The 115343-nt window shown below is 68.4% G+C and carries 96 protein-coding genes (2 of these 96 cut by a window edge); 48 read left to right on the forward strand and 48 right to left on the reverse strand.

From position 1 onward, the window contains the following. From rsxB to CAL29_RS20640, 16 genes are all read left to right on the forward strand, one after another. Positions 1-373, forward strand: partial view of an electron transport complex subunit RsxB gene (rsxB, locus tag CAL29_RS20565; RefSeq protein WP_094856790.1) — the 3' portion only. It extends 320 nt beyond the left edge of the window; only the last 373 of its 693 coding nucleotides appear in the window; the start codon falls outside the window, past its left edge; its stop codon occupies positions 371-373. A 21-nt stretch (positions 374-394) separates the two neighbouring features. Then, on the forward strand, positions 395-1030 hold the full coding sequence (gene nth, locus CAL29_RS20570) for an endonuclease III (protein WP_094854878.1): 636 nt from the start codon (positions 395-397) through the stop codon (positions 1028-1030). Positions 1031-1167: 137 nt separating this feature from the next. After that, positions 1168-1677 (forward strand): RNA polymerase sigma factor, encoded by a 510-nt coding sequence (locus tag CAL29_RS20575; RefSeq protein WP_094854879.1) that lies wholly within the window; start codon positions 1168-1170, stop codon positions 1675-1677. Positions 1678-1680: 3 nt separating this feature from the next. Then, entirely contained in the window at positions 1681-2712 is a 1032-nt protein-coding gene (locus CAL29_RS20580; RefSeq protein ID WP_094854880.1) for a FecR family protein, read from the forward strand. Between the two features lie 174 nt (positions 2713-2886). Then, a complete protein-coding gene (locus tag CAL29_RS20585) occupies positions 2887-5334 on the forward strand; it encodes a TonB-dependent siderophore receptor (protein WP_143277710.1) in 2448 nt (815 codons plus the stop codon). A 290-nt stretch (positions 5335-5624) separates the two neighbouring features. Further along, a complete protein-coding gene (locus CAL29_RS20590) occupies positions 5625-6398 on the forward strand; it encodes an ABC transporter ATP-binding protein (RefSeq protein ID WP_094856791.1) in 774 nt (257 codons plus the stop codon). After that, complete coding sequence (locus CAL29_RS20595; protein ID WP_094854882.1) at positions 6395-7108, forward strand: ABC transporter ATP-binding protein; 714 nt, start codon at positions 6395-6397, stop codon at positions 7106-7108. The genes CAL29_RS20590 and CAL29_RS20595 overlap by 4 nt, the downstream gene beginning before the upstream one ends. Positions 7109-7182: 74 nt before the next feature. Then, entirely contained in the window at positions 7183-8397 is a 1215-nt protein-coding gene (locus CAL29_RS20600; protein WP_094854883.1) for an ABC transporter substrate-binding protein, read from the forward strand. A 99-nt stretch (positions 8398-8496) separates the two neighbouring features. After that, positions 8497-9384 carry a branched-chain amino acid ABC transporter permease gene (locus CAL29_RS20605; RefSeq protein ID WP_094854884.1) on the forward strand — a complete coding sequence of 296 codons (888 nt, stop codon included), beginning with the start codon at positions 8497-8499 and terminating at the stop codon, positions 9382-9384. Beyond that, positions 9381-10373 (forward strand): branched-chain amino acid ABC transporter permease, encoded by a 993-nt coding sequence (locus CAL29_RS20610; protein ID WP_094854885.1) that lies wholly within the window; start codon positions 9381-9383, stop codon positions 10371-10373. Before CAL29_RS20605 ends, CAL29_RS20610 begins: the two co-directional genes overlap by 4 nt. Positions 10374-10723: 350 nt before the next feature. Further along, a complete protein-coding gene (acnA, locus tag CAL29_RS20615) occupies positions 10724-13453 on the forward strand; it encodes an aconitate hydratase AcnA (RefSeq protein WP_094856792.1) in 2730 nt (909 codons plus the stop codon). 244 nt (positions 13454-13697) lie between these two features. Continuing rightward, the gene (locus CAL29_RS20620) at positions 13698-14672 is read left to right on the forward strand and encodes a helix-turn-helix transcriptional regulator (protein WP_094854886.1); all 975 of its coding nucleotides are present in this window, start codon (positions 13698-13700) and stop codon (positions 14670-14672) included. A 138-nt stretch (positions 14673-14810) separates the two neighbouring features. Beyond that, the gene (locus CAL29_RS20625) at positions 14811-17045 is read left to right on the forward strand and encodes a TonB-dependent receptor (protein ID WP_094854887.1); all 2235 of its coding nucleotides are present in this window, start codon (positions 14811-14813) and stop codon (positions 17043-17045) included. Positions 17046-17049: 4 nt separating this feature from the next. Further along, entirely contained in the window at positions 17050-18234 is a 1185-nt protein-coding gene (locus CAL29_RS20630) for an MFS transporter (protein ID WP_094854888.1), read from the forward strand. Continuing rightward, on the forward strand, positions 18235-20103 hold the full coding sequence (locus CAL29_RS20635; protein ID WP_094854889.1) for an ABC transporter ATP-binding protein: 1869 nt from the start codon (positions 18235-18237) through the stop codon (positions 20101-20103). Beyond that, positions 20100-21857, forward strand: a complete 1758-nt coding sequence (locus tag CAL29_RS20640) for an ABC transporter ATP-binding protein (protein WP_094854890.1) — start codon at positions 20100-20102, stop codon at positions 21855-21857. Before CAL29_RS20635 ends, CAL29_RS20640 begins: the two co-directional genes overlap by 4 nt. 19 nt (positions 21858-21876) lie before the next feature. On the opposite strand, the gene CAL29_RS20645 is transcribed toward CAL29_RS20640, so the two are convergent. Continuing rightward, on the reverse strand, positions 21877-22851 hold the full coding sequence (locus tag CAL29_RS20645) for a Bug family tripartite tricarboxylate transporter substrate binding protein (RefSeq protein WP_094854891.1): 975 nt from the start codon (positions 22849-22851) through the stop codon (positions 21877-21879). A 198-nt stretch (positions 22852-23049) separates the two neighbouring features. After that, on the reverse strand, positions 23050-23868 hold the full coding sequence (locus CAL29_RS20650) for a DODA-type extradiol aromatic ring-opening family dioxygenase (protein WP_094854892.1): 819 nt from the start codon (positions 23866-23868) through the stop codon (positions 23050-23052). Positions 23869-24112: 244 nt separating this feature from the next. Here CAL29_RS20650 and CAL29_RS20655 point away from each other — a divergent pair, with 244 nt between their 5' ends. The 3 genes from CAL29_RS20655 to efp all read left to right on the forward strand — a co-directional run bounded on the left by CAL29_RS20655 (position 24113) and on the right by efp (position 27353). After that, a complete protein-coding gene (locus CAL29_RS20655; protein WP_094854893.1) occupies positions 24113-25312 on the forward strand; it encodes a DUF2863 family protein in 1200 nt (399 codons plus the stop codon). Positions 25313-25384: 72 nt separating this feature from the next. Further along, positions 25385-26512 (forward strand): elongation factor P maturation arginine rhamnosyltransferase EarP, encoded by a 1128-nt coding sequence (gene earP / locus CAL29_RS20660; protein ID WP_094856793.1) that lies wholly within the window; start codon positions 25385-25387, stop codon positions 26510-26512. A 283-nt stretch (positions 26513-26795) separates the two neighbouring features. Next, positions 26796-27353, forward strand: coding sequence for an elongation factor P (gene efp, locus CAL29_RS20665; RefSeq protein WP_094854894.1), 558 nt, complete (start codon positions 26796-26798; stop codon positions 27351-27353). 117 nt (positions 27354-27470) lie between these two features. On the opposite strand, the gene CAL29_RS20670 is transcribed toward efp, so the two are convergent. From CAL29_RS20670 to CAL29_RS20745, 17 genes are all read right to left on the reverse strand, one after another. Beyond that, positions 27471-27944 (reverse strand): DUF1178 family protein, encoded by a 474-nt coding sequence (locus CAL29_RS20670; RefSeq protein WP_256977628.1) that lies wholly within the window; start codon positions 27942-27944, stop codon positions 27471-27473. Between the two features lie 49 nt (positions 27945-27993). Then, entirely contained in the window at positions 27994-28737 is a 744-nt protein-coding gene (locus CAL29_RS20675) for a DUF2968 domain-containing protein (protein ID WP_094854896.1), read from the reverse strand. An 82-nt stretch (positions 28738-28819) separates the two neighbouring features. Further along, entirely contained in the window at positions 28820-30244 is a 1425-nt protein-coding gene (locus CAL29_RS20680) for a sigma 54-interacting transcriptional regulator (protein ID WP_094854897.1), read from the reverse strand. A 4-nt stretch (positions 30245-30248) separates the two neighbouring features. Next, entirely contained in the window at positions 30249-32402 is a 2154-nt protein-coding gene (locus CAL29_RS20685) for a TadG family pilus assembly protein (RefSeq protein WP_094854898.1), read from the reverse strand. Positions 32403-32415: 13 nt separating this feature from the next. Further along, positions 32416-32895: a DUF3613 domain-containing protein gene (locus tag CAL29_RS20690; protein WP_094854899.1), complete on the reverse strand. Its 480-nt coding sequence runs from the start codon at positions 32893-32895 to the stop codon at positions 32416-32418. Positions 32896-32908: 13 nt separating this feature from the next. Further along, entirely contained in the window at positions 32909-33835 is a 927-nt protein-coding gene (locus tag CAL29_RS20695; RefSeq protein WP_256977630.1) for a hypothetical protein, read from the reverse strand. 3 nt (positions 33836-33838) lie between these two features. Beyond that, positions 33839-34840: a type II secretion system F family protein gene (locus tag CAL29_RS20700; protein WP_094854900.1), complete on the reverse strand. Its 1002-nt coding sequence runs from the start codon at positions 34838-34840 to the stop codon at positions 33839-33841. 27 nt (positions 34841-34867) lie between these two features. Further along, complete coding sequence (locus CAL29_RS20705) at positions 34868-35809, reverse strand: type II secretion system F family protein (protein WP_094854901.1); 942 nt, start codon at positions 35807-35809, stop codon at positions 34868-34870. Then, on the reverse strand, positions 35809-37167 hold the full coding sequence (locus CAL29_RS20710) for a CpaF family protein (RefSeq protein WP_094854902.1): 1359 nt from the start codon (positions 37165-37167) through the stop codon (positions 35809-35811). The genes CAL29_RS20705 and CAL29_RS20710 overlap by 1 nt, the downstream gene beginning before the upstream one ends. 33 nt (positions 37168-37200) lie before the next feature. Then, complete coding sequence (locus tag CAL29_RS20715) at positions 37201-38535, reverse strand: pilus assembly protein CpaE (RefSeq protein ID WP_094854903.1); 1335 nt, start codon at positions 38533-38535, stop codon at positions 37201-37203. A 5-nt stretch (positions 38536-38540) separates the two neighbouring features. Continuing rightward, positions 38541-40040: a type II and III secretion system protein family protein gene (locus CAL29_RS20720; protein ID WP_256977631.1), complete on the reverse strand. Its 1500-nt coding sequence runs from the start codon at positions 40038-40040 to the stop codon at positions 38541-38543. 14 nt (positions 40041-40054) lie between these two features. Beyond that, positions 40055-41008, reverse strand: coding sequence for a Flp pilus assembly protein CpaB (cpaB, locus tag CAL29_RS20725; RefSeq protein WP_094854904.1), 954 nt, complete (start codon positions 41006-41008; stop codon positions 40055-40057). Further along, positions 41005-41523 (reverse strand): TadE/TadG family type IV pilus assembly protein, encoded by a 519-nt coding sequence (locus CAL29_RS20730; RefSeq protein ID WP_094854905.1) that lies wholly within the window; start codon positions 41521-41523, stop codon positions 41005-41007. The genes cpaB and CAL29_RS20730 overlap by 4 nt, the downstream gene beginning before the upstream one ends. A gap of 1 nt (position 41524) precedes the next feature. Then, positions 41525-41971: a TadE family protein gene (locus CAL29_RS31655; RefSeq protein WP_179284123.1), complete on the reverse strand. Its 447-nt coding sequence runs from the start codon at positions 41969-41971 to the stop codon at positions 41525-41527. Then, positions 41932-42447 carry an A24 family peptidase gene (locus CAL29_RS31660; RefSeq protein ID WP_179284124.1) on the reverse strand — a complete coding sequence of 172 codons (516 nt, stop codon included), beginning with the start codon at positions 42445-42447 and terminating at the stop codon, positions 41932-41934. Before CAL29_RS31660 ends, CAL29_RS31655 begins: the two co-directional genes overlap by 40 nt. 40 nt (positions 42448-42487) lie before the next feature. Continuing rightward, on the reverse strand, positions 42488-42694 hold the full coding sequence (locus CAL29_RS20740; protein ID WP_094854907.1) for a Flp family type IVb pilin: 207 nt from the start codon (positions 42692-42694) through the stop codon (positions 42488-42490). Positions 42695-42706: 12 nt separating this feature from the next. Beyond that, entirely contained in the window at positions 42707-42898 is a 192-nt protein-coding gene (locus CAL29_RS20745; RefSeq protein ID WP_094854908.1) for a hypothetical protein, read from the reverse strand. A gap of 710 nt (positions 42899-43608) precedes the next feature. Here CAL29_RS20745 and CAL29_RS20750 point away from each other — a divergent pair. From CAL29_RS20750 to CAL29_RS20760, 3 genes are all read left to right on the forward strand, one after another. Continuing rightward, entirely contained in the window at positions 43609-45186 is a 1578-nt protein-coding gene (locus CAL29_RS20750; protein WP_094856796.1) for a ShlB/FhaC/HecB family hemolysin secretion/activation protein, read from the forward strand. A gap of 368 nt (positions 45187-45554) precedes the next feature. Then, entirely contained in the window at positions 45555-47369 is a 1815-nt protein-coding gene (locus CAL29_RS20755; protein WP_094854909.1) for a collagen-like triple helix repeat-containing protein, read from the forward strand. A gap of 243 nt (positions 47370-47612) precedes the next feature. Continuing rightward, positions 47613-48176 (forward strand): MarR family winged helix-turn-helix transcriptional regulator, encoded by a 564-nt coding sequence (locus tag CAL29_RS20760; protein ID WP_256977633.1) that lies wholly within the window; start codon positions 47613-47615, stop codon positions 48174-48176. 137 nt (positions 48177-48313) lie between these two features. On the opposite strand, the gene CAL29_RS20765 is transcribed toward CAL29_RS20760, so the two are convergent. The 6 genes from CAL29_RS20765 to CAL29_RS20790 form a co-directional block, all read right to left on the reverse strand. Continuing rightward, positions 48314-50065 (reverse strand): ABC transporter ATP-binding protein, encoded by a 1752-nt coding sequence (locus tag CAL29_RS20765; protein WP_094856798.1) that lies wholly within the window; start codon positions 50063-50065, stop codon positions 48314-48316. Beyond that, entirely contained in the window at positions 50058-51686 is a 1629-nt protein-coding gene (locus CAL29_RS20770) for an ABC transporter permease (RefSeq protein ID WP_094854910.1), read from the reverse strand. Before CAL29_RS20770 ends, CAL29_RS20765 begins: the two co-directional genes overlap by 8 nt. A 5-nt stretch (positions 51687-51691) precedes the next feature. Then, positions 51692-52669, reverse strand: a complete 978-nt coding sequence (locus CAL29_RS20775; RefSeq protein ID WP_094854911.1) for an ABC transporter permease — start codon at positions 52667-52669, stop codon at positions 51692-51694. Then, on the reverse strand, positions 52666-54957 hold the full coding sequence (locus CAL29_RS20780; RefSeq protein WP_094854912.1) for an ABC transporter substrate-binding protein: 2292 nt from the start codon (positions 54955-54957) through the stop codon (positions 52666-52668). The genes CAL29_RS20775 and CAL29_RS20780 overlap by 4 nt, the downstream gene beginning before the upstream one ends. 84 nt (positions 54958-55041) lie before the next feature. After that, positions 55042-55641 (reverse strand): thermonuclease family protein, encoded by a 600-nt coding sequence (locus CAL29_RS20785; protein WP_256977635.1) that lies wholly within the window; start codon positions 55639-55641, stop codon positions 55042-55044. A gap of 203 nt (positions 55642-55844) precedes the next feature. Continuing rightward, positions 55845-56909 (reverse strand): magnesium and cobalt transport protein CorA, encoded by a 1065-nt coding sequence (locus CAL29_RS20790; RefSeq protein WP_256977636.1) that lies wholly within the window; start codon positions 56907-56909, stop codon positions 55845-55847. A gap of 153 nt (positions 56910-57062) precedes the next feature. Between CAL29_RS20790 and CAL29_RS20795 the strand changes: the two genes are divergently transcribed. Together CAL29_RS20795 and CAL29_RS20800 are read left to right on the forward strand one after the other, a co-directional pair. Further along, positions 57063-58001 (forward strand): DUF72 domain-containing protein, encoded by a 939-nt coding sequence (locus tag CAL29_RS20795; RefSeq protein WP_094854914.1) that lies wholly within the window; start codon positions 57063-57065, stop codon positions 57999-58001. Positions 58002-58118: 117 nt separating this feature from the next. Continuing rightward, positions 58119-58364 (forward strand): hypothetical protein, encoded by a 246-nt coding sequence (locus tag CAL29_RS20800; RefSeq protein WP_094854915.1) that lies wholly within the window; start codon positions 58119-58121, stop codon positions 58362-58364. A 10-nt stretch (positions 58365-58374) separates the two neighbouring features. Here the strand turns inward: CAL29_RS20800 and CAL29_RS20805 are convergent, their stop codons facing one another. Next, complete coding sequence (locus CAL29_RS20805) at positions 58375-60462, reverse strand: ATP-dependent helicase (RefSeq protein ID WP_094854916.1); 2088 nt, start codon at positions 60460-60462, stop codon at positions 58375-58377. Between the two features lie 302 nt (positions 60463-60764). On the opposite strand from CAL29_RS20805, the gene CAL29_RS20810 reads away from it, so the two are divergent. Further along, on the forward strand, positions 60765-61214 hold the full coding sequence (locus tag CAL29_RS20810; protein ID WP_094854917.1) for a PA2169 family four-helix-bundle protein: 450 nt from the start codon (positions 60765-60767) through the stop codon (positions 61212-61214). 28 nt (positions 61215-61242) lie between these two features. Then, a complete protein-coding gene (locus CAL29_RS20815; protein WP_094854918.1) occupies positions 61243-62148 on the forward strand; it encodes a DUF72 domain-containing protein in 906 nt (301 codons plus the stop codon). A 17-nt stretch (positions 62149-62165) separates the two neighbouring features. Here CAL29_RS20815 and CAL29_RS20820 read toward each other — a convergent pair whose 3' ends face one another. The 3 genes from CAL29_RS20820 to CAL29_RS20830 all read right to left on the reverse strand — a co-directional run bounded on the left by CAL29_RS20820 (position 62166) and on the right by CAL29_RS20830 (position 66499). Continuing rightward, positions 62166-63341: a glycosyltransferase gene (locus CAL29_RS20820; protein WP_094854919.1), complete on the reverse strand. Its 1176-nt coding sequence runs from the start codon at positions 63339-63341 to the stop codon at positions 62166-62168. A 252-nt stretch (positions 63342-63593) separates the two neighbouring features. Then, positions 63594-65486 (reverse strand): TRAP transporter large permease, encoded by a 1893-nt coding sequence (locus CAL29_RS20825; protein WP_094854920.1) that lies wholly within the window; start codon positions 65484-65486, stop codon positions 63594-63596. After that, positions 65483-66499 carry a TRAP transporter substrate-binding protein gene (locus CAL29_RS20830; RefSeq protein ID WP_094854921.1) on the reverse strand — a complete coding sequence of 339 codons (1017 nt, stop codon included), beginning with the start codon at positions 66497-66499 and terminating at the stop codon, positions 65483-65485. Before CAL29_RS20830 ends, CAL29_RS20825 begins: the two co-directional genes overlap by 4 nt. A 357-nt stretch (positions 66500-66856) precedes the next feature. Here CAL29_RS20830 and CAL29_RS20835 point away from each other — a divergent pair, with 357 nt between their 5' ends. From CAL29_RS20835 to CAL29_RS20850, 4 genes are all read left to right on the forward strand, one after another. Next, the gene (locus CAL29_RS20835; RefSeq protein ID WP_094854922.1) at positions 66857-67612 is read left to right on the forward strand and encodes an SDR family NAD(P)-dependent oxidoreductase; all 756 of its coding nucleotides are present in this window, start codon (positions 66857-66859) and stop codon (positions 67610-67612) included. Between the two features lie 226 nt (positions 67613-67838). Continuing rightward, complete coding sequence (locus tag CAL29_RS20840; protein ID WP_094854923.1) at positions 67839-68702, forward strand: inositol monophosphatase family protein; 864 nt, start codon at positions 67839-67841, stop codon at positions 68700-68702. A 115-nt stretch (positions 68703-68817) separates the two neighbouring features. Continuing rightward, entirely contained in the window at positions 68818-69768 is a 951-nt protein-coding gene (gene epsC, locus CAL29_RS20845) for a serine O-acetyltransferase EpsC (protein ID WP_094854924.1), read from the forward strand. After that, positions 69765-70598: an NAD-dependent protein deacetylase gene (locus tag CAL29_RS20850; protein ID WP_179284247.1), complete on the forward strand. Its 834-nt coding sequence runs from the start codon at positions 69765-69767 to the stop codon at positions 70596-70598. The genes epsC and CAL29_RS20850 overlap by 4 nt, the downstream gene beginning before the upstream one ends. A 22-nt stretch (positions 70599-70620) precedes the next feature. Here CAL29_RS20850 and CAL29_RS20855 read toward each other — a convergent pair whose 3' ends face one another. From CAL29_RS20855 to CAL29_RS20875, 5 genes are all read right to left on the reverse strand, one after another. Then, positions 70621-71001 (reverse strand): PCC domain-containing protein, encoded by a 381-nt coding sequence (locus CAL29_RS20855; RefSeq protein ID WP_094854926.1) that lies wholly within the window; start codon positions 70999-71001, stop codon positions 70621-70623. Further along, positions 70988-71575 carry a PCC domain-containing protein gene (locus tag CAL29_RS20860; protein ID WP_094854927.1) on the reverse strand — a complete coding sequence of 196 codons (588 nt, stop codon included), beginning with the start codon at positions 71573-71575 and terminating at the stop codon, positions 70988-70990. Before CAL29_RS20860 ends, CAL29_RS20855 begins: the two co-directional genes overlap by 14 nt. Next, positions 71572-73194, reverse strand: coding sequence for an acyl-CoA synthetase (locus CAL29_RS20865; RefSeq protein ID WP_373559829.1), 1623 nt, complete (start codon positions 73192-73194; stop codon positions 71572-71574). The genes CAL29_RS20860 and CAL29_RS20865 overlap by 4 nt, the downstream gene beginning before the upstream one ends. 170 nt (positions 73195-73364) lie before the next feature. Then, positions 73365-74537 carry an acetyl-CoA acetyltransferase gene (locus CAL29_RS20870; protein ID WP_094854928.1) on the reverse strand — a complete coding sequence of 391 codons (1173 nt, stop codon included), beginning with the start codon at positions 74535-74537 and terminating at the stop codon, positions 73365-73367. 38 nt (positions 74538-74575) lie between these two features. After that, complete coding sequence (locus CAL29_RS20875; RefSeq protein WP_256977637.1) at positions 74576-75397, reverse strand: IclR family transcriptional regulator; 822 nt, start codon at positions 75395-75397, stop codon at positions 74576-74578. 232 nt (positions 75398-75629) lie between these two features. On the opposite strand from CAL29_RS20875, the gene CAL29_RS20880 reads away from it, so the two are divergent. Together CAL29_RS20880 and CAL29_RS20885 are read left to right on the forward strand one after the other, a co-directional pair. Further along, entirely contained in the window at positions 75630-76643 is a 1014-nt protein-coding gene (locus CAL29_RS20880) for a TRAP transporter substrate-binding protein (protein ID WP_094854930.1), read from the forward strand. 32 nt (positions 76644-76675) lie between these two features. Then, the gene (locus CAL29_RS20885; protein ID WP_094856801.1) at positions 76676-78571 is read left to right on the forward strand and encodes a TRAP transporter large permease; all 1896 of its coding nucleotides are present in this window, start codon (positions 76676-76678) and stop codon (positions 78569-78571) included. 42 nt (positions 78572-78613) lie between these two features. Here CAL29_RS20885 and CAL29_RS20890 read toward each other — a convergent pair whose 3' ends face one another. The 5 genes from CAL29_RS20890 to CAL29_RS20910 form a co-directional block, all read right to left on the reverse strand. Beyond that, positions 78614-79843 (reverse strand): AI-2E family transporter, encoded by a 1230-nt coding sequence (locus CAL29_RS20890; protein WP_094854931.1) that lies wholly within the window; start codon positions 79841-79843, stop codon positions 78614-78616. A gap of 196 nt (positions 79844-80039) precedes the next feature. Continuing rightward, positions 80040-81083: a UDP-glucose 4-epimerase GalE gene (galE, locus tag CAL29_RS20895; RefSeq protein WP_094856802.1), complete on the reverse strand. Its 1044-nt coding sequence runs from the start codon at positions 81081-81083 to the stop codon at positions 80040-80042. A 65-nt stretch (positions 81084-81148) separates the two neighbouring features. Then, positions 81149-82615, reverse strand: coding sequence for a phosphomannomutase/phosphoglucomutase (locus tag CAL29_RS20900; protein WP_179284125.1), 1467 nt, complete (start codon positions 82613-82615; stop codon positions 81149-81151). A 19-nt stretch (positions 82616-82634) separates the two neighbouring features. Beyond that, positions 82635-84827, reverse strand: a complete 2193-nt coding sequence (locus tag CAL29_RS20905) for a polysaccharide biosynthesis tyrosine autokinase (protein ID WP_256977641.1) — start codon at positions 84825-84827, stop codon at positions 82635-82637. 134 nt (positions 84828-84961) lie between these two features. Next, a complete protein-coding gene (locus CAL29_RS20910) occupies positions 84962-86101 on the reverse strand; it encodes a polysaccharide biosynthesis/export family protein (protein ID WP_094854934.1) in 1140 nt (379 codons plus the stop codon). Positions 86102-86377: 276 nt separating this feature from the next. Between CAL29_RS20910 and CAL29_RS20915 the strand changes: the two genes are divergently transcribed. The 12 genes from CAL29_RS20915 (at position 86378) to CAL29_RS20970 (ending at position 99698) form a co-directional block, all read left to right on the forward strand. Then, positions 86378-87787: an undecaprenyl-phosphate glucose phosphotransferase gene (locus CAL29_RS20915; RefSeq protein ID WP_094854935.1), complete on the forward strand. Its 1410-nt coding sequence runs from the start codon at positions 86378-86380 to the stop codon at positions 87785-87787. Positions 87788-87843: 56 nt separating this feature from the next. Continuing rightward, positions 87844-88365, forward strand: coding sequence for a GDP-mannose mannosyl hydrolase (locus CAL29_RS20920; protein WP_094854936.1), 522 nt, complete (start codon positions 87844-87846; stop codon positions 88363-88365). Then, positions 88362-89816: a mannose-1-phosphate guanylyltransferase/mannose-6-phosphate isomerase gene (locus tag CAL29_RS20925; RefSeq protein ID WP_094854937.1), complete on the forward strand. Its 1455-nt coding sequence runs from the start codon at positions 88362-88364 to the stop codon at positions 89814-89816. The genes CAL29_RS20920 and CAL29_RS20925 overlap by 4 nt, the downstream gene beginning before the upstream one ends. Positions 89817-89964: 148 nt before the next feature. Then, positions 89965-91077 (forward strand): GDP-mannose 4,6-dehydratase, encoded by a 1113-nt coding sequence (gene gmd, locus CAL29_RS20930; protein ID WP_094854938.1) that lies wholly within the window; start codon positions 89965-89967, stop codon positions 91075-91077. Positions 91078-91084: 7 nt separating this feature from the next. Beyond that, positions 91085-92038 (forward strand): GDP-L-fucose synthase, encoded by a 954-nt coding sequence (gene fcl / locus CAL29_RS20935; RefSeq protein WP_094854939.1) that lies wholly within the window; start codon positions 91085-91087, stop codon positions 92036-92038. A 35-nt stretch (positions 92039-92073) separates the two neighbouring features. Further along, complete coding sequence (locus CAL29_RS20940) at positions 92074-93390, forward strand: lipopolysaccharide biosynthesis protein (protein ID WP_094854940.1); 1317 nt, start codon at positions 92074-92076, stop codon at positions 93388-93390. 42 nt (positions 93391-93432) lie between these two features. Next, positions 93433-94341 (forward strand): glycosyltransferase family 2 protein, encoded by a 909-nt coding sequence (locus tag CAL29_RS20945; RefSeq protein ID WP_094854941.1) that lies wholly within the window; start codon positions 93433-93435, stop codon positions 94339-94341. A 12-nt stretch (positions 94342-94353) separates the two neighbouring features. Beyond that, positions 94354-95742, forward strand: coding sequence for an O-antigen ligase family protein (locus tag CAL29_RS20950; protein ID WP_094854942.1), 1389 nt, complete (start codon positions 94354-94356; stop codon positions 95740-95742). Continuing rightward, positions 95735-96859, forward strand: a complete 1125-nt coding sequence (locus CAL29_RS20955; protein WP_094854943.1) for a glycosyltransferase — start codon at positions 95735-95737, stop codon at positions 96857-96859. Before CAL29_RS20950 ends, CAL29_RS20955 begins: the two co-directional genes overlap by 8 nt. A gap of 29 nt (positions 96860-96888) precedes the next feature. Further along, the gene (locus tag CAL29_RS20960; RefSeq protein WP_094854944.1) at positions 96889-97785 is read left to right on the forward strand and encodes a glycosyltransferase family 2 protein; all 897 of its coding nucleotides are present in this window, start codon (positions 96889-96891) and stop codon (positions 97783-97785) included. 36 nt (positions 97786-97821) lie between these two features. Beyond that, positions 97822-98415: a putative colanic acid biosynthesis acetyltransferase gene (locus CAL29_RS20965; protein ID WP_094854945.1), complete on the forward strand. Its 594-nt coding sequence runs from the start codon at positions 97822-97824 to the stop codon at positions 98413-98415. Continuing rightward, positions 98412-99698 carry a glycosyltransferase WbuB gene (locus CAL29_RS20970; RefSeq protein WP_094854946.1) on the forward strand — a complete coding sequence of 429 codons (1287 nt, stop codon included), beginning with the start codon at positions 98412-98414 and terminating at the stop codon, positions 99696-99698. The genes CAL29_RS20965 and CAL29_RS20970 overlap by 4 nt, the downstream gene beginning before the upstream one ends. 148 nt (positions 99699-99846) lie before the next feature. On the opposite strand, the gene CAL29_RS20975 is transcribed toward CAL29_RS20970, so the two are convergent. From CAL29_RS20975 to CAL29_RS20995, 5 genes are all read right to left on the reverse strand, one after another. Beyond that, positions 99847-100512, reverse strand: a complete 666-nt coding sequence (locus CAL29_RS20975) for a response regulator transcription factor (RefSeq protein ID WP_094854947.1) — start codon at positions 100510-100512, stop codon at positions 99847-99849. Between the two features lie 299 nt (positions 100513-100811). Further along, positions 100812-101585, reverse strand: a complete 774-nt coding sequence (locus tag CAL29_RS20980; RefSeq protein ID WP_094854948.1) for a response regulator transcription factor — start codon at positions 101583-101585, stop codon at positions 100812-100814. Positions 101586-102138: 553 nt separating this feature from the next. Beyond that, entirely contained in the window at positions 102139-103770 is a 1632-nt protein-coding gene (locus CAL29_RS20985; protein WP_094854949.1) for a glucosamine inositolphosphorylceramide transferase family protein, read from the reverse strand. Positions 103771-104001: 231 nt separating this feature from the next. After that, entirely contained in the window at positions 104002-105561 is a 1560-nt protein-coding gene (locus tag CAL29_RS20990; protein WP_094854950.1) for a sensor histidine kinase, read from the reverse strand. Next, positions 105558-106274, reverse strand: coding sequence for a response regulator transcription factor (locus CAL29_RS20995; protein WP_094854951.1), 717 nt, complete (start codon positions 106272-106274; stop codon positions 105558-105560). Before CAL29_RS20995 ends, CAL29_RS20990 begins: the two co-directional genes overlap by 4 nt. Positions 106275-106462: 188 nt before the next feature. Here CAL29_RS20995 and msrB point away from each other — a divergent pair, with 188 nt between their 5' ends. Next, positions 106463-106990: a peptide-methionine (R)-S-oxide reductase MsrB gene (gene msrB, locus CAL29_RS21000; protein ID WP_094854952.1), complete on the forward strand. Its 528-nt coding sequence runs from the start codon at positions 106463-106465 to the stop codon at positions 106988-106990. An 84-nt stretch (positions 106991-107074) separates the two neighbouring features. Then, entirely contained in the window at positions 107075-107812 is a 738-nt protein-coding gene (gene msrA / locus CAL29_RS21005; protein ID WP_094854953.1) for a peptide-methionine (S)-S-oxide reductase MsrA, read from the forward strand. 43 nt (positions 107813-107855) lie between these two features. Here the strand turns inward: msrA and CAL29_RS21010 are convergent, their stop codons facing one another. From CAL29_RS21010 to CAL29_RS21020, 3 genes are read right to left on the reverse strand one after another with little or no spacing between them, the layout of a single operon-like run. After that, on the reverse strand, positions 107856-108863 hold the full coding sequence (locus tag CAL29_RS21010) for a Bug family tripartite tricarboxylate transporter substrate binding protein (protein ID WP_094856803.1): 1008 nt from the start codon (positions 108861-108863) through the stop codon (positions 107856-107858). A gap of 17 nt (positions 108864-108880) precedes the next feature. After that, on the reverse strand, positions 108881-110389 hold the full coding sequence (tcuA, locus tag CAL29_RS21015; protein WP_179284126.1) for an FAD-dependent tricarballylate dehydrogenase TcuA: 1509 nt from the start codon (positions 110387-110389) through the stop codon (positions 108881-108883). A gap of 1 nt (position 110390) precedes the next feature. Beyond that, positions 110391-111848, reverse strand: a complete 1458-nt coding sequence (locus CAL29_RS21020; RefSeq protein ID WP_179284127.1) for an MmgE/PrpD family protein — start codon at positions 111846-111848, stop codon at positions 110391-110393. A gap of 174 nt (positions 111849-112022) precedes the next feature. Between CAL29_RS21020 and CAL29_RS21025 the strand changes: the two genes are divergently transcribed. Both CAL29_RS21025 and CAL29_RS21030 read left to right on the forward strand, forming a co-directional pair. Next, a complete protein-coding gene (locus CAL29_RS21025; protein WP_094854956.1) occupies positions 112023-113492 on the forward strand; it encodes an MmgE/PrpD family protein in 1470 nt (489 codons plus the stop codon). A 5-nt stretch (positions 113493-113497) separates the two neighbouring features. Next, positions 113498-114913, forward strand: a complete 1416-nt coding sequence (locus CAL29_RS21030) for an MmgE/PrpD family protein (RefSeq protein ID WP_094854957.1) — start codon at positions 113498-113500, stop codon at positions 114911-114913. Between the two features lie 9 nt (positions 114914-114922). Here CAL29_RS21030 and CAL29_RS21035 read toward each other — a convergent pair whose 3' ends face one another. After that, positions 114923-115343, reverse strand: partial view of a GntR family transcriptional regulator gene (locus tag CAL29_RS21035; RefSeq protein WP_179284128.1) — the 3' portion only. 323 nt of this gene lie beyond the right edge of the window; only the last 421 of its 744 coding nucleotides appear in the window; its start codon lies beyond the right edge, outside the window; it ends in the stop codon at positions 114923-114925.

Here is a 115343-nt window from a genome sequence, read left to right on the forward strand (position 1 = left end):
CATGCATACGGTGCTGGACGATTGGTGCACCGGTTGCGACCTGTGCGTGGCGCCCTGCCCGGTCGATTGCATCGCCATGGTGCCGGCGCGGCGGGAATGGACGCAGGCGGACGCTGAAGCGGCGCGCGCGCGCCATGACGATCGCCAGGCGCGCCTGGCGGCGCCGCCCCGGCATGCCGCAGCCGCGGCCGCCGGAATCGATGCGTCCTATGACGACACGCTCGGTAGCGGCCCGATCGATGCTGGCAGGTCCGATGCCGGCACGGCTACTACCGGCGCGAATACCGATGTCGATACCGATGCCGATGCCCACAAGCGCGCCGCCATCGCCAGCGCGCTGGAACGCGCGCGCGCCCGGCGCGCGCGCGGATAACGCCCCTCCCCATTCCACCCGATGAACCCCGCCAAACGCCGCGAAATCTTCGCCCGCCTGCAAGCCGCCAATCCCACGCCCGAAACGGAACTGGAATACACGACGCCGTTCCAACTGCTGATCGCCGTGCTGTTGTCGGACCAGGCCACCGACAAATCGGTGAACATCGCCACGCGCAAGTTCTTTCCGCACTACGGCACGCCGCAAGGCCTGGTGGAGCTGGGCGAGGAAGGCCTGACCGAGTACATCAAGACCATCGGCCTCTATCGCAACAAGGCCAAGAACGCCGTCGCCACGGCGCGCATCATCCTCGAACAATACGGCGGCGAAGTCCCCCAGACGCGCGAAGCGCTGGAAGCCCTGCCCGGCGTCGGCCGCAAGACCGCCAACGTGGTGCTGAACACCGCGTTCAGGCAGGTCGCCATGGCCGTCGACACGCATATCTTCCGCGTGGCCAATCGCACGGGACTGGCGCCCGGCAAGGACGTGCTGGCCGTCGAGCTCAAGCTGATGAAAGTCGTGCCCAAGGAGTACCTGCTGGACGCGCACCATTGGCTGATCCTGCACGGGCGCTACGTCTGCGTGGCGCGCAAGCCCAAGTGCCCGCAATGCGGCATCGCGGACCTGTGCGAATACAAGCACAAGACGCCGGCCTGAGCGGCGCGGCCCTGGCCGCCGTGTCGCGGGGAATCCACGCTGCCTGGCCGAATCGGCCAAAAAATGGAAGAAAGTTTGCGAGAATAAGAATTATTGCTAATAATCGCCGGTTTCGTCTTCTCGCTTCATTCGTTTCGATGACCGGCTCCCGTCCGCCCAGGAAAGGCTGGCTCGCCCACTACGGCGAGCTGGTCAGCGCATGGCGCCGCAAGGGACCGGGCGAGGACGACGGCGAGGACGCCTTGCAGGACTCCGCGCTGGGGCTGCTGGAGAACGGCGTCGCCGCCATCCAGGGCAATCCGCGCGCCTATCTCGCCCGCAGCACGCGCAACGGCCTGATCGACCGGCACCGCCGCCGCGCGAAGCTGGCGGTCCTGCCCATCGACGAAGTGGATGAAACCGACCTGCCGCGCACCGAGAGTCCGGAATCCACGCTGTACGCGCAGGAACTGGCCGGCGCGCTCATGGCCGCGCTGGAGGAACTGCCGCTGAAGTGCCAGCAGGTCTACGTCCACCATCGGCTGGAAGGCAGGACGCAGGCGGAAATCGCCGATCATATGGGGCTGTCGCGCAGCATGGTGGAAAAATACATGCAGCGCGCCGTGCGCCACATCGCCGAGCGCCTGCAAGCCTATGCGCCGCACTGAACGATGACAGACATCCCGCCCTCCTCCGACGATCCGCGCGACCAGGCCGCCTTCTGGTTCGCGCGCCTGAACTCCGGCGACGCGACGGAGGCGGACCGGCGCGCCTTCGAAGCGTGGCGCCAGGCCGACCCGGAACATGACCGGCACTATCGCAACCTGCATTTTTTCTGGGATGCGGCGCGGCACGTGCCCGAGGCGCGCATGCGCGCCATCCTGGCCCGCGCCGAGGACGAGGCCGGCGGTTCGAAGACGTCGAGCCACGCCTCTCCGGCAATGCCGCCGCGGCGCCCCGCGTTCAGCCGGCGCCAGTTCGGTCTGGGGCTGGCCGGCGCCTGTTCGCTTGGGTTGGCGGTCGCGGTCCTGCGCAAGCCGTGGTGGGCGGCGCCGGACCACGTGGAGGAGCTGGCCACCGCCCGCGGCGAACGCCGCACCGTGACGCTGCCCGACGGATCCGTGGTCTACATGAACACGGACAGCGTGGCCACCGTGCGCCTCTACGAAGGCCGCCGCGTGGTCGAGCTCGCCGCCGGCGAAGCCCTGTTCGAAGTCAGCCATGACCGCGAGCGGCCTTTCATCGTCGACGCCGGCAACACGGAGGTGCTGGTGACGGGCACCCGTTTCAACGTGCGCCGCGATGCCGGCGACGTGCGGGTCAGCGTCGCCTCCGGCTCCGTCGAGGTGTCGGCCGGCCCCTGGTGGAACCGCGCGACGCGCCGGTTGACGGCGGGCCAGGGCGTGGAGAGCGATGCAAAAAACCCGCCGGGCGAGGTCGCCGCCGTCGACGTCTCCCAAGTGACGGCGTGGCAGCGCGGCAAGATCGTTTTCGACAATGCCCCGCTGGCGCAGGTGGTCGCCGAGATGAACCGCTATCTGCCCGTGCCCGCGTCCTTCGCGGCGCCCGCCCTGGCGCAATACCGCGTCGCCGGGGTGTTCAGCATCGACGACCCGCTGGCCATGATGAACGCCCTGCCGGCCATCGCCCCCGTCCGCGTGCTGCGGACGTCCGAAGGCGGGCTGCAAGTCGTGGCCCGTTGAGACGGCGGCGGCCGAACCGCCGCCGCTGTTACAAAATAGTTCTCATTTTGATTCTGGTGTTTGCCCGTCCCGTTCGTTCTCTGCATGAAAGGGCCGCAACCGCGTCCGCCCTGCCCCGGGTCCGAGGGAGCCGTCTGCCCGCCCGGCAGCGCATTCATGGGAATACGAAGGATCGTGAACATCACCGCCAACAAGCATCGCCATCCGCAACGCGCGCTCTCCCGAGCCGGCCGGCGCGGAAGAACCCTGGCCCTCTCCGCCGCGCTGGCGCTGGGCACGCTGGCCGCGGCGGGCCAGGCAAGCGCGCAGGAGCGTGCCGTGCACATCAGCATCCCCGCGCAGCCGCTGGGCAAGGCGCTGCTGCAGTTGGGGGAACAGACATCGCTGCAGATCTTCTTCCCGCAGGACATGGTCGACGGCCTGAACGCGCCCGCGGTGTCGGGCGACCTGGCGCCTGAACAGGCCTTGCGCGCCCTGCTGCGCGACACCTCCCTTACCTATCGCCGCCAGGGCAACAACGTCACCCTGGCGCGCGGCGACGCGGGCGCGGCGGTCGCCCAGATGCCGACGGTCGCCGTCTCCGCCCAGGGCGTGGACCCCGTGGTCCAGCGCGTCAACCCGCCGACCAGCGTCGGATCGAAGACGCCGCTGACGCAGCGCGAAATCCCGCAATCCGTCAGCGTCATCGGCGCCGAACAGATCCAGAAACAGCAGATGCGGACGCTGGACGAAGCGATGCGCTACGTGCCGGGCGTCAACGTCGAGCTGGCCAACCCCTTGATGACCTCGTACGCGTCGCGCGGTTTTCCCATCGACACCTTCCAGCTCGACGGCGTGCCCACGGCGATCCCGGCGGGGGCCAGCGCCACGATCGCCGACAACCTCGCCATGTACGAACAGGTGGAGGTCCTGCGCGGCCCGGCCGGGCTGTACAACGGCTTCGGCGGCGACGGCGGCGTGATCAACCTGGTGCGCAAGCGCGCCCCCGCCGCCTTCCAGGGCTCGGCGGAGGTGACGGGCGGCAGCCGCGATACGGCGCGCGCCCAGGTCGACCTGGGCGGTCCCCTGAACGACGCCGGCACGCTGCGCGGACGCATCGTCGGCGCGACCGCGTACCAGCACCTGATGCAGGACGGCACCTGGCAGCGCGACCGGCAGTTCTACGGCACGCTGGAGGCCGACCTGACGCCGACCACGCAGGCGCGCATCGGCCTGAGCCATACGGAAACGACCGGCAAGCCGGCGTACGGCATTCCCTATTACTCGGACGGCAAGCTGATCGACGTGCGGCGCTCGCTCTACCTGGGCGCGGACTGGAACCACCTGCGCAACGACAGGACGAACGCCTTCGCGGAGGTCGAGCAGCAACTGGGCGGCGACTGGAAAGCGAAGATCGCCTACAACTACCTGCAACTGCATTCGCACTTCCTGTACGGCATTCCCGGCGGCCCGGTCGACCGCGAAACGGACGTCGGCAATCCCTACAGCTACAACTACGAAAACCGCGACGAGCAACATGCCATCGACATGTACGCCACCGGCCCGTTCAAGCTGTTCGGCCGCACGCACCAACTGACGGTGGGCGCGAACTACCTGCATGAGAATTCGCACAACACGCAGCGCTTCGTCAACACCGCCACCACCGGCCTGGACGACTGGGGCGATTACTACGAGAACATCTTCACCAGCAATCCGCTGTATTCGAACGATTTCGACGGCGGCGCGCGCAACGACAACCGGACCATGGTCGAACAGTTCGGCGTCTACGGCAATGCCCGCTTCAAGCTGGCCGATCCCCTGACGCTGGTGGCGGGCGGCCGCTTCACCTGGTGGCGGTCGAAGCTGACGCCGAACGGCGATCCCTATTACAACTACTTCGGCGCGTCGGCGTCCGACACCCGCGTCAACGGCAAGTTCTCGCCCATCGTCGGCCTGATCTACGACATCGACGACACCTACTCGGCATACGCCAGCTACACCTCCATCTTCAAGCCGCAAAGCGGGTTCTACACGGTGAACGGCCAGATCATCAAGCCGGTGCAGGGCAAACAATACGAGGTCGGCCTGAAGGGCACCTACCTGGACGGCAAGGCGAACGCGTCGGTGGCCCTGTTCCAGATCGACGAATCGAACCGGGCCTTCTCCGACCCGAACAATCCCGGCTTCTACCTGGCGCAGGGCAAGGCGCGCAGCCAGGGGGTCGAGCTGCAGGTGAGCGGGCAAGTGACGCCTAGCTGGACGGTCTATGCCGGCTACACCTACCAGGACGTGCGCGCGCTGGACAAGAGCACCAACGTGGGCGCGCCCTTCATCGCCAATCCCAAGCACCTGTTCAAGGTGGCCACCGACTACCGGCTGCCGGGCGACCTGCGCGCGTGGAGCGTGGGCGCCGCGGCCTACGTCACGTCCAGCACCGGCTTCGACGGCTCGCCCTCGACCACGGCGCCCGGGTACGCGACCGTCGACGCGCACGTGTCCTATCAGTTCCTGAAGACCTGGACGGCGACCCTGAGCGCGACCAACCTGTTCGACCGCAAATACTATTCCGTGGTGGAAGGCGCGGCCGGCAACTATTACGGCAATCCGCGCACGGTGCTGTTGTCCTTGCGCACGACGTTCTGACCGGCGCGCGGCCGCGATCCATCCCTTTATACAAATAGGTAATTAGCGCCGGCGCGCCCCCGGTGAAAAACCCGGGCCGCCGGCGCCGGGCCGCGCGAACGGCGTCCCCGCGCGCCTTGCGCCGCAACAGCGCCCGGCGGTCAACGGCGTCGCAGGCCGCGCCGCGGTTCGGCGCGCCGCACCATCGCAGCACCATTCCGGCGGATTTGAACCTATGTAAAACCCCCATAGAATTTTGCTTCGCCCGTCCGCATACTCGCCGGCAACAAATATTAATGTGGTGCTACGACATGGACGACACCATCCTGGAGACACAGGCCCTTACCAAGGAGTTTCGTGGCTTCGTTGCGGTGAAAGGCGTTGATTTGCGGGTGCGGCGCGGGCATATCCATGCCCTGATCGGCCCCAACGGCGCGGGCAAGACCACCTGCTTCAACCTGCTGACGAAGTTCCTGGCGCCCAGCGCCGGCAAGATACTCTTCAACGGCCAGGACATCACCGGCGAACGCCCGGCGCAGATCGCGCGGCGCGGCATCATCCGCTCCTTCCAGATCTCGGCGGTGTTCCCGCACCTGAGCGTGCTGGAAAACGTGCGCATCGGCCTGCAGCGCAAGACCGGCCTGTCCTATCACTTCTGGCGCAGCGAGAAGACGCTGCATGCGCTGGACGCGCCGGCGCGCGAACTGCTGGAACAGGTCGACCTGGGCGCCTTCGCCGACGAGACCACCGTCAACCTGCCCTACGGCCGCAAGCGCGCGCTGGAAATCGCCACCACGCTGGCGATGGAGCCGGAGCTGATGCTGCTGGACGAACCGACGCAGGGCATGGGCCACGAGGACGTGGACCGCGTCACGCGCCTGATCAAGCGCGTCAGCGTGGGCCGCACCATCCTCATGGTGGAACACAATATGAACGTGGTGTCCTCCATCGCCGACCGCATCACGGTGCTGGCGCGGGGGGCCGTCCTGGCCGAAGGCAACTATGCCGAGGTGGCGAGCAATCCGGCCGTCATGGAAGCCTATATGGGCAGCACCGAAGGACAACTGCAAGGAGCGCACGCATGAACGCGCCCGCGCTGGAAATCAGCGACCTGCACGCCTGGTACGGGGAATCGCACATCCTGCACGGCGTGAACATGAAGGTGAACCAGGGTGAAGTGGTGACGCTGCTGGGCCGCAACGGCGCCGGCCGCACCACCACCCTGCGCGCCGTGCTCGGCCTGACCGGCAGCCGCAAGGGCTCGGTGCGCATCAACGGCACCGAGTCGGCCGGCATGCCCACCTTCCGCATCGCCCACCTGGGGGTGGGCTACTGCCCCGAGGAACGCGGCATCTTCGCCAGCCTGAGCTGCGAGGAGAATCTGCTGCTGCCGCCCCCGGTGGGCGGCGCGCTGGGCGGCGGCATGTCGCTGGCGGAAATCTATGAAATGTTCCCCAACCTGCACGAGCGCCGCCACTCGCCGGGCACCCGCCTGTCCGGCGGCGAACAGCAGATGCTGGCGGTCGCGCGCATCCTGCGCACCGGCGCCAACCTGCTGCTGCTGGACGAGATTTCGGAAGGCCTGGCCCCCGTCATCGTGCAGGCGCTGGGGCGCATGATCACCGCATTGAAGCAACGCGGCTATACCATCGTCATGGTGGAGCAGAATTTCCGCTTCGCCGCGCCGCTGGCCGACCGCTTCTACGTCATGGAGCACGGCCAGATCATCGAACACTTCGATGCGGCGCAACTCACTGAAAAACAGGAAACGCTCAACGAACTGCTGGGCGTCTAAAAGGTCATCGAACCCTTAACCTGCCACCCGCCGGCACGACCGGCACCCCCTTACAAAAGGGAGAGGAGTCAACCATGAAGCTGCACACCCTAACGGCCGCACTGGCCCTGGCCGGCCTCGGCGCAATGGGCCTGCCCGCGCAAGCCGCCGGGATTTCCGATGACGTGATCCGCATCGGATTCATCACCGACATGTCCGGCGTGTATTCCGACATCGACGGCAAGGGCGGCGTCGAGGCCATCAAGATGGCCATCGAGGATGCCGGCGGCAACATCGACGGCAAGAAGATCGAACTGGTCACGGCCGATCACCAGAACAAGGCGGACGTCGCCTCGGCGCGCGCCCGCGAATGGTTCGACCAGCAGAAGGTCGACGTCCTGATCGGCGGCACCAACTCCTCCACCAGCCTGGCCATGGCCCAGGTCGCCGCGGAGAAGAAAAAGCCCTTCATCGCCATCGGCGCGGGCGCGTCCGACCTGACCAACGCCCAATGTTCGCCCTACACCGTCCACTATGCCTACGACACCGTGGCCCTGGCCCGCGGCACCGGCTCGGCGGTGGTGAAGAACGGCGGCAAGACCTGGTTCTTCCTGACCGCCGACTACGCCTTCGGCCACGCCCTGGAGCGCGACACCGCCAACGTGGTGAAAGCCGAGGGCGGGGAAGTCAAGGGCAGCGTGCGCGCGCCGCTGGGCGCCTCCGATTTCTCGTCCTTCCTGCTGCAGGCGCAGTCGTCCAAGGCGCAGATCCTGGGCCTGGCCAACGCCGGCGGCGACACCATCAACGCGGTCAAGGCGGCCAACGAATTCGGCATCACCCAGACCATGAAGATGGCGGGCCTGCTGGTCTTCATCAACGACGTCGACTCGCTGGGCCTGCAAGCCACGCAGAACATGTACCTGACCGATAGCTGGTACTGGGACCAGTCCGACGAGGCGCGCGCCTGGTCCAAGAAGTTCGAGGCCAAGGTCGGCCGCAAGCCGTCCAGCCTGCAGGCCGCCGACTACTCGTCGGTCGCGAACTACCTGAAGGCGGTCAAGGCCACCGGCAGCGACGACGCCGACGGCATCATGAAGTGGTTCAAGTCGAACAAGCTCAACGACATGTACGTGAAGAACGGCTACACCCGCGAGGACGGCCGCATGGTGCACGACATGTACCTGATGCAGGTGAAGACGCCCAAGGAATCGAAGGGCCGCTGGGACTACTACAAGGTGGTCGCCACGCTGCCGGGCGACGAGGTCTACACCAAGTTGTCCGAATCCACCTGCAAGCTGGTCAAGAAATAACCCGGCCCATTGCGCGCCGCCACGCCCACCCGGCGCGGCGGCGCGTCTACGCTTGTTCAACCGCCCGCCATCCACGCGGGCGCGCAGGAAACGCACACGATGACGGAAATCTTCGGCATCCCCTTGCAGGCCCTGATGGGCCAATTGCTGCTGGGGTTGGTCAACGGCTCGTTCTACGCCATGCTCTCGCTGGGGCTGGCGGTCATTTTCGGCTTGCTGAACGTAATCAACTTCGCCCACGGCACGCTCTACATGATGGGCGCCTTCGCCGCCTGGGCGGGCATGAACTACCTGGGCCTGAACTACTGGGTCATGCTCATCCTGGGCCCGATCGCGGTAGGCATCTTCGGCATCGTCATCGAACGGCTGCTGCTGCGCCACCTGTACCGGCTCGACCATCTCTACGGGCTGCTGCTGACCTTCGGCCTGACCCTGCTGATCGAAGGCCTGTTCCGCAGCGTCTACGGCGTCTCCGGCCAGCCCTACCCGCCGCCCGACGCGCTGCGCGGCGCCACCAACCTGGGTTTCATGATCCTGCCCAACTACCGCGCATGGGTGGTGATCGCGTCGCTGGTGGTCTGCCTGGGCACCTGGTTCGTCATCGAACGCACCCGCCTGGGCGCGCTGCTGCGCGCGGGCACCGAGAACCCGCGCCTGGTGGAGGCCTTCGGCGTCAACGTGCCGCGCATGATCATGCTGACCTACGGCTTCGGCGTGGCCCTGGCCGGCTTCGCCGGCGTGCTGGCCGCGCCGGTGCTGCAGATTTCCCCGCTGATGGGCTCGAACCTGATCATCGTGGTCTTCGCGGTGGTGGTGATCGGCGGCATGGGCTCCATCCTGGGATCCATCCTGACCGGCCTGGGGCTGGGCGTGATCGAGGGCCTGACCAAGGTCTTCTGGCCCGAAGCCTCCAGCACCGTGGTGTTCATCATCATGGCCATCGTCCTGCTGCTGCGTCCCGCCGGCCTGTTCGGGAAAGAGAAATGAATCGCCAAATCGCCGCCTATGTCGTCCTGGCCGTCCTCCTGGCCCTGCTGCCTTTCCTGGGCGTCTATCCCATCTTCGCCATGAAGGTGATGTGCTACGCGCTGTTCGCCTGCGCGTTCAACCTGCTGCTGGGGTTCACCGGCCTGCTGTCCTTCGGCCACGCGGCCTTCCTGGGCACCGCCGCCTACGCCACCGGCTACGCGCTGAAGGCGTGGGGCCTGCCCACCGAGGCGGGGCTGATCTTCGGCGTCGCGGTCGCGGCGCTGCTGGGCCTGGTCGTGGGCGCCCTGGCCATCCGCCGCAGCGGCATCTACTTCGCCATGATCACGCTGGCGATGGCGCAGATGGTGTTCTTCTTCTTCCTCCAGGCCCACTTCACCGGCGGCGAGGATGGCCTGCAGAACGTGCCGCGCGGGCACCTGTTCGGCTTCATCGACCTGAGCAAGGACATCAACCTGTACTACCTGGTGTTCGGCCTGTTCGTGATCGGCTTCGCCATCATCTGGCGCGCCATCAACTCGCCTTTCGGCCAGGTGCTCAAGGCCTTGCGGGAAAACGAGCCGCGCGCGATTTCCCTGGGCTACGACGTCGAGCGCTTCAAGCTGCTGGCCTTCGTGCTGTCGGCCGCCCTCGCCGGCCTGGCCGGGTCCGCCAAGACCCTGGTGTTCGTGTCGGCGACGCTGTCCGACGCCACCTGGCAGATGTCGGGGCTGGTGATCCTGATGACGCTGATCGGCGGCATGGGGACCTTCCTCGGACCGGTGATCGGCGCCTTCATCGTCGTGCTGCTGGAGAACAAGGTGGGCGATTTCGGCCAGGCCCTGGCCGACTGGACCGGCGTGGACTGGTTCAGCCAACTCGGCGAATCGGTCACCATCGTGATCGGCCTGATCTTCGTGATCTGCGTGATGGCTTTCCGCCGCGGCATCGCCGGCGAACTGCAGGCGCTGATGCAGAAGCGCCGCCCCGCGCGCACGCCGGCCGCCTAGGACGCAAGGCGCATGGATGGGGCGCCGGTTTCCGCCGGCGCGCCCGCGCGATGGCGTTTGTCACGAAGCCCGGCTACGATTAAAAGATTCCGCCCGGGCAAGCCACTTGCGGGCGTCGCGGCCATTTGGACGCCGGCCGGCAGCGCTGCCGGCCACGTCCGCCCCGACGTTCGCGCCATCGGCAAAATTGGCGCAAAATAGGGTCTACGGAAGTCTTATATAAGACACAAGACCAGGGGCGATCCCCTGTCCGAAGCGCCGCCGGCGGGCCGTCGTCCCATCCAGATGACAAGCCCGCTGAAACGCCTGAAAATGGCAGCTTTTCGCGGACAACAAACATGGAGTCCATCATGCCGCATAACACGCTCGACACTCTCAAGACCTTCAAGATCGGTGGCAAGTCCTGTCAGTACTACTCCCTCCCGGCGCTGGGCAAGGCCCTGGGCGTCGACGTGCAGCGCCTGCCCGTCTCGCTGCGCGTGGTGCTGGAATCGGTGCTGCGCAACTGCGACGGCCAGAAAGTGACCGAGGAGCATGTCAGGCAGTTGGCGAACTGGCAGCCGAACGCCAAGCGGGAGGAAGAAATCCCCTTCGTGGTGGCGCGCGTGGTGCTGCAGGACTTCACCGGCGTGCCGCTGCTGGCCGACATCGCCGCCATGCGGTCCGTGGCCGCCTCCATGGGCAAGGATCCCAAGGCCATCGAGCCGCTGGTGCCGGTGGACCTGGTGGTCGACCACTCCGTGATGATCGACTATTTCGGCACCCACAAGGCGCTGGACCTGAACATGAAACTGGAGTTCCAGCGCAACCAGGAACGCTACCAGTTCATGAAGTGGGGCATGCAGGCCTTCGACACCTTCGGCGTGGTCCCCCCGGGCTTCGGCATCGTCCACCAGGTCAACCTCGAATACCTGGCGCGCGGCGTGCACAGGGACAAGGCCAATAACGTCTACTACCCCGATTCGCTGGTGGGCACCGACAGCCACACCACCATGATCAACGGCATCGGCGTGGTCGGCTGGGGCGTGGGCGGCATCGAGGCCGAAGCCGGCATGCTGGGCCAGCCCGTGTACTTCCTGACGCCCGACGTGGTCGGCGTGGAGCTCAAGGGCAAGCTGCGCGGCGGCGTGACCGCCACCGACCTGGTCCTGACCATCACCGAAATGCTGCGCCGGGAAAAGGTGGTGGGCAAATTCGTCGAATTCTGCGGCGAAGGCACCGCCAGCCTGTCGGTCACCGACCGCGCCACCATCGGCAACATGGCGCCGGAATACGGCGCGACCATGGGCTTTTTCCCGGTCGACGAGCGCACCATCGAATACTTCAAGGGCACCGGCCGCACGGAAGAGGAAATCGCCGCCTTCGAGGCCTATTTCAAGGCGCAGAAGATGTTCGGCGTGCCCAAGGCCAAGGACATCTCCTTCTCCAAGCTGCTGACGCTGGATCTGTCCACCGTGGCGCCCTCGCTGGCCGGCCCCAAGCGCCCGCAGGACCGCATCGAGATCGGCAACGTCAAGAACACCTTCATCGACCTGTTCTCCAAGCCGGTCGCCGAGAACGGCTTCAACCAGCCGGCCGAGAAACTGACGCAGGTGTTCACCACCAGCGCCGGCACCAAGGTCAGGAACGGCGACATCCTGATCGCCGCCATCACCTCCTGCACCAACACCTCCAACCCCAGCGTCATGCTGGCCGCCGGCCTGCTGGCCAAGAAGGCGGTGGAAGCCGGCCTGAAGGTGCCCAAGCACATCAAGACCTCGCTGGCCCCCGGATCGCGCGTGGTCACCGAATACCTGACCAAGACGGGCCTGCTGCCCTACCTGGAAAAGCTGGGCTTCGACGTCGCCGCCTACGGCTGCACCACGTGTATCGGCAACGCCGGCGACCTGACGGCGGACCTGAACGAAGCCATCATCAACGACAATCTGGTGTGCGCGGCGGTGCTCTCGGGCAACCGCAACTTCGAAGCGCGCATCCACCCGAACATCAAGGCCAACTTCCTGGCCTCGCCGCCGCTGGTGGTGGCGTATGCGCTGGCCGGCACCGTCACGCGCGACCTGATGACCGAGCCGGTCGGCAAGGGCAGCAAGGGCGACGTCTGGCTGGGCGATATCTGGCCCTCGACCGAGGAAGTCCAGGCCTTGCTGAAGTACGCGCTGGATCCGGCCGGCTTCCAGGCCAACTACGGCCAGGTCAAGTCCAACCCCGGCCAACTGTGGGAGAAGATCAAGGGCGTCAGCGGCGAGATCTACAACTGGCCCACCTCGACCTACATCGCCGAGCCGCCCTTCTTCCAGGGCTTCGGCATGGAGCCGGGTGCCATGCCCGTCATCAAGGGCGCCCACGCGCTGGGCATCTTCGGCGACTCGGTGACCACCGACCACATCTCGCCGGCCGGCTCCATCAAGGAAAGCTCGCCGGCGGGCAAGTGGCTGAAGGAGCACGGCGTCTCGAAGGCCGACTTCAACAGCTACGGCTCGCGCCGCGGCAATCACGAGATCATGATGCGCGGCACCTTCGCCAACGTGCGCATCAAGAACCTGATGATTCCGCCGCTGGCCGACGGCAGCCGCTTCGAAGGGGGCGAGACGCTGTACCAGCCCTCCGGCGAACAGATGTCGATCTATGACGCGGCCATGAAGTACATCGCGGCGGGCACCCCGACGGTGGTGTTCGGCGGCGAAGAGTACGGCACGGGCTCGTCGCGCGACTGGGCCGCCAAGGGCACCCAGTTGCTGGGCGTGAAGGCCGTGGTGGCGCGCAGCTTCGAGCGCATCCACCGCAGCAACCTGGTCGGCATGGGCGTGCTGCCCCTGCAGTTCAAGGGCAACGACAGCGTGCAGTCGCTGGGCCTGACCGGCGAGGAAACCTTCGACATCAGCGGCCTGGAAAACGGCATCCGCCCGCAGCAGGACGTCACCCTGACCATCCACGGCAAGGACGGCTCCAAGCGCGACGTGCAGGTGCTGCTGCGCATCGACACGCCGATCGAGGTCGACTACTACAAGCACGGCGGCATCCTGCCCTTCGTGCTGCGCCAGTTGCTGGCGAACGAGCCGTCGGCGGAAGCGGCTGCTTGAGCCGAACGGCCGCCAGCGGAAACGCCGTCGGCGGGCGGAGCCGGGGGTCGGGCCGATAACCCGGGCCGAGAACCCGGGCCAACGACTCGTCCGACGAGCCAGTCTGGCACAAAGGGCTGGGAGCTAAAGCTCCCAGCCCTTTTTCATGCTTGCCGATAGGGTACTTTTGCCGATACGAGCACTTGCCAGAAGGACGGGCCCCTCCTATTATTGATAATAATTCCTATTTACAGGTCTGCGCCCGATGCCTTCGCCCTCCACTTCCTCCCGCGCCCCATGTTCGGAAGACCGGCTCGGCGCCATCGCGCGCGCCTGGGGCTATGGCGCCAGCGTCCAATTGCAGCGCCCCGCCGGCGCAACGCCAAAGGCGCCGGTATTGGCGCGGGGGACGATCGAGGCGCAGCAATTGGCCAGCGGCATCCGCCTTTGCCGCAGCGATCTGCGCGGCGCGTGCGACCAGGTCCGTACCGCCGATCTGCCACGCTCGCTGACCGCCTTCGTGATGCTCGACGGCGCGCAACTGCGCTGGCGGCATGGCGCCGCGGCCCGGCCGCGAGACGGCATGGCCCAGGCCGGCGTACTGGCGGTGCACGAACATGCCAATCTCATCGAAACGCAGCGGCGCGGCGAACGCAGCAGGACCTTCGTCGTGCAGGCCGTGCCCGATGAAATCCTCGACGACGTCCTGGCGGATCAATTGCAAGCCGCGTTGCGGCGCACGCAAGCCCTTCCCCTCGACGCCGGCCGCGGCTTCGGTTCGGCGTCCGCCGCGGCCCTGTCCATGGACGACGCGGGCGGTGCGATCTCGGCCTTGCTGCGCGAGAGCGCCGCGCTGGCCTTGCTGGCGCGGGCCTTCCAGCTAATCGAAGCCGGCGCGGGGCCCGGCGGCGAAACGCAGGCGGTTCATCCGCGCGACCGGCAACGCATGCTGCATGTGCGCGACCTGCTGATGGCGCAACCCGAGGCCGCGCACACCCTCGGCGCGCTGGCGCGCGAAGCCGGCGTCAGCGTGACCACGCTGAAGCTGCGCTTTCCCCAGGTGATCGGTTGCAGCGTGTTCGAATTCCTGCGCGCCCGGCGACTGGATCGCGCGCGCCACGGCCTGCTCCATGAAGGCTGGAGCGTGAAGCAGGCCGCCTACTACGCGGGCTACCGGCACCCGACCAATTTCGCCACGGCTTTCCGGCGCAAGTTCGGCGCGGCGCCTTCGCAGGCTTGACCCCGCCCCGGCCGCGCGCATAGGGGTCCCGGCTTCGCGCATAGCCGCTAAACAACACTCGTTCTCATCTTGAAATCAGAATAGCGCTGCGGCCGGCGCGCATGGGCGCGCCGCAACCGCGGTCCTGCCGAGATTACGATGAGTCACTCTTTCACCTTGCCGTGCGCGCCGCGCGCGGCGCTGCGCCCCGTCATTCTGCATGCCGCGCTCATCGCGGCGCTGGCGGCCTGCGCCGCGCAAGTGCGCGCGCAGGAGGCCACGGCCGCATCCAGCACGACCGCCGCGGCACGGGACGGCGCGACGGGCACCGAGCTGCCGACGGTTTACGTGACCTCGCGCAAACGGCTGGAGTCCGCGAAGGATGTGCCGGTGGCCGTCAGCGCCCTGGAAGGCTTCGAACTGCGGGACCTGCGCATCGGCACGGCCGAAGACATGCTGCGCATGACGCCCAACGTGGGCTTCAGCTCGCTGGGGGATGGCCGTTCCACCTACATGGCGATCCGGGGCATCGGCCCCATGGCGCAGCCCTTGGGCAATGACGATACCTCCATCGTCGTCTATGTCGACGGCGTGCCGCAGCCCCTGTTCGCAGCCGACCAAAGCCTGCTCGACGCGGATCGCGTCGAAGTGCTGCGGGGCCCGCAGGGCACCTTGTTCGGGCGCAATGCCCAGGGCGGCGCCATCAACATCATCACCCGCCAGCCGGGCGACACCGTCGAGATGGAAGGCGGCGCCGAAGTGGGCAGCAGCGATTACCGGCGCGGCTGGGCGACGATATCCGGGCCGCTCAAGGAAGACAAGCTGGCCGGCCGCCTGGCGTTCTCGTACACGGCGCGCGACGGCGACGTCCGCAACCTGGTGGGCCGCGACGTCGGCGATGCCGCCAGTCCGGCGCTGCGTGGCTCCCTGGTCGCCACGCCCGACGCCGACACCAAGCTGACGCTGAGCATCTACGGCCAGGAAGACCACAACGTGCCGGCCAACTTCGTGCTCAAGCACACGGATGGTTTCCCGGAGGTGGCGCTCGATCCCAAGGGGCACACCGACCGCAAGATCGGCGCCATCGCGTTCACCGCGGAGCGCCGGTTCGCCAAGGTCGTGGCCACGTCCGTCACCGCGCTCAATCACTACGACTACGACTCCCTGAGCAACAACTCGGAGGCGCTGACCTTCTCCAAGGTATTCGGCATGCCGGCGTCGGCCTTCCTGCCGGCCACGGACTTCAGCACGTACAACGAGAACCAGAATACGTTCCACCAGGAATTCCGCCTCGCCAGCCTGCCGCAGGCGCGCACATCATGGGTGGCCGGCCTGAATTACTACCAGGACAATTACCACCTGCGCTCCTACTACCAGTCGCCCTTCTTCGCCGCCACCAACGGCTGGCGCGACAACCGCTACACCACGCACAGCTATGCCGCCTTCGGCGAAGTCACGACGCCGATCAGCCGCGACGATCGCTGGAAGCTCACGGGCGGCCTGCGCTACACCCGCGAAAACAAGACCTATTCGGCCGACTACCGCAACAACGGCTTCCCCGGCAACGTCGACGCGCACGACCAGAGCGGGCGCCTGGGCTACAACCTGGTGACGGGCCGCGTCTCCCTGGGCTATGACGTCACGCCCGATTCGAATGTCTACCTCAGCGCCGCGCACGGCGCCAAGAGCGGCGGCTTCCCCAACTTCACGAACAATACCGTCAGCGGCCTGAACGACGAACCCTATGCCGCGTCGCGCTCCTGGAGCTTCGAACTGGGTAGCAAGAACCAGTTGCTGGACGACCGCCTGAGCCTGAACGCGGCCGTGTTCCTGAACTCGGTCAAGAACGAGAACCTGACGGCGCTGGACTCCAGCTCCTTCACCTTCGTCCCCAAGTCCATCGACACGCGCAGCTACGGCGCGGAGATCGAGGCGCGCTACCGCGCCGCGCGCGGCCTGGATATCTGGGGCAGCTTCGGCTACACCCACGCCACCCTGCGCAATGTCTCGGACGAAGTCGCCAGCTTCTCCGGGGCCGCCAGCGGCAATCGCGTGCCCAGCGTGCCGCGCTTCAATGCCGCGCTGACCGTACAGTATCGCGCGCCCGCGGCCAGCATCGGCATTCCCCGCGCCTCCGACGCTTACGTGGCGGCGCAATACCAATACATAGGCTCGCGCGAAGCGGACGTGGGCAGCCACTTCAAGCTGGACAGCTACGCCATCGTCAACGCCAAGATCGGGGTGGCTTTCGGCAACGCGGACGTGTACGTGTTCGGCCAGAACCTGACCGATGAACACCCCCAGTACATCGGCCTGTACTACGGTCCCGGCGCGGAGGCCGTCACGGTGGGCAATGGCCGCGTCGTCGGCCTGGGCATGACGGTGCGGTACTGATCCCATGCGCTATGCCGTCCTGGCGCTGCTCTCCGGGCAGCAATACCTGGCCGTTTCCTTCCTCTACGCGGCGGTGCCCGCGTGGCTGCGCGCCAACGGCGCGTCCCTGGCCGTCATCGGCTGGTTCGGCGTGGTGTTCGCGGCGTTCACCCTGAACGTCCTGTGGGCGCCGCTGGTCGACCGTCGCCAGTTGCTGCGCCTCGGCCTGCGTCGCGGCTGGATCCTGTGCATGCAACTGGCGGCGTCCCTGGCGCTCGCCGCCATGGCGGCCTTGTCCCCGCGCGATCACGTCCTGGCATTGCTGGGATGCAGCATCCTGCTTGCCGCCGTGGCGGCAACGCAGCGCATCGCCACCCTGGGTTATGCGACCGAGACGCTGGCCCCCTCCGAGCGCGGCTACGGCGCCGCGGCCATGGGCTGGGGCATGTCCCTGGGCAACGCGGTCGGCGGCCTGGCGGGACTGCTGTCGCTCCAGGCCCATGGCTGGCCGGCCACCTTGTATTCGGCCGCGCTCCTCATGGCCGTGCTCGCGGCCTCCGTGTTCCTGATGAAAGAACCCGCCCGGATGGCGGTCCCCGCGGCCGGATTGCCGGCGATGCTGCGCGCGACCATGCGCCGCCCCGGCCTATGGCGCGCCGTGGCGCTGACCTGTCCGGCCAGCTTCGGCGTCGCCATCGCTTTCTCCATGGCGGCGCCGTGGCTCGTGGACCTGGGCTTCGAACTGGGCCAGGCCGGCCTGGCGATGGCGCTGGCCACGCTCATCGCATTCAGCACCGTCGGTCCCTTGTGGGGCTGGACCATGCGCCGCGTCGAGCAGCGCCGCGCCGTCCTGCTCGGCGCCTTGATGCTCGCTCCCGCCCTGCTGGCGCTGGCCCTGCTCCACGCGCAGCTTCCTCCGCGCGCCTTCGGCCTGTGCGCGGTCCTCGCGGTGTTCTGCGCCCTGGCCGTGCAAAGCGTCTCCTTCAACGCCTACTTCTACAGCCTGGCGCGGCCGGGAGAGGCGGCCACCGACGTGACCCTGCTGACGGCCGTCATGTCGCTGGCCGCCATGGCCGGATTCGCGACCAGCGGTTACGTCGCGCAGGCCTGGGGCTATACCAGCACGCTGCTCTGCGCGGCGCTGGGCTACGCGTGCACGGCGCTGCTGGCGCGCGCGCCGCGGCGTGGCGCATCGACGGGAGCGGCGTGAATGGCCTTCATCCTGGAACTCCTGCGGGGCGAACGCCGGCTGCTGGCCTTGGCCAGCGTGCTCGCCACCGGCGCGGCGCTGCTGGAGCTGATGCCCTACTGGCTGATCTACCGGATGGCGCGGGCGCTGCTGGCGCCGGGCGGCACGGAAAACGCGGCGATCCTGCACCTGGCGCTGGCGATGCTCGCGGCCAGCATCCTGCGCCTGCTGGTCTTCGGCGCGGCCAACATCGCGTCGCATCGCGCGGCCTTCCGGTTGCAACGCAACCTGCGCGCGCGCCTCCTGCGCCATCTGGACAGCGTCCCGCTGCACGCGCTGCAGGCCCGGACCGGCGCGCTGAAGAAGACCTTGATCGACGACGTGAACGGACTGGAGCACGCAATCGGCCACACCCTGCCGGACATCGTCGCGGGCCTGGCGCTCCCCCTGATCGCGGCCGCCCTGCTGGCCTCGGTCAGCGTGCCCATGACCCTGCTCTCGCTCGCCCTGCTGCCGCTCGCGGCCTGGGCCCACGCGCGCAGTTTCCGCGGGCTCGACCAGTTGCTCGCGCGTTGGCACGCCGCCGACACCCAGGCCAACACGGCCTTGCTGGAATACCTGCGCGGATTGCCGACCCTCAAGGCCCATGGGCGCATCGCCAGCACGCTCCATGGCTTGCGCGATTCGGTGCATGCGCTGGCCGCGCTGGCGGAGTCCGTCACGCGCCGCACCGCGCTGCCCTACGCCACGTTCTTCGTGGCGCTGTCCACCAATCTGCTGGTCGTGCTGCCGGCCGGCCTGGCCTTCCATGCGTCGGGCAGGCTGGATCTGCCCACCTTGCTGCTGTTCGTCAGCCTGGGCGCCGGCCTGACCGCGCCGCTGCTTCGGGTCCTCAGCGCCTTCGGCGCGTTGCAGCGCCAATTGGGCGGCGCCGCGCGCATCGCCGATTGCCTCGCGCTGCCCGGCATGACGCCGGACGGCGCGCGGGCCGCCGCGTCAGCCACCGCGGCAGCCGACATGCCGGTCACTACGCTGGCCGCCGCGCCGGGCTCCGACGCGGCCGCCGCGCCACAACCGTGGCGCATCGAGATGCGCGGCGTGCGCGTGCTTGCGCCGCCCCTGGCCGATGCGGTCCACGGCCGGACGCAAGGCGGCGCACTCCTCGATGACGTCACCTTGACGTTCGCCGCCGGCGAGACGACGGCGATCGTCGGCCCAAGCGGCGCCGGCAAGAGCACCTTGCTGGGCCTGCTGACAGGCACGCACGAGGCCGCCGCGGGCACGATCCATATCGGCGCCAGGGACTTGCGGGCGATCGCACCGCGCGAACGGCAAGCCATGGTCGCCGCGGCCTTCCAGGACAGCGTATTGATGCGCGGCAGCTTGCGCGAGAACCTGCTGATGGCGCGCCCCGGCGCGGACGCCGGGCAGATCGCCCGGGTGCTGCGCGCCGCCGGCCTCGACGAGGTCTGTGCGCGGCTGCCCGCGGGCCTGGACACCCGGCTGTCGGACCACGGGGCATCCTTGTCCGGCGGCGAGCGCCAGCGCGTCGCCATCGCGCGGGCCCTGCTCAAGGATGCGCCCATCCTGGTGCTGGACGAAGCCACGGCCGCGCTGGACGCCGACAGCGCGCATGCCGTCCGGCAGGGCCTGGACCAGCTCACTCGCGGCCGCACCGTCCTGATGGCGACCCATGATCTGGGCCAGGCCAGCCGCGCCGACCGGATCGTCGTGCTGGAGCAAGGCCGCGTCGCCGGCGCCGGCAAGCATGCGGACCTGCTGCGAACCTGCCCCTTGTACGAAACCCTGTGGACCTGCCACCGGAACAGCACGAACTGGACCCTGGGCGGCCACGGCGCGGCCCGCGCGGCGCACGGAGACCCGTCATGAGCTGGATCGACCTGGGATTCGACCTGGCCGGCCGGCCCGAGCCGCGCCTGCGCCGCGGCCTGGCGTGGAGCGTCGCGGCGGCGTTGTTCGAATCGCTTCCCTATGCCTGCCTCTATGGCGCGCTGCGGCGCCTGACCGTCCGGCCGCCGGACCTTGGCCTGGCGGCGGCCTGCGCCGGCATTCTGCTCGCCTGCGCCCTGCTGCTGATTCTCTGCAAGGCGCGCGCCAATATCGCCAACTTCGGCGGCGTCTATGCGCTGGTCGCCGACTCGCGCCTGCGCCTGGCGGATCACCTGAGCGCGTTGCCCATGGGACGCCTCGCCGGCCAGGGCCGTTCGCAGGCGGGCCTGGCCGAACTGCTGACGGGCCGCTATGCCCACTACCAGGACATCACCGCGCGCGCCTGGGGACTGAGCGTGGCGAACGCCAGCCTGCCCGTGTTCCTGTGGTTGTTGCTGTGCGCGATCGATATCCGGCTGGCCTTGCTGGCGGGCGTGCTGGGCCCGCTCGCCTTCTGCGCCATTCCGTGGTCGCAGCGCCTGCTGTCGGGCGCGCACGCCCGCCTGGCCGGCTTGCGCGAAGATACGGTTGCCCACGTGGTCGAACATATCGCCGGCATGCGCGAGTTGCGCCTTTACGATCCCGCATCGCGGCACCTGCGGCGCACGTTGGGGCTGTTGCGGACGCTGGAAACGCAGCAGATGCGGACCGAACTCGCGCCCGCGCCCGCCTTGCTGGTGTTCGGCGCGCTGTTGCAGGCGGGCCTGGCCGTGACCGCGGTGGCGGGGGCCGCATGGCTGGCGCCCGGTCCCGGCCTCGCCGCAAATGATGGAAACGGCGGGCTGGCCTTGCTCGCCGGCCTGGTGGTGGCCTTGCGCCTGTTCAGGGCCTTGGCCGACCTGGGCCTGAACCTGGCCGAACTGCGCCATGCCCGCGACACCTTGCGCGACATCCGGCGGCTATGGGCCGAACCGGCGCTGCCATGGCCGGCCGACGGGGCGGCCGTCGCCACGCCGGCGCTCGGCTTCGAGCACGTGAGCTATCGCCATCCAGGCATGATCCGGCCAGCCGTGGACGATGTCGGCGGGGAAATACCGGCGGGCAGCGTCGTCGCGCTGGTGGGCCCTTCCGGTTCGGGCAAGAGCACCCTGGCGGCGCTCATCGCGCGCATGTGGGATCCGGCGTCGGGCGCCATCCGCCTGGGCGGACAGGACTTGCGCGACCTGTCACCCGCCTGCCTGAATCGCCAGGTGTCCACCGTGTTGCAGGACGTCATGCTGTTCCAGGGCAGCATCGCCGAGAACATTGCCCTGGGCGCGCCCGAAGCCAGCCGGACCCGTATCGAAGAAGCGGCGCGCGCGGCGCGCGCGCACGCGTTCATCGAAGCACTGCCCCAGGGTTACGACACGCGCTTGCCGCCAGGCGGCGCCGGCCTCTCCGGCGGGGAAAAGCAACGCCTGGCGATAGCGCGGGCCTTGGTCAAGGACTCGCCGCTGCTGATACTGGACGAGGCGACCGCCAGCATGGACCCGGAAAACGAATGGGAGATCAAACAGGCGCTGGACAGCTTGACCCGGGACCGGACCGTCATCGTCATCGCGCACCGGCTGCATACCGTGCGGCATGCCGATGCCATCTGGGTCATGGAACATGGCCGCATCGTCGAACGGGGCCGGCACGCGGAGCTGATCGCGCGCGCCGGACTATACGCCCGGCTTTGGTCCCGCCAGCGCGAACAGGACGGAACGCACTGACAGGACGCGCCGCGCGCGCTCAATCCAGGCGGATGTTGCCCTTGCGCACCACTTCCGCCCAGCGCTTGCGTTCCGCCGCCAGGAAGGTGTCCAGCTCGGCGGGCGGCATGATCACGACCTCGGCGCCCTGCTCGTTGAGCTTGGCCTTCACGTCCGGCAGGTTCATGATGCGGGCCATTTCCTTGGCCAGGCGCGCCTTGGCGTCCTCGGGCAGGTTGGTCGGCGCCATCAAGCCCTGCCACGTACCCGATTCGAAGCCCGTGACGCCTTGCTCGGCGATGGTGGGAATGTTCGGGATTTGGGGCATCCGCGCGCGGCTGGACACCGCGATGGCCTTGAGCTTGCCGCTCTGGATGTGCGGCAAGGTGGCCAGCATGCCGTTCATGATGATCTGCGTCTGGCCGCCGATGGTGTCCGTGATGGCCTGCGAGCCGCCCTTGTAGGGCACGTATTCCCACTTGGCGCCGGTCGCCTGCTCGACCGCGACGCCGGCCACGTGGGGCGCGCTGCCCATGGCGGTGACCGCGAAATTCAGGCGCTCCTTCTTCGACAAGGCGACCAGTTCGGCCAGGGTGTTGACCGGCACCGAGGGATGGACGGCGAGGATATGGGGCGAATACGCCAGCATGCTGACGCCGCGCAGGTCCTTGTTGGGGTCGAAGGTCAGCTTGGTATAGACCGACGGGCTGATCACCAGCGCGCCGACGTCGCACAGCAGCAGCGTGTGCTTGTCGTCGGACTGCACCACCATGGCGGCGCCCAGGTTGCCGTTGGCGCCCGGCCGGTTGTCGACGATGACGCTCTGCTTCAAGGCCTCGGACAGGGGTTGGCTGACGAATCGGGCGATGATGTCCGACGAGCCGCCGGCGGGGTAAGGCACCAGCAGGCGGACGTTGCGGTTGGGCCAGGCGGCCTCCGCGCGCACGACGGGAGCGGCGGCGCCGAGCGCGACCGCGCCGGTGGCCGTCAGGAAATGACGACGGGTGAAAGACATGCGGTGCTCCTCCGCGCATCGGGCTGGATGCGCTGATTGTTATAGGATGTCGGACGACATGGGAAATTCTGCCTTTCAATGGCGACAGCGTCAACGTCGGCCTTGCTAGGGGTTTCCTGCCCGGATGAGGAGGGTCATCCACCGCTACACGCGGATGCGGGCCCGGAGACTGGACGCCCCGGGCCGGCCGGAATGGCCTCAGGCCGCTGCCGCCGTCGCTTCGGCGTCCGCAACAGTCTCTTCCACCTCGCCGAACTGATAGGCGTCCATGGCCAGCGCGCCGTAGGCGACTTCGTCGACCAGACGCACGCCGGCCCCCTCGCCCGCGCCCCAGGCCACGTAGAAAGGCATCAAATGGTCGTCGCTGGGATGAGCGTGCGCGGCGCCCGGCGCGCGCGTTTCCCATTCCAGCAGCGCCGCCGTATCGCGGGCGGCGACGTGCCGGGCGAACCAGGACTGGAAGGCCTCCACGTAGGGCAGCGGCGCCGCGCCATGCCCGCGCTGCACATGGCGCAGGTTGTGCGTGAGCGAACCCGAACCGACGATCAGCACGTTCTCGTCGCGCAGCGGCCGCAGCAACTGCCCCAGCCGGTATTGGGCGGCGGCGTCGCGGCCGGCGTCCAGCGCCAGTTGCACGACGGGCACGTCGACGTCCGGATAGAGGTAGCGCAACGGCACCCAGGCGCCGTGGTCCAGCGGCCGCTTGGGGTCGTCGTGGACGGCCACGCCGGCCTCGCCCAGCAGCCCGGCCACCCGGCGCGCCAGCGCGGGCGAGCCGGGGGCGGCGTACTCGAGGCGATAAAGTTCCTGCGGGAAGCCGCCGAAGTCATGCCAGGCCTGCTGGCGGTCGCGCGTGCTCACGGCCAGGCCGTGGCCCATCCAGTGGGGCGACACCACCAGGATGGCGTCCGGCTTGGGCAAGGCGCGCGCCCACCGGGCCAGCGCGGGCCCGGTGCGGCCGGGCTCCACCGCCAGCATCGGCGAGCCGTGGGAAACGAAAAGCGTGGGCCAGCGCATGGCGGCCTCCTGATCTGCAAAGGGAATGCAGCCAGTATGATTGTTTTTATATGAGCAATAAATAAGGCCACATGCTTTTTTAAATTCCATGTTTGGCAACAATGAGAACGCGGACGCCTGTCTTCCCCGGCGAAGCGCCCGACGGCGCGCCCGCGTCCGCGCCGTGGCGGGGTCCGGCCCGCCGGGATACGGGCCTTCCCTTACACTATGGGGTTACGCAGTTATCCAGGATGCTCAGACCCCCATGCCCCGCTCCCGCAGCAATACTCCCCCGCGCCTGACGCGCGACGCCTCCCGCCTGGTGTCGCTGGCGCTCGCGCTCAACAGCTCCGGCAGCCGCGTCGAAGACCTCTTTTGGGAAGAACAACTGAACCAGGCCATTCCCAAGCTGCTACGCGCCGGCAACGACGCCCCGCTGGAAGCCGCGCTGGACCATCTGGCGCAGGCCCAGCCGGGCGCCTACGAAATCCTGGTGGAACAGGCGGAAACCCTGACCGAATCGACGGTGATCGAGAAAAACGGCGTCAACTACGACGTGCTGCTGTTCGTCGCCCCCGTGGTCGCCTGGACCCGCTACGCCATTCCCACCGGCCCGGTGCCCGCGCCCGCGTTGCAGGCCCTGACGGCGCAACTGCACGGCCACGTGCTGGCCGCCGACGTGCGGCTGAGCCTGCTGCCGCACCTGGTCAGCATCGACCAGATGCCGCGCACCTTCTCGGAAACCTGGCACTGGCTGCAACGCCTGGGCTCGCAGGCGCTGGGCGCCGAAACGATGAAGCCGACCCTCAACGCCGAGGCGGAGACGGCCAATATGCTGGCCGACACGCGCTATCTGGTGGGCGCGGCCGCCGTGCCCCACGGCGCGCCCCTGTTCCGCTGGCAGGAGCACCCCGGCGAAGCCGGCGCCACGCGGGAAAGCTGTCTGGCGCAATGGGTCGAGCAGGCCCAGCCCACCCTGGCCACGCTCTTGCCCGGCTGCGGCATCGAATGCCTGCTGCCGGACGCCTATTACGTCAACAACCGCGAGGCCGACCGCCGCGTGCGGCCCCTGGCCCTGCGCGCCGCCGTCAACTGGCTGGAGTCCTCCGTCAACCTGCAACCCGCGCAACTGCGCGCCGTGATCGCCGGCTGCGGCGAGACCCGCATCGACGAATACCGGGTTTCCTTCACCGCCCGCAACAGCAACGACGTCATGTACGGCTGCGTCTGGCCGCTCTACGGCCGCGAGGACGAGGACACCGAGCACGAAGGCGCCAACCCGGTCGAGGAAATCGCCGCCCTGCTCAAGGACCTGGGCGTGACCGAAGTCCGCCGCATCCCGGGCCTTCAGCCCATGGACTTCTGCGAGGATTGCGGCGCGCCCTATTTCCCCAATCCGCTGGGCGAAATGGTGCACGCCGAACTGCCCGAGGACGCGCAGGCCGGCCCCGCCCATTTCCATTGACCGCGGCGCGGCCGGCCATGATCGCGCGCTGCTTCGCTGGCGGAGCCCGTCATGCCTGAACCTCGCGCCGCCCTGCTCGCGGACATTTTCTGCAAGCGGGTCGACAACTATGGCGACATAGGCGTCTGCTGGCGCCTGGCGCGCCAGTTGACGGCCGAGCATGGCTGGCGCGTGCGCCTGTGGCTGGACGACCTGCCGGCGTTCTGCCGGCTGGCCCCGCATGCCGATCCCCACGCCGAACGGCAGACGGCAGACGGCGTCGAATTGCTGGCCTGGCACGACGCGATGGCGGCCTTGCCGCCGCCCGGCGACGTCGTCATCGAGGCCTTCGCCTGCGATCCGCCGCCGGCCTTCCGCGCCGCCATGCGCGCCAGCCGGCCCTTGTGGCTGAACCTCGAATACCTGAGCGCCGAGGACTGGGTGGCGTCCTGCCACGGCCTGCCTTCCCTTCAGGCCGACGGCCTGGCGAAGTATTTCTTCTTCCCCGGCTTCACGCCCGACACCGGTGGCCTGTTGCGGGAAAAAGGCCTGAGCGCGGCCCGCGACGCCTTTCAGCGGCAGCGCGGCGCGCAGCGCGACTTCCTGGCCGGCCTGGGATTGCCCGCGCCGGTCCTGGCGCAATGGGAAGCCGGCGCGCTGCTGGCCACCTTGTTCTGCTATCCCGACGCGCCCGCCGCGGCGCTGCCGGCAGGCTTCCGCGCCCCGGCGCTGCTGCTGGCGCCCGAAGGGGTGGCGCCCGGCTTGGACGGCGGCGCGGCGGCGCCGCATGGTCCCGTGACGGTGGCGCGGATTCCCTTTCTCGGCCAGGACGACTATGACCGCCTGCTCTGGTGCGCCGACCTGAATTTCGTGCGCGGCGAGGATTCCTTCCTGCGCGCCGCCTGGGCCGCCCGGCCGCTGGTCTGGCAGATCTACGTCCAGGAAGAAAACGCGCACCTGGAGAAGCTGCAGGCGTGGCTGGCGCGCTACAACCCGCCGGCGCCGGCGCGCGCCCTCATCGAGGCCTGGAACCAGCCCGCCTGCGCGGACGCCGCCGCCGGTCGTCCCGAGGTCGCCCAGGCCTTGGCCGCGGCGTTGGCGCCGCCCGCCTGGGATGCCTGGCGCGCGCGCGCCATCGCCTGGGATGACGATTACGCGCGGCAGAGCAGCCTGGCTGAGCGCTTGGTCGCATTTTGCGCAAAACACCGGGAAAAAGGTTAGAATCATGGGCTTTGCGGCTATTTACCTCCCGATTTTGCCGCCCCGCTCATCAGTGGACGGAAACGCCCCTGCCGTATAGGGATTCAAGTCTGAGAGACGCAAGTCTGAGGGACATGAGCCTGAGAGATCCACATCTCGCATACGGCTTCGACGACTCCCTGACGACAGCGCGCGGCGCACGGGAAGGTGTGGCCAGGCGGAAGTGGCAATGGTGCCAGCGACGCCAAAGTTTGGCGTCCATCCCGCAGGGCTGGGCCAACCCAAGATACCCGGAGTTTTATCGATGAAAACCGCTCAGGAATTGCGAGTCGGCAACGTGATCATGGTCGGCAAGGACCCGTTGGTGGTCCAGAAGGCCGAATACAACAAGTCGGGCCGCAACGCGGCCGTGGTCAAGCTGAAGTTCAAGAACCTGCTGACCGGCTCGGGCAGCGAATCGGTCTACAAGGCCGACGAAAAGTTCGACGTGGTCGTGCTGGAACGCAAGGAGTGCACCTACTCCTACTTCGGCGACCCGATGTACGTCTTCATGGACGAAGAGTACAACCAGTACGAAATCGAAGCCGAAAGCATGGGCGACGCGCTGAACTACCTGGAAGAAGCCATGCCCGTGGAAGTGGTCTTCTACGACGGCCGCGCCATCTCGGTGGAACTGCCGACCAGCCTCGTGCGTGAAATCACCTACACCGAGCCGGCCGTCCGCGGCGACACCTCGGGCAAGGTGCTCAAGCCCGCCAAGATCAACACCGGCTTCGACATCAACGTGCCGCTGTTCTGCGAAATCGGCGACAAGATCGAAATCGACACGCGCACCGGCGAATACCGCAGCCGCGTGAACTGATCCGCGATCCCATGACAAGCCCCCGGCGCCTTCCCGGCCCCGGGGGCTTTGTTCATTTGGGCGGCGGGGCGAAACCGCGCCGTTATTGAAACCGCGCCGCTAGTGCCGCTAGTGCCGCTATTGCAGGCGTTCGTCGTCGAAGATATCCGGCAGTCCGAGGACTTCGATGCCTTCCTCGGCCAGTTCGGCGCGTTCCTCGGGGGTGGACGTGCCGCGGATGGCGCGGTCCTCGGCCTCGCCGTAATGGATGCGGCGCGCCTCTTCCGCGAAGCGGTCGCCGACGTTGTCGGCCCGGCGCACCATCTCGCGCACCTGGTTGAAGATGGCGGCCTGTAGCCGCGCCATCTGCACCGAGCCGGAGGACGGGGCCGCGGCCGGCGCCGGCGCGGGCACGCTCGCCGCCGCCTCCGGTTCGCGGAAATGGCCGACGTTCAGGCGCGGCGCGGACAGGCGCTTGACGACCTTGCCGCTGCCGCAAACCGGGCAGGAGACGAGGCCGCGCGCCTGCTGGCTGTCGTAATCATCATGCGAAGCGAACCAGCCCTCGAAAACGTGGCCGTGTTCCTCGCATTGCAAGTCGAATACTTTCATGGCGTAAAGCATACCGTACTCCCAAGGGAGACGGATGCCGGACCTCGTCTTACCTGCCGCCTCTCGCGCGTTTCGCGCGCGCGGCGGACTGGCCGACGTCGGCCTGCTGCGCCTGCAAGGCATCGATCTGGCGCTGCAGGTCGCGCAATTGCTGGCGCACGTCCTGCTGCTGCTCGTTCAGGGCCTGGGTTTCCTGGCGCGCCTGCTCCTGGCGGGCGGCAACCTGGGCTTCCTGGCTCTTGCGCAGCGCGGCGTCCGCCTGCAGCGTATTCAGCTCGGCGCTGCGCTGGGCCAGCAGGCGTTCGTTGTGCGCGTACTCCGCTTGCAGCTTGATGCGCCGGATGTCCGCCGACGCCAGCTCGGCGGACTGCTGCGCGAATGCCCGATAGGTCGATTCGGCCTGGGCTTCCGAGGGCGTCTTCACCACGCGCCAGAAGTTCTTCTGCTGGAACAAGGCGACGTAATAGGCCAGGTCCTCGCTCTTGAACAACAGGCTGGCGCCGTAACTGCCGTTGTAGGTCGTGCGCAGCTCGGTCACCTGGCGCGACTGGATCAGTTGCTGCAGCTCGGCGACAGTGCTGGTCGGCGCCGGCGCGGAGGCGGACGCCGGCAAGGGCGCGGCGGCCGCGGCGGGCGGGGTGACGGGAGCGGCGGGATCCCTGGCGTCCTTCTCCACCTGGACCACGGCGGGACGCTGGGCCGGAACCTGCGCGCTGGCGCAGGCCATCAAGCCCGACAGGACGCCGGCCAATACCGACATTCGGCCCACGATACGCAAGGGTTCACGCTTCATGCAATCCTCTTCTCTACCCGCTATGGTTCTTGTATTTCGCCTGTTACGAGTAACGGGCGACCGGCAATGATAAACGGAAAACTCAGGGCGCCTCCACGGCTCCGTCCGCCAGTTCCCCCTGCCCTTCGGCCAGTTGGAACTTGCGCATTTTTTCCCACAACACCTTGCGGCTGATGCCCAGCATATTGGCCGTGTCCTGGCGCCGCCAGCCGTTGGCCTCCAGCGCCGCGACCACGCGCGCGCGCTCGGCTTGCTCGGCCGGCGTGAACGGCGCGCGCGCGGCCGGCTCGGCCTCGCGGCCCGCCACGGCGCCGTCGCCATTGCCGGGCCCCGGCGGCGTGCCCTGCTCCAGGCGATCGAACACGCGCTCGATCCGCGCCCGGTCCCATTCGCGGAACTGGCGGCGGATGATCCCCACCCGCTCCACCAGGTTGGACAGCTCGCGCACGTTGCCGGGAAAGCGCGTCCGCGATACGCGGTCTATCAGCCAGTCGGGCACGACGGCCGTGTCGCCCGGCAGATAGCGCTCCAGCAGCGCCTTGAAGATGGCGGCCTTCTCGACCGGCCCGCGCGTTTCCAGATTGGGCACGTGGAGTTCGATGACGGCCAGGCGGTAATAGAGATCGGCGCGGAAGGCGCCCTCGGCCACCAGCGCGCGCAAATGCTTGTTGGTCGCCGCGACCAGGCGGAAGTCGACGTTGATTTCGGCGGTCGATCCCAGGCGCGTGACGGTGTTCTGCTCCAGCACGCGCAGGAGCTTGACCTGCTGGTACAGGGGCAGGTCGCCGATCTCATCGAGGAACAGCGTGCCGCCGTTGGCCTGCTCGAAATAGCCTTTGTGGGCGCCGATCGCGCCGGTGAACGCACCCTTGGCGTGGCCGAAGAAATGCGCCTCGAACAGCCCTTCCGGTATGGCGCCGCAATTGACCGCCACGAACGGGCCCGCGGACCATGAGGCGTGATCGTGCAGCAGCCGCGCGACGCGCTCCTTGCCCACGCCGGTTTCGCCGTGGATCAATACGCTGGCGCGGCAATCCGCGAAGGTCCGCGCCTCGGCCAGCAGCGCGCGCATGCTCTCGGACACCGCCACCAGCGGGCGCGGCGCGCGGGCGGCCGCGCGGTCGGCGGCATGGGCGATGCCCGCCAGACGGAACAGCAGCGCGCGCAAAGCCGCGCCGGTGAAGGACAAAGGCAGCGTGTACGAATAGGCCGGCGGGTAGTAGCGAGGATCGCGATTGCGTTCCTCGGACGCCACCCAGATGACCGGGATGCCCTGCGCCGCCAGCCAGTCGTGGCCGGAGAAGCGGGCGTCGTTCATGACCGTGACCGACACCAGCGCCACGGCGGGCCGCGCGGCCTCGCGCGGCGGCGGAAACGCCAGCCCGGCGTCGGCGCGGATCACGCTGACGTCGTAGCCGGACAGGCAGCGCTCGGCCCGCGGGGCGATGTCGGAGGATCCTTCCCAGACGTAGAGATCGATCTCCTCGTGGATGGCGAGTTCGTTCATGGGCTCAGAAGACAAGCTGCACCCCCTTGCCGTTGCATTGCAGGGACATCAGGTTGACGTCGACGCGGTTGAGGTCCAGGCCGACCTCGTTGTTGACGACGTCCAGGAGGGCGTCGCCGATCGCGTCGAGCGCCGGCCGCAGCGCGTCGAACAGCGGCCCGAGCAGGCCCAGGACGACGTTGGACAGCGCCGCGCCGGCGTTCGGCTTGCCGGCGAAGCGCTTGGCGATCTCGCCGACGCAGCCGCTTTCCGTTCCTCCGTAGCCCAGGGGCAGCAAGGTGAACGTCGCGCAGGCATTGGTGGGCACCAGCGCGCCGACGATATCGCTGAGCGCCTTGTCCAGCGCGCCGGTCAGTCCCGTCAACAGATTGGCGACGCCCGTCAGCAGGCCCGCGTTGGGCTGCTTGTCCAGATAATCGCCGAGCCCCGCCGACGCTTGCTGCGCCAGCTTCAAGGCGGACTGCCACAAGTCGTTCCGGCAGTTGTAGCCGTCCGCGCCGCCGGCATTCGGATTGCATTTGTTGCCATCGCGGGCCTGCGCCCAGAAGCCCTTGGCCAGCGAGGACGCGGCGTCGCCGGACTGCGTATCGCCACCCTTCTGCGCGACATGGCCCAGCAAGAAAGTGAGCGCGGCGTCGGTGAGGTCCTTCACTTCATTGCCTAGTTGCAGGCTCGGCTTGGTGGGTACGGGAACCTTCTGTCCCGCGTAAAGCGTGACCGTCGCCTCCCCTTTGATCAGGGGGAGCGGGATATGGTTGTTGACTCCCATATCCACGTCGAACACCTTTAATGTCAACAGTTGATGGTCATGCAAATCCGTGCCGCAAGGTTGCTTGGAGGAAAAGGCGCTCTCCTGGGTCAGGTCGCCTATGCAGGCGTCCAGCACGGACGTCTTCACGGCGATGGTGGCGAGATCGCGGCCGGACGAGTCGGTCTCGGTGCAGAGATCGGTGAGGGTGCCCTGCCCCGCCACCAGGTCGGCCACGATGGGCAGGTCGATGCCGAAGGACAGCAGGCCGAGCAGCTTGATCGTGGGAACGGTGACGCGCAGGAAGACCCGCACCTGCGCGGAGTAGGCCGTAGCGCCGACGCCGCCGATGGCGATCTGGGCGGGCTCGACGATGCTGAAGGACGGCGTGACGGTGACCAGGCCGGCGATGTCGACGGGTGCGCCGCCCTGCACCGCATGGCCGCCTGTCGCCACGCCCACGGCGGCGGCGATCAGGTCCAGCGCGCCGATGCGGGTGTTCAGCGCCGACTGCGCGTCCGGCGCGGTGATCTCGGCGAACAGGCCGCCGCCGCGGCCGGCCGAATCCGAGCCCAGCGCCACGTTCAGCGCATCCAGCCCGAGCTGGCTCTTGACGGCGTTGACCAGCGTGACGTTGGCGGCGAGCAGGCCGCCCTGCCCGCCCGCCACGACCACGGCATCCAGCAGATCGTTCAGCGACACGCGGTTGGCCGCCAGCAGGCTGTTCAACTGGCCGACGGTGATGTCGCTCGCGACGTCGATGCCCAGTCGATGAAGGAGTCCGGCCGGCGTGATGCGCACGTCGGCCAGGCCGGCGTCGTAGCCCACCAGCTTGGCGCTGTCCAGGTCCAGGCCCACGGCCGCCAGCAGGTTGACCAGCGTGCCGGGCCGTTGCCGGGATGCGAGCAAGGTCGTGCCTATCGAGAACGCCGCCACCGGCTCGCCCGGGCGAGCCGCCACCGCCTGCACGCCCACCGTGCGGTCTTCCATGAAGGGCACCAGGGAAGGAATCGCGCGGTCTATCGTCGCCATCACCGCATTGAAGCGCTGCCCGGCCGTGGGCGCCGCGAGGTGGCGCGGGTCGGCGTCGTTGTTCACGGGGTCCCAGCGCCAGCAATCGGCCGAGACGTTGGCCGCGTCCGCCGGGGCCGGAAGATTCGCTCGCGCCGCCGCGGCCGCGGCCGTCGTGGCCGCGGCGCAGTCGAGCGCGTTGCCGTTGCCCAGGGCCTGCGCGCCGCTCAGGGCGGCGAGGTCGGCCGCCTTCTGCATGTCCCGCTTGACGTAGAACAGGTAGCCGAGTTGCACCCCGCCCAGCAGGACGACCACGGCGAACAGCCCGATCACCGCCGGCGCCAGGATGGACCCGCGTTGGCGATGGCGCTGGGGCAGGATGCGGCGCGGGCGGAACATGGGAATGCCCGGCTCACTGCGCCGACGAACCGCGGCTGCTGTCGACGCGCTCGCGGAACCATTGCGGGATGGGCTGGTTGAAGCTGTCCAGATACCGTTCCCACGACGCGGTGGCCACCGGGCCCAGCATCGGTTGCAGGGGCGCGGCACGGCGGCCGTCGGCCTGGGCCGCCAGCAGCGCGCGGGTGATGCCGCCGGCGCCGGTGGGCCCTTCGTCGGCGGGAGCCGGCGCGGCGGCCGAGGGACGCGGGGCCGCATACGCCGGGCCGGAAGGCGGCGGCGCGGTGTCGGCGCCGGAGACCGGCATGGGCGTGCTGACTTGGCGCACGACGGGGCGCTCCGTCAGGGTCGCGCCGCCGGCCGCAGTGGCTGCGCCAGGAACGGCCGCGCCGGGCGAGGCCATCGTGCCCGTCAGCGGGGCATTGCCCTGGGCGGACGCGGCGGTGGCAACCAGCAGCAGCGCGGCGGCGCAGGAAAGACGAGGCAGGATCATGTATCGCTCCGGTTCAAGGTTGAGTCGCCGGCGCCATCGCACCGAAGCGGTCCATCAAGGGTTGCAGGCCGAACAGCGCGGACACCGGCGCCGGGTCGGCGGCCGACGATGCGTGGCCCGGGGCATTGCCCGGCGCGGCGGCAGTCTCGCCGACCGGACGGCCGGCGGCATCCACCGCGCGCACGACGGGACGGGAAGACCGGCTATCCACGACAGCGACGCTGGCCGAAGATCGCATCTCGTCGGCCAGGCGCAGGACGCCGGCGCGCGCCTCGGGGCTCAACGCGGCCTGCGTCATGGCGCGCTCCGCGCCCGCCGCGTCGCCTTCGCACAGCAGCAGCAAGGCCAGGTTCCCGATCACCTTGGCGTTGGCCGGATCCAGTTCGGCCGCCTGGCCCAGCGGCACGCGCGCGCCCGCCGTGTCGCCGGCTCGCAGCCTGGCGTAGCCCAGGTCGCTCAACACCAGGGCGTCGGTGGGATAGGCCGCGGCCGCCTTCGCCAGGTCGTCGGCCGCCTGCGCGTAATCTCCCCGCGCGCCCGCCAGCAGCCCCAGCCCGCGCCATCCGCTGCCGGCTTGCGCGCCGCCCAGCAGACCGCGATAGGCGGCCTCGGCGGCCCGCGGCTGGCCCGTCAGGCGCAGCGCGTCCGCGCGCAGCCGCGCCAGCTCCGGCGTCTCGCCGAACTGCTGCCGGTAGGCCTCGATGTAGGCCAGCGAGGCGAACCAGCGCCCCTGGTCCTGCGCCTGGCGGATCATGGACAGCACCAGCGCCGGCTGCGTGGGCCGGTTGGCGCGATCGATCTCATCCTGCTTCTGCTGGATCATCGCCTGCTTTTCCTGCTGCTCCCGGTAGACGTCCAGCGCCGAGGGCTCGCGGCTCGCGCAGCCCGCCAGGCACAACAGCGCGCCCATCCCGAGCGCCATCGCGGCTTTCCTTTCCATGCCCTATCCTCCCCCCACCCGCGCCAGGCCGCGCATCACCGCCAGCAGGCCGGCGCCGCCCGTCACGATCAACAGCGCCGGCAACAAGGTGATCACCATCACGCCGGTCATCTTCACCGTGATGCGCGCCACTTTCTCGCGCAGGTCCAGCTTGCGCCGCTCGCGCACGCGCTCGCCGAAGCGGGTCAGCGGCTCCTGCACGGCGCCGCCGTGGCGGTCGACCTGCACGATCAGCCGGCAGATGGCGTTGAGGTCGTCGTTGTCGAAACCGTTCATCAGCCGGCTCAGCGACTGCTCCCGCGTGCGGCCGCGCGCGTATTGCTCGTTGGCCACCCGCAGTTCGTGGCCGAGCACCGGCAGGACGCGCTGGAACTCGGTGACCACGATATGCAGGCTCTGGTCCGTCGAAAGCCCCACGCCCTGCAACAGCCGCAGCAGGTCAATGAGCAGCGGGAGCTCCGTCACGGCCATGCGGCGGCGCTCGCCGGCCCGGCGCAGCAAGGCCCATTTGGGCAGCATCCATCCCAGCGCCAGGCCGACGAACACCGCCACGCCCTTGGTCATTCCGCCGCTCAGCAGCAGGACGCGATCGCCCACCAGCAGCCAGGCCGCGACGGGCAGCGCCACGGCGAGCGCGGCGCGCGCCAGGACGAATACGGCGCGGGCCCGGCCGGCATCGGCATAGCCGCACATATCGATCAACTTGCGGTCTTCCTCCGCGAGCAGCGCATCGCCCATCCGCCCGTGTTCGAGCCGATCGCCCACCGATTGCGCCATGGCCTTGACCGCCTCCATGCGGCTCGCCGCGTCCGGCACGTCGGCGGCCTGCTCGGCGCGGCGCCTGTCGCGGGCCGCCAGCGCCCGGTCGACGACGCGGCGGTTGCGCCCCTGGCGCGCCGCGCGCAGGGCCAGCCCCAGCGCCAGCGACAGGAAGGCCAGGGCCAGCAGCGCCGTGGCCGCCGCCAGCGCCAGATTGCCCTGCATCGCCGCCATCATCCCGTCCATCTCTCCTCCCAGGTTCCCATGGCGCCGCTATACGCCGCGCGACATGCGATAGAGCCAATAGGAGCCGCCGATCTGCAGGCCGACGGCGGCCATCAGCATGCGCATGCCCGCCGGATCGTTCCACAGCGTCATGAACAGGCCGTTGTTGAAGATGATGATGAAAGCGGCCAGGCCGATCGGCAGCAAGGCCAGGATCCAGGCCGACAGGCGCACCTCCGCCGACAAGGCCGACAACTCGTCGCGCGCCTGTTCGACGTCGCGCATGAAGCCCGCCATGCGATCGAGGATCTGGTCGCTGCGGCCGCCGAAGCGCTGGGCCACGCCGATGACGGAGGCCAGCAGGAACAACTGCCGCAGGCCGTATTGCTCCGACACCTGGCGCAGGGCCGCATCCAGTTCCTTGCCGGTGCGCGTCAGGCTGTCGGCGCGCAACAGCACCTCGCGCAAGGGTTCGTTGACGTTGCCCGCGGCGGTCTGGAAGGCCGCGCCGAGGCTGTTGCCTATGGTCAGCAGGCGCACCATGGACTCCAGGAAACCCGGCAGTTGCGACAACATGCGGCGCTGGCGCCTGTCGATCTTCAGCCACATGCGGAATACCGCCAGTCCGCCCAGCAGCACCAGGGCCGCCACGGCCGCGAACGGTCCGGCCGCGACCAGCAGCGCCGCCGGAACGGCGATGGCCGGCCCGAACAGGCCGAGATAAAAGCCGGCGCCAGGCGTCACGCCCGCGCGCGACAGGATGCGATGCCACCAGCCCAGGCCGCGGCCGGCCGCCACCGCGGCGCGGACGCCCGCGTCCGGCGCGGCCCCCTCGCGGGCATCGCGGCGGCGTCCCAATTGCCGATCCAGGAAGGCCGAGGTGGCGGCCCGCTGCGCGCCCGAGCCGGCGTGCCGCCACAGCAGGATGGCGATGGCGAACAACAGCAGCGCCGTCGAGATGCACGCGAGGATCCAATGCCAGAGCACCATCAGCGCCTCCGGCTCCAGAATCCGCCGCCGCCGTTGTCGTCGGGCGCGCCGGCCGGGGGCGCGCCCCGCAACTCGTCGCGCACCTTGGCCAGCTTGGGCGTATGCGGATGGATGCCCAGGCCCACCCAGCGGTCCTTTTCCTCGCCGTCCGGCGTCGTGTACACCTCGTGCCGGTACAGCTCCTGCGTGGCGATCACGTTGTCGCTCATGCCGGTGACCTCCGTGACCGACAGCACGCGCCGCTTGCCGTTGGGCAGCCGGCCGATCTGCACGATGAAATCCAGGGCGCTGGCGATCTGCCGCCGCAGGCTGTCCTCGCTGCCCTGGTAGCCGGCGAAGCCCGCCAGCATTTCGATGCGGTACAGGCACTCGCGCGGGGAATTCGCGTGGATGGTGCCCATCGAGCCTTCGTGCCCGGTGTTCATGGCCTGCATCATGTCCATCACTTCCGCGCCGCGCACTTCGCCGACGATGACGCGGTCGGGCCGCATGCGCAGGCTGTTGCGGATGAGATCGCGGATGCTCACCAGGCCGGCGCCGTCGAACCCGCCCTGGCGCGATTCCAGCCGCACCACGTGGGGATGGTTCAGCGACAGCTCGGCCGTGTCTTCCACGGTCACCACGCGCTCCGTTTCCGGCACGAAGAAGGCCAGCGCATTCAGCAGGGAGGTCTTGCCGGAACTGGTTCCGCCGGAGACCAGGATATTGCAGCGGTGCCTGACCGCCAGGCTCAGGAGGCGATGGATTTCTTCATCGAAGGTGCCCAGCGTCATCAGGTCCGCGGGCTTGAGCGGGTCCTGGCGGAACTTGCGGATGGAGACCATGGGCCCGTCCACCGCCAGCGGCTCGATGACCACGTTCAGGCGGCCGCCGTCGGGCAGGCGCGCGTCCACCATGGGACTGGATTCGTCCAGGCGCCGGCCGATCGGCGCGAGGATGCGGCGCACGATGCGCAGCACGTGCTGGTTGTCCGAAAAACGCGTCGTCTCGCGCGCCAGCACGCCCCGGCGCGACACGAACACCTTGTCGTGCCCGTTGATCAGGATGTCCTCGACCGCCGGATCGGCCAGCAGGTCCTCCAGCGGCCCCAGCCCGGCGAGCTCCTTGGTCAGCGCGGCCGCGACCTGGCGCATCTCGGCCTCGTTGATCGCCAGCCGGCGCAGGCGCACGAAGCTGGCCACCTCGATATCGACGAACTCCTGGATGGCCTGGCGCGTCCAGCGGCCGAACTCCGCGCCCAGTTCCTCGATGCGCGAGAGCAGATGCTCGTACGCGGAATTCTTGACCTCCTGAAAGCGCGGCGTACCGCCGAAGGCCTCGTCCTCCCCGCCGAACTCCACCGTGGGCGTCATGATCATCGCGTTCCTCTCCAGCCGGCGCTCGCGCGCCTGTCAATCGCCCAGCAGCGACATGCGCCGCTGCACTCCCGGCAACCACGTCGCCAGCCAGCCGCCGCGCCCGCCCGGGGCGACATACTCGGCCGTCAGACGTTCCGCGAGATGCTGCACGGCGCGCACGTAGGCGTCCCGTTCGGCATCCTCGTACAGCAGATGGCCCTGGTTGGTGCAGACCATCAGCGGCAGCGTGCGATCGGGCAAGGTGCCGGCCAGCTCCAGGCCGAAACGCTCCGCGATCTGCGCGGCGGTCATGCCGTAGCGCTCGTCGTAGCGGTTGACCACCAGGCGCAGGTGGGCGCGATCGACCTGCTGCTGCTCCAGCTCGCGCAGCAGGCCGGCCAGGGAGACCAGGGCGCCCACGCCCTGGTCGGTCACCAGCCAGGTCTCCTGCGCCGAGCGCGCAAGGCCCGCGACGAACTCGGGATTCGAGAAGCCGCCCGCGTCGGCCAGCAACAGGCCATAGTGCTGGCGCAGGCGTTCGAACAGCAACAGGGAATCGGACAGCGAAATCCCGCGCATGCGCGCGACGTCGCGCGGCATGGGAAGCACGCTGATGCCGCTGCGCGTGTGCGCCATGGCGGAGCCCAGCAGCGTCGGATCGAGCCGGCGCAGATTGCGCACCGCCTCGGCGAAATCGAAATCGCCGTCGATGTTCAGGTACAGCAGGCAGTCGCCCACCGGCCAACCCAGGTCCAGCAGCCCGACCCGCTCGGACAGCGGCAACTGGCTGCCGTCGCCCTGCCCCTTCGCGGGCCGGGCGGCGCCGGGACGGGCCGCGCCGGCCTGCGCCATGCGGTCCTGCATCAGTCCGGCCAGATGAACGGCCAGGGTGCTCGTGCCCACGCCGGGCCGCGCGCCGAGCAGCACCACGCTGCGGCGGCTGCCGCGCATGGCGGCGGGCGCCGCGCCTTCCTGCATCTCCATCACGCGCAGCACGACCTCGCGGACCTCGTCGGGCGCCACGCCGGGATCGACGAAATCGCTGACGCCGGCGCGCAGCGCGGCGATGGCGCCCTCGGGGTGCGCGAGATGGCCCACCGCCACGCGCGGCACCGCGGGCGCCACGCGCGCCAGCATGCGCGCCAGATCGGCGGCCTGCAGGAACTTGCCGGGTTCGTTCTCGTTGCGAGTGAAATCCAGGAAGACCACGCGCGGATCCAGTTCGGCCAGGCGCCGCGCCAGATGCTCCATGCCCGGCATTTCCTGCATCAGCAGGCCCATGTCGCCGATGGCGCTGCTCAACTGGCTGGCCACGTTCGCATCGTTCGAGCAGAAGAGGAAACAGCCGGCCTGTTGCGCCGCCACCCATTCCTTGGAGTGTGTTTTCATGTTGCTTACCTCGAGAATCCCGGCATTTGCTGGCCGCCGGCCGGCCCCAGGAGGTAATACCCCCACGCGGTGCCGGCGCTGTTGCCCACTTCCTCGCGGGCGCCGGGCAGCGGCAGGCTGACGCCGCGCGCGATCGGCCGCACCAGGTGCGGCGTCACCACGATGACCAGTTCGCGGTCGTCCTGCGAATAACTCACGCCGCGGAAGAAAGCGCCGATGATGGGGAGGTCGCCCAGGAAAGGCACTTTGCTCACCGCGGCCTTGGTCTGGCGCGAGACCAGGCCGCTGATGATGAAGGTTTCGCCGTCGCCCAGTTCGACGGTGGTGTCCGCCTTGCGTGTGCTCAAGGCGGGGATCACGGTGGTCGTATTGCCGTTGACGATAGGGATGCCGTTGGTGGGGTCGAGTTCGCTCGCTTCCGGCGCCACCTTCAGGGCGATGCGGCTGGGCGACAGCACGGTGGGCGTGACGCTCAAGCCGATGCCGAAAGGCTTGTAGACCACGCTCTGCGTCCCCAGGCCGCCGGCCTCGGGCACCGGGATTTCGCCGCCGGCGAGAAAACTGGCGCTCTGCCCGGATTGCGCCAGCAAGGTCGGCTGGGCCAGCACGCGCGCCAGGCCGTTGGACTCCAGCAGGGACAGCGTGGCGCCGAAACGCGCCGCGTCGTAGGCGAAGACGAAGCCATTCGCGGTTCCGCCCAGCGCGCTGGCCAGGCCGCTCGGAATCAGGTTCGAGGACGCGCCCCACGGCCCCTTGCCAAAGTTGGCGTTGATGCCGACGTCCTTCAGGGTGGAGCGCGACACCTCCACCATCTTGACCTCGACCTGCACGATCGCGCTGACGCCGACCGTGGAGACGTCCACCACCTTGTCCTTGCCGGCCGCCGCGCGCGCCGCCTCGACGCCGTTGCGGTGATCGAGGACGGAAGGCGACTGGCCGCTGACGACGGCGCCGCCGCCGGCGACGTCGACCCGCGCCGCGCCCGACGCGCCGCGCGCGGCCAGGGCCGCCTGCACGTCGCCCATGACGCGCACGTTCCAGACCTGGGGCGCGGCATCGGCGCCGCTCCACACCTGCAATTGCGTCAGTCCCGGCTTCCTGCCCAGCACCAGCACCTGGCCGGCGCGGTTGGGGCCCGGCGGCAGCACCTTGACGTCGGCCACCTCGGGATCGCCGACCGCGATGCGCGAGGGCGAGCGCGTCAGCGGCAGCGCGTACTGGCCGCGCAAGGGCACCGCCAGTTCCTCGGCGGGCGCGATCGCGGCAGCGGCGCGCGGCGCGGGCGCGGACCGGCTGGCAACGCCGCCCTGCTGCACGGATTGCCGCTGCGTTTGCGGCGAGAGCTGCTGCGCATGCGCCGGCACGATCGCCGCCAGCAGCGCCAGCGCCATGCACGGCGCGGCGCGGCCGGCCAGCAGCGCGGCCACGGATGGCCGGCCGCTTTTCTTCCCGCGACGTCCGATCCCGCCGCGTCGGTCGTCCTTGCCGGTTCTTCTACTCTGCATGCAACATCCAATCTTCAATAGGAAACCGTTTCGCTCTGCCCGCCACGCACCACCTCGATGGAACGGCCGCTTGCCCGCGCCTTGCGCGGCGCCTGCGCCGGCAGGGGCGCGGGCGCTTCCTTGCGCGGCGGCTGCCCCGACAACTGGGGCAGGCTGTCGCCGGCATAGGCGCGGTTCACGGCGTCGGCCGCCAGCGCCTTCTCGCCCACGTCCAGGTCGGCCCGCGCGGCGAGCACGGGCTGGCGCGCGGGGAACAGTTCGGGGGCGGCCACGGCGTCGTCGCCGGGCGCGCGCAGCGCCAATTGCAGCCGGCCCGAACGCGCCGCCAGCAGCAGCTCGTTGACCTGGGCCACCGGCACCGCGAGCATGGCGTTGCGCGGCGCGGGCGGCGGGCCGCCGCGCTGGGCCGCCGTCTTCTCGTCCGCGTCCGGTCCGTCCAGCGACCGGTTGCCATAGGCCAGCACCCGCATACGCGATTGCAGCAGCCGGGCCTGGGTGCCGCCCACTTCCTGCCCGCGCTCCAGCATGATGAACACGTCCACCATGTCGCCCGGCTTGATGCGGTTGCCGGCGCCGACGATTTCGTCGACGGCGATGGTCACCGCGCGCTCGCCGGGCTTCAGATAGGCCGCCAGGCCGCGGGCCAACTGGAATTGCGTCACCGGCTCGCCGGGCTGGATCGCCACGCGGGCCACGGCGTCGGCCAGCCTGGCCGGCGCGTCGAACGCGCCGGCGGGCGTCACCGGCCATTGCGCCACCGCCAGCGAGGCCGGATCGATCCGCGCGCCGGCCTCGATGGCGCGCGCGGCCACCACCACCGGGTAGCTCGGCGCGGCCGCCTGGCTGCGCGCCACCGCGGGCGCGGAAGGCGGCGGCGCCGGCTGCACGGCGATGCGCGTGGCCAGCCAGGCCAGTCCCAGCGCGACCAGCAGCAACAACAGCGCCACGATCCTGGCCACCTTGCTCATAACGTCTCCTGAATCTGCACCACGGCATGCGCGGTCAAGGTCTGCGGCACCCACGCCGATTGCCAAAGCGCCTGGGACAAGGTGCGCGCCAGGGACAACAAAGGCCAGTCCGCCGTGCTGTAGCTGAGGGACACCGCGGCGCACCGCGCGGCGGCATTGCCGGCCCCTCCCGGCCAGGCGCACGCCTGCTGCGTGGCGGTGCAGCCGATGGCCAGCCAGGTCACGGCATCGCGCGCCGCCTTGCAGCCGGCCGACATGTCGACGGCGCCGTCCTGTCCGCTGTCGAGCACGGCCCGCGCGCCTTCGGTGGCGGCGCCGGCCAGCTTCTGCTGCGCCCACATCACGCCGCCCAGGCCCACGATGCCGCCGAAAAGCAGCAGGAACACGGACAGCACCAGGGCGAATTCCAGGGCGGCCAGGCCGCGCTGCGCGGCGTGTCCACGCCCGCGCGGTGCGGCCGCCGGCTGGCGAACGCGGCGCGGCGCACGGGCCGGGAGAGCGGGAGCGGCGCGCATATCAGCCGTTCCCCCGCGCGATGACCATGCCGTTGCCCAGCTTCGCCGTGGCGCGGGCCGACAATGACGCCGGCACGGCCCGACCCATGCCGGGCAGGGTCGGAATCAGGGGATGCGCGCCGTAGGCATAGCTGACCACGACCTCGAACTGATCGTCGTCCAGCGCGCGGCCGCTGCACGCGCCGCCGCCGGCCGCGCTCAAGGCGCCGGCGGGCCCGCATACCGCCACCGCCGGCGCGGCCGCGCCCATCGCGCCCAGCCAGGCCGCGCGATCGTTGGCCACCGCCATGGCGGCCGCCGCGCGCGCCTGCATGGCGCCCGGCCCCTGCTGCCAGCGCAAGGCCATCCGGACCGCGTCATCGGCGGCCAGGTTGAGGGACTGCTGCGCCACGAAGATGAAGCCGTAGGTCACGACCCCGTAAAGCAGCAGGAAGAACACAGTGAACACCAGGGCGAACTCGACGGCATAAGCGCCACGCTGAGCGCCGCCAGCGCGATATACGCCGCGTAGGGCACGCCGCGCCGCGGCCGGCCGGCGGGACCCTGGCGCGCCATGCGGAAAACCTGGCAGAGCGCATGAAGGCCGCCGGCCACGCCGGCCCAGAGCACGGCGAGCGCGAGCGTCCAGGGGCCGGTGAACAGGCCCAGCGCCGCCATGTACTTCACGTCGCCCGCCCCCATCAGCCGCAGGCGCCACGGCACGACGAACAGCAGGCCCAGGCAAAAGCCGCCCAGGGCCTGGCCCCAGCCGCGCGCGCCGGGCAGCGGCCCGGCGACCAGTCCCGTCCGCATCGCCGCGAGCGCCAGCAGTTGCAGCGCCATCGCGGCGAGCAGCAGTTTGTTGGGCACGCGGCGCCAACGCAGGTCGTAGATCACGACGCATACATTGAATGCGACAAAAACCAGCCACCAGGCCTGCTCCATGGTCCAGGGTTCAAGAGGGGTTGCGCGAGGCGGCTACTGGCTATTTGTCCGCCGCGGTGGCCGCGTCATTGGCCGCCTTCACCTGGTTACTGACGGTGGTGAACAGGTCTTTCAGGTTCGGCCCCAACACCGTCAGACCGGCGATGATCACCACGGACACCAGGCCCGCGATCAGGCCGTACTCGATGGCCGTCGCGCCTTCCTCGTCTTGCCAGAAACGCTTAAGCAGTTGCAGTTGCAGTTGCATGATCCACTCCCCCTAGTGCAAGGGTTGCTGCGACACGAAAACACCGGCGACACCCGGTGCGACCACGCGGCCGCCGCGCTTCCCGCCCGGGAACGGCGCGGCGCCGCGAATACCAATCAAGACAAGCCAGGGCGGCCCCACGCTGTAGAGCAAGGCCATGAAACGCGCCTGGAACGCGAACGGGACGATGCCGCCGGAAGTCATGGCGGCTCAATCCAGAACCGCCGGAAGCGGTAATGGGCCGCGAGGCCAGGGGCCATGGCCGCGCCGGATTTCCATCGCGGCCTGCCTGGCGTGTCCGTATAACCTCATTACAGTCTCCCTACCTTTTTGCTGCATCGCATTGAAATTTTATGAAGCAATACGCAGAACAATCTTAACTATTAACAATTTTTAAACAGTAGGGATAAACCCTAGTAATGTTGTATTTTTAGTTTTTCAATTCCATCTTTGACCATAAATTGCTGCTTTTTCGAGGATTATTAGGCCATTATTAACACTTACGCTGTTTTATTTTTGAAATTTTGTGCTTTGTCGACATTTTGATTTTGTTATTGGCTGAGTTACGAATGGCTGAGTTTTTGGTTTTTTGACATGAATAAATGATCGCAAAAGATAGGTTTCACTCAGTTTGAGACAAATATTTAAATACAAATTCGATGGCAATTACCGTCGGTAGCCGACATAAGCGGGGCGGATGAGGGCCTTTCCCGGCTCCGCGGCAATCGGGCAACAAGAGGGGGAAGACGAGAGTGAAGCCAGTGAAGCGTTCATGGACGAAGCATCCCTGCCCGGCGCGCCGAGTCGGCCGCGCCGCGCTCGCCCCGCCGCTGCTGGCCGGCGCGCTCCTGGCGATATCCAGCGCCCATGCCGACGGTCCCTTGCGCGGCAATCCGGTGGATTCGCTGCCGCCCATGGAGAAGCCGGCGCAGCCCGCGCCGCCGCCCTTGCAGGCCCCCACCCCGGAGCAACAGGCCATCGCGGCCCGCCTTGCCCAGCACATCGTGCCGCGCCATTTCGACGTGGCGGGCGCGCACGTGATTCCCTTCGAGGAAATCAGCGCCATCCTCGCTCCCCTGGCCAACAAGGACGTCACGCTGGGCCAGTTGGTGCAGCAGGTCGACCGCATCACCACGCTGTATCGGGAACGCGGCTATCCGCTTTCCTTCGCCGTCGTGCAGAACCAGACCTTCGCCGAGGGCACGGTGGTGGTGACGGTGGTCGAAGGCCATATCGGCGCGATGCGCATCGAGGGCGACATCGGCAACGCGGCGGACCGCTTGCGGACCCTGGCGCAGCCGATGATCGACGAAAAACCCCTGACGCAGCGCACGCTGGAACGCCAGTTGAATCTGATGCGCATGGTGCCCGGCGTCACGTTCACGCCCGCGCTGGAATTGCCGCGCCGCGCCGACGGCGCCAGCGAACTGGTGCTCCAGGCCGTGCACAAGCCGGTGACCGCGAACGCCGGCGTGGTGGACCTGGGAACCGGCATGCAGCCGCTGGCGAGCGCCAGCGCCAATAGCCTGACGCCGCTGGGCGAGCAGACCCGGCTGACGGCCGCCGTGCCTTTCGGCACCGACGACGTGCGCTATTACGCGGGCGATGCGACCGTGCCGCTCGGCGCCAGCGGCCTGGCGGTGAAGGTGGAGGGCTATCACTACGAAGCCAAGCCCAAGGACGACACGATAGAGATGCTGGGCTACAAGCGCACCGTCAAGAACGACCGCATCGGCATCGGCGTGAGCTATCCGTTCCTGTTGAACAACCAGAGTTCGTTGACCGGCACGCTGGGCATGTACGCGGTCAACGCGCAGGACATCTACGACCAGCACGGCAGCGACCTGTGGCTGCGCCAGAAGACCCGCGTGCGGGCCGCCACCGCGGAGATGCGCTACATCACGGTCGGCCCGGCGCGCAGCACCGACATTACGCTGGGCGTGTCCAAGGGAATGACGGGGCTGGGCGCGCAGAAGGCGATCGAATCGAACTACGGGTATTCGGCGACGCCGGACGTGGACCTGGACTTCACGCGGTTCAATATCAATGCGAAGCAGAGCTTCACGCTGCCGGCGCAATTCGGGCTGGTGCTGTCCGGCGCGGGGCAGTTCAGCGACAACGTGCTGCCCAGTTCGGAACAGGTTTCCTTCGGCAGTTGGCGGTTCGGCATGGGCTATCCGCAGGGGGAGACCAGCGGCGACAAGGGGCTCGGGGCGTCGATCGAACTGAACCGCAAGTTCTCGACGGGATGGGGCTATCTGTCCGCCGTGCAGCCCTATGCGCTGGTGGACTATGCGCGGACCTGGTACAACGCCGCGGCGCTCAAGCCCTATAACAATCGCCACCTGTCCTCGGTCGCGCTCGGCGTGCGGCTGACGGACGACAGGTTCTATCTGTTCGACTTCAACGTCGGCAAGCCGATAGGCTCTTCCACCTTGAACGACGACAGCCGGGGGTGGCGGTTCAACGCCAATTACCAGGTGTTCTATTGAGCCGAAGCCGGCACGGCGCCGGCGCCGGCGCCGGCGCCCGGGGCGATTTTCGCGGATACGCGGAAGTCGCTTTTTTTCGATCGACGTTACGTTCGGGCGTTACGTTACGTTGGCCCGTGTTCCCGTAACATCGGCCGCCGCACCGAGGGTTTGCCCGTGCCGTCTTCTCCTCGAAAAGCGGTCTTCCAAGGCTTCGCCGGGAGACGTAATCGTCTCCCAATCGCTTGATTTTCCATGTCTTTATTCAAGGCGAATCGTGCAACGCGCAGCGTGACGCGCGGCAAGACGCAAACCTGGCATGGATTTCGCATCAGTACTGTCATCGGGCCATGTCGAGCCCGTCATAACGAGACAGACTGGAGCGTGCCATGCAAGCCATCGGGAAAATTCAAGACATCAAGCATACGTTGAGCCTCACCGTGTTGACCGCCGCGCTGATGGCCGCGCTCGCGGGCTGCGGCGGCGGCGGCCATCACCATCAAGACACCATGGCCGACAACAACGGCCTGCCCACCACGCCCGGGGGCGGCGGCGATGGCGGGGGCAATGGCGGCGGCGATGGGGGCGGCAACGGCGGCGGCGACAACGCCAACCCCTCGAACCCCAACAATCCGAGCGATCCCAACAATCCGAACAACCCCGGCAATCCCAACAATCCCGGCAACCCCAATAACCCTGGCAATCCCAGCAATCCCGGCAATCCCACGAATCCCAGCAGCGACGCCGGCTTGCTGCAGACGACGCTCGGCAACGCCGGGGCCGCGGTGGACAACGTGGCGCCGGTCGGCGCGGGTTCGCTGCTCGGCGGCGTCGGCCAGGCCCTGGATCCGACCGTGGCGCCCGTCGCCAATACCGTCACTTCGCTCACGCAGCAAGTGGGCGCGGCGACCGGCCTGGGCGCGCCGGCCGACAACCTGCTGGGCCAGGTCGGCGGCGCCGTGGGCAACCTGGGCGACTCGGTGTCGTCGACCGCCCTGCCCGGCAACCTGAACGGCGCGGTCGGCGGCTTGGTGAGCGGCCTGGGCGACACCGTGGCCAGCGCCGGCGGGTTGCTCAATGCCTCGGCCGACAATCCGCAACCCCTGACCACCGTGTTGGGCAATGCCACCAATGCGCTGGGCACGGCCACCGCCGCCCTGACCGCGGACGGCGGCCTGCTGCAACCGGTCAACAGCCTGCTGGGCAAGGTCGCGGACCGCACGCTTTCCGGCACCCGGCAAGCCATCCTGGAACCGGCCCTGGGCAACACGGGCGCCGCCGTCGACAACGTCGTGCCGCTGGGCCTGTCGCAGCCGCTGGCCGGCGTCGGCGCGGCGGTCGACAACACCGTCTCGCCCCTGGTCGGCAAGGTCGCCGGCGCGACGCAGCACCTCGGCGACGCCAGCGGCCTGGGCGCGCCCGTCAACGGCCTGCTCACCAGCATCGGCGGCGCCGTCGCCGGTTCGGGCGGCACGCTGGGCGGCACGCAACTGGCGGGCGTCGGCGGCCTGCTGACCGGCGTGGGCAACGCGGCCAGCGCGGCCGGCGGCCTGGTCAGCAGCAGCAACCCGGCGGCGGCGAATCCCCTGGGCAGCGTATTGGGCAACGCCACCGCGGGCGTGGCCTCGCTTACCAGCGCGGTCGGCGGCGTGACGGGAGGGCTGACCGGCGGATTGACGGGCGGCGCGGGCGCCGGAGGCGGCGTGCTGCAACCGATCAACGGCCTGCTCGGCGGCCTGGGCGGCGTGCCGTCCGGCGGCGGCAACAACGCCGGCCTGCTCGCGCCCGTCACGGGCCTGGTGGCCTCGGTCACGGGGAACCCGGCCGGCGCCGGCAACACGGGCGGCCTGCTCAGCGGGCTGGTCAACGGCGTGGCCACGGTGGCCGGCAACACCGTGACGACGGCGACCAGCGCGGCAGGTGGCGTGGCCGGCAATGTCGCGGGCGGCGTGGCGGGCAACGCCGCCGGCGGCGCATCGGCCGGCGGCGGCACCGGTGCTTCGGTCTCCACCGGCAACGGCGGTTTGCTGGGCGGCATCCTGGGCAACACCACCGTGGCGGCCAACACCTCGGGCGGCGCCAACGCATCCGGCGGCGGCGCGGGCGCGTCGGGCGGCTCGAGCGCCCACACCACCAGCGGTGGCGCCACGAACAACGGCGGCTTGCTCGGCGGTCTCGTCGGCGGCTTGCTCGGCCGCCGCTGATTGCCGCCCCCGATCGCCCCCGATCGCCGCGGCAAGGCCGACTCGCCAGGGCCTGGACGGAAGGCCCTGGCGCGGCAGGGAAAGATCGCACGGGAAACGATCTCGCCGTGAAAGCCTATGCGGAGAAAGGCCGCGCGGCCGCCCCCCAACCCAAGACCCGCGGCTGCAATCCTAGCGGGCAAGCCGCGCGGTGAAAGACAACGAATTGAACGCCACACCAGAACCAGACCAGGAGTCCTGACCATGTTCGAAATTCAACCCGGCAATCATGCGAGCCACGATACCAACCGCGGCGCTGAAATCCTCATGCATCGCGGCGATGACGGCCAAGTGCGGCAGAACCTGCTGGACGACGTCGCCCTGATGCTCGGACGCCAGTTCAGCGCCTACACCGCCGTCTGCCAGGCCACGCTGGCGGCGCAATTGGGCATGCCGCTGTCCGATCTGCGCGCCTTGGAGATGGTGGTCGAATTCGACGCCCTGCCCACCGGCCAGCTCGCGCAATTGCTGGGGATCAGCTCCGGCGGCGCCACCGCCCTGATCAACCGCCTGGAGGAAACCGGCTACGTGAAGCGCGACCGCCATCCGCTGGATCGCCGCATCATCGTCATCCGCCCGGTGCCGGCCCGCTGCGCCGTGTTGAAGCGGCGCCGCCTGGTCGCCGACGAAGTCATCCTGCAGGCGCGCCGCCACGACCACCAGCAACTGCAGGCCATGCACGGTTTCCTGGCGCAATGCATACGCGCGCTGCGCCATGAAACCCTGTCCTGGCTGGAGACGCGGCAGGATCCCGCGCTGGACGACTGAGCGGCTCGCCCCGATTTCGATCGCCGCGACGAAGCGGCGATCGAACCGCCTTCCTGGCGGCCCACGCCCCTTGGGCCGCCGGGCGGCACGCAGCAGTGCTTTTGGATCCGCGCCGGGCGGATCCTTTTTTGCTTTTCCTATGCACCGAACGACAGCCGCGGCACGGCCGCCAACAGCCGCTGCGTCATCTCGTGCGACGGTTCGCGCAACACGCGGGCGGTATCGCCCTCCTCCACGATGCGGCCATCGTACATGATGGCGATGCGATCGGCCAGGTACTCCACCACGCCGAAGTTGTGCGTGATGAACAGGTAGGCGATGCCCAGTTCGGCCTGAAGCTCGCGCAGCAGGTCCAGGATCTGCGCCTGCACCGAGACGTCCAGGGCCGAGGTCGGCTCGTCGCAGATCAGCACCTTGGGCTCGACCGCCAGCGCGCGGGCGATGGCGATGCGCTGGCGCTGGCCGCCGGAAAACTCGTGGGGATAGCGCGTGGCCGTATCGGCCGGCAGGCCGACCCGCCGCAGCAGCCCGTCGACCCGATCTTCGCAGGCGGCGCGCGGCAAGTCCGGACGCAGCGAGAGCACGCCCTCCAGCAGGATGTCGCCGATGCGCATGCGCGGGTTGAGCGAGGCGAAGGGATCCTGGAAAACGATCTGGATGTCCTGCCGCAGGCGCGCCATTTCACGGCGATTGGCGCCGAAGATGTCGCGGCCGCCGAGCAAGGCCTGGCCGCTGATGGACGCGCCGTAGATCAGGCGCAGCAAGGCCTTGCCGGTCGTCGTCTTGCCGCAGCCCGACTCGCCCAGCAAGGCCAGGGTCTCGCCGGCGTGCAAGGAAAACGTCACGCCGTCCACCGCCTTGACCCAGGCGCGAATGCGCTTGAGCGGCCCCTTGCGCACGGGATAGTGCACCTTCAGGTCGTTGACCTGCAGGACCGGCGCGCCGCGGCGGGCCGGCGGCGGGGATGCGGCAACGGGACCCGCCGCCGCGGCCGACAGCGGCCGCCCGCGCTTCTCGAAGGCGGGGATCGCGTCGAACAGTTGCCGCGCGTAGGGGTGCCGCGGCGCCTCGAAGAACTGGCGCGCGGGCGCGCTTTCGACGATTTCCCCCGCCCGCATCAAGGCCACGTGCTGCGCGACGTTGCGCACCACCGCCAGATCATGGGTGATCAGCAAAATCGCCATGCCCATGTCGCGCTGGATATCGGCCAGCAGCGCCAGCACCTGGGCCTGCACGGTCACGTCCAGTGCCGTCGTGGGTTCGTCCGCGATCAGCAACTGCGGCTCGGCGGCCAACGCGATGGCGATCATGACCCGCTGCTTCTGCCCGCCCGAGAACTGCATCGGATAGTCATCGATGCGGCGCTCCGGATCCGGGATGCCGACGCGCCGCAGCCAGTCGATGGCGCGGGCGCGGGCCTGCGCGCCGCGCAGCGGCGTATGCGCGCGCAGGGTCTCGACGATCTGGTCGCCCACCCGCATGACCGGATTCAGGCTGGTCGACGGTTCCTGGAAAATGATCCCGATGCGCCCGCCGCGCACGGTCCGCATGGCGCGCTCGGGCAGTTGGTTGAGGTCTTCGCCGCCCAGGTCGACCTGGCCGCCGACCACGCGCGCCGCGTCCGGCAGCAACCGCAGCAAGGCCAGCGCCGTGATGCTCTTGCCGCAGCCCGACTCGCCCACCAGGGCAAAGGTTTCGCCGCGCTCGATGGCCAGGCTCAGGCGCTTGACGGCCTGCAACATCTGGTGCTCGCCGGCGATGTCCACGCGCAGGCCGTCGACCCGCAAGACGGTATCGCCGCCACGGGCGCCCGCCGGGCGTCCCTGGGCGTCGCGGGCCGCGCCATGGACCTTGTCTTCGGCCCGGTTCACGTCCTTCCGATCACTCATGGCGGCCTCCCCCTTCCGGCCCATCGCGCGAATCACGGCGCGAATCACCGCGAAGCGATGCACCGTCCGGATCGTCGTCATCACCCGGCGGCGAGCCGTCCGGCCCCTCCCCCTCCCGGCTGGTCTCGCGCGCCTCCGCCGGCACGGGCGACACGGCGAACACGCCGCTCACCAGCCCCGGCGCCGCCAGCGCGCGGCGGCGCGGACGGAAGCGCCGCGTGCGCGGGTCGAAGGCCGCGCGCACCGCGTCGGCGAACAGGTTGGCGGCCAGCACCAGCGCCAGCATGAACGCGAAGGCCGTGCCCAGGTTCCAGTAGATCATCGGATCCATGGACATCTCCAGCCGCGCGCCGTTGATCATCGAACCGAAGGAATTCATCGAGGGATCGACGCCTATGCCCAGGTAGGACAGCACCGCTTCGTACAGCACCAGCCCGGAAAACTCCAGCACCACCGTGATCAGCACGATGTGCATGACGTTGGGCAGCAGATGGCGGCGCATGATGGACCAGTCCGACACGCCGAACGCCCGCGCCGCCTGCACGAATTCCAGTTCGCGCAGCTTCAGCGCCTCGGCCCGCAGCAGCCGGCACAGGCCGGCCCAGCCCGTCAGCCCGAGGATCATGCACAGCAGGAAAAGCCGCAGGTCGGCGCGCGCGGCCGAGGTATCGAACAGCGCGGGATTGTTGTCGATGTAGACCTGCATCATCAGCACGCAGGCGGCCACCAGCAGGACGCCGGGGATGGAGGTCAAGGTGGTGTAGAGGTATTGGATGGCGTCGTCGACCTTGCCCTTGAAGTAGCCCGCGGCGATGCCGAACACGATGGCCGGCGGCAGCATGGCCAGCGTCGTCAGGCTGCCGATCACCAGGGCCGTGCGTATGCTCTTCAGCGCCTGCCACAGCACGTCGTTGCCGGTGCGGTCGGTGCCCAGCGCGTGGTAGCCGCTGGCCCAGCCGCCCAGCAGGCCGGCCACCAGCGCCAGGCCCGCGAAGGTGATCCACATGGCGCGCCAGCGGACGTCGGTATGGCCTTGCAGCACGTCGCGCAGGGCCTGGCGCCACTCGCCATGGGCGCGCGCCAGCGCCGCCGCCAGCAGCAGGCCGGCGACAACCGCCACGGCCGCGCCCGCCAGCAGGCCCAGGCCGCCGCGCCGCAGCACGTCGGGCAGGCGCTCCGTGGCGGTGTCGCGCAGGTGGGCGCCGCCCGCCCGCAGGCGCGGGAAATCGCGCACCGGCTTGCCGTCCACCAGCATGGTTTCCTTGGTGAACTGATGGGCGCGCAGGGGCGCGGAATAGGTCTTCTCGGGCTCGGTCAGGACGGTGCCGCGCAGCAGGGTGTCCAGCAGCGAGCGCGCCGCCGGCGCATAGGCCGGCGGCGCGTCGGCCGCGGCGCCGGGCAGCGGCGGCAGCCGCGGGCGGAAATGGACGGAGTCGAGCAGGCCGATGACCGCGAACACCGCCAGGATGACCGCCGCGCACATGGCCGGCCCGTCATGCGCCACCCGCGCCCAGGTGGCCCGCAGCGTGGGGGTGCGGCGCACGCGCCAGGCATAGGCCAGCACCGCGAGCACGATCAGGTAGAGGGCGACGTCGGTCCAGAGCAGAACGAATTTCGGCATGGCGTTCACTCGAATCGAACCCGGGGGTCGGCCAAGGTATAGGAGATATCGGCCAGGATGAGGCCGACGATGTACAGCACCGAACCCAGGAACACCATGGCGCGCACGATGGAAAAGTCCTGCGCGTTGATGGCGTCGATGGTGTAGCTGCCCAGGCCCGGGATGCCGAAGAAGGACTCGGCGATGAGGCTGCCCATGAACAGCAGCGGAATGGCCGAGATCGTGCCGGTCAGGATGGGCAGCATGGCGTTGCGCAGCACGTGGCGGAACAGCACGGCGTTCTCGGTCAGGCCCTTGGCGCGGGCGGTGCGCACATAGTCCTTGCCGATTTCCTCCAGGAACAGCGTCCGGTAGAAGCGCGCTTCCGGCCCCAGCCGCGAGATCACCGCCACCAGCACCGGCAGCGCCAGGAACTTGACCATGTCCAGGCCCCCCGCATAGCCCGAATACGGCACCAGCCTCAGCTCCTTGGAAAACACCCACTGCCCCGCGATGATGTAGAACAGGCCGGAGATCGACAGCAGCACCACGCATAGCACCACGCCCCAGAAATCCAGGCGCGTGGCGCGGAAGAACACCAGCATCAGCGCGAACGCGATGCTGGCGTACAGCCCCAATATGAAGGTCGGCAGCGCCAGCGCCAGGCTGGGCCACATGCGCGTGCGGATCTCCCGGCCGATGTCGCGGCCGTTGTCGGACAGGCCGAAGTCCAGGGTCAGCAGCGGCACCGAGCGCTGGTAGAAGATGGTGTCGGTCGCCTTGCGCACGCCCGGCGCCGCGGCGTTGTAGAACAGCGGCTTGTCGTAGCCGCGCTCGACCTTCCATTTTTCGATGGCGTCCTGGCTGATGCGCTGACCGCCGATCGACAGGCGCGCCATGTCGTCGGGCGTATTGACCGCGAAGAACAGCACGAAGGTGAAGAGATTGACGCCGATCAGGATCAGCACCCCGTACAGCAGGCGGCGGACAATGTAGGCGATCATGGCGCGTTCTCCCCGCGGGCGCCGCTCGCGGCCGGCGCCTGTCCCGCGCGCGTGCCGAAAGCCGTTTGTGTTTCGCGGCGGCGCACGGCCACCCAGGACGGCCAGACGACCAGCACGGCCAGCGCCAGCAGCAGCCACAGCGGCCCCCAGCGCGGCTGGTTCCATTCCTGGATCTTGCGCGCGCGCAAGGCCGGGTCCAGCTTCATGTACTGCAAGGTATTGCGCACCATCTGGGTCGGCTTGGCGTTGCCCACCCACTGCTGGTACGCCCCGCCCGACTTGGGAAAATAGCCGAACATCCAGGGCGCGTCGCGCTGGACGATGGCCACCATGCGATCGATCAGGCGCTCCTTCTCGGGACCGTCGTCCAGGTATTTCATCTGCGCGAACAGCTTGTCGAATTCGGGGTTCTCGTAGTTGGCGGCGTTCTCGCCGCCCGAGGTCGCCTTGGCGTTGGGACCGTACAGCAGGAACAGGAAGTTCTCCGCATCCGGATAATCGGCGTTCCATCCCCACATGAACATCTGCGCCGCTCCGCGCCGCATCTTGTCCTGGAAACGGTTGTAGTCGGTCGAACGCACGTCCAGTTGGATGCCCAGCTTTTCGAGCTGGCGGCGCATCCAGTCGAACATCGGATTGGCGCCCATGCCGGTCATGGCGTCGTAGTGCAGCACCAGCGGCGCGCCCGTTTTCGCGTCGCGGCCGTCCGGATAGCCCGCCTCAGCCAGCAGCTTGCGCGCCACGGCCAGCGACTTGCGCACCGGCTTGCCGTCCACCACGTCATAGACCACGGGATTGATGCCCTCGGGCGGCTCGTGATAGCCGAGCACGCCGGGCGGCACCGGCCCGTAGGCCACCGCGGCCTGGCTGTTCTCGAAAATCGCGATGTACTCCTCCCAGTCGAAGGCGATGCTGATGGCCTGCCGCAGCTTGCGATTGCGTTCCTGCCGTTCGGGCGTATCGCCCTTGCCCACCACCGGGTCGTTCCAGTTGAAGCCCATGTACCAGTTCTGGGTCTCGACCGCGGTGGGTAGCTGGATGCCGTGCTCGCGGTATTTCTCCGCCTTCTCCGCCGAATCGCCCGCGGCCACCAGCATGGCCACGCCGTAGTCGCCGCGGTCGACCTGGGGAATGTCGTAATAGCCCTGCATGAATTTTCCCGACAGGGGAATGGTTTCCTTCTCGATGTTGAAGACCACGCGGTCGATGAAGGGAGTGGGCTTGCCGCAATCCGCCAGCCGCCCCGCCTCGCGGTCGCCCGGCTCGCCCACGCAGGGATAGGGCTCGCCGTGGAAATTGGGATTGCGCGCCAGCACGTGGCGGCGGTTCTGGATGGATTCCACCATCATGTAGGGCCCGGTGCCCACCGGCCAGGTATTCAGCGAGAGGTTGCGGGAAGCCATGCCCGGCTGGCTGTAGAAGCGTTCCGCCTCCCAGGGGACGGGCGCGGTAAAGGTCATCGCCAGCCAATACTTGAACTGCGGATATTTGCCCTTGACGCGGATGCGCAGCGTATGGGCATCCACCGCCTGGACGCCGTCGAAGCCGTCGGCGCGCAGGTCCATCCACGGCAGTTCCCGCTGGCCGGGCGCGAACCCGCGCCGCTGCGCCTGGTCGACCTGGCGCAGGTGGTCGCCGTACGCCTGCATGCCGACCACGTACTCGGCCATCAGGGAATAAATGGGGGAAACGATGCGCGGATTGGCCAGGCGGCGGAAGGCGTAGACGTAGTCGTCGGCCGTGAGTTCGCGCGTGCCCGTCTTGGGAAAATCCATGACGCTGGATTTGCCCTCCAGCTCGTCCGGCTTGAGGGGATAGTAGGTATAGCTGCCGTCGGCCTCGCGCGCGAACGCCGGATGGGGCTGGAAACGGATGCCCGGCCGGATGTGGATCTCGTACACGCTCTCGGCGATGGTTTCGCCGGGCGCGTCGGCCGGCAGGGGCCGGCCCTGGGCGTCCAGGTAGGACGGCGGATCGATGCTGGCGGCCGCCCGCGGGATCAGCTTGTATGGCCGCTGCAGATAGTCGTAGCCGTACAGGGTCTCATAGACGTTGTACGTATAGGGCGTCTCGTCGACCGAATAGGAACTGGCCGGGTCCAGGTACTTGGGGGAATTGCGGGCGAACGCGGTGTACAGCGTATTCTGCTTCTCCGCGCCCGCCGGATAAGGGCTGTTGATCGGGCTTTCGCGCCCGCAAGCCGCCAGGCCGGCCAGCAGCCCCAGCAGCGCCAGCCGGGCTACCCAGGCCCACGGGCCGGCGCCGGCCGCCCGTGCCCTCCATCGCATACCTGCCATCCGGTCTTCCCACTGAGTATGTCCACGCAATGCGGGAAGGATAACAAACTGTAGCCGGCCCTCCGGGACAGGATGCTAGGGCGAGGACGCGGGGGCGCCGGCGGCGCACTTGCCCTGGTTCCAGCATTGGTAGCGCCACTCCCAGGGCGCGATGGCGCCCGCCTGCGCCCACAGGCCCTTGCGCTGCTCGCGCGCCTTGCGCTCCACCGCCGGCAAGGAGGTGTCGCGCAGGTATTCGCCGTGGCGCGCCGTGTTGGCCCAGGCATAGCCGGCCTCCACCTGCTGCCAGTTCACCGTATGCCCCCCTTCGCCGGGCAGGTCGCAGACGTCGCGGGCATACTGGTCTTTTTCATAGCACAGCGCCGTCAGCGTCTTGCCGGCCACCATGGCCTCCAGGCTCTTGCGCGCCGCCTGGCCGAAAGGCTGGCCCGGCCGGACCTGCCCATGCCCCACTTCCGGCGCATCGATGCTGGCCAGGCGGACGCGGCGCTGGCCCTCGTCCGTCTGCAGGGTGATGGTGTCGCCGTCGGCCACGTTGACCACGCGGCCGTAGATCTCGTAAATCACGCTGCCGGCGCCGTTGACGCGCGCCGGCGCGTGCAGGGCCGACAGGTAGGCGACGCCGGCGCCGGCCAGCGCGCAGGCCAACGCGGCAACCGGCCGGGCCAGGCCCACGCGGCCGAACAGGACGCGCAGCGAGCCGGACGAAAGCGTGCGACGTGGACTGGAACGGGCGATGATGCGGTCTCCTGGGCCGATCGGTGGCCTCTCTCGATGGAGCGAATATTACCCGCGAGCGGCGCCCCGTGGACAGGAACGGGACGCTTATGCCACGGCATGCCGGCGCCCGGGACGGCGCGGCACGCCCATGGTTCACGTCATAGCCAGCCGGCGCGGCGGAATCGCCAATAGAGCAGGCCGCAGGCGACGGCGATGCCCACCAGCGCACTGGGATAGCCGTAGGCCCACTTCAATTCCGGCATGTGCTCGAAATTCATGCCGTAGATGCCGGCCACGGCGGTCGGCACCGCCAGGATGGCGGCCCAGGAGGCCAGCCGGCGGGTGGTGTCGTTCTGCTGCGATTGGCCGATCATCAGGCTGGCTTCGAAGGCGAAGGCCAGCGCCTCGCGCAAGGCGGCCACCAGTTCGTCGATGCGCACCACGCGGTCGGCCACCTCGCCGAAGTAAGGCCGCGCATTGGCGTCGATGGCGGTCATCTCCACGCGCGAGAGGCGGCGGCAGATTTCGGCCAGCGGCGCGATGGCGTTATGGATGCGCAGCAGGTCGCGCCGCTGGCGATAGAGCTTGCGGATATCGGAATCCTTGGCGCCGCGTATCAGCAGTTTCTGCTCGGCATGCTCCACCACGCTTTCCAGGCGCGTGGCGGCCTGCACGTAGCGGTCGACCAGCAGGTCCAGCAACTCGGACGCCACGTAATCGCTGCCGCGCGCCAGCAGGTCGGGCGCCGCCTCCAGCCGTTCGCGCACCACGCTGTGGCTGGCGGTCGCGCCGCGCCGCACGGTCAGCAGAAAGCCGTCGCCGATGACCAGTTGCGTTTCGCCGAACATGGGACGGTCGCCCTCGATTTCCACCGTGACGGCCACCACCAGCACCACGTGGCCGTAGTCGATGATCTTGGGCCGGCGGTGGGATTCGCCGATTTCCTCCAGCGCCTTGGGCCCCAGCCGCAAGGCGTCGCTGACCTCGGCCAGCAATTCCGGATGCGGATTCTTCAGGCCTATCCAGAGCAGGCTGTTTTCCTTGCCGATATAGGCGGAGAGTCCCTCGATGGGCACCCGCGCGGGGCTCCGGCCCTGCGTATAACCGACCGACGCCACGACTTCGCCATGGTGGTCGTCGAAATCGCGGTTGAGCGGCGCCACCACCACCGGCGGCGGCTGGAGTTCGGGGTACAGGAAATCCTGGTCTTCTCTTTGCATCATGGTCGAAGATAGTACCCCCCTTCAATCGACTATGGGGCGCCATGGCGGCGGGAATACGAGTTGCGGCGCACAAGGCTGTCGGACGGCGTTCCATCCCCTGACAGCGCCCTGACGGCCCTCCCTGACAGCCCTTTTCGATCCGAAGGAGCATCCATGGCCGCCCACTCTCCCCCTGCTCTGCGCATCGGCATTTCCGGCTGGCGCTACGCGCCCTGGCGCGGCCGTTTCTATCCGCCGGGATTGCCCCAGGCGCAGGAGCTGCCTTACGCCGCGCACCAGTTCTGCACCGTGGAGATCAACGGCACCTTCTACTCCCTGCAGCGTCCCTCCAGCTTTGCCGCCTGGCGCGACGCCACGCCGCGCGGCTTCGTCTTCAGCGTGAAGGGGCCGCGCTACATCACGCATACGCGCCGCCTGCGCGACATCGAGGAACCCCTGGGCAATTTCTTCGCGTCGGGCGTGCTGGAGCTGGGCGAGAAGCTGGGGCCCATACTGTGGCAGTTTCCGCCGGGCATGCGCTGGGACCGCGCGCGTTTCGAGCCTTTCCTGGACCTCTTGCCGCGCGACACCCAGGCGGCCGCGCGGCTGGCCCGGCGCCACGGCCCGCAAGTCAGGCAGATCGGCATTCCCCGCGCCGGTCCGCGCCGTCCCCTGCGGCATGCCGTGGAAATCCGCCATGAGAGTTTCGCCACGCCCGAATTCATCGCCCTGCTGCGGGCGCACAACGTGGCGCTGGTGACCGCCGACACGGCCGGCAAATGGCCCTGGCTGGAAGACGCCACCGCCGATTTCGCCTACGCCAGGCTGCACGGCGACAAGGCCCTGTACAGCAGCGGCTACGGCCGCCGCGCCATCGCCGAATGGGCGCGGCGCCTGCGCGCCTGGGCCGACGGCCATCCCGGGCCGCGCCCGCGGCTGGCGGACGATGCGAAGCGCGCCGGCGCAAGGAAAGCCGACGCTCCGTCGGCCGGTCCGCGCGACGTCTACTGTTATTTCGACAACGACGTGAAAGTGATGGCGCCGCGCGATGCGCGCGCGCTGATGCAGGCCCTGGGCCTGCCCATGGCGCCCGAACCGCCGGCGGGGGATTGAAGCGCGGCACGCGGTTTGCTTCGAAAAGGAAGCATGCTTCCGAGAGGCATGCCCGCGGCAGGCTCGCCCGCGGACCCGTGACGGAAAACGATGCCAGCAAGGCACAGGAGGTAGATCATGACCGAATCCCATCGCAAGGACCACGAATCCGAAGCCCGCAAACGGCGCCATGAAGGCACCGCCCAGCGGCCGGAAGACAAGGTGCCTACCTACCAGGAAGCGCTGGACGAAGCCGTGGAGGAATCCTTTCCGGCCAGCGATCCCATTTCGCCCAGCGTCGCCGAGAAGGCCGACCGCGAGGTCTCCACGCCCAAGGACGACAAGGATTGGAAGCTCAAGCCGGGCAGCCAGACCAAGCGTTGAACGGCGCCCGCTAGAACAACTTCCGCAATCGCGCGCCCACGTCTATCCTGGCGACGGGCGCGTTTTCGCGGGCGCGCAGCGGCGGCAAGGGCGGCGCCTTGGGCATGGCCTCGAACAGCGGCGCCAGGGACTCGGGGATGAAGCGCGTGCGCGAGCCGTAGACATGGCGGTCGCCCATGCCCGTCTGCTGATGCACGTAGAAGCGCTGCGGCACGATCAATTGCAGGTTTTCCTTGGCCCGCGTCATCGCCACGTACAACAGCCGGCGCTCTTCCTCGATTTCCTCGGCGCTGCCGGTGCTCATGTCGGAGGGGATGCAGCCGTCCACCACGTTCAGCACGTAGACCGACTTCCATTCCTGGCCCTTGGCCGAGTGGATGGTCGACAGGATCATGTAGTCCTCGTCGCGCAGCGGCACGCCGGATTCGCCGCTGGTGGCGTCCGGCGGATCCAGCGTCAGTTCGGTGAGGAAACGCTCGCGGCTGCCATAGCCGGCGGCGATGCGCGCCAACTGGTCCAGGTCGGCCTTGCGCACCCGCGCGTCCTCGTAGAGCCGTTCCAGTTGCGGCCCGTACCAGCGCAGGGCGATGTCGAGATCGCCGGGCCAGCGCAGGCCCGGCGCGCGGAGATCCGCATAGGCCTGGACCAGGCCGCCCCATTCGTCGCGCGCCGCCGCGCCCGGCTTGAAGGCCGCCAGCGCCGCCTGCGGATCCGGGGCCTGGCCCATGTCGTCCAGCAGGCGCGCCGCCGTGGCGGGCCCGACGCCGGGCAGCAACTGCGCCACGCGAAAACCCGCCAGCCGCCCGCGCGGATTCTGCGCCCAGCGCAGCAAGGCCAGCAGGTCCTTGATATGCGCCGCTTCCAGGAAGCGCAGCCCGCCGAACTTGACGAAGGGGATGTTGCGCCGCGTCAGCTCCAGCTCGACGGCGGCGCTATGACCGGAGGCGCGGAACAGCACGGCCTGCGACTTCAGGGCGGCGCCCGCCTCGCGCTGCGCCAGCACCTGGTCGGCCACCCAGCGCGCCTGGCCGGCTTCGTCGCTGACGCTCACCAGTTGCGGCTTGCTGGAGGACGCGCGGTCGGTCCACAGGTTCTTGGCGTAGCGTTCGCGCGCCAGGCCGATGACGGCGTTGGACGCGTCAAGGATGGGCTGGGTCGAGCGGTAATTGCGGTCCAGCGTGATGACGTCCGCGGGCTGCGCGAACTGGCCGGGAAAATCCAGGATGTTGCGCACCGTGGCCGCGCGGAAGGAATAGATGGCCTGCGCGTCGTCGCCCACCACCACCAGGCCCTGGCCGGTCGGCTTCATCGCCAGCAGGATGGCGGATTGCAAGCGGTTGGTGTCCTGGTATTCGTCGACCAGGATGTGGTCGAAGCGGCCGCCGACGTCGGCGGCGATGGCCTCGTGGCCCAGCATCTCGGCCCAGTACAGCAGCAGGTCGTCGTAGTCCAGGACCTGCTGGTCCTGCTTGGCCTCGACGTAGGCGCGGAACAGGCGCTTGAGCGCGTCTTCCCATTGCGCGCACCAGGGAAAGGCCTGCTGCAGCACCTCGCCCAGGGGCGCCTGGCTATTGACCACCCGCGAATAGATCGACAGGCAGGTTCCCTTCAGCGGGAAGCGCGACTCCGTGGCGCTGTAGCCGAGTTCGTGGCGCAGGATGCCCATCATGTCCTCGGAATCGCCGCGGTCGTGGATGGTGAAGCTCTCGGACAGGCCGATGCGGCCGGCGCAATCCCGCAGCAGGCGCGCGCCGATGCCGTGGAAGGTGCCGGCCCAGGGCAGCGAGGGCGGCGTCTGCCCGGCCCGCATGTTCATGACCTTGCGCAATACCGAACCGACGCGCCGTTCCATCTCGACGGCGGCGCGGCGCGAGAACGTCAGCAGCAGTATCCGTTGCGGGTCGGCGCCGTGCAGGATCAGATTCGCCACCCGGTGCGCCAGCGTGCTGGTCTTGCCCGAGCCGGCCCCGGCGATCACCAGCAAGGGGCCGGCGGGCTCGGCGCCGGCGCCATGCTCGGCCGCCGCGCGCTGTTGCGGGTTGAGCCCGTCCAGGGGATGGGGCGGCGTGGCGTCGGCGGGCGGGGAGGACTCGGACATGCGGAAAGGGGAAGATGAAAGGAGAAGCCAGGGCGGGCGAACGCCAGATGCTGAACGAAGGCCGGAATGAAAGGCGGAGAATGCAAGGACGCGGGGGGCGGACAGCAGGCATAATACTGGATATACATCCAGACGACGGTAACAATACCCGGGAACGTCGCTTGCAACTTGTTGAAAGCTTGACCTTTGAAAGCCTGCCGTCTGAAAGCTTGACCCCTGAAAACAGGGTTTCTGGCAGCATGGCCTCGGCGGGGCGGCGCCATGCATCGCGGACCCCGCGGCATCCGGACAAGGAGACTTCCATGGCCGACCGTATCGTCAAACTGCTCAATGATCTCGTCGAGACGTCCAAGGACGGTGAGAAAGGCTTTCTCGCCGCCGCCCAGGACACCCAGGATCCCGACCTGCGCACCTTGTTCCAGGAGCGGGCCGAGGCGTGCGGCAGGAACGCCGAGGAACTGCAGGCCCTGGTCAGCCGGCTGGGCGGCACGCCGGAAACCGGCGGCCACGTGACCGCCGCCGTGCATCGCGGATGGGTCCATCTCAAGGCGGCCATCGCCTCGCGCAGCGACGCCGACATCCTGCAGGAATGCGAACGCGGCGAGGACATCGCCAAGGGCCACTACGCCGACGCCCTGCGCGAGCCGCTGCCGGAGGACATCCGCGACCTGATCCAACGCCAGTACACCAGCCTGATGCGCCATCACGACCAGATCCGCGGCCTGCACGACCGCTATCGCGCGAGCGCCTGACGGACGGCGGCGGGAGCGGACGGCGACGATGTCAATACGGGTAGGCACCGCGTCCTGGACGGACAGGACCTTGCTGGCTTGCGGCCGCTTCTATCCGCCCGCGCTGCGCGACGACGCCGCCGGGCGCCTGCGCTACTACGCCGCGCGCTTCCCGCTGGCCGAGATCGACGCGTCCTACTATGCCCTGCCCGACCCGCGCCAGGCACAGGCCTGGGCCGAGCGCACGCCGGCGGATTTCGTTTTCAACATCAAGTCCTTCCGCCTGTTCACCGGGCACCAGACGCCGCTGCGCGCGCTCGATCCCGACCTGCGGCGCGAACTGCCGCCCGCCGATCCCGATACGGTGGTGTACGCGGACCAGCTTCCGGCGGAGATCCGCGAGGAGACCTGGCGCCGTTTCCTGATCGCGCTCGATCCCCTGCGCATGAGCGGCAAGCTGGGCGCCGTGCATTTCCAGTTCCCGCCCTGGATCCGGCCCGACCGGCGCGGCATGCTGCGCATACAGGATTGCGCCGCGCACATGGAGGAAGACCTGGTCGCCGCCGTGGAGCTGCGCCACGCCGGCTGGTACGAAGGCGCCGCCGCGCGGGCCTCGACCCTGGACTTCCTGCGCGGCCTGGGCGCGGCGCATACCGTGGTCGACGCGCCGCAAGGCCACGACAACACGGTGCCGGCGGTGTGGCAGGCCACGCGCGACGACCTCGCCGTCGTCCGCCTGCACGGGCGCAATACCGAAGCCTGGAACAGCCGCGGCGCGGCCTCCTCCAGCCGATTCCAGTACGAATACACCCCCGAGGAACTGGCCGAGCTGGCGCGGCAGGTCCGCGAACTCGCGCGCCGCGTGCGCGAGACCCACGTGGTGTTGAACACGAACTTCGAAGACCAGGGCATGCGCAACGCGCAGGGCCTGATCGCGGCATTGCAGGCGAGGTGACGAGGACCGCAATCCGGTCAGCGCGCGGCGGAAGCGTCGCCGAGCCCGCCCTGCGCGGGGGAGGCCAGCGCTTCCCGGCCCAGCGCGCGCGCATAGGCCTGCTCCGTCAACTGGACGAAGCGGTCGAGGCGGAAGGATTGCTCGCACTTGCGGCGCGCGGCCGCGCCCGCCTCGGGCAGCAGGGCCGGCCGCGCCAGCAGATGCTCCAGCAGGCGCGCGAGATGGCCGGCATCGCGCTCCGGCACCACCCAGCCGTCGACATACGGCGTGATGTTCTCCGGCAGGCCGCCATGGGAAGAGACGACCACGGGCTTGCCCATGGCCATCATTTCGCGGCAGGCGAAGGAGATGGTCTCGACGCGGTAGGAAAGCACGAAACCCATGTCCAGCGCGCCGATGAAGGTCCGCACGTCCTCCAGCCTGCCGGCCCAGGTGACGTGCTCGCGCATGCCCAGCGCGTCGATGCGGGCGCGCTGGATGTCGGACAGGGGCGCGCCGGCCAGGGCGATCTGCACCTGGTCGCGCAGCGCCGGCGGCAGGCGCGACACGGCCTCGACCATGTCCAGCCATCCCTTGTAGTCGTCGGTGCCGGCATTGCTGCCCAGCAGGAAGCGGCGGCCCGGCCGGCGCAGCAGCCGCGCGCGCAAGGCGCCCGCCTCGCCGCCCGGCGCGTCCGGCGCGAAATAGCGCGTGTCCACGCCGTTGCCGATGGTGCTGAGCGGGCAGCGTTGGTACGGGCTGTCCGCCAGCATGCGGCAGGCGAAATCGCAGACGCCGATGGCGTGGTCCGTGCCGAAGCTGGCGCGCAGCCAGCCGCCGAAGCGGGAGATGGGACGGTCGTTGTGCTTGGTGAAGACGATGCGCGGACGCTGCGCGCCCATGCCCAGCGTCGCCAGGATGGCCAGGCGGTGGTCGGCCGATCCGTTCACGTGCACCAGCTCCACCCGCTCGCGCGCGATCACGCCGCGCAGGCGCAAGGCGGCCTGGAACAGGCGATAGAAGCGGTTCGGAAAGGACTGGGCATACACCCGCACGCCCGGCACTTCGCCGGCGCGCCGATGCAGGGCGCTGCCCGGCGGCGCCGCGACCAGGACCTCGTGGCGGCGCGCCAGCGCGCGCGCCAGGCTCAGCACGTAGCTGGTGTGCCCGCCGGTCCCCCTGCTGGTGTGGAAGTTGGTGTACAAGACCTTCATCGCGCCCCCCGCTGCGTCCCGCTGCCGTCCCGCTGCCGTCCCGCCGACGGCCCTTGCCATCCCGGCATGATGACAGCCGCCCCCTGCGGCGATATGGCAGGGGCGTGACAAAAGACTGCGGAGTGGTTTTCGGTGAAACGGGCGGCGCGGCGCGCGCGGCGCCGTCCCCTCCTGCGATAAAAAGGGGACGGCGCGTAGCGCTTTACTGCCGTTTACAAACTCGCGCCGGGCGCGGGCCTTCCGGGCGTGGGCCTAGCGGAGGAAGCCGATGGACAGCCAGGGAACGGCGGCCACGATGATCAGCCCCAGGGCGATGGATACCAGGTATCCCACGATGGCGCGCATGCCGCGGTCGGGCGAGACCCGGCCGATGGCGCAGGCCGCGTAGTAGCCCACGCCGAAGGGCGGCGCGAACAGGCCGATGCCCATCGCCAGGATCACCACCATGGCATAGTGCACTTCGTGGATGCCCATCTGCTGCGCGATCGGGAACAGCAGCGGCCCGAACAGCACGATGGCCGGAATGCCTTCCAGCACGCTGCCCAGGATGACGAAGGCGACGATCGACACCGCCATGAAGGTGGCCGCGCCGCCGGGCAGTCCCGCCATCAGTTGCGCCAACTGGCTGGAGAAGCCGGACTGCGTCAGCGCCCAGGCCATGCCCGTGGCGGCGCCGATGATCAGCAGGATGGATCCCGACAGGCAGGCGGTGTCGACCAGCATGGGCCACAGGCGCCTCCAGTCGAAGCGGCGGTAGACCAGCAGGCCGATCAGTATCGAATACACGATGCCGATGGTCGACACCTCGGTGGCCGTGGCCACGCCCTCCACCACCGCGGCGCGGATGACGAAAGGCAAGGCCAGCGCCGGCAAGGCGATCACCAGCGTGCGCAGGATTTCGGCGCCGCTCGCGCGGCCCTCCGGCGCGCGTTCCTGGCGCCGGCTGCGCCGCCACACCACCACGCACAGCATCAGCGCCAGCACCAGCCCGGGCAGCAGGCCGCCGGTGAACAGCGCGGTGATCGACACGCCGGTCACCGAACCGATGGTGATCAGCACCAGGCTGGGCGGTATGGTCTCGGTCTGCGCGCCGGTGGCCGACAATAGCGCCACCAAGTCGCCATCCTGCGCGCCGCGTTTGCGCATCTCGGGAAACAGCACGGGGGCCACCGCCGCCATGTCCGCGGCCTTGGCGCCGGAGATGCCCGACACCAGATACATCGCGCCGATCAGCACGTAGGACAGGCCGCCGCGCACGTGCCCCAGCAGGCTGGCGAGGAAGGCCACCATGCGCTGCGCCATGCTGGTCATCTCGATCAGCAGGCCGAGGAAGACGAACAGCGGCACGGCCAGCAGGATCAGGTGCGACATGCCCTCGTCCATGCGTCCCACCACCACCATCATGGGCGTGCTGGTGGTCAGGGCCAGGTAGCCGAACGTGGCCAGGCCGAAGCAGAAAGCGATGGGAACTCCGGCGAAGACACAGGCCGCCACCACGCCGACGAAGAAGATCAGCAGGTTGTAGTTGCCCAGGTTCTGCAGGACGGGTTGCAGCAGATAGAGCGCGCCGACCACCAGCGCCACCACCACGATGGCCTTCAACGCGCTCTGCCAGTCGGCGCGTTCGAGCAGGCGCAGCAACGCCACCGCGACCATCAGGAGCGTGCCCACCGGCAAGGCCGCCGCGCGCCAGATATTGGGAATCTCCAGTGCCGGCGTGGTGACGTACTGTTCCTCGTAGGCGTATTCGTAGCCGGGCCCGACGATCAGCAACAGGAAGGCCAGCGCGGCGGCGATCGCCAGCATGTCGAGGAAGGCCCGCATGGCCGGCGACGCGCGATTGACGAAGGCCGTCATGCGCATGTGCTCGCCGCGCCGGAAGGCCACTACCGAGCCCAGCATGGCCAGCCACAGGAACAGGATGGAGGCCAGTTCGTCGGACCACACCAGCGGCGTGTGCAATACATAGCGCGCCACGATGCCGGCAAAGAGGATGACGACCTCGGCCACGACCAGCATCGCGGCCGGGATTTCCACCAGCCAGCCGATGCCCCTGTCCAGCCCCGCCGCCCAGGGGCGCCGCGCCACGGTGGGCACGGCGGCGGCGGCGGCAAGGCCGGCCGCCGGCTGCATCGGCGCGCTCATGAGAGCTTGCCGACCGACTGTTCGAGCAGGCCCCAGGCCTTGTCGCCGTACTTGGCCTTCCATTCGGAATAGAAGCCCGCCTGGCGCAAGGCGTCACGGATCGGGCCGGGCTCGGGCGTGTTGAACGCCAGCCCCTGCTTGGCCAACTGCGACTGCAGGTCGTTGTTCAAGGCCAGCACGTCGGCGCGCACGCCCATGGCCGCGCCGTTGATGTGCTTGGCCACCACCTCTTGCACGTCCTTGGGCAGTTTCTCCCACGCGCGCCGGTTCGACAGGAACCAGAAGCCGTCCCACATGTGGTTGGTCAAGGAACAATATTTCTGCACCTCGTACAGCTTGGCCGTCTGGATGATGGCCAGCGGATTCTCCTGCCCGTCCACCACCTTGGTCTGCAGGGCCGAATAGGTCTCGTTGAAGTTGATGCTCGCCGGCGCCGCGCCCAACGCCTTGAACATCGAGGTCCACAGCGGGCTGACCGGCACGCGGATCTTCAGGTCCTTGAAATCGCCCGGGCCGTTGATCGGCCGGTTGCTGGTGGTGACCTGGCGGAAACCGCTGTCCCAGATCTTGTCCATCACCACCAGGCCCTTGCCCTCGATCTCCTTGCGGATGTAGGCGCCCAGGTCGCCGTCCATCGCCTTCCACACCGCGTCGTAGTTCGGAAAGGCAAAGCCGATGCCGCTGATCGACGAAGCCGGCACCAGCGTCGAGAGTATCAGGCCGGACAGCGTGAAGAACTCCACCGCCCCCGAGCGCAACTGGCTCAAGGTGTCGGTATCCGATCCCAACTGGCTGCTGGGGAAGATCGCCAGCTCGAAACGGCCGTTGGTATCGCGCAAGATATTGGCCGCGGCTTCGCGCGCGCGCACATTCATGGGATGCGAGGGCGGCAGGTTGTTCGCGTACTTGTAGCGAAACTCCGGGGCCGCCAGCGCGCGGCCCACCGGCGCCAGCGCCAGGGCGGCGCCGCCGCCGGCGACCGCACCCATCAATTTGCGTCGGGTCAAATCCATGTTGTCTCCTGTCTCTGGTTGTCGACTCGTCCGCTTCGTCGAAGTGGAAGCGGAACGGGCCCGGCGTACATGAGCGCCGAATTCTTTCTTGTGGACCATCTCGTGGACCGTCCTGCCTCGCGCGCCGCCGCTTCGTAAAAAAAGCGGCGGCGACGCGTTTTATCACGAGCGCGGACGGCCGAATTATTAGATCATACGGGCGAGCAATTCCTCCGGATCTCCCGGATCGCCGGGCCGGTGGACTTTATCACTTGTCATTGCAAACCATCATTCGAACATTGCCTGGCTGGCGTGGCGCCTCGGGGGCGGCGCGACGAGGGCCATAGCGTACACAGCGTCATAAGGAGGAGACAAGACATGGATTACACCGATGGAGTGGTCATGGTCACGGGCGGTGCATCGGGCATCGGCCTGGCGGTGGCGCGCGGCCTGTTGGACGAAGGCTGGAAGGTATTGATCGCCGACCGCTCGCCCGAAGCGCTGGAGGCGGCGCGCGCCGACCTGCCCGACGGACGCGCGCGCTGCGTCCGCCTGGACGTCACCAGCGACGACGACGTGGCCGCGGCCCTGGATGACTGCGAACGCAGCTTCGGTCCCCTGGCGGGCCTGGTGAACTCGGCCGGCATCGGACGCGACGTGCCCTTTCTCGAAACCGATACCGCGCTGTTGCGCCAGATCCTGGAAGTGAACCTGGTGGGGACCTTCGTCGCCGGACGGCACGCCGCGCTGCGCATGCGCGAGCGCCGCCGCGGCGCCATCGTCAACGTCGCCTCGGTGTCGGGCCTGCGCGGCAACCTGGGACGCGCCGCCTACGGCGCCTCCAAGGGCGGCGTGGTGACGCTGACCCAGGTCATGGCCGTCGAACTGGCGGAGCTGGGCATCCGCGTCAACGGCGTGGCGCCTGGTCCCATCGAGACGCCGCTGGTCAGCCGCATGCATACCGACGCGGCGCGCTCCCGCTGGATCGCCGCGGTCCCGCAGAAGCGCTACGCCGCGCCGGAGGAGCTATGCGGCACGGTGGCCTGGCTGCTCGACGACGACCGCTCGGGCTTCGTCACGGGACAGACCATCAGCGTCGACGGCGGCTTCATGGCGGGCGGACTGATCCCCTGATGTCCTGAACCACCACTCCGTCCCCGGCCCCGACTTATCCCCAGTTTTTGTGGACAACCCTTGGGATAGTCGTCTGGCAAGACGGTCAAATCCCTTTTGCGTCAAGGACTTGGACCTGGCGGGCAAGCGCGGCGCCAACCGCGCCCGCGCGCTGCCCAGGCAACGTCGGACACGCCGGGGACGGAAGGTTCATGCTAGATTTCGGTTCGCCCAAGCCGAGAAACCCATGATCCGAACGTTCAGCCGCGAGGAAATCCGACGCGTGGCCGCCATCCTGGCCGAGGCCGCCGACGCGGAAATCCTGCCGCGTTTCCGCCATCTTGCCGCCGATGCGGTGCGCGCCAAGAGCTCGCCCCAGGACCTCGTCACCGACGCCGACGAAGCCGCCGAGCGGTTCATCGGCGAGCGCCTGGGACGCCTGTATCCCGGCGCGGTCATCCTCGGCGAGGAAGCCTGTTCGCGCAATCCCGCGCTGCTCAACGTGTGGATAGACGCCGAGCTGGCCTTCGTCATCGATCCGATAGACGGCACGCGCAACTACGTCGCCGGCCTGCCCTTGTTCGGCGTCATGGTGGGCGTGGTCAGCCGCGGCGAGATCGTGGCCGGCGTCATCTACGACCCCATGGGCCGCGACAGGGCCATGGCCCTGCGCGGCGAGGGCGCCTGGCTGGAAGACGCGCAAGGCCGGCAGACGCCGCTGGCCGTGGCCGCGCCGGTGCCCGTCGAGGAGATGGTCGGGCTGATCGCCACCCAGCACCTGGAGCCGCCGCTGCGCGGCATCGTCCATCGGAACATGGCGCGCCTGGCCCTGGCCAATACCCTGCATTGCTCGGCGCACGAATACCGCATGATCGCCGGCGGCCACGCCCACGTCCTGCTGTACGGCCAGATCATGCCCTGGGACCACGTGGCGGGCTGGCTGCTGCACCATGAAGCGGGCGGCTATTGCGCCCATTTCGACGGCTCGCCCTACAAGCCCACGCACCGCTCGGGCGGCCTGCTCTACGCGCCCGACGCCGGCAGTTGGAAGGTGGCGCGCCAGGCCCTTTTGGAAGAAGCCGCGCCGGAGGCCCGAGCGCCGGAAGCCTGAGCGCCCGCGCCCCTTCCTGTCACCCTGTCCCCCGCGCGGGCATTGCCTGCAAAGCGCCTGCGAACGGGTTACAACTACGGGAATATCCTTATCTATCGAGTTTCAAGCGACCGCCATGAATGCCCCCATGAATCCCAAGGCCATCACCTGGAACCTGGGCGACATCGTCGCCGAACTGCGCACCGTGCGCACCGAATGGCGCGAACCGCTGGGCCGGCTGCGCCGCGACCATAGCGGCGGGCGCGAATTTCCCTCGCAGGAAAGCCTGCGCCAGATCATCAAGGACCTCTGCGGCGCCCTCTTTCCCATGCGCCTGGGCCCCATCGACCTGCGCGAGGAAACCGAGGACTTCTATGTCGGCCACACCATAGGCGCGGCGCTCGACGCCCTGATGCACCAGGTGCGGCTGGAGCTGAACTACATGGAGCGCCATCGCCGCCCCGAGGCCGCGGAAATCGAACAGCGCGCCAGCGACATCGTGCGCGCGTTCGGCGCCGCGCTGCCCGCCGTGCGCCGCATGCTGGACGCCGACGTCATCGCCGCCTACCAGGGCGACCCGGCCGCGCGCAGCGTCGATGAAGTGCTGCTGTGCTACCCCGGCGTGATCGCCATGATCCATCATCGCCTGGCCCACGTCCTGAACAAGCTGGGCGTGCCGCTGCTGGCGCGCATCGTGGCCGAGATCGCGCATGCCGATACGGGCATCGACATCCACCCGGCCGCCACCATCGGCCGCAGCTTCTTCATCGACCACGGCACCGGCGTGGTGATCGGCGAGACGGCCATCATCGGCGACCGCGTGCGCCTCTACCAGATGGTCACGCTGGGCGCCAAGCGCTTCCCGCCCGGCGAAAACGGCGAACTGAAGAAAGGCCTGCCGCGCCACCCGATCCTGGAGGACGACGTCGTCGTCTATGCCGGCGCCACCATCCTGGGCCGCACCACCATCGGCCGCGGCTCGGTCATCGGCGGCAACGTCTGGATCACGCACGACGTCCCGCCCGGCAGCAACGTGACGCAGGCCGGCACGCTCAACGCCGCGCCCGACGCCGGCTGCGGCGGCTGAACGCGATGCCGGGCGACGTACTGGCCCTGCGCGATTTCGTGGCGGCGCATCCGCGCCTGTTCGTGCTCACGGGCGCGGGCTGCAGCACCGGCTCGGGCATCCCCGACTACCGCGACGACGAAGGCGCCTGGAAGCGGCGTCCGCCCATCCAGTACCGCACGTTCATGGACGACACGGTGGCGCGGTCGCGCTACTGGGCGCGCGGCATGATAGGGTGGCGCGCGTTCGGCCACGCCGCGCCCAACGCGGCGCACCGGGCGCTGGCGGCCATGGAGCGGCAGGGACGCTACACCCTGCTGGTCACGCAGAACGTCGATGGCCTGCACGAGGCCGCCGGCGCGCGCGAAGTCGTCGACCTGCACGGACGCATGGACCGCGTGGTCTGCACGCAATGCGGCCATCTGCTGCCGCGCCGGCAGATGCAGCAATGGCTGGAAGAGGCCAATCCCGGCTGGCTGCACCTGCACGCGGAAGACGCGCCGGATGGCGACGCGGATCTGGAGCACGAGGATTTTTCCCGTTTCCAGGTGCCGCCCTGTCCGGTGTGCGGCGGCATCCTGAAGCCCGACGTCGTGTTCTTCGGCGAGACCGTGCCGCGCGATCGCGTGGAACGCGCCAATGCCGCGCTGGACCGCTCCAGCGCGGTGCTGGTCGTCGGCTCGTCGCTGATGGTCTATTCGGGCTACCGCTTCGTCGCGGCGGCCTCGCGCGCCGGCCTGCCCATCGCCGCGGTCAACCTGGGCAGGACGCGGGCCGACGCCATGCTCGCGCTGAAAGTCGAACAGCCCTGCGCCGACGCGCTGTCCGCGCTGGTCGCCGCCCTGGACTGAGGCGGCGCCGGCGCGTCTTGCGCTATTCCCCCACCCATTCCTCCAGCACGGCCTCGAAGGTCATGCAGACCGGATTGCGGCCGGAGACGAAGCGGCCCGCGTGCACGGCGCCGGCGGGATCGACGACGATGCCGCTCAGGCGCGCCACGGCCGCGCCGCCGGCATCCAGCGCCACCTCCCCGCATAAGGTCAGCACCTCCACCGCCGGGCCCGGCAGCTCTTCCACGGCGCCGCCCGCGCTTTCCAGGCTGGCCTGCGCCAGGCTGCCCAGGCTGCCGCGCACCATCGCGCGCGCGAAGCCGTGCGCCAGGCACAGTTTCTCGATGCTTTGCACCAGGTCTTCGTTCGGCCGCAGGCGCGCATAGACGAGGCGCCCGGTATGGCCATGCTCAATGGTCGGCATGGGGATCTCCCTTCGGTTCCGGTTGGAACACCGCGAGCTGGATGTGAGGATCGTAGCGGCGGGTAAGCCGCGTGGATCCCAGGACGTGAACGTAGGCGACGCAGCCGCCCGGACCGATCACGCATTGTTCGGTCAGCAGATGGCCGCCGATCAGGCGCCCCTCCGCGTCGACCAGCAAACCATGGCAATGCAGCAGCGGCGCGCCGCGCTCGTCCTCGCCCAGGGTGGCGCCCGCGCCGATCAGGCGCAGGTCCCTGCCCACCATGATGGGCGAGGTATAGGCGATGACCTGCGCGATGTCCGGCATGGGACGGGCCAGGCAATACGCGCCGCGGGTGAAGTGCCCGTCCAGCAGATTGATGGCGCACGCCGTCACGCCGCGTTCGCGCAGGACCGGGACCAGCGCCTCGTACAGGGTGCTGCCCGCCGGCAGCGCCAGCCGCAAGGCCGGCGCGCCGGGATTCTCCACGCTGGTCCAGCGCGTGGCCGGCATGGGTCCCGGATGCCGCAGCATGCGCACGGGCGGCAGCTCATCCTCGCGGGACGCCGAATGGTTCGCGGAAACGGTCTTCATGACAGGCACCCCCGTTCGCGCAAGGCCTCGCGCACCAGCGTCTTGGTGATCTTGCCGTAGCCGGAGCGCGGCAGCGCGTCCCAGAAGAAGACCCGGCGCGGCAGCTTGTAGCGCGCCAGGCAGCCTTCCAGCCAACCCATCATGGCGGTTTCGTCGATGGCCTGGCCGGGGCGCGGCACGCACACCATGATGCCGACCTCGCCCCAGGTGGGATCGGGCACGCCCACCACCGCGACTTCCGCCACGGCGGGATGCGCCAGCACCTTTTCCTCGATCTCGCGCGGATAGACGTTGGAGCCGCCGGAGATGTACATGTCCGACGCGCGGCCGGTGATGTAGACGAAGCCCTCCGCGTCCATATGGCCGAGGTCGCCGGTGCGGAACCAGCCGTTGCGGAAGGCCTTGGCGTTGGCCTCGGGATTGTTGTAGTAGCCGGCGAAGACCGCGGGGCCGCACACGCATATCTCGCCCTGCTCGCCCGGCGCCACCTCGTTGCCGTCCTCGTCCTGGATGGAAACCTGCATGGCCGTGCGCGCGTAGCCGCAGGTGCCGACGCGGGCGGCGGCGTCGTCCTGTATCCGGTGCAGGGCAGGCGGCAGGACGGTGATGTTGCCGGTGACCTCGCCCAGGCCGAAATACTGGACCAGCACCGGTCCCAGCTTTTCCAGCGCGCGCTTCTGGTCCTCGCGATACATGGGCGCGCCGGCATAGATGACGTAGCGCAGCGACCCGTGGTCGTGCGCGTCCACGGCGGGATGCTCCACCAGCATCTTGACGATGGTCGGCACCGTGAACATGTTGGTGACGCGGTGCTCGCTCACCAGCCGCCACAGCCTGTCGGCGTCGAAGCGGCCGTCCGGCGGCAACACCGTGGCGGCCGCGCGCGCCACCTGGGTCAGCAGATGAATGCCGGCGCCGTGCGACAGCGGCGCCACGGCCATGCTGACGTCGTTTTCCGTGGTCCCCGGCATGAGGTCGCACAGGTGGTTGGTGATGACGAAGCCCATCTGCCCATGGGTCAGCACGCCGGCCTTGGGACGCCCGGTGGTGCCGGAGGTGAAGAAGAACCAGCAGGGGTCGTCGTATTCGACGTCGGCGTTGCGGAACGGAGCCGGGGTCGTGGATTGGGATACGGCCGTGGCGGCATCAGCCGTGGCATCAGTGGCGGTATCCGTGGCATCGTTCGCGGCGTCGTCGGCATATGCCGTCTCGCCCAGGCCGAAATCGCCGGGGCCGATGCGCAACAGCACCTCCAGCCCCGGCAGCGCCTCGGCCATGGCCCGCGCGTGGCCGGGGAAATCCGCATGGCAGATGACCGCGCGCGCGCCCGAGGCCTGCGCCAGGTAGGCCGCCTCGTCCGGCGCGATGCGGAAGTTGGTCGGCACCCACACCGCGCCCAGCCGGAAGGCCGCGAACATGGTCTCGACGAAGGCCGCGCAGTTCTTCGAATGCACCAGCACGCGGTCGCCCTTGCCTATGCCCCGGCCGGCGAGATGCCGGGCCAGCGCGTCGACCCGGGCATCCAGCGTGCGCCACGTGACGATCCGGCGATCCAGGATCAGGGCGGGCCGCGCCGGAAAGCGGCGCGCGGCCTGGGTCAGCCAATACGCCAGGTTCATGACGCGGCGCGAGACCGGCGCGACACCGCCCGCGGGCGCGGAAGCTGTCGTGCTCGCCGGCGTCGCCGCATTCGCCGCATTCGCCCCGTTCACCGCGTTTGCAGTGCCCGCGGCGTCCACCGCATCCGCGGACCGGGCAACCCCTTTGCTATCCACCATCCCCACGCCGTTCATCGTTGCCGCTCCAGGATGCTGACGTAATTGGCGACCGCCGCGCCGCCCATGTTGAACACGCCCGCCAGCCGCGCATCCGGGATCTGCATGTCGCCGGCTTCGCGCATCAACTGCATGCAGGCCATGACGTGCATGGACACGCCGGTGGCGCCGACGGGATGCCCCTTGGCCTTGAGCCCGCCGGACGGATTCACGGGCAGCCTGCCGCCCTTCTCGGTCCAGCCTTCGCGCACGGCCTTGTAGCCTTCGCCGGGCGCGGTCAGGCCCATGGCCTCGTATTCGATGAGTTCGGCGATGGTGAAGCAGTCGTGGGTTTCGACCAGGTCCAGGTCGTCCAGCGTCAGGCCCGCGTCGGCCAGGGCGCCGCGCCAGGCCCGCGCCGCGCCCTCGAACGCGATGGGATCGCGCCGGCTGAGCGGCAGGATGTCGTTGACCTGCCGGCGCGCGCGAAAGCCCACGGCGCGCGCCAGGCCCGCCGCCACGTCGCTGGACGCCAGGACCAGCGCGGCCGCGCCGTCCGACACCAGCGAACAATCCGTGCGCCGCAGGGGCGGCGCGACATAAGGATTCTTTTCGGAAACGGTGTTGCAGAAGTCCACGCCCAGGTCCTTGCGGATCTGCGCATAGGGATTGGCGACGCCGTTGCGGTGGTTCTTGGCGGCGATGCGCGCCAGCTCTTCCGAACGGTCGCCGTAACGGTCGAAATAGGTCTGGGCGATGCGGCCGAACACGCCCGCGAAGCCGCCCTCGATATCGGCTTCCTCGCGCCGGTAGCTGGCGTTGAGCAGGATATCGCCGATTTCGCGCCCGGGCCGCGAGGTCATTTTCTCGGCGCCCACCACCAGCGCGACGCGGCCGCGGCCGGCCTCGATGAAATCCATGGCGGCGTAGAGCGCCGCCGAGCCGGTGGCGCAGGCGTTTTCCAGGCGATTGGCCGGCACGTAGGCCAGGCGCGGATCCGCCAGCGCGACCAGGGCGCCCTGGAAATCCTGTTTCTGGAAACCGCTGTTCATGACGCCGACGTAGATGCCGTCGACGGCGTCGCTGGCAACGCCAGCGTGCTCCAGGGCTTGCAGCGATACGCGGGCCATCAGGCTCTCGGTATCCGGGTCGTCCAATTTGCCGAACGGAATGTGGGACCACCCCACGATGACGGCGCGATCAGGCATGGTTCATCTCCTCCATGGTTCATTCTTGCTCAAGGGTTCTACACGGTGCGGCGCGCGGGCGCATCCTTGCGCGGCGTGCTCGCGCCCTCGGCCAGGGCCTCCAGCTTTTTCGCTTCCCGGGACAACTGCTTGGCCAACTGGAATTGCCGCTCCTCGTCCAGCCGGCTCTCGATGGCCGCGATGCTGAGCGCGCCGGCCACCTGGCCGTCGGGGCCGCGCACGGGCACGCCGATGCCCCAGGAACCCGGCACGATCAGGCCGCGGTTGGCCGCGTAGCCCTGCGCGCGCGCTTCCTTCACCTGGGACCATAGCAAGGGCAGCGAATAATTGGGATAGCGCTGTTCGATCAGGGCCTCGTTCGCTTCCAGGCATTGCCGCACTTCGTCGTCGGGCAGCGCCGCCAGCATCGCCAGGCTGCCGGCGCCCACGCCCAGCGGATGGCGGTCGCCGGGCCGCAAGGCATGGGTCTTGAGGGGATAGTCGCCATCCACGCGCAGCACGCAGACCGCGAAGACGTGGCGGCGGATCGAAAAGAAGGCGGAGTCGCCGCAGTCGTGCGCGAGGCCGGCGACGGTGTCGGCGGCCAGCCGGCCCAGGCCATGGCGCTGCGCCGCGATATTACCCATGACGTGGCATTCGGGGCCGAGAAAGTAGCGGCGCGTGCCCGCGTCCTGCTCCAGCATGCCTTCGGCCACCAGCGCCGAAAGCAGGCGATGCACGGTGGGCTTGTTCAGGCCGGTGTCCCGCGTCAGGGCCAGCAGGCCGGCGCCGTCCTGCGCCGTGCGCGCCACGGCGCGCAGGACGCGCATGGCGCGCGCAATCGCCTGCGCGCCGTCGACCCGGGTTGGGGTATTGGCCACGCTGTCTCCTGTTTTACCTTCACGATGGTCCATTATGTAGACCTCATGTTTTTCTAGGAAATTTATCGGTAGGGGAATTCTACTGCTTTCACTCGGAATATCAATGTGATTTAATAAGTCATCACGTTTGTTCTTTGGTCCACTATACGGACCAACATAAATCGCCGACCACGATCAGGCCGGCATCCCCGCCGGCGGCGTCACGCCAGCCGGACATAAACCAGGAGACAGCATGAACGTGAATCGACGCAAATTCGTCGGCGCCGCCGGCGGCGCCGCCCTTATCGGCGCGGCCTCCCTGCGCCCGGCATGGGCGGCCCCGCAATACCGGTACAAATACGCCAACAACCTGCCGCCCAGCCACCCCATGAACGTGCGGGCCAACGAAGCGGCCAAGGCCATCGCGAAGGATACGGACGGCCGTTTCGAGCTGGCGATCTTCCCCAGCAGCCAGTTGGGTTCGGATACCGACACCTTGAGCCAGTTGCGTTCGGGGGCGGTGGAGTTCTTCACGCTGTCCGGCCTGATTCTTTCGACGCTGGTGCCGGCGTCCTCGATCAGCGGCATCGGCTTCGCGTTTCCGAACTACGACGCGGTGTGGAAGGCCATGGACGGCGACCTGGGCGCCTACATCCGCAAGGAGATCGAGGGCAAGGGCCTGGTGGTGATGGACAAGATCTGGGACAGCGGTTTCCGCCAGGTCACCACCAGCAACCGGCCGATCAACGGCCCGGGCGATTTCAAGGACCTGAAGATCCGCGTGCCGGTCAGCCCGCTGTGGACCTCGATGTTCAAGGCGCTGGGCGCGGCGCCGGCGAGCATCAATTTCAACGAGACCTACTCGGCCCTGCAGACCAAGGTGGTGGACGGGCAGGAGAATCCGCTGGCCATCATCCAGACGGCCAAGCTGTACGAGGTGCAGAAATACTGCTCCTTGACCAACCACATGTGGGACGGCTTCTGGTTCCTGTCGAACCGGCGTGCCTGGGAGAAGCTGCCCAAGGACGTGCGCGAAGTGGTGGCCAAGCATATCAACGGCGCGGCCATGGGCGTGCGCGCCGACGTGCTGGCCTTGAACAACGACCTGCAGTCGCAGTTGGCCAAGCAGGGACTGGCGTTCAACACGCCCGAGCCCGGCCCGATCCGCGATGCCTTGCGCCAGGCGGGTTTCTACAAGGAGTGGCAGGGCAAGTACGGCGACAAGGCGTGGGGCCTGCTGGAGCAATCCGTCGGGAAGCTGTCATGACGCCCGGCACGACGCACGACATAAGGCCCGGCATGGCGCCGGACAGGAAGCCGGACATAGGGCCAGGCGCTTCGGCCCAGCCCGCGGCGGCGCAAGCCCGCCCCTCCTGGACACAGCGGGCCGAAACCGCCATCGGCCTGCTCGCCGAAATCCCGGCCGCCATCCTGGTGCTGGCCGAGATCGTCATCCTCTTTGCCGGCATCGTGGCGCGCTATGTCTTGCACACGCCGCTGGTCTGGTCCGACGAACTGGCTTCCATCCTGTTCCTGTGGCTGGCCATGCTGGGGGCGGTGGTGGCCTTCCGGCGCGGCGAGCACATGCGCATGACGGCCTTCGTCAATCGCGCCTCGCCGGCCCGGCGCGCCTTCCTCGACATGCTCGCGGTGTCCGCGGCCCTGGCCTTCCTGCTGCTGATCCTGGCGCCGGGCTGGGAATACGCCGTCGAAGAGCAATTCGTCACCACGCCGGCGCTGGAGATTCCCAATATCTGGCGCGCGGCGGCCCTGCCCGTTTGCACGGCGCTGATGATCGCGCTGGCGCTGCTGCGCCTGCTCGAACGCGCCGGCTGGCTGACCACGCTCAAGGCCGTGGGACTGGTGGCGGCGGGCGTGGCGCTGCTGGTCGTGGCGCAACCGCTGCTGGCCACGCTGGGCAACGCCAACCTGCTGATCTTCTTCGTCGGCATCGTGGCCTTGTGCGTGTTCACCGGCGTGCCCATCGCCTTCTCCTTCGGGCTGGCGACCTATGGCTACCTCTCCCTGACCACGTCCACGCCGATGATGGTGGTGGTCGGCCGCCTGGACGAGGGCATGTCGCACCTCATCCTGCTGGCCGTGCCGCTGTTCATCTTCCTCGGCCTGCTGATCGAGATGACCAGCATGGCGCAGCGCATGGTGGCCTTTCTCGCCAGCCTGCTGGGGCACGTGCGCGGCGGCCTGTCCTACGTGCTGATCGGCGCGATGTACCTGGTCTCGGGCATCTCCGGCGCCAAGGCGGCGGACATGGCGGCGGTGGCCCCGGTGCTGTTCCCGGAAATGCGCAAGCGCGGCGCCGACGAAGGCGACCTGGTGGCGCTATTGTCTGCCACCGGCGCGCAGACCGAGACCATACCGCCCAGCCTGGTGCTGATCACCATCGGTTCGGTGACCGGCGTGTCCATCACCGCGCTGTTCACCGGCGGCCTGCTGCCCGGCCTGGTGCTGGCCCTGATGCTGTGCACGGTGGTCTGGTGGCGCTATCGCGGCGAGCGCCTGGACGGCGTGCGGCGCGCGCCGCGCGGGGAAATCCTGCGCGCCCTGGTGATCGCCCTGCCCGCGCTGGCGCTGCCGGTGGTCATCCGGGCGGCGGTGGTCGAGGGCGTGGCCACGGCCACCGAGGTGTCGACCATCGGCATCGTGTATTCCACCCTGATCGGCCTGCTGGTCTACCGCCGTTTCGAGTGGAAGCGCCTGTGGCCCATGCTGGTCGACACCGCCTGTCTGTCGGGATCCATCCTGCTGATCATCGGCGCCGCCACCGCCATGGCCTGGGCGTTGACGCAGTCCGGCTTCTCCACGCAACTGGCGCAGTTGATGGGCTCCGTGCCCGGCGGCTCGGCCACCTTCATGGCGGTTTCCATCGTCGTGTTCGTGGTGCTGGGCAGCGTGCTGGAAGGCATTCCGGCCATCGTGCTGTTCGGGCCGCTGCTGTTCCCGATCGCGCAGCAGATGGGCATCCACGAGGTGCACTACGCCATGGTGGTGATCCTGGCCATGGGCATCGGCCTGTTCGCCCCGCCCTTCGGCGTCGGCTACTACGCGGCCTGCGCCATCGGCCGGGTGCAGCCGGACAAGGGCATACGGCCCATCATGGCCTACCTGGCGTCCATCGCCGTGGGCTTGCTGGTGGTGGCCGCCATCCCCTGGCTGTCCACCGGTTTCCTGCACTGAGCCGCCGGCCGGCGCCGCCCGCGGCGGCGCCGGCTCAGCCGCTTATTCCCCCAGGAACTCGGCGACGCCGGTCAGCCCGTCCACGTGGTCCGCCACCACCTTCACGATCACGGCGATGGGCACGGACAGCAAGGTGCCCCACAGTCCCCAGACCCAGGTGAACAGCAGCAGCATCACGAAGACGGCGACGGGGTTCATCCGCGCGATGCGCCCGGTCATCCAGGTCTGCACCACGAAGCCGATCAGGGACGCGATCAGCAGCGACATCCCGGCCACCAGCAGGGCCGGCCCCAGCTCGCCGAACTGCACCACCGCCGCCGTGCCGGTGAACACCGCGACCAGCAACGGCCCGAAATAGGGCACCACGTGCAGCGCGCCCGCGACCACCGCCCACGTGCCGGCGTTGTCCAGGCCGACCAGGCGGAACGCCGCCCACGAGCACAGGGCGAGCAGGACGTTGGTGACCACCATCATCGCCATGTACATGCGGATGGACCGGTTGATCTGGTCCAGCATGTGTATGTTGATCTTCTTTTTGGAAAGCGTGCTGCCGCAGACCTTGATGAACTTGCGCTTGAAGATGTCGCCCGAGCACAGCAGGAAGAACACCAGGAAAAGCACCATCACGCCCTGCCCCAGCCCCGAGGCCACGCCCATGGAGCCGGCCAGCAGCATGCTTTCCAGCCGTTCGGAGGGACGCTCCATCGTCGAGGCGCTCGGGCTGCCGACCTTGCTGCCCTTGTCCAGCGCGGCGCCGGCCGCGCGCAGCTTGTCCAGGAAAGACCCCTTGCCGGCGGCGAAACCGTGCACGGTGCGCGAGACCTTCTGCACCGTCTGCGGCAGGCTGTCGACGATGGTCCCGACCTGGTTCTGCAAGGAAAAGGCGCCGAACACCAGGGCGCCGACCAGGGCCGCCATCACCACCGCCGCGCCGATCGGGCGCGGGACGCGCGCGCGGCGGGCCAGCATGTGCACCGGCGGTTCCAGGGCATAGGCGAGCAGGACGGAAAGCACCAGCGGAATCAGGAATTCGCGCGCCTCCCGCATGGCGAAGAGCACCGCCAGCACCGCGATGACGATCACCGCGGCATAGCGGCGGTCGGCCACGCGCCGCGGCGCGTCCAACGCGACGGCCGGCGCGGCCGGGACGGATTGAGCGGATTGGGAGGCCGGGGCGGACTGGGGCGCGCCGCCGCCCGCCGGCATCGCCGTGGCGGCGACCGCGGCCGCGCGCGCTGCCGGCGACGGGCGCGGCCGGCGCGGCGCCGTCATGCGGCCCTCCGCGGGACGGCGCCCTGGCGCCAGGACGGTTGGAAAAAGGCGAAAGAAACGACCCGCATACGCATATTCCGAAGCGCGGCCGAATTGCCGCGCCGCATCATAGCAAGCCGCGTGCCCATCCATGGATCCGACGCCCCGGAAAACAGCGCCCCGAGAGACAAGGTCCCCGGCGCGCGCCGCCTTCCGCCTAGGGCGTCGCCGCCCCGTACCCCCGGGGATTGCTTTGCTGCCAGCGCCAGCCGTCCTGGCACATGCTCTCCACCCCCCGCGTGGTGCGCCAGCGCAGCACCTCCCGCGCCAGGCTGGGGTCGGCCCACACCTTGTCGACGTCGCCGGCGCGGCGCGGCTCGATGCGCACCGGTATCGCCTGGCCGCTGACGCGCTCGAAGGTCTGCACCAGCTCCATCACGCTGGTCCCCTTCCCCGTGCCCAGGTTGATGGCGATGAAGCCGGCATGCGTACCGGCGTAATCCACCGCCCGCACGTGGCCGACCGCCAGGTCCATGACGTGCAGGTAATCGCGCACGCCGGTGCCGTCCTCGGTGGGATAGTCCGCGCCGAACACCTTGAGGAAAGGCTGCTGGCCGACGGCGACCTGGGTGATGTAGGGGAAAAGATTGTTCGGCGTATCGCGCGGGTTCTCGCCTATCAAGCCGCTCGGATGCGCGCCGATGGGATTGAAATAGCGCAGCGTGACCGCGCTGAAGCCGCTGTCGGCCGCGCAGACGTCCTGCAGCATCTGCTCGACGAAGAGCTTGGTGCGTCCATAGGGATTCGTCGGAGCCAGCGGATGCTGCTCCGTGAACGGCAGGAAACGCGGCACCCCGTAGACGGTGGCGGAAGAACTGAACACCAGCCGCCGCACGCCGCCGGCGCGCATGGCCATCAACAGGGCCACCGTCCCCGATACGTTGTTGTCGAAGTACTTCAAGGGGTCGCTCACCGACTCGCCCACCGCCTTGACCCCGGCCAGGTGCAGCACGCATTCGATGGGCCGGTTGTCGCGCCGGTGTATCGCGATCACCGTCTCCACCAGCCCGGGCGTGCGGATATCGCCCTGGATCAAGGGGATCGAGGTCCCCGTCAGCTTCTCCACCCGCCGCAGCGCGTCGCGGCTGCCATTGCTCAGGTTGTCCAGGACCACCGGCTGGTAGCCGGCGGCGATCAATTCCACCAGGGTATGGCTGCCGATATAGCCGGCGCCGCCCGTCACCAGAAGATATGACGACATTACCGCTCCCGCGGCGATGGCCGGGCCGTCGCGGCCGGCCATCGCGACTGTTCAACATCGCGCGCCTAGAACGGCAGGCGCAGGTCCGGCGCCACGCTCAGCAACTGGCGCCTGAAGTCTTCCTGGATGCGCGACAGCGCCGTTCCGCTGTCCGCCTCGAAACGCAGCAGGACGGTATTGCCGTCGCCCGCCGGCCGCGCCAGGCCGAAGCCGTCCTCGTATTCGACGCGCACGCCTTCCAGGTCGATGATTTCGCGCGCGCCCATGAAGCGGCCGCGCGCGCGCAGCGCGGCCACCAGCCACGCGGCCTCCATGCCGGACAGGTCCAGCTTCAGCGCCGGCGTCACGCAGCCCAGCGGCAGCGCGTCCAGCAAGGCCGAGGGCGACTCGTGCAAGGCCACGATCTCCAGCAGGCGCGCGGCGGCGTACAGCGCGTCGTCGTGCCCGTGCCAGCGGTCGCGGAAGCGGAACAGGCCCTCGGTCTCGCCGGCCAGCACCGCCCCGCATTCGCGCATCTTGCCGGCGATGTGCGCCGCGCCGCCGCGCCACATCACCGGCCGGCCGCCCAGCAGGCGCACTTCGCGCGCGAGGTTGCGCGAACTCTCCACGTCGTAGACCACCGGCGCGCCGGGATGGCGCGCCAGGATGTCGCGGGCGAAGAGGATCAGCAGGCGATCGGCCGAGATCGCCGCGCCGGAGCGCGTCACCACGGCCAGGCGATCGCCGTCGCCGTCCACCAGAAAGCCCAGTTCGTTGTCCGAATAGCGCAGGTTGGCGGCCAGCTCGGCCAGCCGGCGCGGATCGGACGGCGCCAGGCGCGGCCGCGTATAGGCCTCCGCGCTGTCGCTGGACAGCTCGGTCACCTCGCAGCCCAGGGCCTCCAGCAGGGACGGCGCCAGGGCCGAGGCCGCGTCGTAGTTGCAATCCAGCGCCACCTTCACGCCGCGCGCCAGCCGCACGTCGCTGCTGACCCGCGCCACGTAGCACGGCGAGGCGGCGATGTGCATGCGCGCGCCCGGGATTTCCACCGCCCGGACGCGGGCGCCGGCGGCCTGCCGCTCCGCGCGCACTTCCTCCTGCAGATCGCGCAAGTCGTCGCCGACCAGCGGTTCGCCGGCCATCATGATCTTGAAACCGTTGCAGTTCTCTTCGTCATGGCCGCCCGTCACCGCCACGCCGGCCCCGGTCTCGGTCAGGCGCGTGGCGAAATACATCAGGGGCGTGGGGGCCATGCCGATGTCGATGACGTGCGTGCCGCTGGCGCGGATGCCCGCCTGCAAGGCCGCCGCCAGCTCGACGCTGGCGAGCCGCGTGTCCTTGGCCACCACGATGGCCCGCACGCCGCGCCGCCGCGCCCGCGCGCCCAGCGCGGCGCCCAGGCCATGCGCGTAGGCGGCGTCGATGTCCTGCGGCACCCGTCCGCGTATCGCGTCCGGCTCGCACGGCGAGGCGGGCAGTTCGGGCAGGCGCGCAGGGGCCGCCCCGCCCGGCGCCAGCTCGGCGGCCTGGGCGGGATTCCATATCGGTTGCATAGATCCCCCGTCGCGCGCGTCAGGGCTGTTTTTCGCCGTAGTAGGCCGCCCGCGCGTAGCGGTAGCGTCCATACTTCGAGCGATAGCCCAGGCCCTCGGACTCCAGCTTCAGCCCGTTGAGCACCACGCCCGCGACCGGCGCGCCGGCGGCGACCAGGCGCTTGGCGGTCTCGCGGATCTCGCCGACCGTGTTCATGCCGGCGCGCACCACCAGCATGACGGCCGCGGCATGCGCGCCCACCACCGCCGCGTCGGAAGACGACAGGACCGGCGCCGTATCGACGATGACGATGTCGTAGTCGGCCGCGAGCGCGCGCAGGCATTCTCCGAAGGCCTCGGACGCCAGCAGCTCGGAGGGATCGAAGGTCACCTTGCCGGTGGCGATGAAGTCCACCCCGTTCATGATGTTCCGCTTGGTGACCGCCTCCAGCGGCACCGTGCCCGCCAGCACATCGAACAGGCCGTTGTCCGCCGAGGTCGCGAAATAGCGGTTGAGGTGGCCGCGCCGGAAGTCGGCGTCGATCAGCAGGATGCGCTTGCCCACCGCCGCCTGGATGAAGGCGAAGTTGGCCGACAGGAAAGACTTGCCCACGCCGGCGACCGGTCCCGTGAAGACGACCACGTTGTTGGGCGTGTCGCGCATCGCCACCTGCAGCACCGTGCGGAAACTGCGCAGGCTTTCGATCGGCGGCGTGCTGCCGTTGCTCTGAGCCAGCAGCGCGGGCAGGCGCGAATTCTTGCGCTTGCTACGGCGCCACAGGCGATCCTGCAGCTCGCTGTAGGGAATGGTGGCGAGCACCGGCAGGCCGGTATAGCGCTCGATTTCATCCGGATCGCTCAGGCCGCCGAACAGCGCGTTGCGCACGAAGGCCACGATCAGGCCCAGCACCAGGCCGATGGCGGCGGCCGCGCCGATGACGATGGGCGCCTTGGGACGCAGCGGCTTTTCGGCCGGCACCGCGGTGTCCACCACCCGCACCGTGCCGACCTTGCCGGCGCGGACCAGGCGCAGTTGCTGCGCGTTGTTCAGCAGCGCCGTGTACAGGTCGGTGTTGACCTTGACGTCGCGCACCAGGCGCACCACGTCCTGTTCGAGATCCGGCAATGCCTTGATCTTCGTATTGAGCCGGCTGACGTCGCCGGTGAGCGAAGCGATCTGGCGGTCGATGGCCTCGATGCTCGGATGGGAAGGCGCGAAGCGGGTGATCAGTTCCTGGCGCTTGGCCTGCAATTCGAAGATCTTGTTCTGCGCCGCCACCGACTGGCCCAGCACCAGCTTGGCTTCCTCGCCCAGGTCGATGGTGCCGCGGGCGTTGCGCAAGGCGTTGTAGCGGGTTTCCGAATCGTCCAGTTGCTTCTTCAGCACCGGCAGTTGCTGGTCGAGGAAAGCGAGCGACTTCTCGGCCTGCGCGGTCTTGCGGTTGACGTTCTGGCGCACGTACTCCTGGCCGATCTCGTTGAGCACCGCGGCCGTCAGCACGGGATCGCTGCCCTGCAGCGTGACGCCGATGACGCCGGACTGGCGGCCGCGCTCGAAGATGCCCAGGCGCGACTGCACCGCCTCGGTGGCTTCCAGCCGCGAGTTGCGGATCACCGTGAAGTGCGTCTCGGGCGCCCCTTCCAGCGCATCGATCTGCACGTCGATGGCGCCGCCGGGCACCTGGAAGTGCTCCAGTTGGCCCACGTGCCCTTCGAAGCGCTTGCCGTCCACGGGCTCGGTCAGCTCATAGGCGCCGCCGCCCAGGTTGACCACGTCCAGCTTCTTGCCGATCAGTTCGTTCGGCACGTCGATGCGGTTGACGCGGATGCGCTCGCCGCCCCACGCGTAGCCGCCGGGAATGGCCCGGGTGATGGCCGACGGCAGCGAGAAGCTTTCGTGCTTCTCGGCCAGCCAGCGTCCCACCAGCGGGAAGTACTTGGGCTCCGCCTTCAGGTAGAGCTGGTAGTAGTCGACGGCATGCCCCACCACCAGGCGCGAGCGGAGAATTTCCATTTCGCCCGACGTCGCCTGCTTGATGTCGAAGATGGAAGACACGTCTCCCAGCATGCTCTTGGTGGCGGTCGGCGTTTCTTCCTCGACCTGGACGGCAATATCGGACTGGTAGACCGGCGTGGCGAACATGAAGTAGGCAATGCCCAGCAACGTGGCCAGCAATGTCACCAGGATGATCATGCCGCGGTTTGCCAGCAACACGTCCATATAGGACATCATGGGCGTTTCAGGCTGCCGGGCGGAGGCGTACTCTAGCTGAAGAGGGGGCTGCATGGTGTCGACTCGCGAAAAAGTAAGGGACGGACACGAGAGCCGGCGCAAGCCGGCCCGGTACTGCTCGCCGTACGTTCGTCCTAGTTGTGGCGGACGGCGTCGACGGTCTGTACGGTCTGGGCGCTGGGGAACAACAGCGAGATGAAGCGGTTCCAACGCACCAGGTTGCCCGCGTCGACGAAGACGATGTCCTTCGCCTGCAACGGGAACTTGCCTGCCACTGCCAACGCCTGCGGAGAACTGCTATCCAGATGGAAAACCTCGGGCGTGGCATTCGGCAGGGAACGCACCACGAAGATCTGCGAAGGATCGCTGGTCGTCTGGCTGGGACCACCCACCTCGCCCAGCGCCTCGGCAAGCGACATTTCACCGTCATGCATCAACAGGCCCTGGGGCAGCGTGACTTCGCCCATCAGGTAGATCTTGTTGTCGCCACGCGCCACCACCCGCACGATGTCTCCCGATTGCAGCAGGATGGACGTCGGGTCGATGTTCGCGGCCGTCAGCTTGTTCAGGTCGACGCGCGCGGTCTGTCCATTGCGCGTCACGTAAACGCGGCTGCGATCGGCCGTGGTCAAGACGCCGCCCGCGCGGTTTATCGCTTCCGGCAGCGTCATCGGCACATCGGTGATGGGCATGGGTCCGGGCGTCTTCACTTCGCCTTCCACGTAGACACGTTTGCTGCGATAACCTAGCACGCGCACCGTGATTTGAGGATCCTGAATAAAGTTACGCGACCCTCGGATGAGGGAGCTGCGCACCTGGGCCTCCGTCATCCCGGCTACCTTCACAAGGCCTACATAGGGGAACTGAACGTAGCCATCCGATGAGACGGGGTAGCCCGGAATGCCGGCGGCCGTATCCCCGAAGGTGAGTTCGGTCGGCCCCGTCCCAATGCTGTAGGTCTGCGTCGGAAGGACTAGTTCCGGATGATCCCAGACCACGATAGAAAGGATGTCCCCCGGCCCGATCACATAGGGCGACGGCTTGCCGATAAGATTTCGAACGTTTTCCGGAACGGGTCCGTTGGCCGCCGCGGTCTCTTCGCGCGCGAGCGCCGGCGTGATTTCCTTGACCGTCACGACGCTGTTCGGATCGTCGGGATCGACCTTGAAACTGGACTGGTACCGCATGCCCGGCGCGAATGCGCACGCCGCCAGGGACGAAATAAGCACGGCCATTGCGGCTGCGCGAGAGAACGTGCGAAGTAATGTGTTCATGGCGTTCCACTGAGAGGAAGAGTCGCGTGTGGCGCGGAAATGATCCGCGCTGAGCGGGTTTCGCGGTAAGTGTGTCGCGTTACTACCGTCGGGTAACGGGTTGCGACATTCCACGCGATTTCGCCGTGTGCGCACATTGGGCTGATGGCCTAATACTTCACTTACGCCCTTTGGACGTTTCGACTCCCGCGCCCCATGCCTATGATTTTTCCCGGGCATGCAGCATGACGCGGCGCCGCAAAGCGCCGTCCGCCACCTTACGCCTTGGAGCGCTTTATGGAAACGTCCCCGTTCGACGTGTCGGGCAAGCTGCCCGGCACGAGCTACCTGTTTCGCGCCGCCGATGCCGCGCTGGTGACCGTCGCGGGCCTGGCGGCGATCGAATGGCAGGTCGCGCGCACGGGCGTCGACGTTTCCCCCATCCACAGCCTGCTGGTGTACTTCTGCGGAATCGCCACGCTGGTGGTCTTTCCCGCTTTCCAGTTGTACGGCTCGTGGCGCGGCCGTCCCATGCACATGCTGGTGATACGCGGCCTGGCCGCCTGGACCGTCGTCTTCGCGATGGGACTGCTGGTCGGCTTTCTCACGCACCAGATCGCCTATGTCTCGCGCCTGTGGGCTGCCTTGTGGTTCGTCACCGGCGCCACGGCGTTGACGGGCCTGCGCCTGGGCGTCTACACCGCCTTGCGCAAGGCGCGCGACCACGGCTTGAACCGCAAGCGCGTCCTCCTGATCGGCTTCGGCCCGCTGGGCCACGATATGTGGGCGCGCGTGGCGGCCACGCGCACGGCGGGCTACGAAGTCATGGGCATCTACTGCGAGGGCAAGGAGCAATTGCCGCCGGGCGTGCCGCGCCTGGAAAAGCTGACCGCCATCTCCGCCTTCGTGCGCCAGCACGAGATCCGTGAAGTCTGGCTGGCGCTGCCCATGGAGGCCGGCCAGGCGGTGCGCGAGGTCATGTATTTCCTGCGCCACGATCTCATCGACATCCGCTGGATTCCCGACGTGCTGTCCGTGCGGCTGCTGGGCCATCGCGTGGAGGAGTTCCTGGGCGTTCCCGCGATCGAGTTGAACAGCCTGCCCGCGGCCGGCATCCGCGGCATGGCCAAGGCCGCCTTCGACCGCGTGTTCAGCGCGCTGGTGCTGCTGGGGCTCTCGCCCCTGATGCTGGTGATCGCGGCGTGGATCAAGCTGGACTCGCGCGGTCCCGTCTTCTTCACCCAGCCGCGCCTGGGCGTGGACGGCCAGGTCTTCCGGGTCTACAAGTTCCGCAGCATGACCGTGCACCAGGAAAACGACGGCGTGGTGACGCAGGCCACGCGCGACGATCGCCGCGTCACGCGCATCGGCGCCTTCCTGCGCAAGACCAGCCTGGACGAGCTGCCGCAGTTCATCAACGTGCTGCGCGGCGAAATGTCGGTGGTGGGCCCCCGTCCGCACGCGCTGGAGCACAACGAGCAATACAAGGACCTGGTGGCGCGCTACATGATGCGCCACCGCGTCAAGCCCGGCATCACCGGCTGGGCGCAGATCAACGGCCTGCGCGGCCAGACGGAGACCGTGCACAAGATGCGCGATCGCGTGGAGTTCGATCTGTACTACATCCAGAACTGGTCCTTCCTGATGGACCTGCGCATCATCGCCCGGACCGCGATCTCGGGATGGACAGGGAAAAATGTCTACTGAGATGAAGTCCCACCCCTCATGCGTCGGCGTGGCGCGCGGCGCCATGGATGACTGAGATGTCTACCGAAACGTTGGTTGCCGCGCCGCCGCGCCTGAGCCGGGCCGACTTCCGCCACGGCGTCGAACTGCTGCCGCTGGTGTCCATCGATCTGCTGCTGAGCGACGCCGACGGACGCTACCTGCTGGGCCTGCGCGGCAATCCGCCCGCGCGCGGAAGCTGGTTCGTGCCCGGCGGCCGCATCCGCAAGGACGAGCCCATGGACGCGGCGCTGCGGCGCATCTGCGACGACGAGCTCGGCCTCGACCTGCCGCGCGCCTGCTGGCGCCTGCAGGGCGTCTACGAGCATTTCTACGACGACAACTTCGCCGGCGAGCGAGACCGCAGCACCCATTACGTGGTGCTGGCCTACCGGGCTCAGTTGCCGCCCCACTTCAGCGATCTCCAGATCGACGACCGGCTGGGCCGCCTGCCCACCGGACAGCACAGCGGCTACCGCTGGGCACATCCCCGCGCCATGGCGCAGGACGACACCGTCCATCCCTACACCAGGGCCTACTTCACGGAGCAGATGCGATGACCTCCCCCTATCCCGAATTCCGCCCCGTCATTCTGTGCGGCGGTTCCGGCTCACGCCTGTGGCCCCTTTCGCGCGAACTGCTGCCGAAGCAGTTCATCCGGCTCACCGGCGAACGCAGCCTGTTGCAGAACACGGTGCTGCGCACCCTGCGCCACGCCGGCGCCTCGCGCCCCATGCTGATCTGCAACGCCGCGCACCGCTACATCGCCCTGGAGCAGATGCAGGAGCTGGAGGCGGCGGCCGCCGAAACGGGCGCCCCGGGCGGCGGCAAGGTCGAGCTGCTGCTGGAGCCTTGCCCGCGCAACACCGCGCCCGCCATCGCCGCGGCCGCCCTGCGCGCGATGCGCGACGGCGACGATCCCATCCTGCTGGTGATGCCGTCGGACCACGTGATCGAGGAAGGACCGGCGCTGGCCGAGGCCTTCGCGCTGGCCCACCAGGCCGCATGCGAGGGCGCCCTGGCGCTGTTCGGCGTGCGTCCCACCGCCCCCCTGACCGGCTACGGCTACCTGCGCACCTCGGCCGGCGAACGCCCCTGGCAGAAGGTCGAGGCCTTCATCGAAAAGCCGGACGCCGAGCGCGCCGCCGCCTTCCTGCGCGAGGGCGGCTACTACTGGAACAGCGGCATGTTCGCCTTCCGCGCCTCCACCTTCCTGCATGAACTGGGTCGCCTGGCGCCGGACATGATGGCCAGCGTGCGCGAAGCGGTGCTCAAGGGCAGCGGCGACGACGACGTCTTCACCCTGGACCCGCGCGCCTTCGGCGCGTGCCGCGCCGACTCCATCGACTACGCCGTGATGGAGCGCACCGACAGCGCCGTTTCCGTGCCGCTGGACGCGGGCTGGAGCGACGTCGGCGCCTGGGACGCGGTCTGGGACATCGCCGCCAAATGCCCCGACGGCAATTCCACCAGCGGCGACGTCATGATCGACGACTCGCGCAACTGCCTGGTCCATTCCACGCACCGGCTGGTGGCCGCGCTGGGGCTGGACGACATCGTGGTCATCGAGACCGCCGACGCCGTGCTGGTGGCGCACAAGAGCCGCACCCAGGACGTCAAGCGCATCGTCGAGACCTTCCGCGGCCAGCACCGCGAGGAAATGGCCCACCACCGCGAAGTGCGGCGCCCGTGGGGATCCTACGACTCCATCGGGCAAGGCCCGCGCTACCAGATCAAGCGCATCACGGTGAAGCCCGGCGCGCGCCTGTCGTCGCAGATGCACCACCACCGCGCCGAGCACTGGGTCGTGGTGTCGGGCACGGCGCGCATACACAACGGCGACAAGGACTTTCTTTTGACGGAGAACCAATCGACCTACATCCCTTTGGGCGAGGTCCATTGCCTGGAGAATCCCGGCAAGATTCCGCTCGAATTGATCGAGGTGCAGTCGGGCGCCTACCTGGGCGAGGACGACATCGTGCGCTTCGAGGATATGTACGGTCGCGTCTAGCGGCCACGGCGCGGGCGCCGGCGCGGCGCCGCGGGCGGGAACGGCCATAAGGATTAGGCCGTCCCGCGCGCTGTAGGGCCTCCGGCCGATACCCCGGCCGGCATCGCATCTGTAGTCTTCACTGACACTCAGCCTAAAGGATACAACCATGCCAAAACGGGCATTGATCACTGGCATTACGGGACAGGACGGCGCCTATCTGGCGGAATTCCTGCTTGGCAAGGGTTACGAAGTGCACGGCATCAAGCGCCGCGCGTCGATGTTCAACACCGCGCGCATCGACCACCTGTACCAGGACCCGCACGAAAAGCAGCGCAACTTCTTCCTGCACCATGGCGACATGACCGACGCCTGCAGCCTGATCCGCATCGTGCAAGCCGTGCAGCCGGACGAGATCTACAACCTGGCCGCCCAGAGCCACGTCGGCGTGTCCTTCGAGGAACCGGAATACACGGCCAACGCCGACGGACTGGGCACGCTGCGCCTGCTCGAAGCCATGCGCATCCTCAAGATGGAGGACCGCACGCGCTTCTACCAGGCCTCGACGTCGGAGCTGTACGGCATGGTGCGCGAGGTCCCGCAGCGCGAGACCACGCCATTCTATCCGCGCAGCCCCTATGCCGTGGCCAAGCTGTACGCCTACTGGATCTGCGTCAACTACCGCGAAGCCTACGGCATGTATGCCTGCAACGGCATCCTCTTCAACCACGAATCGCCGCGCCGCGGCGAGACCTTCGTCACGCGCAAGATCACCCGCGCCCTGGCCCGCATCGCGCTGGGCCTGGAGAAGTGCCTGTACCTGGGCAACCTGTCCGCCCTGCGCGACTGGGGCCATGCGCGCGACTACGTCGAGATGCAATGGCTGATGCTGCAGCAGGAACAGGCCAGCGACTTCGTCATCGCCACCGGCATGCAGTACAGCGTGCGCGACTTCATCAACATCGCGGCGCGCGAGCTGGGCATCCTGCTGCAATGGGAAGGCGAAGGCCTGACGGAAACCGCCACCGTGCTGCTGAGCCCCGCCTACGAACACGTCAAGCCGGGCCAGGTCATCGTGCGCGTGGACCCGCGCTACTTCCGCCCCACCGAGGTCGAGACGCTGCTGGGCGATCCGACCAAGGCCCGCGAAAAGCTCGGCTGGACGCCGCGCACGAGCTTCGAGGAACTGGTGCGCGAGATGATCGCCAGCGACCTGAAGGAGGCCCAGCGCGACGCGCTGGTCGAGGAAAACGGCTACGAAGTGTACGCCTACAAGGAGTGAGGGCGTCATGGCCGATCTGGAACAACGGATATACGTGGCCGGCCATCGCGGGATGGTCGGTTCGGCCATCGTCCGCGAGCTGCGGCGGCAGGGCTATCGCCACGTGATCACGCGAGGGCGCGACGAACTGGACCTGGAAAACCAGAACCAGGTCAACCGCTTCTTCTGCACGCAGAAAGTCGACGTGGTGTACCTGGCGGCCGCCAAGGTCGGCGGCATCCTCGCCAACGACACCTATCCGGTCGACTTCCTCTACCGCAACCTCATGATCCAGAACAACGTCATCCACGCCGCCTATGCATCCGGCGTCCGGCGGCTGCTGTTCCTCGGATCGTCCTGCATCTATCCCAAGCTGGCGCCCCAGCCCATCCACGAGGACGCCTTGTTGACGGGCCCGCTGGAGCCGACCAACGAAGCCTATGCGATCGCCAAGATCGCCGGGCTCAAGCTGTGCGAAGCCTACAACCGCCAGTACGGCACGCAGTACGTCTGCGCCATGCCGACGAACCTGTACGGCGAGAACGACAACTACGATCTGCGCAACAGCCACGTGCTGCCGGCGCTGATCCGCAAGTTCCATGAAGCGCGCGAGACCGGCGCGCCCAGCGTCACCTTGTGGGGCAGCGGCACGCCGCGCCGCGAATTCCTGTACGTCGACGACCTGGCCCGCGCCTGCGCGCTGCTGATGCAGGTCGACGGCGCGCGGGGTCTCTACAACGTCGGCGTCGGGGAAGACCTGACCATCGCCGAACTGGCCGGGATCGTGGCGGAGGTGGTGGGCTATCAAGGGGAACTGGCCTACGACCGCAGCAAGCCGGACGGCACGCCGCGCAAGCTGCTCGACGTCAGCCGCATCCAGGCGCTCGGCTGGCGCGCTCAGGTCGGGCTGCGGCGAGGCATCGAGATGACCTATCACCACTACCTGCGGCAGGCGGCCAGCCAGCCGCTGCCGACGGCCTGAGGACGGGCCTGGGCCAAACCGGGGGAGTCGCGCGCATGCGTGGGCTGATCAAGAAGTACATCGGCGCCAATGCCTCGTTCTGGGGGCTGATGGAGTACGGCCTGGGACCGCTGGTGGCGCTCGCCGCGACCCCGGTGCTGCTGCGCCAGTTGGGGACCGTCGGCTTCGGCCAGTTCGCCATGATCATGGCGCTGGCCGGATTCGGCAACGTCGCCAACCTGGGCGCCGCCGTCACCGGCACCAAGCTGGTCTCCGAGCGGCTGCACGAGCCCGACGGCGCCTACCGGGGCGCGGCGGTGGCTTTCGCCCTGGTGGCCTTCGCCCTGGCGGGCGTGACCGCCATCGGCCTGGCGGGCTGGGGGCTGGTCGCCTGGATCTGGCCGCACGCCACCTTCGGCGGCATCGCCGTCACGACCCTGGCCCTGCCCGCCCTGCTGGTCTACCTGAGCCAGCAGTTCGACCAGTTGTTCACCGGTTGCCTGAAGGGCCGCGAGGCCTTCGCCGGAACCGCCATCTGCGAAGTCAGCGGACGGCTGACCGCCTACACCGTGACCTGCCTGGTGGCGATGATGACCGGCTCTCCCACCATCGCCGCCCTGACCCAGGCCGCCGGCCTGCTGACCACCGGCCTGGCCAAGATGCACCTGTTCGCCCGCGCCAGCAACCGCTGGGCAGTGCGCCCCCTGCTGGACCGCGCCGCCATGGGCGCCGCCTTCCGCTTTTCCCGCTGGTCGTGGCTGAACAGCCTGAGCGCGGTGGCCTTCGGCTCGGTCGACCGCATCCTCGTGGGCTCGCTGCTGGGGCCCTCGACGCTGGCCATCTACACCATCGGCGCGCAGATCGGCCAGATCATCCATACCGCCTCGGTCGCCGTGTTCCAGAAGACCATGCCCCTGATCAGCCGCCTGGCGTCGGCGCCGGACGGCGGCGTGGCCGTGGCGCGCGAAGTGCGGCGGCTGATGACCATCAACATCAGCCTGTCGGTGCTGGGCAGCATCGTCGCGCTGTCTGTCAGCGCCCCGCTGCTGGGATTGATGCTGGGCAGCCACGGCTATACCCCCGGCCACCTGGCTACCTTCCGGCTGCTGATCGTCGCCGCCGCCCTGCTGTCCCTGAACGTGGTGGCCCACTTCTCCCTGCTGGGCATGGGCAACGGCCGGGCGGTGGCGGTGCTCAACGGCGCCGCCGGCGGCGTCATGGTCTGTCTGCTTTTCCTGCTGGTCGGCCCCCTGGGCGAGGCCGCCGCCGGCTGGGCGCGCATCGGCTATTCGGTGACGACGCTTGCCGGCATCTACCTGGCGCTGCGGCAATCCCATACGCAACGCTACATGCCGGCAGCCGCCGTCCGCTGACCGGCCATTCGTATCAGGCCCTACAACATGCTGAGGTCATATATGCGCAAGCGCTATCAGAAAGCCACTCAAGAGCTCCGGGACTTCGTCTCCTGCCTGCGGCCCCCCGCGCCCCTGAGCGCGGACGAGATCGCCAGCCTGCCGAAGATCACCATCGTCACGCCCTCGTACAACCAGGCGCGCTTCCTGGAACGCACCATGCTGTCCGTGCTCAACCAGGGCTATCCCAAGCTGGAGTACATCGTCATCGACGGCGGCTCCACCGACGGCAGCGTCGACATCATCCGCAAGTACGAAGCGCACCTGGCGTACTGGGAAAGCGAGCGCGACCGCGGCCAGTCCCACGCCATCAACAAGGGCTTCGCCAAGGCCACCGGCGACTACATCGGCTGGCAGAATTCCGACGACCTGTATTTCCCGGGCGCGCTGCTGAAGCTGGGCCGCGCCGCGGCGCGCCGGCGGCCGTCCCTGGTCAACGGCCATCTCTTCATCGCCAACGCCGACAACCAGATTTTCCGGCAGGTCTACTACACGCCCATGGACCGGCGCAAGCTGACGGTGGTCAAGGCCTCCATTCCCAACCAGGTCGCGCTGTTCCGCCGCGACGTGCTGCAGCGGCACGGCTTCCTGAAGGAGGAAATGCGCTACTGCATGGACCTGGAGCTGTGGAGCCGCCTGCTGCACGACGGCCCCAACCTGATCGTGCCGTCGGCGCTGGGCGTCTACACGGCGCACGACGAGACCAAGACCGCGCTGATGCACGACGTGCACGTCAGCGAACGGGCGCAGATCGTCGACCACATCCGCGCCGAGAGCCGCATCGGCCCCCTGTTCGGGCTGTCCTGCCGCGCCGCCAAGGTGGCGGCCCACGCGCGCCAGGGGGACATCGACTACCTGGTCGAGAAGATCCTGCACAAGATGGCCGGCCGCGACAACTGGCACGCCCATTAGGAAGAGGCCATCATGTTCCGCCGATCCCCCGCCAAGACGACCCGCTTCTCCACCTTGCCCTTGCTGTGCGGCATGCTGTTCACGTCGCTGGCGATGAACAACGACATCTTCTTCATCGGGGCGGGGGGCTTCAAGCTCTCGCCCTTCGATTTCATGTTCGTGGGGATGCTGCTGTTCAAGATCTTCCGCATGGCGGATCCGGGCGCCTACACCCTGCCGCCGCCGCGCGTCACGCTGCTGCTGTTCATCAATCTCCTGGCGGTCGTGTATCTCTTCTTCGTCTCCGGCCGCCAGCCCGGCATCGACCCCTCGGACGTGGCCCGCGACCTGCGCATCGTGCTGTACTTCGTCGTCACGCCCTATCTTTGCTACAAGGACATCGACAGCGCCGACGCCTACCGCCGGCTGCAATGGTGGCTGGTCGTCACCGGCCTGGCCGTGTCGACCATCATGCTGGGCCAACAGGCGGTGGGCTTCAGCACGGCCGAGCCGGTGCGCGACGTCAGCCTGGGCATCTGGGTGCTGCCCCTGTCCATCGTCTCGCTGCTCTATTTCCGCGAGCAACTGGGCTGGAAGCCGCGCACCGCCTACCTGATGACGCTCTACATGCTGATGGCGCTGGTGTTCTCGCTGAACCGCAGCCAGTACCTGCAACTGGGCGCCTCGGTGGGGATCGCCGTGCTGCTGGGCGGCCGCGTGGGCGCCTTCCGCAACGCCTTCAGGATCTTCGTGCCCGCCTTCATCGCCGGCATCCTGCTGTTCGCCTCCATCGGCTACCTGGACGTGCTGGAGTCGCGCGTGCTGACGGTGGAAGCGCTGGACGAGGACTCCAGCTACGGCGCCCGCGTCCAGGAGTACGAAGGCCAGATGGACCTGTTCCGTGAATCCCCCTGGTTCGGCCACGGCGCGGGCTTCCGCAGTTGGGTGATGGGCGAGAACGGCTTCGAGCTCAGCACCTTCGCGCACAACTCCTGGGCCTTCTACCTGATGAAGTTCGGCATCATCGGCTCGGTCGTCATCATGGCGCCCTGCCTGCTCCTGATGCTGATGACGCTGTGCCGGCGCTACTACGATCCCCAGTTGGAACTGCACCGGCGCTACCTCATCGCCACCGCGCCGATCTACATCTTCATCGACTCCCTGTCCGGAGGACTGGCCTATGCCCCGAAGACGGCCTTTACCGGCGTCCTGCTGACCTACTGCCTGTCCCTGCTGCGCAACGACGTGCGCGCGCCGGCGGCCGCGTCCCAGCCGTCGACCCCGGTCGTGGTCTATCCCATCCGTCCTCCGGTATCGGTGCCCCCCATGCGGGCGGCGTGGCCGGCCCGCTCCGACCCGCGTTCCATCGCGCCGGCCCGGCCGGCTTCCCCCACCCTACCCCGGTTGCCGCATCATGGTTGATATCCTCTTCGTCGTTCCCGACCTGCATCGCGGAGGCGTCGGACGCTGTGTCTACTCGATGGTCGAGGAATTGCCCGGACACAATGTCACCACGTCGCTGTTCTGCCTGCGCGAGATCGAGCACGAGTTCTCGCCCAGCCGCGCCGCCATCACGCGCGCCTATTCCCGCAAACTGAGCAACCGGTCGATGCAGTTGCGGGCGCCCCTGGCCTGGTTCAAGCTGCTGGCGGCGATCCGGCGCGAGCAGCCCGCGGTGGTCTGCTCGCACGGCCTGCTGTGCAACCTGATGGTGGCGGCGGCGCGGCGCGTCATGCCCGGCGCCTTCCGCAGCGTCGCCTTCGAGCACAACAGCCCGTCGGCGCACTACCGCAGCACCGAGAAAGGCCAGCTCAAGCGCATGCTGCTGCGCCTGTGCTACGGCGCCCACGACACCGTGGTCGGCGTGTCCCAGGGCGTGGTGCGCGACCTGGTCACGATGGTGCCCGCGCTGCGCAAGAAGTGCCGCCACGTCTACAACGGCGTGCCGCTGGACAACGTGCGGGAACAGGCCCGCGCGGGATCCTCGCCGCTGCCCGACGACGGCACGCTGCACGTGGTGTCGATCGGCCGGCTGGTGCACACCAAGGGCTACCAGACCCTGATCGACGCCGCCGTGCTGCTGGACGATCCGTCGATCTCCTTCACGGTCATCGGCGAGGGGCCGCAACGCGACGAACTCGAACGGAAGATACAGGGGTTGACCACGCGCAGCCGCATACGCCTGGCCGGCCACGTCGACAATCCTTTCCCCGCGCTCGCGGCCGCCGACATCTTCCTGTCGGTGTCCGAGCGCGAGAGTTTCGGCCTCTCCCTGGTGGAGGCCCTGTGCCTGGGCGTGCCCGTCATCGCGACCGACTGTCCGTCAGGACCGGCCGAAATCCTGGACGACGGCCGCTTCGGCGAACTGGTGCCGGTGGGCGACGCGGCCGCGGTCGCGCGGGCGATCCGCCAGCTCGCGCAGGATCGCGCGCGGCGCCAGCACCTGTCCGACCTGGGCCCGCGCCGCGCCCAGGATTTTTCCCTGGAACAGCACTGCCACAACGTGGTGGACCTCTTCCAACCCTTGATGCAACGGTAAACGCGCGTCTCGCGCGTGGGAGCTTGTAGATGAGCCGTATTCCCGTATCTGTCGTCGTCATGACGAAGAACGAAGAACGCAATATCGAGAAATGCCTGCGTGCCCTCGCGGATTTCGACGAGGTCTTCGTCATCGACTCGGACAGCACCGACCGCACCGTCGAGCTCGCGCAATCGCTCGGCGCCATCGTCGTCCCCTTTCAATGGAACCGGAAGTACCCGAAGAAAAAGCAATGGTGCCTGGAGAACCTGCCCTTCTCGCACGACATCGTCCTCTACGTCGACGCGGACGAGGAAATGACGCCGCCGCTGGCGCGCGAGATCGCCGCCAGCCTGGGGCGCTTCGACGAAGGCAAGGGGGGCGCCTTCGTCGGCTTCGACTACGTCTTCTGCGGCAAGCCGCTGCGCCACGGCCATCGCGTCTACAAGCTGGTGCTGCTGCATCGGCACCGCGCGCGCTTCCTGGACTACAACGATCTCGACGTGGCGCACATGTGGGAAGTCGAGGGCCACTACCAGCCCGAGGTCGAGGGCGGCACCTTCGTCATGAAGGGGCGCATGGGGCACAACGACCACGACACCCTGTTCCACTATTTCGACAAGCACAACCGCTATTCCGACTGGGAAGCCAACCTGCGCGAGAAGGGCCTGATGAACGATCCGCGCGAGGCCAACATGGGCATGCGCTCGCTGCTCAAGCGGATCTTCCAGGCCCTGCCCTTCAAGGGGCCCGCGGTCTTCCTGCATACCTACGTGTTTCACCTGGGCTTTCTCGACGGCAAGGTCGGCCTGGACTACGCCGTGGCGCGCGCGATGTACTACTGGCAGATAGGCCTGAAATCGCGCGAAGTGCGCGCCGCGCGGAAGGCGGCCAATGAAGCGGCCCAGGCCGATCGCGTCTCTTCGGTTTCCCAATCCGCGCGCTGACGCGCGCTGGCCAAGCCCACGAACAAGGAGCCCGCCATGGACACCCTCCCATCCACCCCCCCGGCCCTGGAAACCTTCCAGCGCCTCAATCTCTTCCGGCTGCCCGCCGGATTCCGGGGGCGCAACGCCGTCTATGTGCAGCTATGGTGGATGGTCCATTCCACGCTCTTCCGCTATTCCCCGCAATTCGCCTACGGCTTCCGGCGCTGGCTGCTGCGCCTGTTCGGCGCCGAGGTCGGCCGCAAGGTGCTGGTCCGCGCCAGCGCCCGCATCACCTATCCCTGGAAAGTGCGGATCGGCGACTACTCCTGGATCGGCGACGACGTCGTGCTGTACAGCCTGGGCCGCATCGACATCGGCAGCCACGCGGTGGTCTCGCAGCGCAGCTATCTCTGCGCCGGCGACCACGACGCGGCCATGCCCGACTTCCCCATCCGCGGCCTGCCGGTCATCGTCGAGGACGGCGCCTGGATCGCCACCGACGTCTTCGTCGGCCCCGGCGTGACGGTGCGCAAGGATGCCGTGGTGGGCGCGCGCAGTTCGGTCTTCAAGGACGTTCCGGCCGGCATGATCTGCCACGGCACGCCCTGCCGGCCCATCCGCCCCCGCACCTCCGCGGTCCGTTCATGAAAATCCTGATTCTCGGCATCAACTTCGCGCCGGAACTGACCGGCACCGGCAAATACACCGGCGAAATGGCGGCCTGGCTGGCCGCCCGCGGCCATGAAGTCAGCGTCATCACCGCCCCGCCCTACTACCCGCAGTGGCAGGTCCACGAAGGCTACCGCGCCGGCCGCTACGCCGGCGAGACCTGGCGTGGCGTGCGCGTGTCGCGCGCGCCGCTGTGGGTGCCGCGCCAGCCCGGCGGCCTGAAGCGCCTGCTGCACCTGGCCTCCTTCGCGCTGAGCAGCCTGCCGCTGCTGTTGCGCGCCGCCGCCCGGCGGCCGGACGTGGTGCTGGTGGTCGAGCCGCCGCTGTTCTGCGCGCCCGCCGCGCTGGCGGCGGCGCGGCTGTGCGGCGCGCGCGCCTGGCTGCACATCCAGGACTACGAGGTCGACGCCGCTTTCGAGCTGGGCCTGCTCAAGGGCAAGCGCCTGCGCCAGGCCGTCGGCGCCATGGAGCGCTGGCTGATGCGCCGCTTCGACCGCGTCTCGACCATCTCGCAGCGCATGCTGGCGCTGGCGCGCGCCAAGGGCGTGGACGAAGCGCGCCTGATGCTGGTGCCAAACTGGATAGACGTCGCCGCGGCCGCGCGCGCCGGCGCGGCCGCGGCCGCCGATGCCGCCTCCGGCGCCGGCGATGCCGCGGACTACCGGCGCGCGCTGGGCATTCCGGACGACGCGATCGTGGCGATGTACTCGGGCAATATGGGCCGCAAGCAAGGGCTGGAGATCCTGGCCCAGGTCGGGCGCGTACTGCGCCGCGAACCCCGCGTGCATTTCGTCTTCGGCGGCGCCGGTCCGCAGCTCGAGGTCTTGCGGCAGGCATGCGCCGACCTGCCGCGCGTTCACTTCCTGCCCTTGCAGCCGGCCGAGCGGCTGCCCGCCCTGCTGGCCTGCGCCGACGTCCATTTGCTGCCGCAACGCGCCGGCGCCGCCGACCTGGTCATGCCGTCCAAGCTGACCGGCATGCTGGCCAGCGGGCGCCCCGTGATCTGCGGCGCGGCGCCCGGCACGGAGCTGGCGGCGGTCGTCGCCCACTGCGGCCTGGTGGTGCCGCCGGAAAATCCGCGCGCCATGGCGCGCGCGCTGCTGACGCTGCTGCGCGACCCCGAACGGCGCCGCCGCCTGGGCGAGGCCGCGGCGCGCTACGCGCACCTCCACTTCCATGCGGAGACCGTGCTGGGACGGCTGGAAGACGCCTTGCTCCAGTTCGACAAGCGCGGGCCCGCGCTACGGCAACCTGTGCCCTGAGCAGGGCATCCGATCTCCTTGCCGCGGTATGCGGGTCATGCCGCTCGCGACAAGGAGATCGTTGCCGCAACGCCGATCGCCGCGATGCCTGTCGCGGCGATTCTTATTGTGGCGATCCCTATTGCGGCGATTCTTATTGCGGCGATTCTTATTGAGGCGACTCCGCTTCTTCTTCCGCATTGCCCAGCAGCCCCTGCTGGACCGCGATGAAAGCCGCCTCGGCCTGGTTGCGCGCATTCAGCTTCCAGTACAAGGTGCGCGCATGGCTCTTCACCGTCGCGACCGATATACCGATCTCCTTGCTGATTTCGCGCATGGTGCGGCCCTTGGCCAGCAGGCGCAGGATTTCCTCCTGCCGCGGCGTCAGCACGCGCATCGGGCTATAGGGCCGCTGCGCCAAATGATGCGAACCCTGCGCGGCGTCGACGATGGGGCGTGGAAAGCACTGCCCGCCCGCCAGCACGAGATGCACGGCCGCCGTAATGGCCTCGGGCGTGGAGTTCTTGGCGATGAAGCCGCACACGCCGCGGCGCGCCGCTTCCATCATCACGCGCGTGTCCAGCGAGTCGTAGAGAATCAGCGAATAGCGTGGCGCCAGTTGCGCCTGCACGTTCGCCAGCAGATGAAGGTCGACGTCGGCGACGCCGGTGATGCCCAGCACCACCAGCTCCACCGGCCGCACCAGCGACATCGACATTTCATTGAGCTTTTGCGGCGTCATGGACATGACGCTCTCGGGGCTGCGCGCCGACTCCAGGATATGCTGGATGGCGATGCGCAGGATTGCGTATTCCTCGATCAGTACGGTAGTCATCGGCGGGAAACCTCGTCACGTCGTGCGGGGCGTCCCACCGGAAATCGCGAATCACACTTGCTCATTCGCGAGCGGGAACAGCCACCACCATGCTATCAGTGACACGTTCCCTTGCATCTCCATCTTGCGGATGACGGCTACGGCACCATATTCCGCGCCGTGGGCCGCCGTCCCGGCAAAAGCATCCGATACATGGGAACGGCGTGCCACCACCGCCCGTACCACTACCGCCCATATTCGGGATGTGCGCGCTCGCTGGCACATCCCCGCGCATCGGACACCGACGAAGCCTGCCTGCCTTATTGCGGCCTGCCGCGCTCGTACGACACGCCGTTCTGGTTACCCGTTTCCCAATCCAGCGTCGCGCCGCGCTGCAGGGCGGTATATACGGCTTCGCCCTTGTTCTTCACTTGCAGCCTTTGATAGAGCGTGCACGCATGGGTCTTGGCCGTCGCCACCGAGATGTTCAGCATGCGGCTGACCGTCTTGATCGGATAGCCCCGCGAAAGCAGCACCAGCACTTCGTATTGGCGCGGCGTGATCTTCAGCAACTGGGCGCCCGCCGTCACCGGCATGGCCATCTTCCCCACCGTGACGCCGTCCATGTCGTTCAAGGGCACGGGCAGCGCGGAGCTGGCCATCCCGCCCAGGGGCATGGACGGCGCTTCATGCGCCGCCGGCGCCATCTGGCCGCTGGGGAAGCATTGGCCACCGGCCATGACCAGCCGGATGGCTGCTTCCAGGACTTCGATGGAAGCCGTCTTCATCAGGCAACCGTGGATGCTGCCTTCGGGCAGGCGCGATAGCGCTTGCATGGGCATGGTGTCCACCAATAGCAGAATGCGCTTGGGGGCCAGGACGCGGCGCACCTCGGCCAGCGCTTGCCATCCCGCTTCCGTCTCGATCGGCATGCCGAATATGAGCAATTCGGCGGAGCGGTTCTGCTCCGCGGCTTCACCCAGATTGGCGAGATCCAATCCGACGATTTCCCAAACACCTTCGACCTTGCCAAGAATTTGACGCAAACCCAACCTCAACAGCGGATGGGCTTCAACCAGGACCATTTTCGACATAGTTTTCCCCAGAGGACAACGTTCGTTGCAACAAGAAGAATGCAGCAGTGATAGGCGTGCAGCGCGGACACACGTATTTATTTTCTTGTTTTGTATTGCTTGCCAGCCGCATGGACGAGCACTAGACGAGCCGACCGACACTTTGGGTAGCCATCTGTTAGGATGACGCGCCCCATGTTATGGGTTGACTACATCAAAAGCAAGCTTTGAAAAACGACATAAACGGATATGAACCGCAGTCAACCGTTAGCATTGTTCAAAATAACTAATTTGGTTTGCCCGTTTTTTTCTTTTCTCAAAGCGATCGTCAAAACACCGAAAAGTAAGCAAAAAAAGATGTGTATAAAGTCTTCGGCGTGCAAGACAATGCAAGTATCTTAAGACGTAATTATCCTCCTCATCAGCCGGAAACCCAGCATCCATGCGGTTTCTAGGACATCGGGAAAATTTCCCGACACGAGCGCCTGGTATGCCAGGCATATTTTGTGGTGGTTTAGGAAATAATTCGCAGAGTTGTTCCGCGCGTAATATTTCCGGGGTTTTAGCGCACTTGTTATTCCATAAATGCAAAGTCGAATACCGTATGGCCTCCGTGATGGTGCCAGTGATGCATGGAAGCGAATGGCTTGCGCAGGAAACTGGGGTAATGCACCGGTCCTTCCGCTTCGCTATAGGTTGACGGCGACAACTCTTCGATGCGGTTCAGGGACACGCCTTTGCCGTAGTGCAGAAAACCCTGGGTCTGCGCACAGCGAATGACGCCGCCGTCTCCGCCCACCACGATGCCCGCGTTGCGGGCCTTGATCGGCGACCGGATGATCGGGTTCAGCGCGTGGGGCGTCCAGGTCGTGGCGTCCGGCCGGTCGGCATAAAAGGCAAACAGCTCGTCACAATGGCTGGTGCCATCCGCGCGGTCGATATTGGTGAGCAGCCACCAGTATTTTCCATAAGAAAACACGATGGTATCGACGGCCGAAACATCGCGCATCAGCACCTGATGGATTTCCCATTTCAGGGGAAATTCAGTGCATTTCCACAGTTCGATGGTTCGATTTCCGCATGTTTCAGGGACCATGTAGGTCGCGCCGTCATACTGAAATATGAATGGAAAGGACAGGTGGTAAGGCAGATCCAGCACCGTCCCGAGGAACTTGAACGCGCCGTCGACATAGGTGGCGACCGAGATCTTGCCCTTGCGTTCGCGGAAGCAGTAGTCCTCGAAGAACACGTAGGGCTGGCCCTCATGCGTGTGGACGAAGGGATCGGCGAAGAAGCGTCCCTTGGGCGGCTCCAGCACCGCCGCCGCCGACGTCACCATCTGCTCGCGCTCCGTGGGACACATGGCAATGCGCCAGGTCACGTTGCGATTCATGGCCCGCCGCAGCACCAGGCCGGAAATCATCCAGGCCTGGCGCGCCAGATAGGCGGCGCCGTCCCATTGCGCCGGCTTGGGCAGCGCCATGGCCGTATGGATCTGCAGGCCGCCGGCCGCCGGCGCGGGCGCCGGATCCCGGTCCTTGGCGCGCAGCGTGTCGAACAGCATGAAGTTGCCCAGGCTCAGGGCCCGCGCGCGGTTCTTCAGCCAGAAAGGCTCCGTATTGAAGCTGCGCGAGTCCAACAGCACGTCGTCCTGTTCCACCGCGCCCAGGCGCCACAGCTTCACGGTGGTATGGTCCGCGCGCTGATAGACCTCCCAGAAGCCCGCGTGCGTCACGTCGGCCTGCCCCGCCACTTCCGAATGCGCCAGCAGCCAGGCGCCGCGGCGGGCGATGCCGGCCAGCGCGCCGCGCACCGCCGGCAAACCCAGGACGAGGATCACGTCCAGCCCCAGTTCGCGCGCGGCCGCGAGCGCCTCGTCCTCGCACGGCGCCAGTTCGCCGTTCTCGTCCCGCCGCAGCGTCAAGCGCAACAGGGGAATGCCCGCGGGCACCGATTCCGTCAGCTCGCGGGTCGCCAGTTGCGCGCGATGGCGGGTATTCAGGATGCGGTTTTCCAGCCGCGCGACCGGTCCCAGCCCCACGCTGGACCACGGCGTCGACTGTCCCTGCCGCAAGCCGTCCGCCTCCGCGACGAGCAACGCGGCGACCTCATAGAGGTCCTCGCGTCTCAGCCAATCGACGATTTCATGGATCCAACCCGGCTGGTTCGAGGCGCCCACGAGCAGCGCGACCTTCGCTTTGTCCATTCTTGTATCCAAAATTGAGGCTTGATGCCCGCACGTGGTATAGATAGTGCGCGCTCTAATGCAAGCGCTCCAGAATGCGTTCACCCTAGACCGGACGAGCGACCGGCGCGCGGGAAGTTCTAAGGCGTAAGTAGGATCCCGGGATGGGTCGCCGGATGGAAACGGCGCGCTACTCAGCCATGGGTTGTAGGACGAAGCCGATTTCGCGCCGGCGGGGCGCCACGCTTCTGCTCATCCGTGCAGATGGGCGGGGATGGCTCTCATACTTGTTGCTTCCACCGTCGAGGGGGCGGCCGGCAGCCCGAAAACAAAGGCCGCGCCGGCGTCCTGGCGCGGCGCCAGCGCGATATCGCAGCCATGCAGTTGCAAAATGCGACGCACGGTCAAGAGTCCCAGGCCGCCCCGCTCCGGACCGGTGCTGCCCCAGACCGACGCCCGGGTGAACAAGGTATCGCGCAGCGCCTCGGCCACGCCCGGCCCGTGGTCCGCCACGCATACCTCCAGGCGCGGACCGTCGCGCCGCACGGCCACCTCCACCACGCCGCCGGCGGGGCTATGGCGCAGGGCGTTGTCCAGCAGGTTGGTCAGCACGCGCTCTATCATGCCCAGGTCGGCGCGCGCCATCGGCAGGTCCTGGTCCAGCCGCGCCCGCAAGCGAACGCGGCGCGCCTCGGCCTGCAACTCGAACTTCTGGAAGACGTCCTGGATGAGTTCCGCCAGGGAAAAGACCTCGACCTCGGGCTGGATCAAGCCGGACTCCAGCCGCGCCAGTTCGAACAGCGCCTGCGCCAGGCGGCCCACCTTGCGGCTCTGGTCCAGCGCCACCTCCAGATAGCGGCGGCGTTCCTCCGGGTTCAAGGCCTGTTCCTTCAGCAGCAGCGTTTCCAGATAGCCGTGCAGCGAGGTCAGCGGCGTGCGCAGATCGTGGGAAATGTTGGCGACCAGCTCGCGCCGCTGCTGGTCCTGGCGCGTCAGCTCGCGCCACTGTTCCGCCATGCGCGCCGCCATCTGGCGGAAGGTCTGTTCGAGAATCGCGATCTCGTCGCGGTCGTCCGGCGCGGCGGCCTGGACCGCGGGGCCGGCCAGGGCGGTGGCCGCGGCGGCGTCGTCGCCGTCGAAATCGCGCAGCGTGGCGGTCAGGCGGCGCAGCGGCCGCGTGATCAGGGTGAAGGCGGCCAGGCCGGCCAGCAGGCACAGCAACGCCACCAGGGCCATGGACCACAGCGTGGTGCCCAGCACCGACCTGACGGCGACGTCGGCCGCCAGCATGTCGCGCGCCTCGCTCTGCAGCACCACGTAGACGTAGCCGTGCGGCTGGCCGTCGACGCGCAGGGGCGCGGCGTTGAACACCTTGCGGCCGGTCAGGCTGCGCGGATCGTCGCCGTAGATGGGCAAGGGGTCGCCGGCCAGCAGGCGCCGCAGCGGCGCGACGTCGATGCGGTCGCGCAGCATGTGGCCGCGCGGCGTCGCGTCGCCGACGATGCGGCCGTCCGGCGCCACCAGGTAGACCTCGACGTTGGGATTGACCGCCATCAGCTTGTCGAACAGCTCGCGCACGGCCTCGCGGCGCAGGCCCGAGGCGTCCATCAACTGCGAGGTGTCGGCGATGTGCTGGGCCAGCCCCATGGACAGGCGCTGGGCGGTCTGCGCGTCGTGCAGCGCGTTGGCGCGCACCTGCAGCCAGGCGGAGGCGCCGCTGCAGGCCAGCAGCAGGACCGCGAATACCGCCGCCAGCCGCTGCGTCAGCGTGAGCCGGCGCCAGAACGAGGGACGGCGCGCGCCCCCATTCATCGTTCGTCTCCCGGCACGGCGAACTTGTAGCCCTTGCCCCAGACCGTGATGATGCGGCGCGGCTCGGCGGGATCCTGCTCCACCTTCAGGCGCAGCCGGTTGATATGGGTGTTGACGGTGTGCTCGTAGCCGTCATGCTGGTAGCCCCAGACCTGGTTGAGCAGATCCAGGCGCGAGAACACCTGGCCCGGATGGCGCGCGAAGAAATACAGCAGGTCGAACTCGCGCGGCGTCAGCTCCACCGGGTTGCCGTCGACCTTCACTTCGCGCGCCAGGGCGTCGATGCTCACGCCGCCCGCCTCCAGGCCGCCGCCTTCCAGGCGGGCGCTGCGGGCCATGGCGTCGCTGCGCCGCAGCAGCGCCTTGACCCGCGCCACCAGTTCCAGCATGGAGAAAGGCTTGGACAGGTAGTCGTCGGCGCCCAGCTCCAGGCCGACGATGCGATGCAGTTCGCTGGAGCGCGCGCTGGTGATGATAATCGGCGTATAACGGGTCATGGCGCGGGCGCGGCGGCAGATTTCCAGCCCGTCGACGCCGGGCAGCATCAGGTCCAGCACCAGCGCGTCCCAGCCGCCCGCTTCCAGCAGGCGCAGGCCCGTATCGCCGTCGGCGGCATGCTCGACCGCGTAGCCCTCGTCGCGCAGGTGCAGGCGCAGCAGGTCGGCGATATGGGCGTCGTCCTCGACGATGAGTACACGTTTGGGGGCAGTCATGGGCGCGATTTCATCCGTGGCAGGAGGGCATTGTCGCCTTGCCGGGCGCGGGCAAGTATCACATTTAATTTAAGTTTGCGTGAGGACTTGGCGGGGCGGCCGCTGGAACAATGCGTTCATCGTACCGGCGCCGTCCACGGCGCGCCGGACAGCGGCCGGACCGCCGGCCATCGGACAGGAGCGAGTCCATGAGCATTCGACGTCGACATTTCCTGCGCAACGCCGGCCTCGGCGCGCTGGCCACCGGCCTGGCGGGCTGGCAGTTCCTGCGCCCGGCGCCCGCGGCATCCGCCGGCAACGGCGCCCCGGAGGCGGCCGAGGCCTACGCCGTGACGCATACGGACGCGGAGTGGCGGGCCATGCTGACCGGCCCGCAGTACGCGGTGCTGCGCCGGGAGGGCACCGAGCGCCCGTACAGCAGCCCGCTGAACGACGAGCACCGGCCGGGGATCTTCTCCTGCGCCGGCTGCCAACTGGCCTTGTTTTCCTCGAAGACCAAGTTCGACAGCGGCACCGGCTGGCCCAGTTTCTGGCGACCGCTGGATAACGCGGTGCGCACGCATGAAGACCGGTCCTTCGGAATGGTCCGCTCGGCGGTCTCCTGCAGCAGTTGCGGCGGCCATCTGGGACACGTGTTCGACGACGGTCCCCGGCCCACGGGGCTGCGGTATTGCATGAACGGCGTGGCGATGACGTTCAAGGAGCAGGCGGTCTAGCCGCGGTTTCGCGTGCCAAGTGCCCAAGTGCCCAGTGCTTTTACCAAGCGCTTTTATTGAATTCCTTCGTATCGCGAGGCAATCATGAAGAATCCCCTCCCGCCTTCCCCTTCCAAAGGTCGCCTGCCCGTTCTGCTCGCCGGCGCGGGCCTGGGCCTGGCCATCGTGCTGCTGGCGCCCCAGCTCACCGCCCGCGCCGCCGAACAGGCGGTCGCCATCGTCGCGCCGGCGGTCGACGAACCGGCCACCGGCGCGACGAGCGAGACGGCGGTCTTCGCGGGCGGCTGCTTCTGGGGCGTGCAAGGCGTGTTCCAGCACGTCAAGGGCGTGACGCGCGCGGTGTCGGGCTACGCCGGCGGGCAGGCGGCCACGGCGCACTACGACATCGTCAGCGAAGGGCGCAGCGGCCACGCGGAGTCGGTGCAGGTGACCTACGATCCGCGCCAGATCAGCTACGGCAAGCTGCTGCAGATCTACTTCTCCGTGGCGCACGATCCCACGCAGTTGAACCGGCAGGGACCGGACACCGGCACCCAATACCGCTCGGCGATATTCCCCGCGTCGGCGATGCAGCACAAGGTGGCCGAGGCGTATATCGCGCAACTGAATCGCTCGGGGGCGTACCGCAAGCCTATCGTGACCACGCTGGAGGACGGGAAGGCGTTCTACCCCGCCGAGGGATACCACCAGGATTTCATGGAACATAACCCCGACTATCCCTACATCGTCTACAACGACCTGCCCAAGGTGAAGAATCTGCAGGCCATGTTCGGCGATCTCTATCGGGACCAACCGGTGCTGGTCGCCGCGCAGGCGCGGTAGCCGTTCACGCCCCGCGGGAGCCCTTTACTCCCGCGGCAGCCCTTCATTCCATCTGCAAGCCCGACTGCCGGATGGCGGCGCCGAGGCGGGCTTTTTCCCGCGCGATATGCGCGGCGAACTGCTCGGGCGTGCCGCCGGCGGGCTCGGCGCCGTCGCTGGCCAGGCTGGCGCGGATAGCGGGATCCTGGAGCGCCTGGTTGAGGCCCGCGTTGAGCTTCATGACGATATCGCGGGGCGTGCCGGCGGGCGCCAGGATGCCGTACCAGGAACTGGTTTCATAACCCGGCAGGCCTTGCGAGGCGATGGTCGGCACGCCCGGCAGCGAAGCGAGTTCATGCGTGCCGGTGACGCCCAGGGGAACGAGGCTGCCGTCCTTGATGTGCGGCAGGATGGCGACGACGCTGCTGAACATCAGGGGAACCTGTCCGCCCAGCAGGTCGGTCAAGGCGGGACTCAGGCCTTTATAGGGAACGTGGGTGAGCTTGACCTTGGCCTGCGTCTCGAACATCACCGCCGCCAGGTGCGAGGAGGAGCCGTTGCCGTTGGAGGCGTAATCCAGCTTGCCGGGTTCCTTGCGCGCCAGCGCGATCAGCTCCGCCACGGTGTGGATGTGCAGGCTGGGCTGCGCCACCAGCACCATGGGCGCCTGGGCCAGCAGCGTGATGGGGGCAAAATCCTTGATGGGGTCGTAAGGCAGGTTCTTGCGCAGGTTCGGATTGATGGCATGGCTGCCGACGCCGCCCAGGAACAAGGTGTAGCCGTCGGCCGGCGCCCGCGCGACGGCCTCGGCGCCGACCGTGCCGCCGGCCCCGGCGCGGTTCTCCACCACGATGGCCTGCCCCAGTATCTCGCCCAGGCGCCGCCCCACCGTCCGGGCCACGTTGTCATTGCCGCCGCCCGGCGCGAACGGCACGATCAGACGTATGGAATGATCGGGGTAGTTCGCCGCCGGCTGCGTTTCCGCCGCCCGGGCCGCCGATGGCGCCACGCCAGCCGCCATGCCCATAACCCCCGCCGACAGCAAGCCGGCAAGCCACGTTCTTCGTTTCATGATGTCCTTCCCCGCGCTCACCGAGCGCCCGATGCCAGCGCGCCGCGCGCGGCGCCGGTCCCCGCGATGCGGCCGAAGACGGCCCCGGACACCAGGCCGGTGCCGCTGGGATAGTTGAAGTAGAAAAGGCCGCCCACCATTTCACCCGCGCAATACAGCCCCGGCATGGGATTCAGATGCACGTCCAGGACCTGGCCGTTCTCCGGGCGGATGCGCAATCCGCCGAAGGTGAAGGTGATGCCGCAGGTCGTGGCGTAGGCGTGATAAGGCGGCGTATCCAGCTTCTGCGCCCAGTTGGACTTGGGCGGCGCGATGCCGCGGGTGGACAGGCCGTCCTTGATCGTGGGATCGAAGGCCACGTCCGGCACCACGGCGTCGTTATAGGCGCGCACGGTCTGCAGGAAAGCCTCGGGATCCACGCCCTCCAGCTTGCCGGCCAGGTCTTCCAGGGTGTCGGCCGTGACCTTGGTCATCGTCTTGATGCGGTATTCGGAACGCAGCAGGTCGTTGACCTTGGAATCGAATACCTGCCAAGCGAACTGGCCGGGCTGCTTGAGCAGCTCGCCGCCGTACTTGGCATAGGTGAAGGAGTGGAAGTCGTAGCCCTCGTCGACGAAGCGGCGGCCATGGGCGTTGATCAGCAAGCCGAAGATATAGCTGTGCTTCTGGTATTGATCGCCGACGTTCACGTCGCCGAATTCCGGCGCGTTCAATTCCCAGCCCGTGGCGTGGCAGCCCGACCAGTTGCCGTACGGCGCCGCGCCGGCGTCCAAAGCCATGCGCAGGCCATCGCCCTGGTTGTAGCGGGTGCCGCGCACCTTCGCCAGTTCCCAGCCGGGGCCCAGGTAACGGGCGCGCATTTCGGGATTGGCCTCGAAGCCGCCGCAAGCCAGCACCACCGCTCCCGCGCGGAAATCGACCGGCTCGCCCTGCCGCGTCGCATGCACGCCGCCGACGCGCTCGTGCTCGTCCAGCAGCAGGCGCTTGGCGCGGGTCGCATAGTGCACGTCGATGCCGGCCTGCCGCACGGCCTTGTCCAGGAATTGCACCAGCCCCGCGCCGCCGCCCGACACTTCGATCGGCAGGCGGCCGAAGAACTTGCGGCGGCCGTCCACCAGGCGCGACTGGCGGCCGAAGTTGGGCACGAAGCGCACGCCCTTGGAGCGCAGCCACACCATGGTCTCCAGGCTGCGGGTCACCAGGATCTCCGACAGCTCGGCGTCGGTGCGGTAGTTGGTCAGGCGAAACAGGTCGTCGAAGAATTCGTCGGTGGTGTTGGTGAAGAAATCGCTGGTGACGATCTCTTCTTCCGTCAGGTCGGTCACGCGCTTGAGGTCTTCGACGGAGTCGTAGGCGAAGCGCATCACGCCGCCGGCGAAACGGCTGTTGCCGCCGGACTCCTCCTCCGAGGCGGCCTCCAGGATGGCGACGCGCGCCCCCTGCTCGCGCGCGGCCAGCGCCGCGCACAGGGCCGCATTGCCCTTGCCCACCACGATCACGTCATAGTTCTGCTGGGTGTCTTGCACTTCAGTCTCCTCCACGAACGGCTTCCTGGATCCGCGCCGTCAGCGCGGCCACCCGCGGCAGCGCATCGATGGCCGCGACGGTATCGGCGATGCCGTCCACCGCGTCCTCGCGCAGGACCATGCCCGCGCACAAGGCGAATTTGCGCCGCAGCAAGGCGTGCGGCAAGGGACAGGCGGACGTGCGGCCCAAGGCCTGCTCGACGCTGGCCCGCAGCACGCGGCCGTCGCGCAGCGTCACGGCGACATGGCCGGCGAAATGGTTGGCATGGCGGTCCGGCGAAGGGTCGGATTGTGCAGCCATGTGCGCCCCATCGTCCTCGTCATAGGCAAGCACGCGAATCCTCGGCAGCAAGGCCGCGATGCGGGGCTCGCGCCAGGCGGCGTCGCCGAAATCCGCTTCCGCCACTCGACCGTCCGCCAGCGCGCGCGCCAGCACATACTGCAGGCTGAACTTGGCGTCGAGCGCGCCGCGCGGCCGCGGCCGGTTGGTGTGGGCCAGCCGCCGGCTGTGAATCGCCGCCTCGATGGCCACCACGTCCTCGGGCGCGGGACCATGCTCGCGCACCAGCGCCAGCATCGCATCGATGGCGGGATGGGTGCTGCCGCAGCACGGGTATTGCTTCACGGCGATGCCAGGAGAGATCAAATCGTAAGGGTCGGCCCAGGCTGCCATGGCTCGCTCCACGTCATAGTTGCCCGGGCCGTTGAAGACGTCGAGAAACCCCTGCCCGTGTTCGAAAACGGCGGCGGCGTTGGCGGTGAAGCCGAGACGCGCCAGGCGCGCGGCATAGAGCCCGTTACGGGCGCAATGCCCCACGTGCAGCGGCTTGGCCATGGTGCCGAAGTTGGCCTTGATGCCTGAGGCGAACGAGGCCGCCAGCGCCAGCGCGGTGGCGGTGGCCGCGCCATCCTGGCCCAGCAGGCGGGCGCACGCGGCCGCCGCGCCGAAGCATCCGAGCGTGGCGGTCGGATGCCAGCCCTTGCGGTAGTGATGCAGGTTGACGGCCATGCCCAGCTTGGTCTCGGTCTCGAAACCGGCGACATAGGCCGTGATGAAGTCGCGGCCGGAACTGTCCAGTTGCTCGGCCAGGGGCAGCAAGGCCGACACCAGCGGCGCCGAGGGGTGGCCTCCCATGGTGTTGCTGCTGTCGTCGAAATCCAGCGCATGCGCGGCCGTGCCGTTGACGAGGGCGGCGTCCAGCACGCCCAGCCGCTGCCGCGTGCCCAGGCGCGAAGCGGGGCCGGCGGCGCCGTCCAGCGCCTGGGCGACCAGGCGCGCCGCGGGCTCGCCGCTGCCCGCGAGCGTCACGCCCACGGTATCGAGAATGCCCACCCGGGCCCAATGCAGGGCCTGTTCCGGCAGGTCTTCATAACGCATCGCGGCCACGCGCGCGCCCAGCCATCGCGCCAGGCCGCGCGCGGCGCCCGCCGGGACCTCCTGCCCTGTGCCTGTCTCCATCTCCATCGCTCCTGGTCCAGGCCGCGAGGCCGGAACATCGATGTGTCGTTGCCGCATGAAGCTGCCTGGCGCGGCGCCGCCGCGATGCCGCTTTCGAAAATAGAGTACCACGGTATACTATTTTTCAGGCAAGCCGGATTTCCCCCTTATCCACCCCTCGCGCAGGCATCCTCCATGTCGACGACCGCCCTCTCGGACAATCGCTATACCCGCGGCATCGCCCGCTTCGTCTCGGAATTGCGTTACGAGGCGATCCCGCAAGAAGTGCTCGGCCGCATCAAGCTCTTGATGCTGGACTCGCTCGGTTGCGCGATCTACGGCGCCGACCTGGAATGGAGCCGCATCCTGCAGAAGACCCTGACCGGGCTGGACACCACGCAGGCCTGCGCCGTCTGGGGCACGCGCCACAAGCTCTCGGCGCCCCACGCCGCGCTGGTGAACGGCACGCAGGTGCAGGGCTTCGAACTGGACGACGTGCATCGCCAGGGCGTGCTGCACGTCGGCGCCGTGGTGCTGCCGGCCTTGATCTCGATCGCGGAAATACGGGGCACCAGCGTTCCGGGCCGTTCTCAACCCTCCCCCGGAGCAGCAGTCGCGCAGCGGCAGGCGGGCACGCCAATGACCGGCCGTGAATTCCTCGCCGCCGCGGTGGCGGGCTATGAAATCGGCCCGCGCGTGGGCATCTGCATGGGCCCCGAGCACATCGCGCAGGGCTGGCATTCGGGCGCCACGCTGGGCGTGTTCTCGGCCGCCGCCGGCGCCGCGCGCGGCCTGGGGCTGGACGTGGACCGCACGGTCCACGCGCTGGGTATCGCGGGCACCCAGTCGGCCGGCCTGATGGCGGCCCAGTACGGCGCCATGGTCAAGCGCATGCACGCGGGCCGCTCCTCGCAGAGCGGCCTGTACGGCGCGCTGTTCGCCGAACAGGGCTTCACCGGCATCGTCAACGTGCTGGAGAGCGAATACGGCGGCTTCTGCAGCACCTTCTCCCGCTCGCAGGACCGCTTCCAGCTCGAGGCGCTGACCGCCGGCCTGGGCCAGGACTGGCAGACCATGGGCGTGGCCCTCAAGTTCTACTCCTGCGTCGGCAGCAACCACAGCACGCTGGACGCGATACGCGCCATGCAGGCCGAGCGTCCCTTCGGCGCCGAGGACGTCGAGGACATACTCGTGCATGGCTCGCAGGTCACCATGGACCACGTCGGCTGGAAATACGAACCGCAAGGCCTGACCTCGGCCCAGCTCAACCTGCCCTACTGCGTGGCGACCTGGCTGCTCGACGGCGATTGCTTCGTCGACCAGTTCACCGAAGACAAGGTGGCCGATCCCGACCGCATGCGCATCGCGGAGAAAGTGCGCGTGGCGCACGATCCCGGGATCACGGCGAAGGGCTCCAAGTTCCGCCACATGGTGCGGGTGGAGGTCACCCTGCGCGACGGCACGCATATGGAACGCACCGTCGAGGCGGGCCGCGGCAACGAGAAGAACTTCGCCAGCGAAAGCGACATCGTCGAGAAATTCGAGAAGCTCGCCACGCACGTCCTGCCGCGCGGCCAGGTCGAGGAGATCCGCGACTGCGTCCTGGGCCTGGACGAGCTGGAGGACTGCGGCGTCCTGCCGCGCCTGCTGGCCGCCCGGGACTGACGCCCATGGCGACCGCAGGCGCAGCCAGCGCCAGCCGGCGGCTGGCCGAATTCGCGGCGAATCTGCGCTACGAGGATATCCCCGCGGAAGTCCGCGAGCGCGCGCGCGACTGCATCGCCGATACGCTGGCCTGCTGCGTGCAGGGCGCCGGCCTGCCATGGAGCGCCGCCATCGCCGCCTACGCCCGCCGCTACGCCGGCGGCGGTCCGTGCACGCTGTTCGGCGTCGCCGCGTCCGGCATGTCCGCTCCTGGCAGCACAGATCCTGGCGCAACCGCGTCAGGCGCGTTCACGGCCGGCGTGACCGCGCCCGCCGCGGCGCTGGCCAACGGGGCGGCGGCGCATGCCTTCGAGCTGGACAGCCTGCGCTTCCCCGGCGCCGGCGTGCACCCGGGCGCCACGCTGGTGCCCGCGCTCGCGGCCGCCTGCCAGGAGACCGGCGCGAGCGGACGCCAGGCCCTGACCGCCTTCGTCGCCGCCTGCGAAGTGCTCTTTCGCATCGGCGCGGCCACGCATCACAGCAGCGAAAAACTGGGCTTTCACGCGCCCGGGCTGACCGGCCCCTACGGCGCGGCCATCGCGGCCGGCCTCGTCCACGGCCTGGATGCCGGCCGCCTGACGCAGGCCCTGGGCATCGCCGGCTCCCTCTCCGCCGGCCTGCTGGCCTTCACCAAGGCGGGCAACGGCGGCATGGTCAAGCGCCTGCACCTGGGACGCGCCGCCGAGGCGGGCATCGTCGCCGCCGGCCTGGCCGCGGAGGGCTACGAAGGCCCGGACACCATCCTGGAAGGCCGCTACGGTTTTCTCCAGGCCTATTGCAGCGCGGGCGAGCCGGCCTTGTTGACGCAGGGCCTGGGAAGCGCCTGGGAGACGCTGAACATCTGCTTCAAGCGCTATCCCTGCCACGTCACCGCGCAGGCGCCGCTACAGGCGCTGCGCGGCCTGATGGCAGAACACGGCTTCGATGGCGCGGACATCGCGTCGATGGCGCTGGGATGCAGCGAGAAGATCGTCAGCCACCACGACATCCGCGACCCGGCCGACATCATGGCGGCGCAGTACAGCGTGCCCTTCTGCCTGGCGTTGGCCCAGTTCCGCGACCCGGAGGATCCGGGCGCGTTCGACGCAAGCGCCTTGCGGGATCCCGCGATCCGCCAGGCCTGCGAACGCATCGCGCTGAGCGCGCAGGCCGGCCTGCCTTCCGCCTGGAGCGCGCGCCTGGCCGTGCGCCTGCGCGACGGGCGGACGCTGGAGACCTTGGCCGACGGTTTTCGCGGCCTGCCCGCGCAGCCCTTGTCGCGCGAGGACATGCGCCGCCGCTTCATGCTGCGCACCGCCGCCGGCCTGGATGCCGGCGCGGCCGCCGCCTGGTACGACCGGTTGCAGGACCTGGAGAACCAGCCCGCGTTTCCGGCGGGGTAAGCGCCCCGATCAGCCGCGCGGGCCGCCCTCGCCGCCGCGCTTGATGTGCTTGGACAGCAGGCCCGGGCCGCCACGCTGGCGGATCTCGTTGAGCAGTTCGCTGTGCTGCAACTGCACGCGCACTTTCAGCGCATTGCGCACGTGGCGCACCATGACGGCGCGCGCGCCCTCGGCATCGCGCCGGGAAATGGCCTCGCAGATTTCCGCGTGTTCATCGAGCACCTGCTTGCGCCTTTCCTCGATCACCAGCGTGGACACGTTGCGATAGGCGGACAGCGTATCCGAGGTGATCAACAGGAACTTGAGCAGGAACTTGTTGTGCGCGGCGCGATAGATGGCCTCGTGGAACACGCGGTTGTGCTCGTTCATGCGGCCGGGCTCGTCCATGATTTCCTTCTCGGCCTGGACCAGGTGACGCAAGGTGGCGATC

This window comes from Bordetella genomosp. 10 (assembly GCF_002261225.1).
In the GTDB taxonomy this organism is placed as follows: Bacteria; Pseudomonadota; Gammaproteobacteria; order Burkholderiales; family Burkholderiaceae_B; genus Bordetella_C.

Coding starts and splice junctions, on each gene's coding strand:
- nth (WP_094854878.1), top strand. CDS start 395: ATGAACCCCGCCAAACGCCGCGAAATCTTCGCCCGCCTGCAAGCCGCC.
- CAL29_RS20575 (WP_094854879.1), top strand. CDS start 1,168: ATGACCGGCTCCCGTCCGCCCAGGAAAGGCTGGCTCGCCCACTACGGC.
- CAL29_RS20580 (WP_094854880.1), top strand. CDS start 1,681: ATGACAGACATCCCGCCCTCCTCCGACGATCCGCGCGACCAGGCCGCC.
- CAL29_RS20590 (WP_094856791.1), top strand. CDS start 5,625: ATGGACGACACCATCCTGGAGACACAGGCCCTTACCAAGGAGTTTCGT.
- CAL29_RS20595 (WP_094854882.1), top strand. CDS start 6,395: ATGAACGCGCCCGCGCTGGAAATCAGCGACCTGCACGCCTGGTACGGG.
- CAL29_RS20600 (WP_094854883.1), top strand. CDS start 7,183: ATGAAGCTGCACACCCTAACGGCCGCACTGGCCCTGGCCGGCCTCGGC.
- CAL29_RS20605 (WP_094854884.1), top strand. CDS start 8,497: ATGACGGAAATCTTCGGCATCCCCTTGCAGGCCCTGATGGGCCAATTG.
- CAL29_RS20610 (WP_094854885.1), top strand. CDS start 9,381: ATGAATCGCCAAATCGCCGCCTATGTCGTCCTGGCCGTCCTCCTGGCC.
- acnA (WP_094856792.1), top strand. CDS start 10,724: ATGCCGCATAACACGCTCGACACTCTCAAGACCTTCAAGATCGGTGGC.
- CAL29_RS20620 (WP_094854886.1), top strand. CDS start 13,698: ATGCCTTCGCCCTCCACTTCCTCCCGCGCCCCATGTTCGGAAGACCGG.
- CAL29_RS20625 (WP_094854887.1), top strand. CDS start 14,811: ATGAGTCACTCTTTCACCTTGCCGTGCGCGCCGCGCGCGGCGCTGCGC.
- CAL29_RS20630 (WP_094854888.1), top strand. CDS start 17,050: ATGCGCTATGCCGTCCTGGCGCTGCTCTCCGGGCAGCAATACCTGGCC.
- CAL29_RS20635 (WP_094854889.1), top strand. CDS start 18,235: ATGGCCTTCATCCTGGAACTCCTGCGGGGCGAACGCCGGCTGCTGGCC.
- CAL29_RS20640 (WP_094854890.1), top strand. CDS start 20,100: ATGAGCTGGATCGACCTGGGATTCGACCTGGCCGGCCGGCCCGAGCCG.
- CAL29_RS20645 (WP_094854891.1), bottom strand. CDS start 22,851: ATGTCTTTCACCCGTCGTCATTTCCTGACGGCCACCGGCGCGGTCGCG.
- CAL29_RS20650 (WP_094854892.1), bottom strand. CDS start 23,868: ATGCGCTGGCCCACGCTTTTCGTTTCCCACGGCTCGCCGATGCTGGCG.
- CAL29_RS20655 (WP_094854893.1), top strand. CDS start 24,113: ATGCCCCGCTCCCGCAGCAATACTCCCCCGCGCCTGACGCGCGACGCC.
- efp (WP_094854894.1), top strand. CDS start 26,796: ATGAAAACCGCTCAGGAATTGCGAGTCGGCAACGTGATCATGGTCGGC.
- CAL29_RS20670 (WP_256977628.1), bottom strand. CDS start 27,944: ATGAAAGTATTCGACTTGCAATGCGAGGAACACGGCCACGTTTTCGAG.
- CAL29_RS20675 (WP_094854896.1), bottom strand. CDS start 28,737: ATGAAGCGTGAACCCTTGCGTATCGTGGGCCGAATGTCGGTATTGGCC.
- CAL29_RS20680 (WP_094854897.1), bottom strand. CDS start 30,244: ATGAACGAACTCGCCATCCACGAGGAGATCGATCTCTACGTCTGGGAA.
- CAL29_RS20685 (WP_094854898.1), bottom strand. CDS start 32,402: ATGTTCCGCCCGCGCCGCATCCTGCCCCAGCGCCATCGCCAACGCGGG.
- CAL29_RS20690 (WP_094854899.1), bottom strand. CDS start 32,895: ATGATCCTGCCTCGTCTTTCCTGCGCCGCCGCGCTGCTGCTGGTTGCC.
- CAL29_RS20695 (WP_256977630.1), bottom strand. CDS start 33,835: ATGGAAAGGAAAGCCGCGATGGCGCTCGGGATGGGCGCGCTGTTGTGC.
- CAL29_RS20700 (WP_094854900.1), bottom strand. CDS start 34,840: ATGGACGGGATGATGGCGGCGATGCAGGGCAATCTGGCGCTGGCGGCG.
- CAL29_RS20705 (WP_094854901.1), bottom strand. CDS start 35,809: ATGGTGCTCTGGCATTGGATCCTCGCGTGCATCTCGACGGCGCTGCTG.
- CAL29_RS20710 (WP_094854902.1), bottom strand. CDS start 37,167: ATGATCATGACGCCCACGGTGGAGTTCGGCGGGGAGGACGAGGCCTTC.
- CAL29_RS20715 (WP_094854903.1), bottom strand. CDS start 38,535: ATGAAAACACACTCCAAGGAATGGGTGGCGGCGCAACAGGCCGGCTGT.
- CAL29_RS20720 (WP_256977631.1), bottom strand. CDS start 40,040: ATGCAGAGTAGAAGAACCGGCAAGGACGACCGACGCGGCGGGATCGGA.
- cpaB (WP_094854904.1), bottom strand. CDS start 41,008: ATGAGCAAGGTGGCCAGGATCGTGGCGCTGTTGTTGCTGCTGGTCGCG.
- CAL29_RS20730 (WP_094854905.1), bottom strand. CDS start 41,523: ATGCGCGCCGCTCCCGCTCTCCCGGCCCGTGCGCCGCGCCGCGTTCGC.
- CAL29_RS31660 (WP_179284124.1), bottom strand. CDS start 42,447: ATGGAGCAGGCCTGGTGGCTGGTTTTTGTCGCATTCAATGTATGCGTC.
- CAL29_RS20740 (WP_094854907.1), bottom strand. CDS start 42,694: ATGCAACTGCAACTGCAACTGCTTAAGCGTTTCTGGCAAGACGAGGAA.
- CAL29_RS20745 (WP_094854908.1), bottom strand. CDS start 42,898: ATGACTTCCGGCGGCATCGTCCCGTTCGCGTTCCAGGCGCGTTTCATG.
- CAL29_RS20750 (WP_094856796.1), top strand. CDS start 43,609: ATGGAGAAGCCGGCGCAGCCCGCGCCGCCGCCCTTGCAGGCCCCCACC.
- CAL29_RS20755 (WP_094854909.1), top strand. CDS start 45,555: ATGCAAGCCATCGGGAAAATTCAAGACATCAAGCATACGTTGAGCCTC.
- CAL29_RS20760 (WP_256977633.1), top strand. CDS start 47,613: ATGTTCGAAATTCAACCCGGCAATCATGCGAGCCACGATACCAACCGC.
- CAL29_RS20765 (WP_094856798.1), bottom strand. CDS start 50,065: ATGAGTGATCGGAAGGACGTGAACCGGGCCGAAGACAAGGTCCATGGC.
- CAL29_RS20770 (WP_094854910.1), bottom strand. CDS start 51,686: ATGCCGAAATTCGTTCTGCTCTGGACCGACGTCGCCCTCTACCTGATC.
- CAL29_RS20775 (WP_094854911.1), bottom strand. CDS start 52,669: ATGATCGCCTACATTGTCCGCCGCCTGCTGTACGGGGTGCTGATCCTG.
- CAL29_RS20780 (WP_094854912.1), bottom strand. CDS start 54,957: ATGCGATGGAGGGCACGGGCGGCCGGCGCCGGCCCGTGGGCCTGGGTA.
- CAL29_RS20790 (WP_256977636.1), bottom strand. CDS start 56,909: ATGATGCAAAGAGAAGACCAGGATTTCCTGTACCCCGAACTCCAGCCG.
- CAL29_RS20795 (WP_094854914.1), top strand. CDS start 57,063: ATGGCCGCCCACTCTCCCCCTGCTCTGCGCATCGGCATTTCCGGCTGG.
- CAL29_RS20800 (WP_094854915.1), top strand. CDS start 58,119: ATGACCGAATCCCATCGCAAGGACCACGAATCCGAAGCCCGCAAACGG.
- CAL29_RS20805 (WP_094854916.1), bottom strand. CDS start 60,462: ATGTCCGAGTCCTCCCCGCCCGCCGACGCCACGCCGCCCCATCCCCTG.
- CAL29_RS20810 (WP_094854917.1), top strand. CDS start 60,765: ATGGCCGACCGTATCGTCAAACTGCTCAATGATCTCGTCGAGACGTCC.
- CAL29_RS20815 (WP_094854918.1), top strand. CDS start 61,243: ATGTCAATACGGGTAGGCACCGCGTCCTGGACGGACAGGACCTTGCTG.
- CAL29_RS20820 (WP_094854919.1), bottom strand. CDS start 63,341: ATGAAGGTCTTGTACACCAACTTCCACACCAGCAGGGGGACCGGCGGG.
- CAL29_RS20825 (WP_094854920.1), bottom strand. CDS start 65,486: ATGAGCGCGCCGATGCAGCCGGCGGCCGGCCTTGCCGCCGCCGCCGCC.
- CAL29_RS20830 (WP_094854921.1), bottom strand. CDS start 66,499: ATGGATTTGACCCGACGCAAATTGATGGGTGCGGTCGCCGGCGGCGGC.
- CAL29_RS20835 (WP_094854922.1), top strand. CDS start 66,857: ATGGATTACACCGATGGAGTGGTCATGGTCACGGGCGGTGCATCGGGC.
- CAL29_RS20840 (WP_094854923.1), top strand. CDS start 67,839: ATGATCCGAACGTTCAGCCGCGAGGAAATCCGACGCGTGGCCGCCATC.
- epsC (WP_094854924.1), top strand. CDS start 68,818: ATGAATGCCCCCATGAATCCCAAGGCCATCACCTGGAACCTGGGCGAC.
- CAL29_RS20855 (WP_094854926.1), bottom strand. CDS start 71,001: ATGCCGACCATTGAGCATGGCCATACCGGGCGCCTCGTCTATGCGCGC.
- CAL29_RS20860 (WP_094854927.1), bottom strand. CDS start 71,575: ATGAAGACCGTTTCCGCGAACCATTCGGCGTCCCGCGAGGATGAGCTG.
- CAL29_RS20865 (WP_373559829.1), bottom strand. CDS start 73,194: ATGAACCTGGCGTATTGGCTGACCCAGGCCGCGCGCCGCTTTCCGGCG.
- CAL29_RS20870 (WP_094854928.1), bottom strand. CDS start 74,537: ATGCCTGATCGCGCCGTCATCGTGGGGTGGTCCCACATTCCGTTCGGC.
- CAL29_RS20880 (WP_094854930.1), top strand. CDS start 75,630: ATGAACGTGAATCGACGCAAATTCGTCGGCGCCGCCGGCGGCGCCGCC.
- CAL29_RS20885 (WP_094856801.1), top strand. CDS start 76,676: ATGGCGCCGGACAGGAAGCCGGACATAGGGCCAGGCGCTTCGGCCCAG.
- CAL29_RS20890 (WP_094854931.1), bottom strand. CDS start 79,843: ATGACGGCGCCGCGCCGGCCGCGCCCGTCGCCGGCAGCGCGCGCGGCC.
- galE (WP_094856802.1), bottom strand. CDS start 81,083: ATGTCGTCATATCTTCTGGTGACGGGCGGCGCCGGCTATATCGGCAGC.
- CAL29_RS20900 (WP_179284125.1), bottom strand. CDS start 82,615: ATGCAACCGATATGGAATCCCGCCCAGGCCGCCGAGCTGGCGCCGGGC.
- CAL29_RS20905 (WP_256977641.1), bottom strand. CDS start 84,827: ATGATGTCCTATATGGACGTGTTGCTGGCAAACCGCGGCATGATCATC.
- CAL29_RS20910 (WP_094854934.1), bottom strand. CDS start 86,101: ATGAACACATTACTTCGCACGTTCTCTCGCGCAGCCGCAATGGCCGTG.
- CAL29_RS20915 (WP_094854935.1), top strand. CDS start 86,378: ATGGAAACGTCCCCGTTCGACGTGTCGGGCAAGCTGCCCGGCACGAGC.
- CAL29_RS20920 (WP_094854936.1), top strand. CDS start 87,844: ATGTCTACCGAAACGTTGGTTGCCGCGCCGCCGCGCCTGAGCCGGGCC.
- CAL29_RS20925 (WP_094854937.1), top strand. CDS start 88,362: ATGACCTCCCCCTATCCCGAATTCCGCCCCGTCATTCTGTGCGGCGGT.
- gmd (WP_094854938.1), top strand. CDS start 89,965: ATGCCAAAACGGGCATTGATCACTGGCATTACGGGACAGGACGGCGCC.
- fcl (WP_094854939.1), top strand. CDS start 91,085: ATGGCCGATCTGGAACAACGGATATACGTGGCCGGCCATCGCGGGATG.
- CAL29_RS20940 (WP_094854940.1), top strand. CDS start 92,074: ATGCGTGGGCTGATCAAGAAGTACATCGGCGCCAATGCCTCGTTCTGG.
- CAL29_RS20945 (WP_094854941.1), top strand. CDS start 93,433: ATGCGCAAGCGCTATCAGAAAGCCACTCAAGAGCTCCGGGACTTCGTC.
- CAL29_RS20950 (WP_094854942.1), top strand. CDS start 94,354: ATGTTCCGCCGATCCCCCGCCAAGACGACCCGCTTCTCCACCTTGCCC.
- CAL29_RS20955 (WP_094854943.1), top strand. CDS start 95,735: ATGGTTGATATCCTCTTCGTCGTTCCCGACCTGCATCGCGGAGGCGTC.
- CAL29_RS20960 (WP_094854944.1), top strand. CDS start 96,889: ATGAGCCGTATTCCCGTATCTGTCGTCGTCATGACGAAGAACGAAGAA.
- CAL29_RS20965 (WP_094854945.1), top strand. CDS start 97,822: ATGGACACCCTCCCATCCACCCCCCCGGCCCTGGAAACCTTCCAGCGC.
- CAL29_RS20970 (WP_094854946.1), top strand. CDS start 98,412: ATGAAAATCCTGATTCTCGGCATCAACTTCGCGCCGGAACTGACCGGC.
- CAL29_RS20975 (WP_094854947.1), bottom strand. CDS start 100,512: ATGACTACCGTACTGATCGAGGAATACGCAATCCTGCGCATCGCCATC.
- CAL29_RS20980 (WP_094854948.1), bottom strand. CDS start 101,585: ATGTCGAAAATGGTCCTGGTTGAAGCCCATCCGCTGTTGAGGTTGGGT.
- CAL29_RS20985 (WP_094854949.1), bottom strand. CDS start 103,770: ATGGACAAAGCGAAGGTCGCGCTGCTCGTGGGCGCCTCGAACCAGCCG.
- CAL29_RS20990 (WP_094854950.1), bottom strand. CDS start 105,561: ATGAATGGGGGCGCGCGCCGTCCCTCGTTCTGGCGCCGGCTCACGCTG.
- CAL29_RS20995 (WP_094854951.1), bottom strand. CDS start 106,274: ATGACTGCCCCCAAACGTGTACTCATCGTCGAGGACGACGCCCATATC.
- msrB (WP_094854952.1), top strand. CDS start 106,463: ATGAGCATTCGACGTCGACATTTCCTGCGCAACGCCGGCCTCGGCGCG.
- msrA (WP_094854953.1), top strand. CDS start 107,075: ATGAAGAATCCCCTCCCGCCTTCCCCTTCCAAAGGTCGCCTGCCCGTT.
- CAL29_RS21010 (WP_094856803.1), bottom strand. CDS start 108,863: ATGAAACGAAGAACGTGGCTTGCCGGCTTGCTGTCGGCGGGGGTTATG.
- CAL29_RS21020 (WP_179284127.1), bottom strand. CDS start 111,848: ATGGAGACAGGCACAGGGCAGGAGGTCCCGGCGGGCGCCGCGCGCGGC.
- CAL29_RS21025 (WP_094854956.1), top strand. CDS start 112,023: ATGTCGACGACCGCCCTCTCGGACAATCGCTATACCCGCGGCATCGCC.
- CAL29_RS21030 (WP_094854957.1), top strand. CDS start 113,498: ATGGCGACCGCAGGCGCAGCCAGCGCCAGCCGGCGGCTGGCCGAATTC.